The 115,343-nt window shown below is 52.4% G+C and carries 96 protein-coding genes (1 of these 96 running past the window's edge); 59 read left to right on the top strand and 37 right to left on the bottom strand.

The genetic code is table 11. The features are described from left to right. The 5 genes from J3P34_RS15780 to J3P34_RS15760 form a co-directional block, all read right to left on the bottom strand. A protein-coding gene (locus tag J3P34_RS15780) for a T9SS type A sorting domain-containing protein (protein ID WP_210489622.1) crosses the window boundary here: on the bottom strand, positions 1-2,525 show its 5' portion. The gene continues 7 nt to the left of window position 1, outside the view; 2,525 of the gene's 2,532 nt are visible here — the first part of the coding sequence; it begins with the start codon at positions 2,523-2,525; its stop codon lies beyond the left edge, outside the window. Between the two features lie 192 nt (positions 2,526-2,717). Beyond that, a complete protein-coding gene (locus tag J3P34_RS15775) occupies positions 2,718-4,505 on the bottom strand; it encodes a hypothetical protein (RefSeq protein ID WP_210489621.1) in 1,788 nt (595 codons plus the stop codon). A 2-nt stretch (positions 4,506-4,507) separates the two neighbouring features. After that, positions 4,508-6,721 (bottom strand): DUF4175 family protein, encoded by a 2,214-nt coding sequence (locus tag J3P34_RS15770; protein WP_210489620.1) that lies wholly within the window; start codon positions 6,719-6,721, stop codon positions 4,508-4,510. A gap of 184 nt (positions 6,722-6,905) precedes the next feature. Further along, positions 6,906-8,453, bottom strand: a complete 1,548-nt coding sequence (locus tag J3P34_RS15765) for a BatA domain-containing protein (protein WP_210489619.1) — start codon at positions 8,451-8,453, stop codon at positions 6,906-6,908. Between the two features lie 126 nt (positions 8,454-8,579). After that, a complete protein-coding gene (locus J3P34_RS15760; RefSeq protein WP_210489618.1) occupies positions 8,580-9,065 on the bottom strand; it encodes an RNA methyltransferase in 486 nt (161 codons plus the stop codon). 272 nt (positions 9,066-9,337) lie between these two features. On the opposite strand from J3P34_RS15760, the gene J3P34_RS15755 reads away from it, so the two are divergent. The 7 genes from J3P34_RS15755 to J3P34_RS15725 all read left to right on the top strand — a co-directional run bounded on the left by J3P34_RS15755 (position 9,338) and on the right by J3P34_RS15725 (position 18,362). Continuing rightward, a complete protein-coding gene (locus J3P34_RS15755) occupies positions 9,338-10,588 on the top strand; it encodes an efflux RND transporter periplasmic adaptor subunit (RefSeq protein WP_210489617.1) in 1,251 nt (416 codons plus the stop codon). A 13-nt stretch (positions 10,589-10,601) separates the two neighbouring features. Then, complete coding sequence (locus J3P34_RS15750; protein WP_210489616.1) at positions 10,602-12,077, top strand: TolC family protein; 1,476 nt, start codon at positions 10,602-10,604, stop codon at positions 12,075-12,077. 265 nt (positions 12,078-12,342) lie between these two features. Next, positions 12,343-13,035, top strand: coding sequence for an ABC transporter ATP-binding protein (locus J3P34_RS15745; protein WP_210489615.1), 693 nt, complete (start codon positions 12,343-12,345; stop codon positions 13,033-13,035). A gap of 11 nt (positions 13,036-13,046) precedes the next feature. Then, positions 13,047-14,291: an ABC transporter permease gene (locus tag J3P34_RS15740; RefSeq protein ID WP_210489614.1), complete on the top strand. Its 1,245-nt coding sequence runs from the start codon at positions 13,047-13,049 to the stop codon at positions 14,289-14,291. Continuing rightward, positions 14,288-15,469 (top strand): ABC transporter permease, encoded by a 1,182-nt coding sequence (locus tag J3P34_RS15735; protein WP_210489613.1) that lies wholly within the window; start codon positions 14,288-14,290, stop codon positions 15,467-15,469. Before J3P34_RS15740 ends, J3P34_RS15735 begins: the two co-directional genes overlap by 4 nt. Positions 15,470-15,667: 198 nt before the next feature. Further along, a complete protein-coding gene (locus J3P34_RS15730; protein WP_210489612.1) occupies positions 15,668-17,050 on the top strand; it encodes a sigma-54-dependent transcriptional regulator in 1,383 nt (460 codons plus the stop codon). After that, positions 17,034-18,362: a sensor histidine kinase gene (locus J3P34_RS15725; RefSeq protein ID WP_210489611.1), complete on the top strand. Its 1,329-nt coding sequence runs from the start codon at positions 17,034-17,036 to the stop codon at positions 18,360-18,362. The genes J3P34_RS15730 and J3P34_RS15725 overlap by 17 nt, the downstream gene beginning before the upstream one ends. Before the next feature lie 347 nt (positions 18,363-18,709). On the opposite strand, the gene J3P34_RS15720 is transcribed toward J3P34_RS15725, so the two are convergent. Then, a complete protein-coding gene (locus J3P34_RS15720; RefSeq protein WP_210489610.1) occupies positions 18,710-20,245 on the bottom strand; it encodes a gliding motility protein GldB-related protein in 1,536 nt (511 codons plus the stop codon). Positions 20,246-20,365: 120 nt separating this feature from the next. Then, on the bottom strand, positions 20,366-21,274 hold the full coding sequence (locus J3P34_RS15715; RefSeq protein WP_210489608.1) for a DUF72 domain-containing protein: 909 nt from the start codon (positions 21,272-21,274) through the stop codon (positions 20,366-20,368). A gap of 420 nt (positions 21,275-21,694) precedes the next feature. On the opposite strand from J3P34_RS15715, the gene J3P34_RS15710 reads away from it, so the two are divergent. Both J3P34_RS15710 and J3P34_RS15705 read left to right on the top strand, forming a co-directional pair. After that, on the top strand, positions 21,695-22,582 hold the full coding sequence (locus J3P34_RS15710) for a septal ring lytic transglycosylase RlpA family protein (protein WP_210489607.1): 888 nt from the start codon (positions 21,695-21,697) through the stop codon (positions 22,580-22,582). Between the two features lie 235 nt (positions 22,583-22,817). After that, complete coding sequence (locus tag J3P34_RS15705; protein ID WP_210489606.1) at positions 22,818-23,735, top strand: toxin-antitoxin system YwqK family antitoxin; 918 nt, start codon at positions 22,818-22,820, stop codon at positions 23,733-23,735. Positions 23,736-23,953: 218 nt separating this feature from the next. On the opposite strand, the gene J3P34_RS15700 is transcribed toward J3P34_RS15705, so the two are convergent. After that, positions 23,954-24,307, bottom strand: coding sequence for a YraN family protein (locus tag J3P34_RS15700; protein WP_210489605.1), 354 nt, complete (start codon positions 24,305-24,307; stop codon positions 23,954-23,956). A 152-nt stretch (positions 24,308-24,459) separates the two neighbouring features. Between J3P34_RS15700 and lipB the strand changes: the two genes are divergently transcribed. From lipB to porN, 10 genes are all read left to right on the top strand, one after another. Then, a complete protein-coding gene (gene lipB, locus J3P34_RS15695) occupies positions 24,460-25,185 on the top strand; it encodes a lipoyl(octanoyl) transferase LipB (RefSeq protein WP_210489604.1) in 726 nt (241 codons plus the stop codon). Then, a complete protein-coding gene (locus tag J3P34_RS15690) occupies positions 25,182-25,586 on the top strand; it encodes a hypothetical protein (protein ID WP_210489603.1) in 405 nt (134 codons plus the stop codon). Before lipB ends, J3P34_RS15690 begins: the two co-directional genes overlap by 4 nt. 75 nt (positions 25,587-25,661) lie before the next feature. Continuing rightward, positions 25,662-26,696, top strand: coding sequence for an MraY family glycosyltransferase (locus tag J3P34_RS15685; protein WP_210462164.1), 1,035 nt, complete (start codon positions 25,662-25,664; stop codon positions 26,694-26,696). 81 nt (positions 26,697-26,777) lie between these two features. Then, positions 26,778-27,827, top strand: a complete 1,050-nt coding sequence (locus J3P34_RS15680; protein WP_210489602.1) for a DUF4271 domain-containing protein — start codon at positions 26,778-26,780, stop codon at positions 27,825-27,827. Positions 27,828-27,890: 63 nt separating this feature from the next. After that, complete coding sequence (locus J3P34_RS15675) at positions 27,891-28,682, top strand: uroporphyrinogen-III synthase (RefSeq protein ID WP_210462160.1); 792 nt, start codon at positions 27,891-27,893, stop codon at positions 28,680-28,682. A gap of 137 nt (positions 28,683-28,819) precedes the next feature. Next, positions 28,820-29,788 carry a PorP/SprF family type IX secretion system membrane protein gene (locus J3P34_RS15670; RefSeq protein ID WP_246853751.1) on the top strand — a complete coding sequence of 323 codons (969 nt, stop codon included), beginning with the start codon at positions 28,820-28,822 and terminating at the stop codon, positions 29,786-29,788. A gap of 199 nt (positions 29,789-29,987) precedes the next feature. Then, entirely contained in the window at positions 29,988-31,010 is a 1,023-nt protein-coding gene (gene porK, locus J3P34_RS15665; RefSeq protein ID WP_123128441.1) for a T9SS ring complex lipoprotein PorK/GldK, read from the top strand. 77 nt (positions 31,011-31,087) lie between these two features. After that, the gene (gene porL, locus J3P34_RS15660; RefSeq protein WP_210489601.1) at positions 31,088-31,885 is read left to right on the top strand and encodes a type IX secretion system motor protein PorL/GldL; all 798 of its coding nucleotides are present in this window, start codon (positions 31,088-31,090) and stop codon (positions 31,883-31,885) included. 59 nt (positions 31,886-31,944) lie between these two features. Then, a complete protein-coding gene (gene porM / locus J3P34_RS15655; protein WP_210462156.1) occupies positions 31,945-33,534 on the top strand; it encodes a type IX secretion system motor protein PorM/GldM in 1,590 nt (529 codons plus the stop codon). 17 nt (positions 33,535-33,551) lie between these two features. Continuing rightward, a complete protein-coding gene (gene porN, locus J3P34_RS15650; protein WP_246853750.1) occupies positions 33,552-34,595 on the top strand; it encodes a type IX secretion system ring subunit PorN/GldN in 1,044 nt (347 codons plus the stop codon). Positions 34,596-35,120: 525 nt separating this feature from the next. On the opposite strand, the gene uvrC is transcribed toward porN, so the two are convergent. The 3 genes from uvrC to porW are packed head-to-tail and all read right to left on the bottom strand — an operon-like array spanning position 35,121 to position 41,833. Then, positions 35,121-36,929 carry an excinuclease ABC subunit UvrC gene (gene uvrC / locus J3P34_RS15645; RefSeq protein WP_210489600.1) on the bottom strand — a complete coding sequence of 603 codons (1,809 nt, stop codon included), beginning with the start codon at positions 36,927-36,929 and terminating at the stop codon, positions 35,121-35,123. 13 nt (positions 36,930-36,942) lie between these two features. After that, on the bottom strand, positions 36,943-39,240 hold the full coding sequence (locus J3P34_RS15640; protein WP_210489598.1) for a penicillin-binding protein 1A: 2,298 nt from the start codon (positions 39,238-39,240) through the stop codon (positions 36,943-36,945). A 1-nt stretch (position 39,241) separates the two neighbouring features. Further along, positions 39,242-41,833 (bottom strand): type IX secretion system periplasmic lipoprotein PorW/SprE, encoded by a 2,592-nt coding sequence (gene porW, locus J3P34_RS15635; protein ID WP_486966782.1) that lies wholly within the window; start codon positions 41,831-41,833, stop codon positions 39,242-39,244. 326 nt (positions 41,834-42,159) lie between these two features. Here porW and J3P34_RS15630 point away from each other — a divergent pair, with 326 nt between their 5' ends. The 11 genes from J3P34_RS15630 to J3P34_RS15580 all read left to right on the top strand — a co-directional run bounded on the left by J3P34_RS15630 (position 42,160) and on the right by J3P34_RS15580 (position 51,480). Beyond that, positions 42,160-42,396: an AtpZ/AtpI family protein gene (locus J3P34_RS15630; protein WP_210489596.1), complete on the top strand. Its 237-nt coding sequence runs from the start codon at positions 42,160-42,162 to the stop codon at positions 42,394-42,396. Between the two features lie 24 nt (positions 42,397-42,420). After that, positions 42,421-42,786, top strand: coding sequence for a hypothetical protein (locus tag J3P34_RS15625; protein WP_246853749.1), 366 nt, complete (start codon positions 42,421-42,423; stop codon positions 42,784-42,786). Positions 42,787-42,830: 44 nt separating this feature from the next. Then, positions 42,831-43,907, top strand: coding sequence for a F0F1 ATP synthase subunit A (gene atpB / locus J3P34_RS15620; RefSeq protein ID WP_210489594.1), 1,077 nt, complete (start codon positions 42,831-42,833; stop codon positions 43,905-43,907). A gap of 35 nt (positions 43,908-43,942) precedes the next feature. Then, on the top strand, positions 43,943-44,197 hold the full coding sequence (gene atpE, locus J3P34_RS15615) for an ATP synthase F0 subunit C (RefSeq protein WP_149090276.1): 255 nt from the start codon (positions 43,943-43,945) through the stop codon (positions 44,195-44,197). A gap of 122 nt (positions 44,198-44,319) precedes the next feature. Continuing rightward, positions 44,320-44,814, top strand: a complete 495-nt coding sequence (locus J3P34_RS15610; RefSeq protein ID WP_210462145.1) for a F0F1 ATP synthase subunit B — start codon at positions 44,320-44,322, stop codon at positions 44,812-44,814. Between the two features lie 68 nt (positions 44,815-44,882). Next, positions 44,883-45,443 (top strand): ATP synthase F1 subunit delta, encoded by a 561-nt coding sequence (gene atpH, locus J3P34_RS15605; RefSeq protein WP_210489593.1) that lies wholly within the window; start codon positions 44,883-44,885, stop codon positions 45,441-45,443. 2 nt (positions 45,444-45,445) lie between these two features. Continuing rightward, complete coding sequence (gene atpA / locus J3P34_RS15600; RefSeq protein ID WP_210489592.1) at positions 45,446-47,026, top strand: F0F1 ATP synthase subunit alpha; 1,581 nt, start codon at positions 45,446-45,448, stop codon at positions 47,024-47,026. 72 nt (positions 47,027-47,098) lie between these two features. Further along, entirely contained in the window at positions 47,099-47,989 is an 891-nt protein-coding gene (gene atpG / locus J3P34_RS15595) for an ATP synthase F1 subunit gamma (RefSeq protein WP_210489591.1), read from the top strand. 197 nt (positions 47,990-48,186) lie between these two features. Next, the gene (pafA, locus tag J3P34_RS15590; RefSeq protein WP_246853748.1) at positions 48,187-49,854 is read left to right on the top strand and encodes an alkaline phosphatase PafA; all 1,668 of its coding nucleotides are present in this window, start codon (positions 48,187-48,189) and stop codon (positions 49,852-49,854) included. 36 nt (positions 49,855-49,890) lie between these two features. After that, entirely contained in the window at positions 49,891-50,451 is a 561-nt protein-coding gene (locus J3P34_RS15585) for an inorganic diphosphatase (protein ID WP_210462139.1), read from the top strand. A 180-nt stretch (positions 50,452-50,631) separates the two neighbouring features. Further along, positions 50,632-51,480, top strand: a complete 849-nt coding sequence (locus J3P34_RS15580; RefSeq protein WP_210489589.1) for a UbiA family prenyltransferase — start codon at positions 50,632-50,634, stop codon at positions 51,478-51,480. A gap of 99 nt (positions 51,481-51,579) precedes the next feature. Here J3P34_RS15580 and J3P34_RS15575 read toward each other — a convergent pair whose 3' ends face one another. The 3 genes from J3P34_RS15575 to J3P34_RS15565 form a co-directional block, all read right to left on the bottom strand. Beyond that, positions 51,580-53,091, bottom strand: a complete 1,512-nt coding sequence (locus J3P34_RS15575; protein ID WP_210489588.1) for an NAD(P)H-hydrate dehydratase — start codon at positions 53,089-53,091, stop codon at positions 51,580-51,582. A gap of 110 nt (positions 53,092-53,201) precedes the next feature. After that, positions 53,202-53,981, bottom strand: a complete 780-nt coding sequence (locus J3P34_RS15570) for a phosphatase PAP2 family protein (protein ID WP_210489587.1) — start codon at positions 53,979-53,981, stop codon at positions 53,202-53,204. A 198-nt stretch (positions 53,982-54,179) separates the two neighbouring features. Next, a complete protein-coding gene (locus J3P34_RS15565) occupies positions 54,180-54,644 on the bottom strand; it encodes a type II secretion system protein GspG (protein ID WP_210489586.1) in 465 nt (154 codons plus the stop codon). Positions 54,645-55,185: 541 nt separating this feature from the next. Between J3P34_RS15565 and J3P34_RS15560 the strand changes: the two genes are divergently transcribed. The 4 genes from J3P34_RS15560 to J3P34_RS15545 all read left to right on the top strand — a co-directional run bounded on the left by J3P34_RS15560 (position 55,186) and on the right by J3P34_RS15545 (position 60,990). After that, the gene (locus J3P34_RS15560) at positions 55,186-56,754 is read left to right on the top strand and encodes a flavin monoamine oxidase family protein (RefSeq protein ID WP_345890373.1); all 1,569 of its coding nucleotides are present in this window, start codon (positions 55,186-55,188) and stop codon (positions 56,752-56,754) included. A 29-nt stretch (positions 56,755-56,783) separates the two neighbouring features. After that, positions 56,784-57,953 (top strand): pyridoxal phosphate-dependent aminotransferase, encoded by a 1,170-nt coding sequence (locus J3P34_RS15555; protein WP_210489585.1) that lies wholly within the window; start codon positions 56,784-56,786, stop codon positions 57,951-57,953. Between the two features lie 223 nt (positions 57,954-58,176). Further along, positions 58,177-59,175: a Hint domain-containing protein gene (locus J3P34_RS15550; RefSeq protein ID WP_210489584.1), complete on the top strand. Its 999-nt coding sequence runs from the start codon at positions 58,177-58,179 to the stop codon at positions 59,173-59,175. Positions 59,176-59,556: 381 nt separating this feature from the next. Continuing rightward, positions 59,557-60,990: a thioredoxin-like domain-containing protein gene (locus J3P34_RS15545; protein WP_210489583.1), complete on the top strand. Its 1,434-nt coding sequence runs from the start codon at positions 59,557-59,559 to the stop codon at positions 60,988-60,990. A 352-nt stretch (positions 60,991-61,342) separates the two neighbouring features. Here the strand turns inward: J3P34_RS15545 and J3P34_RS15540 are convergent, their stop codons facing one another. Together J3P34_RS15540 and J3P34_RS15535 are read right to left on the bottom strand one after the other, a co-directional pair. Further along, positions 61,343-61,912: a DinB family protein gene (locus tag J3P34_RS15540; RefSeq protein ID WP_210489582.1), complete on the bottom strand. Its 570-nt coding sequence runs from the start codon at positions 61,910-61,912 to the stop codon at positions 61,343-61,345. A 69-nt stretch (positions 61,913-61,981) separates the two neighbouring features. After that, on the bottom strand, positions 61,982-62,533 hold the full coding sequence (locus J3P34_RS15535) for a Crp/Fnr family transcriptional regulator (protein ID WP_210489581.1): 552 nt from the start codon (positions 62,531-62,533) through the stop codon (positions 61,982-61,984). Positions 62,534-62,755: 222 nt separating this feature from the next. On the opposite strand from J3P34_RS15535, the gene sdaAA reads away from it, so the two are divergent. Continuing rightward, positions 62,756-63,661, top strand: a complete 906-nt coding sequence (gene sdaAA, locus J3P34_RS15530; protein WP_210462122.1) for an L-serine ammonia-lyase, iron-sulfur-dependent, subunit alpha — start codon at positions 62,756-62,758, stop codon at positions 63,659-63,661. Between the two features lie 278 nt (positions 63,662-63,939). Here sdaAA and J3P34_RS15525 read toward each other — a convergent pair whose 3' ends face one another. Beyond that, positions 63,940-64,485, bottom strand: a complete 546-nt coding sequence (locus J3P34_RS15525) for a hypothetical protein (protein WP_210489580.1) — start codon at positions 64,483-64,485, stop codon at positions 63,940-63,942. 87 nt (positions 64,486-64,572) lie between these two features. Further along, positions 64,573-65,769, bottom strand: a complete 1,197-nt coding sequence (locus J3P34_RS15520; protein WP_210489579.1) for a cation:proton antiporter domain-containing protein — start codon at positions 65,767-65,769, stop codon at positions 64,573-64,575. Between the two features lie 250 nt (positions 65,770-66,019). On the opposite strand from J3P34_RS15520, the gene J3P34_RS15515 reads away from it, so the two are divergent. Continuing rightward, positions 66,020-66,778, top strand: a complete 759-nt coding sequence (locus J3P34_RS15515; RefSeq protein ID WP_210489578.1) for a hypothetical protein — start codon at positions 66,020-66,022, stop codon at positions 66,776-66,778. Between the two features lie 181 nt (positions 66,779-66,959). Further along, positions 66,960-68,102: a DUF4407 domain-containing protein gene (locus tag J3P34_RS15510; protein ID WP_210489577.1), complete on the top strand. Its 1,143-nt coding sequence runs from the start codon at positions 66,960-66,962 to the stop codon at positions 68,100-68,102. 167 nt (positions 68,103-68,269) lie between these two features. Here the strand turns inward: J3P34_RS15510 and J3P34_RS15505 are convergent, their stop codons facing one another. Together J3P34_RS15505 and J3P34_RS15500 are read right to left on the bottom strand one after the other, a co-directional pair. Beyond that, positions 68,270-69,151 (bottom strand): glycerophosphodiester phosphodiesterase, encoded by an 882-nt coding sequence (locus J3P34_RS15505; RefSeq protein WP_210489576.1) that lies wholly within the window; start codon positions 69,149-69,151, stop codon positions 68,270-68,272. Between the two features lie 88 nt (positions 69,152-69,239). Further along, the gene (locus J3P34_RS15500; RefSeq protein ID WP_123128412.1) at positions 69,240-69,704 is read right to left on the bottom strand and encodes an Lrp/AsnC ligand binding domain-containing protein; all 465 of its coding nucleotides are present in this window, start codon (positions 69,702-69,704) and stop codon (positions 69,240-69,242) included. 161 nt (positions 69,705-69,865) lie between these two features. Here J3P34_RS15500 and J3P34_RS15495 point away from each other — a divergent pair, with 161 nt between their 5' ends. The 4 genes from J3P34_RS15495 to J3P34_RS15480 all read left to right on the top strand — a co-directional run bounded on the left by J3P34_RS15495 (position 69,866) and on the right by J3P34_RS15480 (position 74,573). Further along, positions 69,866-70,819: an asparagine synthetase A gene (locus J3P34_RS15495; RefSeq protein ID WP_210489574.1), complete on the top strand. Its 954-nt coding sequence runs from the start codon at positions 69,866-69,868 to the stop codon at positions 70,817-70,819. Between the two features lie 182 nt (positions 70,820-71,001). Next, positions 71,002-72,894, top strand: coding sequence for a phosphoglycerate dehydrogenase (gene serA, locus J3P34_RS15490; protein ID WP_210489573.1), 1,893 nt, complete (start codon positions 71,002-71,004; stop codon positions 72,892-72,894). Between the two features lie 250 nt (positions 72,895-73,144). After that, on the top strand, positions 73,145-74,221 hold the full coding sequence (locus J3P34_RS15485) for an aminotransferase class V-fold PLP-dependent enzyme (protein WP_210489572.1): 1,077 nt from the start codon (positions 73,145-73,147) through the stop codon (positions 74,219-74,221). Between the two features lie 115 nt (positions 74,222-74,336). Continuing rightward, positions 74,337-74,573, top strand: a complete 237-nt coding sequence (locus J3P34_RS15480) for a hypothetical protein (RefSeq protein WP_210489571.1) — start codon at positions 74,337-74,339, stop codon at positions 74,571-74,573. A gap of 98 nt (positions 74,574-74,671) precedes the next feature. Here the strand turns inward: J3P34_RS15480 and J3P34_RS15475 are convergent, their stop codons facing one another. The 4 genes from J3P34_RS15475 to J3P34_RS15460 form a co-directional block, all read right to left on the bottom strand. After that, positions 74,672-76,054 (bottom strand): LutB/LldF family L-lactate oxidation iron-sulfur protein, encoded by a 1,383-nt coding sequence (locus J3P34_RS15475; protein ID WP_246853747.1) that lies wholly within the window; start codon positions 76,052-76,054, stop codon positions 74,672-74,674. A gap of 311 nt (positions 76,055-76,365) precedes the next feature. Then, entirely contained in the window at positions 76,366-78,021 is a 1,656-nt protein-coding gene (locus tag J3P34_RS15470) for a M28 family peptidase (protein WP_210489570.1), read from the bottom strand. A 128-nt stretch (positions 78,022-78,149) separates the two neighbouring features. Continuing rightward, positions 78,150-78,632, bottom strand: coding sequence for a 2-C-methyl-D-erythritol 2,4-cyclodiphosphate synthase (gene ispF, locus J3P34_RS15465; protein WP_210489569.1), 483 nt, complete (start codon positions 78,630-78,632; stop codon positions 78,150-78,152). A gap of 315 nt (positions 78,633-78,947) precedes the next feature. Then, on the bottom strand, positions 78,948-80,231 hold the full coding sequence (locus tag J3P34_RS15460; protein ID WP_210489568.1) for a M16 family metallopeptidase: 1,284 nt from the start codon (positions 80,229-80,231) through the stop codon (positions 78,948-78,950). A 249-nt stretch (positions 80,232-80,480) separates the two neighbouring features. Here J3P34_RS15460 and J3P34_RS15455 point away from each other — a divergent pair, with 249 nt between their 5' ends. The 10 genes from J3P34_RS15455 to J3P34_RS15410 all read left to right on the top strand — a co-directional run bounded on the left by J3P34_RS15455 (position 80,481) and on the right by J3P34_RS15410 (position 92,304). Further along, a complete protein-coding gene (locus J3P34_RS15455; protein ID WP_210489567.1) occupies positions 80,481-80,945 on the top strand; it encodes a nuclear transport factor 2 family protein in 465 nt (154 codons plus the stop codon). Positions 80,946-81,333: 388 nt separating this feature from the next. After that, a complete protein-coding gene (locus tag J3P34_RS15450; RefSeq protein WP_210489566.1) occupies positions 81,334-83,313 on the top strand; it encodes an alpha-ketoacid dehydrogenase subunit alpha/beta in 1,980 nt (659 codons plus the stop codon). 109 nt (positions 83,314-83,422) lie between these two features. Further along, on the top strand, positions 83,423-83,716 hold the full coding sequence (locus J3P34_RS15445; RefSeq protein ID WP_210489565.1) for a hypothetical protein: 294 nt from the start codon (positions 83,423-83,425) through the stop codon (positions 83,714-83,716). Beyond that, positions 83,713-84,048, top strand: coding sequence for a hypothetical protein (locus J3P34_RS15440; protein WP_210489564.1), 336 nt, complete (start codon positions 83,713-83,715; stop codon positions 84,046-84,048). The genes J3P34_RS15445 and J3P34_RS15440 overlap by 4 nt, the downstream gene beginning before the upstream one ends. A gap of 37 nt (positions 84,049-84,085) precedes the next feature. Further along, positions 84,086-84,424 carry a bacillithiol system redox-active protein YtxJ gene (ytxJ, locus tag J3P34_RS15435; protein WP_210462094.1) on the top strand — a complete coding sequence of 113 codons (339 nt, stop codon included), beginning with the start codon at positions 84,086-84,088 and terminating at the stop codon, positions 84,422-84,424. 465 nt (positions 84,425-84,889) lie between these two features. Next, positions 84,890-85,663 (top strand): hypothetical protein, encoded by a 774-nt coding sequence (locus J3P34_RS15430; RefSeq protein ID WP_210489563.1) that lies wholly within the window; start codon positions 84,890-84,892, stop codon positions 85,661-85,663. A gap of 69 nt (positions 85,664-85,732) precedes the next feature. Next, on the top strand, positions 85,733-86,617 hold the full coding sequence (lipA, locus tag J3P34_RS15425) for a lipoyl synthase (protein WP_210490191.1): 885 nt from the start codon (positions 85,733-85,735) through the stop codon (positions 86,615-86,617). Positions 86,618-87,092: 475 nt separating this feature from the next. Then, positions 87,093-89,312, top strand: coding sequence for an ice-binding family protein (locus J3P34_RS15420; protein ID WP_210489562.1), 2,220 nt, complete (start codon positions 87,093-87,095; stop codon positions 89,310-89,312). A 34-nt stretch (positions 89,313-89,346) separates the two neighbouring features. Then, positions 89,347-90,300, top strand: a complete 954-nt coding sequence (locus tag J3P34_RS15415; RefSeq protein WP_210489561.1) for a PorP/SprF family type IX secretion system membrane protein — start codon at positions 89,347-89,349, stop codon at positions 90,298-90,300. A gap of 18 nt (positions 90,301-90,318) precedes the next feature. Further along, on the top strand, positions 90,319-92,304 hold the full coding sequence (locus tag J3P34_RS15410; RefSeq protein ID WP_210489560.1) for an OmpA family protein: 1,986 nt from the start codon (positions 90,319-90,321) through the stop codon (positions 92,302-92,304). Positions 92,305-92,398: 94 nt separating this feature from the next. On the opposite strand, the gene J3P34_RS15405 is transcribed toward J3P34_RS15410, so the two are convergent. Both J3P34_RS15405 and gcvP read right to left on the bottom strand, forming a co-directional pair. Further along, positions 92,399-93,022 (bottom strand): DUF4136 domain-containing protein, encoded by a 624-nt coding sequence (locus J3P34_RS15405; protein WP_210489558.1) that lies wholly within the window; start codon positions 93,020-93,022, stop codon positions 92,399-92,401. Between the two features lie 294 nt (positions 93,023-93,316). Further along, positions 93,317-96,232, bottom strand: coding sequence for an aminomethyl-transferring glycine dehydrogenase (gene gcvP / locus J3P34_RS15400; protein ID WP_210489557.1), 2,916 nt, complete (start codon positions 96,230-96,232; stop codon positions 93,317-93,319). 205 nt (positions 96,233-96,437) lie between these two features. On the opposite strand from gcvP, the gene J3P34_RS15395 reads away from it, so the two are divergent. Beyond that, positions 96,438-97,655 carry an NAD(P)-dependent oxidoreductase gene (locus J3P34_RS15395; RefSeq protein ID WP_210489556.1) on the top strand — a complete coding sequence of 406 codons (1,218 nt, stop codon included), beginning with the start codon at positions 96,438-96,440 and terminating at the stop codon, positions 97,653-97,655. Positions 97,656-97,722: 67 nt separating this feature from the next. Here J3P34_RS15395 and J3P34_RS15390 read toward each other — a convergent pair whose 3' ends face one another. Continuing rightward, positions 97,723-98,181 (bottom strand): hypothetical protein, encoded by a 459-nt coding sequence (locus tag J3P34_RS15390; protein WP_210489555.1) that lies wholly within the window; start codon positions 98,179-98,181, stop codon positions 97,723-97,725. Positions 98,182-98,367: 186 nt separating this feature from the next. Then, positions 98,368-98,589, bottom strand: coding sequence for a hypothetical protein (locus tag J3P34_RS15385; protein ID WP_210462076.1), 222 nt, complete (start codon positions 98,587-98,589; stop codon positions 98,368-98,370). 554 nt (positions 98,590-99,143) lie between these two features. On the opposite strand from J3P34_RS15385, the gene J3P34_RS15380 reads away from it, so the two are divergent. Further along, positions 99,144-100,019 carry a manganese catalase family protein gene (locus J3P34_RS15380; RefSeq protein WP_210462074.1) on the top strand — a complete coding sequence of 292 codons (876 nt, stop codon included), beginning with the start codon at positions 99,144-99,146 and terminating at the stop codon, positions 100,017-100,019. A 64-nt stretch (positions 100,020-100,083) separates the two neighbouring features. Here the strand turns inward: J3P34_RS15380 and J3P34_RS15375 are convergent, their stop codons facing one another. From J3P34_RS15375 to J3P34_RS15365, 3 genes are all read right to left on the bottom strand, one after another. Then, the gene (locus J3P34_RS15375) at positions 100,084-100,470 is read right to left on the bottom strand and encodes a DUF6960 family protein (protein ID WP_210489554.1); all 387 of its coding nucleotides are present in this window, start codon (positions 100,468-100,470) and stop codon (positions 100,084-100,086) included. 36 nt (positions 100,471-100,506) lie between these two features. Further along, entirely contained in the window at positions 100,507-101,655 is a 1,149-nt protein-coding gene (locus J3P34_RS15370) for a ribonuclease D (protein WP_210489553.1), read from the bottom strand. Positions 101,656-101,901: 246 nt separating this feature from the next. Beyond that, complete coding sequence (locus J3P34_RS15365) at positions 101,902-102,609, bottom strand: SIMPL domain-containing protein (RefSeq protein ID WP_210489552.1); 708 nt, start codon at positions 102,607-102,609, stop codon at positions 101,902-101,904. A 132-nt stretch (positions 102,610-102,741) separates the two neighbouring features. Between J3P34_RS15365 and J3P34_RS15360 the strand changes: the two genes are divergently transcribed. From J3P34_RS15360 to J3P34_RS15350, 3 genes are all read left to right on the top strand, one after another. Next, positions 102,742-103,761, top strand: coding sequence for a hypothetical protein (locus J3P34_RS15360; RefSeq protein ID WP_246853746.1), 1,020 nt, complete (start codon positions 102,742-102,744; stop codon positions 103,759-103,761). 376 nt (positions 103,762-104,137) lie between these two features. After that, positions 104,138-104,329, top strand: a complete 192-nt coding sequence (locus tag J3P34_RS15355; protein ID WP_210462065.1) for a hypothetical protein — start codon at positions 104,138-104,140, stop codon at positions 104,327-104,329. 26 nt (positions 104,330-104,355) lie between these two features. Next, positions 104,356-105,180, top strand: a complete 825-nt coding sequence (locus J3P34_RS15350; RefSeq protein ID WP_210489551.1) for a PRC-barrel domain-containing protein — start codon at positions 104,356-104,358, stop codon at positions 105,178-105,180. 148 nt (positions 105,181-105,328) lie between these two features. Here the strand turns inward: J3P34_RS15350 and J3P34_RS15345 are convergent, their stop codons facing one another. Both J3P34_RS15345 and J3P34_RS15340 read right to left on the bottom strand, forming a co-directional pair. Continuing rightward, the gene (locus tag J3P34_RS15345) at positions 105,329-106,429 is read right to left on the bottom strand and encodes an MBL fold metallo-hydrolase (RefSeq protein ID WP_246849886.1); all 1,101 of its coding nucleotides are present in this window, start codon (positions 106,427-106,429) and stop codon (positions 105,329-105,331) included. A 22-nt stretch (positions 106,430-106,451) separates the two neighbouring features. Further along, positions 106,452-106,697 (bottom strand): hypothetical protein, encoded by a 246-nt coding sequence (locus J3P34_RS15340; RefSeq protein ID WP_210462063.1) that lies wholly within the window; start codon positions 106,695-106,697, stop codon positions 106,452-106,454. A 259-nt stretch (positions 106,698-106,956) separates the two neighbouring features. Between J3P34_RS15340 and J3P34_RS15335 the strand changes: the two genes are divergently transcribed. After that, on the top strand, positions 106,957-107,217 hold the full coding sequence (locus J3P34_RS15335; protein WP_210462062.1) for a hypothetical protein: 261 nt from the start codon (positions 106,957-106,959) through the stop codon (positions 107,215-107,217). Positions 107,218-107,507: 290 nt separating this feature from the next. On the opposite strand, the gene J3P34_RS15330 is transcribed toward J3P34_RS15335, so the two are convergent. Next, positions 107,508-111,062: a BamA/TamA family outer membrane protein gene (locus J3P34_RS15330; RefSeq protein ID WP_210489549.1), complete on the bottom strand. Its 3,555-nt coding sequence runs from the start codon at positions 111,060-111,062 to the stop codon at positions 107,508-107,510. 271 nt (positions 111,063-111,333) lie between these two features. On the opposite strand from J3P34_RS15330, the gene J3P34_RS15325 reads away from it, so the two are divergent. Next, a complete protein-coding gene (locus tag J3P34_RS15325) occupies positions 111,334-111,885 on the top strand; it encodes a hypothetical protein (protein ID WP_210489548.1) in 552 nt (183 codons plus the stop codon). 273 nt (positions 111,886-112,158) lie between these two features. Here the strand turns inward: J3P34_RS15325 and J3P34_RS15320 are convergent, their stop codons facing one another. From J3P34_RS15320 to J3P34_RS15310, 3 genes are all read right to left on the bottom strand, one after another. After that, on the bottom strand, positions 112,159-112,638 hold the full coding sequence (locus J3P34_RS15320) for a very short patch repair endonuclease (RefSeq protein WP_210489547.1): 480 nt from the start codon (positions 112,636-112,638) through the stop codon (positions 112,159-112,161). Positions 112,639-112,843: 205 nt separating this feature from the next. Continuing rightward, entirely contained in the window at positions 112,844-113,116 is a 273-nt protein-coding gene (locus tag J3P34_RS15315) for a hypothetical protein (RefSeq protein ID WP_210462058.1), read from the bottom strand. A gap of 118 nt (positions 113,117-113,234) precedes the next feature. Continuing rightward, positions 113,235-113,507 (bottom strand): hypothetical protein, encoded by a 273-nt coding sequence (locus J3P34_RS15310; RefSeq protein WP_210462057.1) that lies wholly within the window; start codon positions 113,505-113,507, stop codon positions 113,235-113,237. A 193-nt stretch (positions 113,508-113,700) separates the two neighbouring features. Between J3P34_RS15310 and J3P34_RS15305 the strand changes: the two genes are divergently transcribed. Continuing rightward, complete coding sequence (locus J3P34_RS15305; RefSeq protein WP_210489545.1) at positions 113,701-115,317, top strand: hypothetical protein; 1,617 nt, start codon at positions 113,701-113,703, stop codon at positions 115,315-115,317. Positions 115,318-115,343: the final 26 nt, after the last annotated feature.

The following is a 115,343-nucleotide window of genomic DNA, read 5'->3' as shown; positions in this document are numbered from 1 at the left end:
GCGATCACCACCTTTTTGCTGCTGCTGGCACCAGCAGTGCGGTATTGCAACAAGTACATGCCGTCAGGAAGGTCTTTCACTGAGATGTTTTTCTTAAACTCTCCAGGGAGGGCAGTGCTGGATGAGCGGTAAATTATTTGACCTTTCAAATCGGTTAAAATCAAGGTAACTTCTTCTTTCTTCACCAAGGTCACTGTTACGGTCAGCTCATCCTGAACCGGTGAAGGATACGCCTTCAAGGAAGCTGCCTGTAAGTCATCTGTTACGCCTAAACAGTTCCCAACCATAATGGTTTGGGTAGCCGAGGCCATACAGCCTTGCGCATTAGTATAGGTGTAAGTGATTGTGTGGGTTCCTTGTCCGGCTTCTGCGGCATTGAATTGGTTGTTGCTAACGCCTGGGCCACTGTAAGTTCCGCCAGCCGGGGAGCCGCCTGTCAAGGCAAACATACTTCTGTCTTTACAGATATTGGCAAAAGGCGTTAAACTAACAGTGGTAACAGGTAGTACGGTTACTGAAGTTGGATTGGAGATAGCGGAACAATTGTTTTCGTTAGTAACAGTCACAATATAAGAACCAGCGGTGTTTACGGTGATAGAGGGTGTGGTTTCACCAGTGCTCCAGAGGTAAGTATGCGCTGGTGAGGATGTTAGTGTGACACTGCCTCCTGGACAAAGGTCTGTAGATCCGCTAGCCTGAATGACAGGGCTGGGAAGTGGGTTCACCGTAACAGTCACTTGGGCAGTTTGGGTGCAGCCCTTGGCGTTAGTAGCAGTAACAGTGTAGGTAGTGGTTGCGGTAGGGCTTGCAACAGGCGTAGCACTGTTAGGATTGTCCAGGCCTAAGGCTGGTGCCCACAGGTAACTGGTACCTCCGGTGGCCGTTAGCCTAGACGATCCTCCTGCGCAGATAGAAGCAATAGAGGCAGTAGCAGTAACTACCGGCAAAGGATTGACAGTTACTTTTACTTGGTCTGTCTTAGCGCAGGTACCGTTAGGATTAGTGATCGTCACAGTGTAATTGGTAGTAACCGCAGGATTTGCTATTGGATTGGCAATAGTAGGATTACTTAGGCCAGTTGCTGGGCTCCAGCTATAGGTTAATCCACCGGAAGCTTGCAACTGGGCAGCTCCCCCAGCGCAGATGGCCACATCAGGTCCAGCGTAGGCAGCAGGGTTCACAGTTACTTTCACTACATCGGTAGAAGTACAGCCATTAGAGGTTACCGTTAAGGTATATTCTACTGTAATCGGCTCTGTGTTATCTCCCGGATAATTCAGGGTTGGATTAGCTATGTTTGTTCTGGACAGACCAATAGCAGGCGACCAGGAATAGGTATTGCCTGAAACGCTAGGAGTTCCTAATACCGTTGCTTGGCGGGAGCAAACCACTTTATCTAATCCTGCATTTGCTACCGGAATAGGGTTTACTTTCACAGTCACGGTCTTAGAAGTCACACAACCGGCTGCGGAAGTACCAGTAACGGTATAGATAGTAGTAGCCGTAGGTGATGCAATTGGGTTAGCAATAGTTGGGTCACTAAGTCCAGTAGCCGGGCTCCAGGAGTATGTGGTCGCTCCGGTAGCCTGTAACTGTACAGAAGATCCTAAGCAAATAGCAGGGGATGTAGGGGTTACTGTAAGTACTGGCAGTGGGCTAACCGTTACCAAGACTTGATCTGTGCGTGTACAACCATTTTCGCCCGTTACTGTTACCGTGTAAGTGGTGGTAGCAGTAGGTGTAGCAATAGGGTTAGCAATAGATGCGTCATTCAAGGTGGCGCTTGGAGACCAACTATATTTTACTCCGCCTGTCGCTTCTAATTGCACAGATTGCCCATAGCAGATGATTCTGTCAGGTCCGGCATTAGCCAAGGCAGGACGCACTACTACCTCAGCACTAGCTGTTGAGATGCAGCCATTAACGTTTGCTGTAACTGTATAAATACCAGATGCCTCTACTTCAGCCCCTTTTCTGGTGATAGTCCGGCCAGTTGCGGTAAAGCCATTTGGGCCTGTCCAGGTGTAAGTAGCATTGGAAATACTACTGGCGCTGATAGTTAAAGTACCGCCAGCACAAACCCCAGTGTTGGATGTGATAGAGGGAGTTGGAGGTAAGGGATAGATGGTGAGATTCTGTCCGTTGTTCTCTGTGATCATGCCTAAGGTGGGTTTTGACGCAACAACCCGAATGCGATAAGCAGTTCCGGCAACCTGATTTGTAGGAAGGGTTACCTGAATAGTGCCCGACCCAGTACCAGGCGCGGAGCCAAGAACTCTTGCACTGCTGAAGCTACCTGTATTGCTTGAAAGTTGAACGGTGAAAATGTTATCCGCTGGAAACACCACCTTGGTAGAATATGAGACTTGAAGCGTGGTTCCTCCGCAGAAGGGGGAGCCAGAAATAGGCAGGGTTCTAAGGGTATCTGAATTCGCTATAAAAGAAGCCTTTTTAACTGATGCTTCAGAATTGAAGGATATGAATCCAAGGAAGAGAAAAAAGGAGAGTAGAAGTGTTGATCGCATAGATTGAATATATAATTCTTTATATTTTCAGAGTATTCCCAAAGATATGGAAAGAATTATCTGCAAAACTAGTATCTAAGAAAAGTTAACTAATATTACTAGGTGAATGCATCTAAATAGGCGATTAGTTAACCAAAGTTCTGGTCTAGCGTTTGTTAGAATTAATAATAGGTGGGTGCAAATAGTGCTATTCTAGATTTTTTCTTCTAACCATAGATAGGTAAGTAGAAATAAAAAAAGAAATGCGGGCAGCCATAAAGGCAAGGGCTCCTGTCTTTCTAAAGCGGTGTGCATTTGAGCAGGGGACCTCTTTTGTATTCTCAAAGCAAATAGTCTTTGGTTTTTAGATAGTTGACTAAGCTTCCAAGCATTCTCTGGATAGACATACAGGAACCTTGAGCCTTCTGATAACTGAACACGATGCCAGCCTGTATTTTGCGGCCATTTTTGGCCAAGCTGTAAGTCTGGGATAAGCGTAGAAGTCTGTGCGTAAAAAGCAATAGAAGAAGAAAGAGAATCTTGGAGGCTTCGAAACTTCAAAGAAGCAGAAGAGAATGAAAAGGTAATGGGATGATGTACTTGGGGCGTTAACCATCCAGAGGTAATATGGAAGGTGTTTTCTTCCTCTGGTTTAGCCAAGGCCGTCAGCACGGAGGCCCAGTACTGCTGGTACAGCGTTTCTTTCCCCTCCAGTGCCAGCGGAAATGTCTCAGGCAACAGACTGATGCCCACCTGGCCCAGGCCTTTACGGGAGCGTACCACCAAAGCCTGCGTAGGATTCTGTTCCCAGGCCAGCGGCTGTTGTCCTTCTTTGGGTTGCAGCACGATGTTGCTCAATGGCAGCACTGCTTGGGCACTTGTTTGCTGGGGCCAACGCACGGCGCCGCTTCGGGCCGGTTTTTCAGAAATAAGCCGGAAAACGCCTTCGGTGAAAAAGGCCATGGGTTTGGGTGACTTCTGGGAAATAGCGGTAAGTACCCCCAGTCCTTGCTGGCGCACGGCTTGTTGCAGAGTCTGTTTCTCTTGGACGCCTAATCGTTGCAGGGTCAAGTCATCCAGCAGCACCACATCAAATTTCTTGAGCAGGGCGGGCGTGAGGCGGTTGAGGTTTTGCGCCGGCAAGTTCACCCATTCTGTGCTGTAGATGCCTTGGCTCACCTGGTTCCGGATGGCCACGCTGTGCCCCCGCTGAGCTAAGGCATTCTTCAGGAATTTCCCTTCAAAAGACGGGGCCGAAGAAAGCAAAAGTACGTTCAGCTGCCTCGGGACCTTTACGACTACTGGTAAGTTTTCTTGGTGTAAGGAGTCAACCTCGTCTTTCCACCGCAGCGTGTACACAAACTGCCCGGCAGTTTTGGGCGTGAACCGAAGGGAGAAAATTTGATCGGCTCCTTTTCTGATCTCTACCGAATCTCGTGACTTACCTGCCGCCTGCAGATACAAAGTCAGTTTCTTTTCTGCTGAGCCGTGGAATCTACCCTGTACTGATACTGCATCACCTAGCGTGATTTCCTGGGGCCTGGAGGCGGTCAGGACGCCGGCCGGTAAGTTGGATAGATGACTAACCAAACGTAGGGAATCTAGCATGGCCAGTTCTTCGGCCGGGAGGCCATAGCCCAGTACGTGTAGGGTTTTCACTGATGGGTGCTGTCGCCGGAATGAAGCCAGATCGGTTACTTGCCTGGCTTTCTCGCCCGCCACGCCGAAGGCATACACCTGGGGCTTGGGGCGCAGACGTTTCTGGAGGACGTTCAGGGTATCTGCATGATAGCCTTCCGTCAGGAGAATCGCTTCTGAGGCATTGTCGGTGCGGGTTATCTTGGGCGGCGCAAGGAACAAAACCAGGCAGGCCACTACCCCCCAGGTAGCCTGCAATCGCCAGAGGAGGCGCCTGCGGTCTGGGCGGCGCACAGCCAGCCAGGTGAACCAGGCACCCAGCAGAGCCGCTAATAGCAAAAGAAGAGGCAATGGAAGATGCATGGTTAGTTCAGCCGGTTAAAGTAATCCTGGGCCAGTTTCCTGGGAGCGCCAGAGGAAACCGGTTTTTGCGCCGATTTAATAGAAACAGGCAGAGAACGGTTCAGCGCGGCTTCCACGCGGCTAAGGCAATCCTGGCAGAGCGGTTTGCCGGTCCGGATATCCTGGGTGAGTTGCCGCACATCCTGCAGCGCTTGGAGGTATTGGCCGGGTTCGCGCACGGCGGCTTGGCCCAGTTCCTGACCAGCCCGCTCCAATAAAGCAGCATCAGTAGACGTCGGTTTGGTGCCTTGTCTGAGTTGGGCCACGCGCTGCAGTGCTTGGTGGGAGGCCAACAAAGTTTCCGCGGGTTTTTCTTTACGCTGTGCCTGAAAGGTCTGTACCTTACTTAAGTCCCCGGTGAGGCGCTTTTCGGGTTCTTTGAGGGGCGGAGGCTCAAAACCGCTTTTCTTCACATATACCCTTGATTTTTGCTGCACTTCTTTGAGCATGCGCAGGGCTTTGTACTCAAACGGCAGGGCTTCTTTGGGTCGGGCGGTGCGCAACCTAAGTTCGGCTTCCCACATCTGGGCCAGGGCGCCTTTTAGCTGGGCTTTGATGGCGGGTTCAAAAAACGTAGCCGCTTCTTCCTGATCGTGTTTGTGCAGGTAGGGGTCCAGTAGTTCGCCCATTCTGTTTTCGTGTTCGCTGCCCTCCTTTTTAGCGCCGTGGTCGTGGCCGTCATCGGCAGTGTGGCCCTCGGCTAACCCCTCAGGTAAAGCGGCGGCCCCTATATTCGATTCAAACTCTTCGCCCAGGAACTTGCCGTAGCGCAGGCGCAGCAGCTTCTGGTCTACCCCTATGTTGTTGGATCGCTCCTGAAACACGGCTGACGTGAGGCTTTTCTGTTCCTGAATCAGTTTCTCAGTGTCAATGATAATCTGGCGCTGGCTCCGGAAATACTCGGGGTTGGGGTTTACGCCTAGGGAGAGGTCATCCATGGTCTCCACCACGGTAGTGTCTTCAATCTCCACTAGGAAAGCCTCGGTGCGGGTGTAGCCCCGGTGGTTGTCATAGGCCTGCAAATAAAAGTAGAGTTCATCGCCGTAGGTCATGCGCAGTTGCTGTAGGTTCAGGGTCTGGACTAATTGCCTTTCCTTCGGCTGCCCGTTGAACGACAAGTTGAGCGGAATGCGCTGCTCCCGGAACTTCACGGCCTCGCCCTCGCCTTTGGCCACGGTGGCCACCAGATCGGCGGAGCGGAGCCCGTAGTCATCGCGGAGGGTTGCCCTGAGCTGCACCCGCTGCGGGTCCCCGAAGAGGATCTCGGTGTACTGTTTAGGCGTCTGGACCACGATGGAAGGCGCCTCGTCCGGGATCACTTCTATGGAGTAGAAATCTGAGGTCTGGCCGTTCAGGCGCAAATGGTACAGCGTGGCCTGCGTGAGGGTAAGAGAAGTAGTGTAGGTGTTCTCCTGACTTGCTACTTTCCGCAAGGTTACAGGCTTCTGGTTACTTAGCACCAACTGGAGAGAAGTAACGGCCTGGTTTGTCCGCACCGTCCAGGTGACCTTGGCTCCGACCTCGGCTTTGAAGGAGGGCGTAGTGACGGCGTAAGGGGCTTTGCGCGTGTAAGCGGGCGGCGAGATACGCAGGTTCATCTTTTCAATGGCCGGCAGAATGGCCTTGGCTACCGGGGCGTTCACATCAGATGAGGTGCCGGACCTTGTTGAAGCGGTTTTATCAGGTGTTTTGGTGAAATCAGGCAGAAACCAGAGGAGCATGGCTAATACTAAACCTGAGCCCAAGGCTATCCAGCCGTTCTTATATTTTACCCACGAGGCTTCCTTTACCGGGATTTGGGCCAAAGTTTCAGCGGTCCGTTGGCGCTGAAGTTTGCCCAGGAGTGGAAGTTCCTCCTCAGGTTGCAGTAACAGGTCGGCGCTTTCCTCTAACTGCGGATATCTTCGGTTCAGGTGCCGGGCTACTTTGAGCAGGTCCGTTCTCTTCTGAAGTTCCCGCCACCGCATGGCCTGTATTCCCAAGGTTAAGAGGATCAAAAGAACGCCCGCCGTTCCGCCGCCAACGCCGCCCCAATCGCGGTACATCCATACCAGCAAGGGTGCTACCATACCCAACTCCTGCAGCGCAAACAACCCTGCCTTCTGCCGGAGGTAGTTTGCCCGTACCTGTTCAAGAACAGTGAGAGCTGGGGCGATATGAGAGGTGGGTTGGGACAAAGCTTAATTGCGCAGGTAAGTAAATCTAAATGTAAGGATTAAGTCTAGTTGAAACATAGCGTCCTTCTCTCATTTGTCATCTTGGAAAGATCTTGTGGGCGAACTAGAAAAGCATTTAAGAAACGCTACTACCGTTTGCTCACAAGATCCTTTCAGGATGAAAAAAAGGGTGTTTGTTCATTTGTCAGGCGCTACTTCTTACCCTTCTCCCCGCCGCCCACCGTTCCAACACCAGCAACAGCGCCATCAATCCCACCAACCACGGCTTCACGTCTAGCACCTCTTCCGTTTTGGGGCTGTTTTCAGAAATAGAGGCGGTAAACGCGCGGGGACGTTCCAGGTCTTTCTGCAGGGTGCGGGTATCAAATCTGGTGAGCCAGGAAACATCCTCGGGGAAGAGCAGGCGCAGGAGCAGTTCCGGGAAGTGTCCATTATTGGGCAAGTCGTTCCAGGCGGGGTGGAAACGGCTGTAGAACCGGTAATGGGTTTGCAGCGCGTTCTGTGTCTGGGTGAGCATTGGATTGCCGTAGCCATCACGCCAGAGGACTTCATTGGTGGGCTTTTCTATAGCGGTGGTACGTTGGAGCAACGGTATGTTCTGGGAGACGCCGGGGATTTGCAGCCAAGAATCGGTTTTCTGCAGTCGGGTAGTTCCGGGGGCATCCTGGAGCGTTTTGAGGCTGTTTTTAGGAAAACGGGCCAAAAACGGAGCGATGGGTTCATCTGAGAGCCAGAAAAGCCAATCGGGAGCGACGGTGGGCAAAGGCTGGGCATCGGAAGTTAAGGCCAGGTTATAGGCGGCGCCCCGGTATTCCAGTGCAGCTTGCAGGGCTGCCCGCAGGTAACGAACATCGGCTTGTCGGGTTTTGCTGTGGCGAACTACAACTTGCAGAGGCAGTTTGGCCAAGGGAACGGTGTTTCGGGCGGCGCCCAGGAGGGTGAGGGAATCTGTGGTGGCGTGGGTGGTGAATTTAACAGCCGGAACTCCGGGAACAGAAATGGTTTGGCCAGAAACGGGTTTGGGGACGCTGCGCTCCAAGAGGGTCACTTGTTGGTCATCGCTCTGCCGGAAACGCAGGCGTAATTGGCCGGAGGTGGTGTAAAAGGCTTCCTGCAGCCAGAGGTTTGTTTGCGGGGAGCTCACGGGAATCCAGGTGAAGCTGGAGCGCATGGCCGGAAAGGCGCCGCGGTGGTGCCGGAGCAGATCGGTGGTGAAGATCCAGGCATGGGCACTAGGCGGCAGGCTGCGGTTGAGCACGCGTAGCATGGCCCAGGCGTTGGTGGAGTCTGGAGTGAGGCTATCAGTCTGGAAGGTGTGGAGCGGGGTCTCTTCGTTTAGGGGCAGTTTGGGAAAACGGGGCGCTAAACGGTGAATCTGCCAGCCTTTCTGGGCCAAGGAGTCTACGGTAGCGGCAATCTGCGGGAGGTACCGGGGCTGGAGCAGCTCGGGGTGCAGGTAGGCGTGTTTTTCGGGTACGGCGGGTACCTGGTGTTTCCATTGCGGGCCGGCCAACACCAATGCCAGGAGCACCAGCAAAAGACAGCGCAGAAGCAGAAGCCAGGGCTCGGAAAGGCGGAGACTGCTCAGTTTTTTGCTCTCGGAGGGTTGCAGCCATCGGATACTCCCTACCTGTACCGTACGGGGCGGCTTTTTATTCCATAAGTGAATGGCAATGGGAACGGCCACGCTGGCGGCGGCCCACAACCACCCGGGATGCAGAAACTGGAACAAACTAGGTAAGAGACTTCAGAGGGTAAGACATACAACGCCCGGCAGAACTGGGTTCGTCCCTTCCAAGATATGGAGTGTACCTTGAATATCCTAGTCTACCCGCTTAGGCACCAGGGGAGCACGGAATTACGGTTGCGGCGGACCACTCAGGGCTAGTTGGCTCTTGAGGTGACGGTCATACAAGATGACGGTTCCCGCCGAGGCCACGTTCATGGAGCTGGTGCCGGGTAACTGCACCAGGTAGTGACACCGCGCCCGCACCGCATTGGAAAGCCCGTGATCTTCAGAGCCCAGGAGGTAAATGCAGCGCTCAGGGTGCTGAAACTGCTCTACCGGCACGGCTTTGGGGTCCAGTTCCACGCCTACCAGTTGGCAGCTATAGGGCATGTGTTCGTAAAAGTCATCGAAGTCTGCGTAGTGGAACAGCGGAATATCCTTCCAGCTTTTGCCCGTGTCTGTGGATTGTTTCTTGTAGCGCCGCCCAATGGTGAACAGGAAACTGGCGCCCATGATAGACGCCGACCGCCACAGCGTGCCCACGTTGGTCTCGGTTTTGGGTTCCATAATGCCAATCCCGAAGTAGCCCTCAAACGGTGCCTTGTTTCTTGCCATGTTGTGCTGCCCCGCTGATGGTAAAGCTGTCCGGGAATGCGGCAAAGATAGCAGGACGGCTCTCCCTTTTAAGCCTGTTTTTACAAAAGAAGGCCCAAAACGAAATTTTTCTAAGCTCTTTTCCCCGGGTTGTAAAAACCTGCCCACATCTGGAATCACTGTCCAGAACTGGACACTTTTGAGTTGAGGTTGTGTGTATAAATAGTTGATAATCAATAATATATGTTATGGCATAGTGCTTGGATAAGGGATGGTGTCAAACCTTTAAGAAAATGGACAGAGAACTATCCCAAGCCGTAGTACAACAAGCCAAACGCCGCCGCATGTGGCAGATCAGCGCGGTGGTAGTGGCGGTACTACTAGGGGTTTTGGCTTTCAGGTCCGTCCTGAAAACGGAAGTCCCAAAATCGGAGCTTCGCTTTGCCACGGTAGAAGTTGGCGCCGTAGAGGCCTCGCTCACCGCCTCCGGGGTGGTGGTGCCAGAGGTAGAGGAAATCATCGCCAGTCCTATCCAGGCCAAAATTGAGCGCGTGCTCCATACCCCCGGCGACCACGTGGTGGCCGGTGAGCCGCTCCTGCTTCTGGACAAGCAGACTTCCCAAACTGCCTTTGAAAAGCTCAGGGATGAACAACAGCTGAAACAGAACAAAAACGCCGAGCTGGAAAACACCCTCCAGAAAAACGTGAACCAGCTCCGCTCCCGCTACGCCGTGCAGGAAGTAAAAGTGAGAAGCCTGCAAGCCGCCCTGGACGATGAGAAATACCTGCTCTCCATTGGTGGCGGCACCCAGGAAAACGTGAAGAAAGCCGAGATGGACCTCAAAGTGGCTTCGCTGGAACTCGCCCAGCTGCAGCGCCAGATCCAGGATGAGCAGGCCACCGCCCGCATAGGCATGAGAGGCGTAGGCTACGAACTGGAGATCCAGCGCCGCGACATAGGCCAATTGCAGCGCCAACTGGAGCAAGCCGATGTCAAAGCCGTGCGCAAAGGCGTGGTGACCTGGGTGAACGAGGAAGTAGGCGCCACCGTGAACGCCGGCGAGCCCCTGGCTCGTGTAGCCGACCTGAGCAGCTTCAAGATCAAAGCCACCATTTCTGATAACTACGCCGAGAAAGTGAAAGTGGGTGGCCCCGTGACGGTGCGGGTGAACGAGACCGATCTGCGCGGCGAGATCGCCAATGTGCAGCCCAAAGTAGAGAACGGCATCATCACCTTCTACGTGCGGCTGGAGGACAAAAACCACCAAACGCTGCGCTCCAACCTACGGGTAGAAGTCTTCGTGCTCACCGATTTCCGGCCCAACGTGCTGCGCGTGAAAAACGGACCTTTCTACACCGGGTCACCAGAGCAGGCCGTGTTTGTGGTGCAGGGCGACAAAGCCATCCGCCGAACCTTAAGAACCGGCGCCAGCAACCTGGACTTCGTGGAACTGCAGGGCGACATAGCCGCCGGCGAGCAGATCATTCTCTCCAACACCAAGGAGTACGCGCAGCTGAAGGAAATCCAACTTTCTGATGACTAAGCCAGGTCTTGCCATGAAAACGACTCTATTATATATAGTGCTGGTGAGTTTCTTCACTGTGCCCTTGGCGCAGGCGCAGCAGACCGCCGCAGAACCGGCCCGCCTCCTAACCTTAAAGGAGACCATAGACCTGGCGCTTTCCTCCTCCATCGCCTCCAAGCAGGCCTCCACCAACAAGACCAGCAGCTACTGGCAGTACCGTACCTTCAAATCAGATTATCGGCCGCAACTGTCACTCAGCGGTACTTTGCCGGATTTCTCAAGAAGCATCGTGCCCGTGATTCAGCCAGACGGTACCACAGATTTCAAGGCCGTGTCCATCAGTAATTCAGACGTGGCTTTGTCGGTGAGCCAGGCAGTAGGGCTTACGGGCGGACAGGTTTTTATCTCCTCGCAGAGCCAGCGCTTTGATGACTTCAACCAGGGCCTGCGCCGCTACAACTCTTTCCCGGCGGTGATCGGGTTCAAGCAGCCACTGTTCGGGTACAATGAACTGGCCTGGGCCAAGAAAGTGGAGCCGCTGCGGTTCCAGGAATCTGAGCGGCAGTACGCTGAGGACCGCGAGACCGTGGCCACCACCGCTACCCAACGCTTCTTTGAGGTGCTGCTGCAGCAGGTGAACTATGACATCGCCTCCAAAAACGTGGAAAACAACCAGGCGCTGTTCAAAGTGGCCGAAGAAAAATATCGGCTGGGGCGATTGTCCAGAAACGAACTCCTGCAACTGCAACTCAGCCTCATGAACGCGCAACTGGCCCAGGCGCAAGCCTCCACCGAGCTTAAAACTGTGACCATGCAGTTTGCCGCCTACGTGGGCCTGCCGCAGGGCGAGAAAATCGTGGTGCAGGCCCCCGATGCGGTGCCCACCCTGGAGGTGAATGAACAAGCTGCCCTGGAACAGGCCCGCCGGAACCGTAAAGAACGTTTCCAGAACGAGCGCAAGGTGCTGCAGGCACAACAGCAGGTAGCCGAAGCCCGCGGGAAAGGCGGTTTCAACGCTGACCTGTACGCCACCTTCGGGCTTACCAAAAACGCGAACAACTTCTCAGAGAGCTTCGCCAGTCCCGAGAACCAGCAGCAGGTCATCCTGGGGTTCAACGTTCCCATCGTGGATTGGGGCCGTCAGAAAGCCCGCGTGAAAACCGCCGAGGCCAAACTCCAACTCACCCAGTACACCGTGGAGCAGGAGCAGACCGCCTTTGAGCAGAGCGTGTTCACCCAGGTAAACCAGATTGAATTGCTGAAAGAAAGGCTCCGCATCACGGCCTCGGCAGATTCCATTGGGCAGGAGCGCTACAACATTACCAAGGCCACGTTCCTGGTGGGCCGCATCAGCATCACTGATCTGAACATCGCGCTGCAGGAGAAAGACCAGGCCCGCCGCGCCCACATCGCCGCCCTGCAGGATTTCTGGGTCGCCTATTACCGCCTGCGCGCCCTTACCTTATATGACTTTGAACACGGAGTATCTTTGTTAGTCGAAAAATAGCCTAACGCTGTTTCAGGCCTGTTTTTCGGAAATCGGGCCAGAAACGGGACAATCGAAAAACACGCATTTGAAAGTAGGGGCAATCCCTTGTGGTTGCCCTAACGGCGGCGGCAAACGTGAAGGGCAACCACAAGGGATTGCCCCTACAAACTAAGATTAATCAGCAAAAGTGAATCATCCCCCTACCCCCTTCAAAGGGGGACGAAGAAGAGAATAGCACATCAGCACATTAACTAATTAGCACATTAGAAAACGCATTATAACTATGATACAGTTAACAGACATCGAAAAAGTCTACCGCACCAAAACCATTGAAACGGTAGCCCTTAATCGCGTGAACCTGCAGGTGGAGCGCGGCGAATTTGTCTCCATTATGGGGCCATCCGGCTGCGGGAAATCCACGCTGCTCAACATCATGGGCCTGCTGGACGAGCCTACCGCCGGGTACGTGGCCATTGACGGTCAGCCGGTGAAAACGCATTCAGACAGCAAATTGGCCAAGCTGCGCAACGAGAAGATCGGGTTCGTGTTCCAGAGCTACCATTTGATCCATGACCTGAGTGTGGTAGACAACGTGGAGCTGCCGCTGCTGTACCGCAATGTATCAGCGGGGGAACGCCGGAAAAGAGCCTTGAGCGCGCTGGAAAAAGTAGGCCTGAGCGCCCGCACCAAGCACTTCCCTAGTCAACTATCGGGTGGGCAGCGGCAACGGGTGGCCATTGCCCGGGCTTTGGCCGGAAATCCGGAGATAATCCTGGCGGATGAGCCTACCGGTAACCTGGACAGCGTGATGGGGGAAGAGATCATGGACATCTTGCTGCGCCTGAACCAGGAAGAAGGTACCACTATTGTGATGGTGACCCACGACGAGAACATGGCCCTCAAAACCAACCGCCTCATCCGGTTCTTTGACGGGCAGCAAGTAGCAGATTCCATGGTAGTAGAAGCACAGATCTAACCCGTACGGCCATGCTTAAGAATTATCTGAAAATTGCCTGGGCGGTGCTGCAACGCCGCAAATTCTTCACCTTCATCAGCCTCTTCGGGATCAGTTTCACGTTGATGGTACTCATGGTGGTGACCTCACTCTACGACCATGCCTTCGGGCCGCAGATGCCGGAGCGGGAATCTGACAAGCTGCTTTTTGTGAACAACATGCGGGAGCAGTTCAAAGAAGGCTATACCAACAGCAGTCCGCCCAGCTATTATTTCCTGAACCGCTTCGTGCGGCCGCTGAAAACTCCGGAGAACGTCTCCATCAACTCCATCTTTATGCCGGTGAACAGCTACGTGAACAACAAGAAGCTGACCCTGGACCAGAAACACACCGATGCCGCATTCTGGGACATTCTGGAGTTCAATTTCGTGGAAGGACGGCCGTTCAGTGCCCAGGAAGTGGACAACGCTACCCGTGTGGCAGTCATCAACCAGAACACCCGCAAAAACTACTTCGGAGACAAAGAGGCCATAGGCCAAACCATTGAGGTAGACCAGGTGAAATACAAGGTAGTGGGTGTGGTGGAAGATGTGCCGGTGCTGCGCCTGCATTCCTACGCCGATGTCTGGGTGCCGATCACCCTCAAGAGCCAGGATTTCAAACGCACAGGCCTCAAAGGAACTTACTTTGCCACCATCAAAGCCAAACAGGCGAGTGACGTGCCCAAGATCAAGGATGAGTTCGCTTCCATGATGCTGCAGGTGAACAAGAACAGCAAGCCGGAGGGCGTGCAGGAAGTGTTTTCGTTCGCCGATGATATCTTCGGGACCTTTGCCCGCAGTCTCATGGGAGGTGGGAAAACAGACAAATCTGGTCTTCTGTATGGTATTCTTGCTTTTGCGGCTTTCCTGTTCATGCTGCTGCCCACCATCAACCTTGTGAACATCAACATCAGCCGCATCATGGAACGGTCTTCTGAGATTGGTGTGCGCAAAGCGTTTGGGGCCTCCTCGGCTACCATCATTGGGCAGTTCATTGTGGAGAATATTTTCCTGACGCTGCTGGGCGGCATGTTAGGCTTCCTGATCTCGGCCGGAGTGCTGGAGATGATCAATGACAGCGGTATCCTGGCTTATGTGAATCTGGGGCTGAACCTTCGGGTTTTTGCCTGGGGATTGCTGCTTTGCCTGATTTTCGGGTTGGTTTCCGGGGTGTACCCCGCTTTTAAAATGTCACGCTTAAACGCCGTTGAGGCACTGAAAGGAGGTTCTAAATGATACGCCATCTGTTTAAACTGATCTGGAACCAGAAGAAAAGCAACTTTCTGCTGATCACCGAAATCTTCTTTTCCTTCCTGGTGCTCTTTGCGGTACTCAGCTTCGTGATCTACAATTACCACAACTACACCCAGCCGCTGGGCTTTAAGTACGACAGAGTGTGGCAGCTGTGGCTCAACCCTAACACAGACTCCGCGGCGCACAACATAGCCGTGCAGCAGCAGTTGATCCAGCGGGTACGCAGCTTCCCTGAGGTGGAGCACGCCTCGCTCTCCAACTCCAACACCCCTTTTGCTTTCAGTCAGATGAACAATGTCTTGTCTTATAAAAGCAAAAAAGATGTAGAAACGGACATATTTGACGTGCAGGACGATTATAAAAATGTACTTGGCATGGAGGTGAGCCGGGGCCGTTGGTTCGGGCCGCAGGATAACGGCAGCTTGCATGACCCCATCGTGATCAATAAGAAACTGCAGGAAGAGCTGTTTGGCGAGGAAGACCCTATTGGTAAACTTATTCCCATCAATGATTCTACCCAGTACGCGGTCATTGGCGTGGTAGACCATTATCGCTCCTACAGCGAGTTTGACCCCGAGGAAGGGGCGTATTTCCACCGCATTAACCTGGAGAAAGACAAGAACTCCATCTGGAACGGACTGGTCATTAAGGTGAGACCCGGTGCGGGTGTGGCTTTTGAGGAAAAGATGGTGCGTGAGCTTTCCCGCATCGCCAAAGACTGGACCATAGAGGTTACTACCCAGGAGAAAATGCGCCAGAGCAAAGCCAAAGTGACCACGGTGCCCATGATTGCGATGAGCCTGGTGTGCGGCTTCCTGATCATCAACGTGGCCCTGGGCTTGTTTGGGGTGCTGTGGTACAACATCAACCGCCGTTATTCTGAGATCGGGTTGCGCCGGGCCATCGGGGCCTCTTCCAAACAGATCAGGAACCAGTTTGTGGGCGAAGTGCTGGTGATTGCCACCTTCGGGCTGTTGCTGGGCTTGCTGCTGGCGGCGCAGTTCCCGCTGCTGAACGTGTTCCAGTTGTCTGCCGTCATTTACTGGCAAAGCATTGGCGCGGCCGCCTTCATCATCTTCCTGCTGGCTATTGGATGCGCCATTTACCCCAGCCGGCAAGCCTCCAAGATTTTCCCGGCCGTGGCGCTGCATGAAGAATAAAGAGAGTTAAGTTGGATAGTGCGGCTGCGTTTAGGGCCTGTTTCAGAGAAAGCAGGTTCTAAACGCGGCCGCATTCCAGAAGACTTAAACTGACATGCCTCCCAGACAAATCTATAAAGGAAAAACAGCTACCAAAAGCGGCTTCTTTTTCAAAAACAGCCTAAAAACGTTACCTTCACTTACCCGTTTCCAGAACCCATGATCCTGATAGTTGATGACGATGTAGCCGTACGGGCCTCCCTGAGTTTGTTGCTGAAACAAGCCGGTTTTGCCACGACCCAAGCCAATGGTCCCGAGGAGGCGCTGCACGCGGTGGCCCGCCAGGTGCCCCAGTTGGTGCTCATGGACATGAACTTCTCCATGGAAACCACCGGCGAAGACGGCCTGCAGTTACTGGGGCAGATAAAGCAACGGTGCCCGGCAGTTCCGGTGATCCTCATTACCGGCTGGGGCTCTATTAACCTGGCCGTGGAAGGCCTCAAAGGTGGCGCCGCCGATTTCATCACCAAACCCTGGAACAACGACGCCCTGCTGCAATCTGTGAAGACAGCCCTTGAACTGGCCAAACCTTCCGCAGAAACTTCCTTTGAAAAACTGACCCGCAAACAACTGGATGATCAGTACGACTTCTCCATGATTGTGGGCGAGGACCCGGGCCTTTTGCAGGTGCTGCGTAACATCGGGCAGATCAGCGCCACCGATGCCTCGGTTTTGATCGAAGGCGATAGCGGTACGGGCAAGGAACTGATTGCAGAGGCTATCCACAAGAACAGCCACCGCAGGAAAGCTCCGTTTGTGAAAGTGAATTTGGGCGGCATCTCGGCCAGTCTGTTTGAGAGCGAGATGTTCGGGCACCGCCGCGGCGCCTTCACCGATGCTAAGACTGACCGCGTGGGCCGTTTTGAGATGGCCAACAAAGGCACCATTTTCCTGGACGAGATTGGCGAGCTGGACATGGGCAGCCAGGTGAAACTCCTGCGCGTGCTCCAGGACCGCACCTATGAAGTCCTCGGCGACAGCCGCTCCAGAAACCTGGACATCCGAGTGATCTGCGCCACCAACCGCAACCTGCAGGAAATGGTGGCCGAAGGCAAATTCCGCGAGGACCTGTATTACCGCATCAACCTGATTACCGTGAAGCTGCCGGCCCTGCGCGAACGGGCGCAGGATATTCCGCGGTTGGTGCAGCATTTTGTGAACAACCTCAAGGTCACTTACCACAAACAGGCGCTTCAGGTGAGCAACAAAGCCCTGAAGTGGTTGCGCGAACAGCCGCTGCCGGGCAATATCCGGGAACTGAAGAATCTGGTGGAGCGCACGGTGCTGGTGTCTGGCAAGAGCCTGCTGGACGTGGAGGATTTCCAGAACCAACTGCAGGGCGGTTCCCGCAAACTGGACGAGAAACTGCTGCCCTCCGTTGGCGCCATGACCCTGGATGAGCTGGAAGCCAATATGATCAAGAAATCCATGGCCTATTACAGTAATAACGTGAGCAAAGTGGCCAAAGCTCTGGGCGTGAGCCGCGGGTCTTTGTACCGCCGGCTGGAGAAGTTCAATATTCCGTATGACGCTGCGGAGTAAATTCATCTTAACCACCATTCTGCTGTACTCCGCTATGGGAGTACTGGCCTGGCAGCTGCTTACCTACAACAAGTGGCTTTTTGTGGCTTCTGAGGTGTTGATTCTGGTCAGCCTCATCTTTACAGGCAGTTTGTACGCCTCCTTTGTGCGGCCGCTCAACCTCATCGCCGCTGGCGTGGAGTCTATCCGGGACCGAGATTTTTCCATCAAATTCATGGAAACGGGCCAGAAAGAGGTAGACCAGCTCATTCACGTGTACAACCAGATGATGGACGAGCTGCGGGAACAACGGGTCACCCAAACCGAGAAGCATTTCCTGCTGGAGCGCCTGATTGAAGCCTCGCCCTCTGGCATCATTCTCCTGGATACCTATGACCGGGTGGCGGGTGTGAACCCGGCGGCGGCGCTGCTGTTACAGGCCTCGGGGAAAGAGGTGGTGGGCAAGCCGTTGGATGCGCTGCCCAGCCACTGGGGAGCCTCTTTGGGTAAACTGCCCAAGGATGAGCAGCGCGTGATCAGGCCCAACGGTATTGAGACCTACCGCTGCCGCAAGATCAGGTTCCTGGACCGGGGCTACCACCGCTACTTTATTTTGGTGGAGGAACTCACGCAGGAACTGCTGGAGAAGGAGCGCAATGCCTATGAGAAACTCATCCGGATGATGTCGCATGAGATCAACAACTCCATTGGGGCGGTCAACTCCATTCTGCACTCTTTCTCGTATTTCTCTCCGCAACTGAACGAAGACACCCGCCCCGATTTTGACGAAGCACTGCAGGTCTGCATCACGCGCAACCAGAACCTGGCCGGCTTTATGGCCAATTTCGCGAATGTAGTCCGGATTCCGCCGCCTGTGAAACAACCCACCGATCTGCACCAGCTGCTGCACAGCATCCATAGATTGATGTTGCCTTCCTTTGAGCGCAAGCAGGTGCAGTGGGAATGGGATTTGGCTCCACAGGTACCCGACATCTGCATGGATGTGCAGCAGATGGAGCAGGTTCTGATCAATGTGGTGAAGAACGCCCTTGAAGCCACCGAGCCCGGAGGTTGGGTGAAAGTGCAGACCAGCGCCTCGCCGCCCCAGCTTGATATCAAGGACAATGGCAAACCCATCACCCCTGAGATACAGGAAAAGCTGTTCTCCCCTTTCTTCAGCACCAAAACCAATGGCCAGGGCATTGGGCTCACCATGATCAGGGAGATCCTGCTGCACCACCACTTCCCTTTCTCCCTGCAATCCGGCGCAGATGGCCTCACGACCTTCCACATCGCCTTCACCGAAGCCACCGCGGTAGCCGCGCTTCACTAGAGATTGGTATGTTGAACTGGAAAGTACTGGTTTCGCCTTTTGGGTCTGTTTCTCTGAAAACGGGCTTAGAACAGTATAGCTTAAGTTAGAATGCGTACGACGTTACAGGGTAACGTCGCTACAGGCAGATATGTAGCGACGTTACCCTGTAACGTCGTCATCCGGCAGGATGAAAGGGCGCTGCCTTCCTTGAACAAGGCTGATATGGTTAAAAACATACTATGGCGCGGAAGTTACTTCCGTGACTTGCCGAATCAGTAAGTCACGGAAGTAACTTCCGCGCCATAGAGGGATAACTAATAGCTGATAACTAACAACTAACAACTGATAACTATCAACTACAACGGCTACATAAACTTATCGGCGTAGCCGCTTTGCTCGAAGAAGGCGCGGGCGTCTTTGATCTCTAGAATGTCTTTGATGGCTTGTTTCTTGTCGGTGGCTTTGTTGAAGTAGGCCTCGCAGATCTTGTAGCCCATGTAGTAGCCTAAATCCGCAGGACGGTCTGGGCGTTCCTGGCTGCCGTTGCCGATCCAGTTGTAGGAGCGGTTGAGGTACATCTCCCGTTTAAACTCCTCCCAGATCTGTTTCTCCCGGGGATTGGCGAAGTCATGAACCCGTTTGTTCGTGTTCACCCCCGAGATAAGCTCCCCAATGAAATCGGCCATGCCTTCTGCCAGGGCGTTGGACAGTAAGGTGGTGTCAGAGCTCCTATCGGTCTGGATGAAGTGGATGAGCTCATGCGCGATAAGGGGTGGCACGTTTTTCACGTAGTCATAGTTGTTGCGCTCCCAAAGGTTCAACTCGTGCATGGGGATATCTGCTGAGCGGGAGTACTGGTCTATGCCAATCAGGAGGCCGTTTTCTGAGGCAGTGCCCGCTGAGTTGTATCGGCCGATGACAAAGTACACGTTGGGGAAAGTGGCCGCCGGATACAGGTCCTTCATCTTCTGGAAGCTTTTGTAGATATCGGGCTTCATGTTGTCTATTTCCAGCGTGTTTTTGCGGATAGCGGTGAAAAACGCGGGTTTGTTGTTGAGGTTGTTCAGGAACTGCTCCATGGAAAGGATCTTGTTTGCATAGTAATCCTGGAGGCCCACTGAGGCTTTCCCGAAGTACTCTTTCTCAAAGATCTCCTGCTGGCGGGCCGGGTCCTTGAGGGCCAGGTCATACGCTTTCCAGAAGTTGTGGACATCGGTGGTCACCAGCTGAGATTTGAGGGGATCACCCAGTTGGGCGTTTTGCTTCTCCAGCCGGGTGACCAGTTGCAGGTAGGTTTTTTCCTGCCGGAGCAGGTCCAGGTCCGTGTCTTTCTTCAGGTGCGCCACATTCTTGTATCCGGCGTCAACGGCTTGCTGCAGGGCTTTCAGGGCGGGCGCTTTCTGGCCCATCAGGGCATAGCAGCAGGCGATGTTGTAATACGTAGAGCGCACATGCGAGCCCTTAGGCGTGGCGGCCAGGGCTTTCTGGTACAGGTTGATGGCTTCCTGGTAGTTTTTCTTGCCATACTCCTCCATGCCTTTCTTGTTGAAGTCTTCGTGCGGCGGTGGCGTGAAGTAGGAGAACACCAATTGCGCCGTGTCTTTGCCGTTGGTGATCCTAAACTTCTCGTATGGATTGTTCTGGTATTGCACTGCCAGGCTGTCTTTGCCGGTGAGCACCCACATCTTATTTGCCCTTGATTTGGGGCTGAGGCGCACCAGCTTTACTTTGCCAGCCTCGCTTACTTTAAAGGTGTAATTGATCTTGGTCTCTTTCATGACCAAGGTGATATTGTCTTGCGGCGCATATAATAAAGGCGCGTCGTTTTGGGCAAACAGGACGGAGGGCGTGAGCAGAGCCACCGACAGGCAGCATTTCTGGAAAAGGCTTTTGAGAGACATCTTGCGTAAGGGCTTAGGTGGAACAAGTAAGGTATGGCGATAGATGCAAGTTGCCAGGTGGGGGTTGCCTGTGAATTCTATTCTATGTTATACAATTCGGCTTGAAAGTGCAAGCCTTTATTAGAAAAGCTGCCCTTGGATGAACTGCTGCACCTTCTGCGGCCTTTGCAGGTGAAAACCGGTGCGTTTCTCCAGTTGGTCAATCAAGTGTACCAAGGCCTGGGGCGCATCCAGCACTTCTTTCTGGTGCATAAAGAAGTAAACGGTCTGTAAGCCCTGTTCCAGCCACTGGTGCAGCCGGTCTGCCCAGGCATCCAGGCGGGTGTAATCTGAGGGTACCAGACCATGGCCGTTGAACCTGATCATGGCAGTGGGAGTAGTCAGGCGCATGTGCAGCACATCGCGGCGGCCGGCCACATCGGTGATGATGGTGGTGATCTGTCGTTCTTCCAGCGTCTGGAAAGCCTGCTCCGTAATTCTGGACTCCTTGAACCAGTTCTCATGCCGGAACTCTACTGCCAGCGGCACCTCAGGCGGGAAGTTCACCAGGAACTGTTCCAACAGCGGCCACTCATCGGGCCCGAAGAAAGGCGGCAACTGCAGAAAGGCCATACCCAGCGTAAAACCCAGCCCCAGAATAGCATCACAGAACTGTTTGGTGGGTTCACCCACGTTTTGCAGCAGTTGGTCATGGCTGATGATCTGCGGCAGTTTGGGGCAGAAAACAAAGCCCGGGGGCACCGCCTGTTTCCAGCGGTGAATGGCGCTGGCATCCGGGATGCGGTAGTGGGTGGTGTTCATCTCCAGGGTGTTGAACTGCCGGGCGTACCAGTACAGCAGTTGGGCGTCCTGGGCGCCGGTGGGGTAATAGGTGCCAATCCAGGGTTTGTTGGACCAGGTGGGGCAGCCCAGGTAAATATTGGGGCGCGTAGGCCGGGCATTTCTGGCCAGCACCTGCTGCGTGGCGGGGTGGTCTTTGGGCAGGCTGAAGTCTACGTTTCTGATGTCTGGCAAGCGGCCGAAATCCATGCGGCTAAATATTAAGTTTTGTCTATGTAACTGCTAATTTGGTCAGTATTTCTCCCGTTTTTTTAGGCCTACGCTAAATTTTTAAGAAAAAATCTGCTTTTATTTTTGTCTTTCTATTTTTCTAAGGATTTAGTAAAACAGATGTTAGGTCATTTTAATCCTATTTGGGTTTAGAAAATCGCCTCTATGGCTTTTATACGCATAAAATCAGTTTTCCGGGATATTAAAATCTGGCATACCATGATTTATGAATTTTGTCATATCGCTAAAATAATAATTTGTATTATAAAATAAAATCATGTTACTTTAATTAGTTTGCGAAGGCTGCGAAGTACGCAGTTGACCCTCGGTGACTTGTTAGGAAGAATTTTACTCCTAATTTTGTGGCTCGAAATTGATGTTCCACCAACAAAACCTAAAATGGGGATACAGAAAATTTACTATGCGCTTACCGTTATTTTTATCTTTTTCTTCAGCTTTGCGCCAACTGCCTCAGGGCAAGAGATAGGCGATAAGCAAAACGGCCTGGCCTCCTGGTATGGAGCAAAATACCATGGTCGCCGCACCACCAGCGGCGAGGTTTATAACCGCCACAAGCTCACGGCCGCTCACAATGAACTTCCTTTAGGCAGCAAAGTAAGGGTAACCAACGAGGCCACCGGCGAGAGCGTGGTGGTAAAGATCAATGACCGTGGTCCGTTCAGAGGTGCCCGTATCATTGACCTCTCTGAGGCCGCAGCCCGCAAGATCAACTACCGCAATGACGGCCTGGCCCAGGTAACCGTAGAGGTGCTGGAGCTTCCTGAATACTTCCTTGCCAGCAGAGCCAAACTGAAAGAGGCCGAGCCCAAGGTTGAGGAAGCGGCAACTCCGGCTGTGTTAGCCAAGGCGCCAGCTACTCCAGTAAACACGCAGGCAGTTCCAACTGCAGAGCAGACCGCAGTGGCTAAGGGTCCGGTAGCCGTTCCTGCTCAGACTTCCGCCGTTTCCTCTACAGCGCCCATGGGTCCTACCCTGGCCAAAGAGCAGGTGTTCGTGATCCAGGCAGGTGCCTTTAGCAGCCTGAGTAACGCAGAAGTCCAAGCCGATAAAATGCGGAGGATGTACCAGAAGATGCCTATCTCTTTGGTAGAGGAAACCGTGAACGGCAGAAAGGTGCATCGTATTCTGGCGGGACGCTTTATCTCCAAGGCAACCGCCGAGCAGGCCCGTAAAGATTTGGTCAAGCAGGGGTTCCAGGGATTGGTTAAATCAGTAGCGGAGCCCGCTGCGTTGGCCACCAGTGGCAATAGTACCCCCGGCCTATAAGATTCCATTGTTTTGCTTACGCTTACCGCCAGGCCTGTTGTAACGGGTCTGGCTTTTAGGTTTCTGACTTGTTTTGAGAAAATCGGGTTGAAAACAGATCTTGCTGAATTTTATTTGCCGTGATTTGTTCTTCTTCCAGGCAGCAACACCGGCACGGGTGTTTCCCGTATGGGGCTGTATACCATTTAGAGGTCAAAGGCGTTATATTCAAAAGTTCAGAAAGTAGAAGTCTACTATGGGTGAGAAGAAAGTTTGGGCAAAGGTGCTGCTATTGAGTCTTTTGGTGGTCTGGGGACTACACCGGGACACGCAGGCCCAGATCATAGCCAAGGAAAAGAAAAAACTCCTTTTCTGGAAGAAAGCCAAAGAAGTGGAGGTGCTGAACCCCGTGGATACCGCCATCCTGAACGATTCCCTGGCTAAGCCTTCCCTGGTAACCGCTACCCCAGACAGCGTTAAGGAAAAAGACGCCAAAGTTGGTAAAAGCAAGAAGAAAGACGATAAGAAGAAAATTTACTTCGGGTATAGGGTGAAGAAGGGTTTTGCGCGACAGGGTAAGGGCAAGAACCAGATTGTGGAGACCTTCTACTACCTGCGCGAGTACAAAGAACCCAACCCCTACGTGCGCGACAAACACTACTTTGACGTGAAAAAGCGGAAAATCTTCCGGTCGCCCACCCTAGACCCTTCCAAAACCCAGATGCTCATCCTCCACGGGCCCTACACCAAAATGCGGGGTGATGTGCTCATTGAACAGGGTTATTTCTACGTGGGTACCAAGCATCTGCGCTGGGAGACCTTCAAAACCGACAGCACGTTGTCACAGCGGCAGCACTTTGAGAAAGGCTTTCTGCGCGATGCCGTGATCTCATACTATGATGCTGCCAAAACCAAGATCAAAGAGGTAATTCCTTACCAGTATGGCCAGGTACAAGGTGAATACTATAAGTTCTATGAAAACGGACAGCTGGAGTGGCTTGGCACCTATGACAAAGGCCGCAAAGTAGGCACCTGGATCAATTTCTACGATTTCAGGGGTCGTCGCCAGTTTGAGTTCCAGTACGCCGAGAGCGCTTTTGACAAACCCATTGAACCCGTTCTGGTGAAACAGTATGATCGGCACGGTGCCCTAGTCTTCGAGAAAAAAGACTGACAACGCTTAAAAGACAGTATAGGAACCCGTTTCGGGGACTGTTTTCACAGAAACAGCCCCGAAACGGGTTTTCGGCTTTTGGTGGCCCATAGCAGCTCTGTTTGTGTTCGTGTTTTAAGGTTGATTTCCAAAGATCAGCCTTAAAACACCAAAGCTTATGATATAAGAGTTGAGGCGACCTGTTGTGAAGTTAACTTTCAGAATCGTTTCAGCACTGCTTAATGGAAGGCGTCTTCTATGTGCAGGATTTCGGGTTGGCCTTTTCGCCATAGAATAGAGACTACATCGAACCGGACATCGTGGGGCCACTGATGCTGCTCTATATAATAGTCAGCGGCTAATTGGAGCATGGCCTCTTTCCTGGAAGAGACAGCCTCCTCGGGGAAGCCGTACTGGTGGGTGCTCCTGGTCTTTACCTCTACCAGCACCAGCGTCTTTTCTTTCACCAGAATCAAGTCTACCTCGGCGCGTTTGTAGCGGTAATTTCTCTCCACAACCTGGTAGCCCAACGCCGTGAGGTGCGCCTCGGCGGCCTGCTCGCCAAGCTTTCCTAAATTAGTATTATGCGCCATTTTTGGTAGGTGCTGGTATATTGAGTAATTTGCACAGTTTTCCGTCTGCAAAGCCTTCTATACGTGAAGAGTAGGCTTCTGTATAGGACAGGACGGAGGCCGCGCTGCAACGCAGAGTAACATTATATAGAGAAAGGTAGGCCCGCAGGACCATGAAGCAGAACAGAGACATTGTTTTTGAGAGGATGGGGCTGGTAGATTACCAGCAGGCCTGGGATTATCAGGAGCAGCTCCTGAAAGCCACCGTGGACATCAAGACGCAGAACAGGTCTCTGGCTGAGGATGAGAAACTGACCACTCCTAATTACCTGCTGCTGTGCCAGCATCCGCATGTGTATACCTTGGGCAAAAGCGGCCACGAGGAGCATTTGCTTTTGGATGAGCAGGGGCTGGCTGAGAAGCATGCCACTTTCTATAAGATAAACCGCGGGGGTGATATTACGTACCATGGTCCCGGGCAGCTGGTGGCTTACCCCATCCTGGACCTGGAGAACTTCTTCACCGATATTCACCAATACCTGCGCCTGTTGGAAGAGGCAGTGATCCAAACCTTAGGCGAGTATGAGTTAAAGGCAGGCAGAATTGCGGGCCTAACTGGAGTGTGGCTTGATTTTGAGGAGCAGCGCAATCCCCGGAAAATCTGTGCCATGGGCGTGAAGTGCAGCCGTTGGGTGACCATGCATGGGCTGGCGCTGAATGTGAATACAGATCTGGGCTACTTCGGGAACATTGTGCCGTGCGGCATCTCAGATAAGGCGGTGACGTCTCTGGAGAAGGAAATCGGGCAGGCGGTGCCCCTGGAAGAGGTGGAAGAGAAATTGCTCAGGCATTTTGAAAAATTATTTGAGGCCAAGATGTTGGCGCATCAGTCAGTATGAAGAAAGACATTGATTTTCATCAGGTAGAGGGCGTGTCCGTGGCCATTGCGCGGGAGGTGAATGAGTTGGGCCAGGAAGAGTGGAATGTCTACTTCATCAACAACAATGACTTTTTCCTGGAGAATGTGCTCATCTCCTCCAAAGGATACGGCGAGCAGGACGGGCAGGAAGTGAAGACTTCGGTACTTAGGCACATGTTTGACCAAATGGGCCCTAAAACGGCTTTGCAGGTGGAGCCCTTAGACCCGGCCTTGTTCCCTCTCACCAATGAGTTCTGGGTAAGCTATTACATTGGCCGCAACATCCATGACAAGCGGTTCTTGTTTGTACCCGGCAGTATTACGGAAGATCACCTTATCTATATCCCCATCCTTGAGAAAGAAGGGGTGCTCCATTCCTGATAAATATCTATTGAACTTTTACCGGGCGCTGTTTTTGCCCGGCTCCCCCAAGTATGTTTTTACCTTAGATATGGCATGAAATTTTTTACATACCTTCTTTCCTTTAGCTGGTCTTTCTTCATCACCTTGTTTGCTATCCCGTCTATTGTGTATGTGGCGCACCTGAAGAACATTCTGGACCAACCCAACAAGCGCACGGTGCACGTGTCCCTTACGCCCCGGTTGGGCGGCTTGGGGGTTTTCGCCGGTTTTATGTCTGCCCTTACCATCTTCGGGGATCTGTCTAACGGGGTGCAGCAGGTGCTGGCCGGTTGCATTATCCTTTTCTTCGGCGGGCTCAAGGATGATCTGGTGTCTATCTCGGCCTTCAAAAAGTTTTTCATGCAGGTGCTGGCCACCGGGGTAGTCATGTTTATCGCCAACATCCGGATCACCAGTTTCCAGGGTATTTTCAACATCCATGAGCTGCCCGAGGGGCTGAGCTACGGGTTTACCTTCTTCACCATTGTGGGGATCACCAATGCCATCAACCTGATTGATGGTCTGGACGGTCTGGCTGGAACCATTGTGACCATTGTGGTCTCCACTTTTGGGTTCTTTTTCTGGTTTGCCCACATAGAAGCCTATTCCAACTATGCCGGTGTGGCAGTTTGCCTTATTGGTGGGTTGCTGGGCTTTCTGCGGTATAACTTCTACAAGGCCAGGATCTTCATGGGCGACACGGGTTCGCTGCTCTGTGGGTTTGTGGTGTCCATTATGGCCATTCAGTTCATAGAGATGCGGGCGGTGCCTTCTGCTCCTACGGTGGCTTTGGGCGTGCTTTTTGTGCCCTTGTTTGATACGGTGAGGGTTTCCCTTATACGTATTCTGAAGGGCGTTTCTCCATTTGCGCCGGACAAGAACCACATCCACCACCGTGTTCTGGCCATGGGTTTTAGCCAGGTGTCTACCGTGCTGATTCTGGCGCTCCTGAACATTCTGGTGATTTTGTTTGTGTTTAGCTTCTCCCATTGGGGTAACCTGATCCTGTTGCTTTGCCTTCTGGGCTTCTCGGTGGTGCTGAGCTTTGTGCTGGGGCAGTATACTACAAAAAGAGCGTCAAGCGTCTGACTCATGCGTTTCTGGGGATTGGTTCTGGGGTTTTGCTTGTGGTGTGGGGTTGCCTGGGGACAATCTGAGACCTTAAAGCCCTTGTTGTCCTCAGACTGGCTTATCTTTAAAGCCAAGCAGAATAAGCTGGTGCCGTACCTGCCTGAGTTCCATGAGGAGCGGCAGGCGCTATACCAATGGGTCACCCTTGATAAGTTCACCAACCCTAAGATTGAGTTTGCTGCCCGGGAGGAACTTTGTCTCTTTCTGGATAACCGGCTGGTCTTTGTGGCAGATTCTACGGCCCGCTATACCATAGACCTCTCGCCGTTTATGAAACCCGGGAAGAAGTACCTGCTGTCTGTTTGGCACCCTGACCAGCAGCCAAACTATCCTTCCTTCAAGGTGCCGCAGCAACCTATCACCTCTATCAACTCCAAGGCGGTTGCGGCGTTTAGACCCATTCCCAAACAGCCAGATTCGCACCGCAGTGCCCTGATCTTTTTCATGGTGGTGGTGGGGCTTATCTATGGAGCCTTGCGGATGACCTTCTACTCAGATTTCGCCAGTATTTTCAGGTGGAGCAGTTTTACCAAACTCTCTACCCTGGAAGAGGGGTTGCTGGCCAAGCCTATCGGGAACTGGTCCAGTATCCTGTTTGTGCTGGCTTTCGCGCTGTCTTTCGCCCTGCTCATTGTCGCTATCCATACCAATCTGGAAGATCTGGCTTTGCTGAACCAACTTTTCACCGCCACCCAGGCAGACCTTATCTCCAAAATTCTGCTGTATTCCCTTATGATTTTCCTGTTTGTGCTGTTCAAGTACCTGTTTTTGCGGCTGATGGGCTTTATCTTTGGAGTAGGTGAGATGGTGCTGTCGCAGTACCGGGAGTTCCTGCGGACCTTATTAGGAATGGGGTTGTTTCTGCCATTTGTTTTGCTCCTCTATTTGGGGCTTTGGTCCTCCAAGCCTCAGGTAGTTTATTGGATTGCGAACGTGAGCATTACGGCGCTTCTGGTATTTACCGTGGTAAGGACTTTTCATACGGTTAGTAAAAAATATTCCCTTAAAAATCTACATTTATTTTCCTACCTTTGCGCCACTGAGGTGATTCCACTGATGATTTTGCTAAAACTTATCGTTTTTGTGTAAGCTTCTGGCAGACTGGGATTATTGTAGATTTTAGATTAAAAGTTGTTAAACTACCTTCTAAACATGGCTGACGGTAAAGAAGAGCTGGGTGCTGATAGACATTCAAAGAAAATTTCTAGTATTCTGGTCACACAGCCAAAGCCGGCAAATGATAATTCTCCGTATTTGAGCATTGCTGAGAAATACGGGATCAAGGTTGATTTTAGGGCCTTTATTGAAATTGAGCCTGTTTCCTACAAGGACTTCAGGAAAGATAAAGTCTCTATACTGGATCATACTGCGGTTATTTTCACCAGCCGGAATGCGGTGGACCATTTCTTCAGAATCTGTGCTGAAGGAAAGATAGAGGTGCCGGCAGAAATGAAGTATTTCTGCATCTCTGACCAGACTGCGTACTATCTGCAGAAATACATCGTTCTCCGTAAGCGTAAGTTGTTTATTGGAGGTAAGACTGCTTCTGACCTGTTCGACGTCCTGAAAAAGCATAAGAACGAGAAATTCCTATATCCTTGCTCTAATATCAGGAAGGAAGACATTCCGGAGTTTATGCGTGCCAACGGTTTCAACTTTACCGAGGCAACCATGTACAAAACAGTGGCGTCGGATTTATCTGACTTGGCCGAGGTGAAATATGACTGCATTGCTTTCTTCAGCCCCTCAGGCGTGCACTCACTATTCACTAATTTCCCGGACTTTGTACAGGATGGTACCCGGATCGCAGCTTTCGGGCCAACCACTGCCCAGGCGGTGAGAGATGCCGGTCTTGAGCTGGACATTGAGGCTCCTATGCCAAATGCCCCATCCATGACCGGAGCCATTGAGGTTTATATCCAACAGCATTCTAAGAAAAAGTAAAATAACTGTTACTTTTCTTTGGTTTGTGCGTAGCATGGCTAGGGCTCTAAAATTAAGATTAGCTTTGGTAGTTAATAGATAATTTGGTAGCTTTTGCCAACCGACTCTTGGTGCCCGAGGGTATTTCAATGCTTTACATGATGCGCAAACCTGGTTTTCTGATTTTTCTGGTAGGATTCCTGTCTTCTTTCCTGGTGCAGGCTCAACAATTGCCGCAGTTTAGCCATTATGGGTTCAACGGGCAATTTATAAGTCCAGGATACGCAGGGGTAAAGGGCCAGACAGAAATGAATGTGCTGTACAGGTACCAATGGTTGGGTTATAATGGCTCCTTTGATGCCGGTGGTTCTCCCAAAACAGCCTTGTTCACTATCTCAGCACCCCTTACTGCCTTAAAAAGCGGTATAGGATTGGTAGTGATGAAAGACGAAATTGGGGCAGTGGATATTTTCAATGCGCAACTGTCTTATTCCTATCATCTGTCTTTAGGCGGTGGCGTACTGGGAATTGGCGTACAAGGTGGCCTGACCAACATGAGTAAAGGAGGTTACCGGGCCAATGATCTGGGAGATGTGCGGGTGCCTTACAATAGTTCTGACCGTAAATTCGATATGGGCGCTGGTTTGTGGTTTCAGCATGAGAACTGGTATGCAGGGGCGGGTATCACTAACCTGTTAGGTGCAGCTTATCAATTTGAGAACCAGGCAAGGGATGGAAATCTTGGCGAAGTGACGGGTGAAAAACACCTCATGGTAACAGGAGGCTACGAGTTGGAACTTTCAAGCGCTATAGACGTTACACCTACAGTCTTGCTAAAGCGGGATATGAATGCCGGTATCAACTCTCTGGAGGCTGGCGCAAGAGCAACTTTCAATGATAAATTCTGGGGTGGTGCCGGCTACAGATTTGGCGAAGCTATTACCGGAATGTTAGGGGTTTATCTGTTAAAAGACAACGCGCTTAGCTTTGGGTACGCTTTTGATTATACCGCCGTAGGCACTGATGCCAAGAGTGCCACCTCGCACGAGGTGATGTTGGGGTACAGACTTCCAAAGCCTAAGAATAATACAAAGCCCCCTATTAGAACCCCCCGCTACTTCTTTTAAATACTTACTTTTAGGTAATGGGTATATCGCTAACGATAAGGTAATTGTTAACGGAATAAAATATTATTTTCTTTGCCTCGTTAGCTTATTGATCTTCAAGAAAAAACACTAGTTTTGTTTTTTAAATCAGGACATATAGTTGCTATCTTAAAAATTATAACTGCTTAGCGGAAACGCTACTTTTTTCAAGTCCAAGAATATGATTAAGTTTTTACAGTTTTCTGCCATTGCTCTGAGCGTAGTCTTGATGGCAGGTTGTGGTATGGGTAGAGATTCGCAGGGAGATGTGATCGGGGCAGAAGATCGCCCTGAATTCAATCCACAGGAGATTCCTTACGGAATGGTGGCCTGCCCGGGTGGTACTTTTCATATGGGACAGACCGACCAAGACATTGCTGCCAGTATGTCTAACATGAACAAGCAGGTAACCATTGGTGGTTTCTACATGGATGAGACAGAAATCACCAACAATGAGTACCGTCAGTTCGTGGATGCTATCCGCCAAGACTCACTGGATATTCTTGGCGAAGAGTTTGTAATGACCCAGCTTTATCCAGATACTACGGTTTGGGTAAAAGACTTTACTTACCACATGGGTGACCCATTGATGGAGTATTACTTCTCTCACCCAGCGTTTGATGATTTCCCGGTAGTAGGGGTGGACTGGTTTGCAGCCAAGTACTTTAACAACTGGAGAACCAAGCACAAAAACAACTACAACGTAGAGAGCGGCATGGCGCCAATGCCTAGCTTCCGTTTGCCTTCTGAGGCTGAGTGGGAGTACGCTGCCCGCGGTGGCCGTGACCTGGCTACTTATCCTTGGGGTGGACCTTACCTGCGTAACGCCAAAGGCTGTATGCTGGCTAACTTCAAACCAGGTCGTGGTGACTACTACAGCGATGGCTTTACATATACTGCACCAGTAGGACAATATTATCCTAACGATTTTGGTTTATATGATATGTCAGGTAACGTAGCTGAGTGGTGCGAAGATGCTTATTCTGAGGCTACTGTGCCAGTGGTTTGGGACTTGAACCCAACTTACTACGATGACAATGAGCCACGCAAGATTGTACGTGGAGGTTCTTGGAAAGACATCGCTCACTTCCTGGAAACAGGTGTTCGTAACTTTGAATACCAAGATTCAGCCCGTTCCTTCATCGGTTTCCGCAGCGCGATGATCTACATCGGCCGTTCATCAGACTTTGATCTGGGAAGGTAGTCTTCCGGAGCTTTCTATTAAGTGCTATATTTTATAATTTTTGAACCCAAATACGTACAATCTAAATCCTTCAAAAAATGAGTAAAGCTAGAGGCAACTTCTTCTTCGATAAGGTGATGCCAAAAATCTATGGTATTGGTGCAGCAGTAGTAATTGTTGGAGCGTTATTCAAAATCCTCCACTTAGATGGAGCTAATGAAATGCTTATAGTTGGTTTGGGTACCGAAGCCATCATTTTCTTCCTGAGTGCTTTCCAGCCTAACCCACCGCATGAGCCGGAGTGGGAGCGTGTTTACCCTCAGTTGCGCGATGACTATGATGGTCCGCTTCCAACTGTGCAAACTGCTGCTGCTGGTCCGTCTATCACCGGTGATTTAGACAAAATGCTGCGCGACGCTAACGTAACGCCAGCTACTATCAGTTCTTTAGGCCAAGGCCTGAACCGTTTAAGCGAGACTACTTCCCAAATCTCTGATCTTACAGATGCAACTGTGGCTACTAAAGAGTATGCTGCCCGCGTGAGAACGGCTACTGGTTCATTAGATAAAATCAACGAAGCTTACGGTACTACCCTGCAAGTGGTGTCTCAGATGGCTACTGCTACCGCAGATACCCAGGCTTACCATGCTCAGGTTCAACAGGTAACTAAAAACCTGGGTGCCTTGAACGCAGTGTATGAGATGGAACTTCAGGATGCTAATAACCACCTGAAATCTATCAACAAGTTCTACGGCAGCATCACCAACGCTATGGAGAACCTTACCCAGGCTAGCCGTGAAACTGAGCAATTCAAAGATGAGGTTACGAACTTAACCAAGAACCTGCACTCTTTGAACAATGTGTATGGCAACATGCTAAATGCCATGAGAGGATAATCTCTGCCATTCCTCTATAAATTTTAAGATATAATATAAAGTAAACACTTAAGGACAATATGGCTGGAGGAAAAGAGACGCCACGGCAAAAGATGATCGGGATGATGTATCTCGTTTTGACTGCGCTGTTGGCATTGAACGTTAGCTCTGCAATACTTTTAAAGTTCCAATTCATTGATGCCAGCTTAATGGAAGTGAACCGTAAAACGGTGAACGACAACAAAGGAGCCGTAAAAGGTATCCAGGCAGCAGTGGCTGAAGGAGCTAGTACAGCAAAAGACAAACAGGTAGTGGAGCAAGCTCAGGAAGTAAGCGCGAAAAGTGCTGAAATGGTGGCTTATATCCGTAGCCTGCGTGACCAATTAGAAAAAGAGACCGGCGGGAAAGATGCAGAAGGAAACTACATCAACCCAGAAGCCAATGAGGTGGTGAACGAAGTCATGATTGGCGGTTTGAAAAAAGGAAGAGGATATGAACTGGAGCAGCAGCTGAACAACTATGCGGCTTTCCTGCGCAAGTACAATCCTGGAGTTCCTGCCAAACTGGCCATGAATGGTTCGGAAGACCCACGGGTTGCTCAAAACAAAGACCAGCGTAAAAAGAACTTTGCGCAGCTGAACTTTGAAGAGACTCCAATGGTAGCCGCTTTGGCAACTTTGGCTCAGAAAGAATCTGAGGTTCTGAAATACGAAGCAGAAACGCTGTCTAAACTTGCCCAGCAGGTAGGTGCAGACATCATCAAGTTTGAGAACATCTTTGCAATGGCCAGTGCCGAGTCTAAGACGGTAGCCGCTGGTACCAAATACAGAGCAGAAATGTTCCTGGCAGCTTCTTCAGATGCCGTTACCCCTACAATGTCTGTTGACGGAAGATCTATTCCGGTACAGGGCGGAAAGGGTAAGATTGAATTTACCGCTACTGCTGGTAACTATGATGCTGAAGGTAATGCGAAAAAGCAATGGAGAGGCCAGGTGCGTTTCCGTCAGGCCAGCGGCCGTGATACCACGTTCACTGTAACCCAGGACTACGTAGTGGCTAAGCCAGTGATGCAGATTCAGTCTGCCTCTATCAACTCACTGTACTTCAACTGCGGAAACGAGCTAAGCGTACAGGTACCTGCTTTGGGTGCTACGTATGATCCTTCTTTCTCTGCTTCTGGAGCTACGGTGGTGAAAGGTGCCAAAAAAGGATTCCTGACTATCATCCCTACTTCAAGACAAGTGAAACTGAATGTGAGCAGCGGCGGAAACGCCATCGGATCACAGGACTTCACAGTGAAACTGGTACCAAGACCAAGAGTAGTGGCTACTGCTAATGGTCGTCCTATAGATCCAGTAAGAGGAATGTCTGCACCTGGGCCACGTACGTTAACTGTACAAGCCGTTCCGGATGAAAGCTTTAAGAACCAGTTGCCTAAAGACGCTCGTTACAGAGTAACCCAGTACACTGTTTATTTGGTGCGTGGTAGCCGTCCGGTTGGCCAGGTGCAAGGAAGCGGTCCAACTGTAAGCTTAGGAAACTTAGCTGCCCAGGCCCGTCCAGGTGACCGGATTGCCGTTGACGTAAAAGAAATACGTAGAATGAACTATCGTGATCAGCAGGAAGTTGTTCCTTCTGATAACTCAAGTTTCACTTTTCAGCTTAACTAGTAGTTAATTATAGTACCATGAAGAAGTTAATTGTGTTGGGTTTAGCGGGTTTGCTTAGCATGCCGGTTGTTAGTATGGCGCAAAAGCGTACTACTAAGAAGTCAACTACTTCTGCGCAGAAAGCCCAGCAAAATGCAGCCGCTGCGGCTGCGGCTGAGAAGGCGCGTCAGGAAGAGTTAGCTCGCCAGCAAGAGATGCAGAAGCAAGCGGAAATGATGCAGGCCAGAATGGACAGCTCTTTGGCTGCCCCAGCCTCGGCCAGACCAATTCCTCCGTCTGATGTAATGTTCAAGAAAACCGTTTGGAGAGCAGTTGACTTGCGCGAGAAGCAAAACAACCCAATGTTCTCTAACGGAAAGCAAATCACTAAACTGATTACGGAAGCCGTTAAGAGAGGTGAATTGCAGGCTTACCGTTCAGATACCTTGAACACCCCCATCACTGCGCAAGAAATGTTTACCAACATGACTCCAAATGAAACAGGCGGTGGTTTGACCGAAGCTGAAAAAGCTGCGGGTTTTGACACTCCGGCTGCCGCCGAGGATGACGGTTGGGGAACTCCTGCTCCTAAAAAGAAAGCCACTACGCCAGCTAAGGGCAAAGCCGGTGCTACACCAGCCCCAGCAGTTGCCGTAACCACCGGTAATGAGCTTCTTCCTAATGAGCTTTACAAACTTGAGATTAAGGAAGATGTGATATTCGATAAAAAGCGTTCCAGACTTTATCATGATATCCAGGCCATCACTTTGGTGATGCCAGCCAAATACAACAGCCTTGGCTTTGAGAAACCAATTGCTTCTTTCAAGTACAGTGACTTGGCAAGAGTTTTCAGAGCGCACCCAGACGAAGCTCTCTGGTTCAACGCCCAGAACGATGCCCAGCATAAGAATCTGGCCGATGCCTTTGACTTATGGTTGTTCAGCTCTTACATCACCAAGGTATCTAACGTAAACGATGCCCGTCTTGAAGAGCAGTACGGAGCTGGTAAGAAAGGCTTATTAGCTGCCCAGCAAGCCATGGAAGAACTCATTGAGTTTGAATACAGCTTGTGGAGCTACTAATAGCTTTAAGCATAAAATAAAAAAAGGAGGCCCTAAACGGTCTCCTTTTTTTATGCCCATTCTTCAAAGTTGGTGGGCAAATGATTACTAAATATGCTCAGCCAACCCGAAAGGGATTTTTGTATCCAATAATGTTGATAACCTGAAATTAGGGCAAACCCTTGTGGTTGTCCCTGTGCATGCTACCGCTTTCAGGTTGTTGGTGAGAACACGAAACAACGGCAAGTGGGTTAGGTATGGTTGGCGAGGAAGAATTTCAGGGCTGGCAGACAATGATAAAACAGAAACGCTCCAATTGGATGGCTGAAGTGGAATGTGGAAAAGAGCAACCACAAGGGATTGGGCCTACAGTTCTGTAGGAAATGGTAAGCGATTAATTTTTTCTGAAAAGAATTTAAGGCTGTTTTCGTGAAAGTAGCTCTTAAACAGAAATGGCTCTAGAAAGATCTTACCCAACCCAAGAGCCCTGACAATAAAACACCTCTTGTTTAGAAGCCATTATCATAAAAACAGCCCTTAAACGATTTACTTGTTTTGGGTCTGCGCGAAATAATCCAAGAGTAGACGGGCTTTGCTTTTGCCTACTTCGCTTTCCAGTTCTTGCTGGGAGAGCTCGGCAATTTTTTTCACAGATTTAAACTTGGTCAAGAGTTTCTCAGCGGTGGCTGGGCCCAGTCCTTTAATCTTGGTGAGTTCAGTTTGTAAGGTCCCTGCATCGCGGAGCGAGCGATGGAAAGTGATCCCGAAGCGGTGGGCTTCGTTCCGGAGGCGCTGGATGAGCTTAAGCGTCTCAGATTTCTTGTCAATGTACAGGGGCAGGGTATCTCCAGGATAGAAGATTTCCTCCAGGCGCTTGGCAATACTCACAATGGCTACCTGCCCGTAGATGCCAAGATCTTTCAAGGCTTTCACCGCCATGCCAAGCTGCCCTTTACCACCGTCTATAATGATGAGTTGGGGCAGGGATGCTCCTTCATCTATGAGACGGCGGTAGCGGCGGGTCACTACCTCATACATAGACGCGAAATCATCCGGACCTACCACGGTCTTGATGTGGAAGTGACGATAGTCTTTCTTAGAAGGCTTCGCATTCCGGAAGCATACCATGGAGGCCACCGGATTATCACCCTGGAAGTTAGAGTTATCGAAACACTCAATATGCTTGGGTAGCTCGGTGAGGCGTAGGTCGCGCTTCATGGTCTCCATGATACGTACCTCGTTGCTGTCTTTGGCCTTGTCCTGCATGCTTTCCTTTTCCTTCCGCAGGTACAGGGCATTCTTCAAGGAAAGATTCAGCAGTTTCCGTTTGTCACCGATCTGGGGAACAGCGATGGTGATGCCTTCCAGCGGTAAAACAAGATCATCAATGTTAACCAGGATCTCCCTGGACGTGCTCTCAAAATCTGACCGCAGCTGCATGATCATGGACGCCAGGATATCCTGATCAGTTTCCTCTAACTTCTTCTGCAGTTCCAAGGATTGGGTACCAATAATGGAGCCGTTCATCACCCTCAGGTAGTTAATGAAGGCGCATTTCTCATTGGAGGTGATGGTGAAGACATCAATGTTGGTGAGCGTGTGGCTTACCACCGTTGACTTGGCCTGAAAATCATCCAGCACATCAAGCTTCTGTTTGTATTGGTGCGCCAGCTCGTACTGGTAATCGGCGGCGGCGGCAGACATGGCTTCTTTGAAGTAGTTCTTGGCTACCGTCAGGTTTCCAGAGAGGATATTCCTGATCTGTTGAATGTGCTGGTTGTACTCTTCTTCACTGTAAAGTCCTTCGCAGGGGCCTTTGCAGTTGCCTATGTGGTACTCCAGGCATACCTTGAACTTCCCCGCTTCAATATTAGCCGGGCTGAGGTTATAGCTGCAGGTACGCAGTGGATAAAGCGACCGGATCATCTCCAGCAGCACGTACATGCTGGTCACGCTGGGATAAGGCCCGAAATAGCGAGAACCGTCGTTGAGTTTGTTACGGGTACTTAAAACGCGCGGAAAACGCTCATTGGTGATGCACAGATACGGATAGGTTTTCCCGTCCTTGAGCAGGATGTTGTATTTGGGCTGATGCTGCTTGATGAGGTTGTTCTCCAGCAAGAAAGCATCAGCCTCGCTGTCTACAATGGTGAACTCAATCCGCTTGATCTGCGAAATAAGTTTGAGGGTTTTCTTGTTGTGCTGCGTAGACCGGTTAAAATAAGAACTTACCCGCTTGCGGATATCTATGGCCTTGCCTACATAGATAATGCCCTTGTCATCATAGTACTTATAGATGCCCGGGCGATGGGGCAAGTGCTTTAGTTGTTCTTTTAATGATTCCTCCACAGCCATTCTGGTCTAAAACTTAAAACCCATCCTCCTCTACTTTCTGCGGTAAAGTAAGGGTTTGCTCTTGTTTTACGGAATCTTGCACAACAGGTACAAAAGTGCTACCCCCGCAGTTGATATTGGTGGAAAGCGGTTGCGATGGTTTAGGGAAAGCGCCCTTGGAGACATTCAAAGACTTGTCGGCGTACACTTTCTGCATGAAGAGGGCGTAGATAGGCATGGCCAGCTTATTCCCCTGCCCGTAAGCGGCACTCCGGAAGTGAATACTGCGGTCCTCACCACCAACCCAAACCCCAGCGGCCAGATCAGGGGTGATTCCCATAAACCAGGCATCTGAGTAGTTGGAGGTAGTTCCGGTTTTAGCCCCGATTTCATTTTTTAGCCCGTAACGGTGACGCAAGCCATAGTAGGCCGTACCGCCGCGGGTTTCGGTGGAGCCTTTCAGCATGTGCACCATGAGGTAAGCCGTTTCTTCGCTCAGTGCTTCCAAGGTCTTAGGCGCAAACTCATGCAGTACCGTTCCGTTTTTGTCTTCAATCCGCACCAGGTACTGAGGTTGGGTCCAGGTGCCTTTGTTCACGAAGGTACCGTAAGCGCCTACCATGTCATACAAAGTCACATCGCTGGAGCCGAGGGCCAGGGAAGGTACCGGGTCAAGCGGCGTAGTGATGCCCAGACGCTTTGCGGTAGACACCACTTCTTCAGGGCCCAGTTTCTTCATGAGGTAGGTAGTGATGCTGTTGACAGAGAGTGCCAGCGCCGTGCGCAAGGTCATACTACGTCCTGAGTAGGTACCCTCGCTGTTTTTAGGCGTCCAGGGCTTGCCATCTGGGTTGATGATGGTTACCGGGGCATCTACTACGGTATAACAAGGAGAGTAGCCTCTCTCCAGAGCGGTGGTGTACACAAACGGCTTAAAAGTAGAGCCTGGCTGGCGGGCACCCTGCTTTACGTGGTCGTATTTAAAGTATTTGAAGTTGGTGCCGCCTACCCATGCTTTTACTTTGCCAGTAAGCGGGTCCATAGCCATGAAGCCAGCTTGCAGGTAATGCTTGTAGTAGCGTAGAGAGTCCATTGGGCTCATGATGGTGTCGCGTTCCCCTTTCCAGGAGAAGATGCGCATAGGAACTTTGTGGTACAGGTGGTATTTGATAGAGTCCTCGTTGCTACCGTACTGTTCTACCAGGCTCTTGTAGCGGGCGGTTCCTTTCATACGCTCCATCAGGAAGCCTTTAATTTCTTTCCCCTGGTCATTTACCCACGGATTGCGGCCTTTCCATTGCTGGAAGAACTCCTTCTGCATGGTTTTCATGTGCTGCTCCAGGGCCGCCTCGGCGTGTTTCTGCATGCGAGAGTCAATGGTGGTGTAGATTTTAAGGCCGTCTGAATACAGGTCGTAACCGTTATCACGGCACCATTGGGCCAGCCACTTTCCTATCTCGGTCCGAAAGTAAGGCGCCAGACCTTTGTTCTGGTTCTCCACGTTGAAGTCCAGCTTGATGGGTTTGGCGGTAGTTTTGGCGTAGGTAGGCTCGTCAATGTAGTTATACTTGAGCATCTGGTCCAATACCGTATTGCGGCGGCTCAGGGAACGCTCTGGGCGCAGCACCGGGCTGTAGAAGGAAGGTCCTTTCAGCACGCCCACCAGGGTAGCGCTTTCTTCCAGGGTAAGCTGCTGCGGGTCTTTGTTGAAGAAGGTCTTGGCGGCTACCTTAATGCCGTAAGCGTTACTCCCGAAGTCCACGGTGTTCAGGTACATCATCAGGATCTCTTTCTTAGTGTAAGAGCGCTCCAGTTTGATGGACATGATCCATTCCTTCGTTTTGATGATGAGCATGCGCAGGCCGGGCACATCAGATAGCAGGCCATTGTTCAGGTCATCGCGGGTACGGAAGAGGTTACGGGCCAGCTGCTGGGTAAGGGTACTGGAACCACGGTCCTGCTTGCCGGTGAGTTTATAGTAAGGAACCGCCAGCGTACCCTTGAAGTCAATGCCGGAATGTTCCTCAAACCGGATGTCCTCAGTGGCGATCAAGGCGTCTACCAGAGTCTTAGGCAGCTGCTCATAGGTAACGGGAGAGCGGTTCTCACGGAAGTACTTGCCTAAAAGCTGGCCGTCTTCTGAGTAAACTTCAGAAGCCAGTTCGCTTTTAGGGTTCTCCAGGGTTTTCAGGTCTGGTAGATCGCCAAAGAGATTCAGGAAGTTGATGCTAACGGCAAAAACGTACAGCAGGAAGAACACGAATCCTCCGGCAAAAAACAGCCAAAGTGCCGAAATGGTTTTCCGGAACTTCTTATCAGGCGTTGACGACATTCTATTGGTAATTTTTTTCAAAGAAAGCTACATACTCCGCGATATTCCCAAGCTCTCTAAGTAAAGCAAGGTTCTCTTCGGTTATCACAAAGGTAGCAAAATTCGAGCCTTTTAAATTGGCTAACGGAGAATTGCGTGTGGCCTGCAATTTAGAGTACTGCTGGGCGGCTTTGAAATCGGACAAAGCCCGCACAACAATGAGGGTGGTGCTGTCTCTGAAAGGAATAGGCTCTACTTTGAGTTGCTTTTTAGGGTGGAAACGGGCATTATAGGTATCATACGATTTCATGAGCTGACGCACCGCCGTAGTGTCTCCAGTGGTATGCACAATCACGAAAGAATGGGGCTGGCTGCGCTCCGTTTTGTAAGTGGGCGCTTCTTCTTTAGGGATAATAGGAGTATTTACAACTACCGGAGGTTTGGCCAACTCGCCGGTCTCATAGCGCAGGTACAGGTTCATGAAGTCACGGGCCTTCGCCTGTAACGGACTCTCAGGGTACTTGATGATGAACTGCTCCATGGCGGCCCTGAATGTAGCCGGTGGTTGGGTGCGGCCTGCTACGAGTGCCTGCAAAAATGCGCTTTGGTCCTGCACATCGTTTTGGGGGTATTTTTGGGAAAGTGAGGCCAAAACAGCTAGCGCCTGCGGATACTGCTCTTTCTCATACAACGCAAAAGCCGAGTCATACAGCGCGTGCGCGGCCACGTTTTCGGCGGAATAAGTCCGCAGAAAATCGGGTTGGTCAATGAGTTTGCTGTATTTGGAATTTGGGAAACGGTCTTTCAGGATCTTGGCGTAGCCTGCTGCCTTCTCGGGTTGCTGTTGACCCTGGGAAATGACGTAGAGGCTGTAGTAGGCTTCGGCGCCATGGTTGGAGGATGGATAGCGCTCCAGCAGTTTCTGGAAGGTCTGGGCAGCTTTCTCCGGTTCTCGCAGGCGCTGCTGGTAGATGTTGCCCAATGTGAACAGGGCTTCCTCCACGCGCTTTTCAGCGGCTTGGCGCTGCTCGGCCGTAACTGGAATAGCAGCCAGGTAAGCTTCCTGTTTCTGGGCGGCCGCGGCGGCTATGGCGGCACTATCTACCGCAATGCCAGTGTTTACCCCTGCGGTGAGCGGAGTGGCTCCGGCAATGGCCGTGATTCGGCGCCAGTTGTCCTGCAAAGGTCGGTCTCCCCAGGTACGCATGAAATCATTGCGCGCAGTTCCGCGGGCCACGGGGTTGTCAAAGTACCAGGTGCTGCCCTGTGTTCCGGCTCCGCCGATGGGCAGGGTAGCCGTTTGCTGGGTAGGTCCGGCGGCAGTGGTGGCATTTGCAGCAGCTAAGGATGCGGCGGCCTCCTGGTCTCGTTCGCGGGTAATCTGCTCGGCTACCCGTTGGGCCCGCTCGGTGGCGTTCAGTTGACCTAAAGCCAATAAACTGTCATTGCTTCTGATGATCTCCAGTTGTTGGGTGAAGGCGGTGAGGACCGTTTTCCTATCGGAGAGTTCTTCGTAGCCCATGGTTGTGGGCGGTAACAGTTGCAGGGTGCTGTCATAGTAAGCCTGGGCCAGGCCGTACTGCTGCAGGTTCTCATAATAGATCTGCCCCGATAACAGGTAAGAGTATGCCTTTTGCACTTTGTTTGTGGTGGAGGCTGCCGTAGACTGCTGCAGGAGTTTCAGAGCATCTGGATACTTTTTCTGCCGTAGCTCCAGCTTAGCCAGGTCATAGTAGATTTTATCTGTGTACTCCTTGTTCTTGGCGTCATCGGCGAGTTTGCGCAGGAAGTTCTTGACTTTGTCCTGGTCTGAGTTGTCTTTCAGTTCGGTTACCTGAGCCAAACCCAGGTTGGCGTAGAAGCCCAGTTCATAAGGGGGACGTTTCTTCAGGACCTTCGCGAACTGCTCGTAGGCTTTGGCATCCTGGGAGGTAGCCTGGTACAATTGGCCCAGGATGAATCTTAGGCGGGCCTCCTGGTCTCTTTTATGGGCCAGCGGAATGGCCAGTTCCATGTTCTCAATAACCTGTGGCAGGTTGTTCTGGATGCTGGCCAACTGCGCCCTGGTGAGAAGCAGTTCGCGGCCGTTGTCCTCATTCATGCGCTCTTTCCTGAACTGCTCAGAAATAGAGAAAGCCTGGTCATAATCTTTTTGCCGGATGGCCAGCCGCATCATCCAGATCAGGGCCTCGTGGCGGGCATGGCGGTCTGGGCTGGTGGTCTGCACAAACCGGAAAGTTTTAAGCGCCTCGGCATCCTCGCCCTGGTAATAACGGGCCTTGCCAATGAGCACATAGCAGTCATCTATCCACCGGGATTTTGGGTGCCGCGCAATAGGGAAAGAAGCCCGCTTGATCACCTCGTCCAGTTCAGGAGCCAGGGTTTTCAGGATGGTGGAATCGGCGGGGGGCAGGATGTCCAGGATGCGGTTATAGTCATTCACGTGGGCGGCCGCAATTTTGGCTTCCACGGCTTCCATCTTCTGGCGGGCCAGAAAATACCCATTGAACCGGGCATTGATGTTTCGGTACAGCCGGCCCAAAGGCTTATCAGAAGAACAGCCGGCGACAGCTGCCAGTAGAAGGAAGATTAGAAGAAAACGTGTCAGTTTCAACGTCAAGTCAGGTGTTGGAATACTAGTAGAACTGCGCAGGGCCTTTTTTATTTTATATTTATTTAAGCTAAAACGAGCCAGAAACGTACTTGTACTTAGACTATAAGGTTATCTAAATAAAAGGTAAAAGCAAATTTACACTTTTTAGACTCTTGTTACGCTACTACGCAAAAGCAGGCGCCGGCGGCGAAGGAATGAAAGCTAATTATAGGCGAACCAGAACTGTTTTGGGCTTGTTTTATCTATATCAGGGCCAAAACAGCGAAAATCTTTTCTGTCCCCATGAACCAGGGATTAGTACCTTTGTGCAAATAGGACCCAACCGTATGGAACCAATCCAACATCCGTCTAACCCCGAAGGAAAACAAGGGGTAAAGCCTTACCTGAAATACTCGGGCCTGGCTTTCCAGATGATTGTGGTGATGTCCGTAGCCGCTATTGGGGGCCGTAAGCTGGATGCCTATTTCCATAACAACACCCCGTGGTGGACACTGGGCCTGTTGGTAGTGGCGGTGTTTGCCACCGTGTATTCTGTTATTGTATCACTTACCCGTAAGAACTAAGTGCCTGTGAGTTTTATAAGAGGGATGATTCTGCTCACCGGGCTGCTGGTGCTCCTGATTACCGTACTGCTGATGTTCACCAGAGACACCGTGGTTCATTCCTATATCTGGTACATGCTGTGCTTCTTTGTGTTTGTCACCGGGTTTGCCCATTATGTGGCCTTCCTGGGGCTCAAGCATGATTCAGGGAATCTGCACGCCTACTACTTTGCCGCCATGGGGGTACGCATGGTCTTCTCTATAATAGCAGTTTTTGTATATAGATATTTCCATGCAGAAGGGTTAGTGCAATTTGTCTCAAACTTTTTCGCCCTTTATTTTATTTATACCGGATTTGAAATCTACGCATTGTTGAGTAACTTGCGCCAAAATTCAAAAAAGCATGCATAGGGCAATGCGGTTACGTAAAATCCATTGCTTTTAATTAGCTCTTAATGAAGAAGATACTCGTTTTCCTGCTTACTGTTCTTACTTTTTCAGCCCAGGCGGCAGAATCTGCCGAGGGTGGAGAATTTAACCCCGGAGAGATGATCTCCCACCATATTGGCGATGATTATACCTGGCATTTTGCCGACGGTGTGGTGCTGCCTTTGCCGGTTATATTATATGGGGAAAATGGCCTGGACGTGTTCTTGGCCTCTAAGTTCTACAACGAGCATCATGAACTGCAGCCGTATAACGGCTACGTGATGGAGCACGGGCATATTTATTATGCCAACGAAGAGGGTGAGCCCCGCACCAGAGTGAACGAGAAAGGTGAAACGGAGCACGTAGGTCCAATGGACTTCTCTATCACTAAGAACGTGGCCTCGCTTTTTCTGAGCGTGCTTCTGCTGTTTCTGGTGTTCTTCTCTATTGCCGGTGCTTACAGCAAGAACCGTGGCAAAGCCCCGCGTGGCCTGCAGTCATTCTTTGAGCCCATTATCGTTTTCATCCGAGACGATATTGCCAAGACCAACATCGGTCCTAAGTATGAGCGCTTCATGCCATACCTGCTCACCGTGTTCTTTTTTATCTGGTTCAATAACCTGCTGGGTTTATTGCCTGGTGGCGCTAACTTAACCGGTAATATTGCCGTTACCCTTGTATTGGCTCTCCTTACTTTAATCCTGACGGTATTCAATGGGAATAAATCTTACTGGGGGCACATTTTTGCCACGCCGGGTGTTCCCAAGTGGTTGGCTCCCATTATGATCCCGGTAGAGGTGATTGGTATTTTCACCAAGCCTTTCTCTTTGATGGTCCGGCTTTTCGCCAACATTACCGCAGGTCACATCATCATCCTGAGCTTGTTCAGTTTGATCTTTATCTTCCAGAGCATTGCCATTGGTCCATTGAGCGTAGCGTTTGCCACCTTCATGAACTTCCTGGAGTTGTTCGTGGCGCTGTTGCAGGCCTATATCTTTACGCTGCTGTCTGCTATGTACTTTGGCGGTGCGGTAGAAGAACATGACCACCATGATGATATGGGCTTTGGTGACGGCCCGCATGCTGCGCAAGCACACCATTAATCTAAATTCTTTTTTAACTATATATATCTACTTTTATGTTAGCATTATTGCTTGAATTGACCCTGGGTACTGGTTATGCTATTATGGGTGCTGGTATCGGCGCTGGATTAGTAGCTCTTGGTGCTGGCCTTGGTATTGGTAGAATCGGTGGCTCTGCCATGGAATCTATCGCTAGACAACCAGAGGCTGGTGGACAAATCCAGACTGCGATGATCATCGCTTCTGCCCTTATTGAAGGTGTGGCCCTGTTCGGGGTGGTAGTTTGCCTTCTGATTTCATTCATTCGCTAAGAATGCATTTGTTGCGTTTCCCTTCCTGACGATTGGTCAGGAAAGGGAGGCGCAATAACAGTAAGTAGAGTTCATAGTTTTGAGAGAAGGAGAATCCTTCAGCCCCTTATAAAAGAAACAAAATGCAATTAGTAACTCCTGGTATCGGATTGCTTTTCTGGCAGACCATCACCTTCTTGGTGGTACTTTTCCTGTTGTCTAAGTTTGCCTGGAAGCCTATCATGAAGGCGCTGCGTGAGCGCGAAGACAACATTGACGCTGCCCTCTCCATGGCTGAGAAAGCCAAACTGGAAATGCAGGCCCTTAAAGCCGACAACGAGCGTCTCTTGACCGAAGCCCGCGCTGAGCGTGACCGCATTCTCAAAGATGCTACCGACGCCGCCACCAGCCTGGTGGAAGGTGCCCGTGCCAAAGCCAACGAAGAAGGCCAGCGCATGATTGAGCAAGCCCGTGTGTCTATCCAGAACGAGAAAAAGGCAGCCCTTACTGAGGTGAAGAACCTGGCGGCTACCCTGTCTATTGACATCGCGGAGAAACTCATCAGACGTGAGTTGCAGGATGAGCAGGCCCAGCGTGCCCTGGTACAGAGCTATCTGCAAGACACGCACCTTAGCTAAGAACGGACGGCGAGCGGCTTCCCGCCCTAGAAAAGGAAGCGAATCGTTTTAAACACGCAAGAGAAATAATGTCAGACGAAAGAGTTGCCTCCCGGTACGCCAAGTCTCTGCTAGAGCTGTCTCAAGAGCAAGGATCATTGGAGAAAGTATACGCCGATATGCTTTCCTTCACCAAGACCTTGAACGCCAGCCGTGACCTTAGCTTAGTACTGCGCAACCCGATTATAAAGCATGATAAGAAACTCGCCATCCTTAACTCCGTTTTCGGGGGCAGCATGAGTGAGTTGACTATGGCCTTTTTCCGGATCATCACCCAAAAGAACCGTGAGGCCATTCTGGAGTCAGTGGCTACTGAGTTTGTAAAACAGTACAACACCCTCAAAGGCATTCAGAAAGCAACGGTGACTACTGCCGTGCCGCTTACCCCAGAGCTTAGAGCTACTTTCCAGCAAATGGTGGTGGAACGTACCGGTGGCATGCAGGTAGAGTTGCAAGAAGTAGTGAACCCAGCCGTTGTGGGTGGGTACGTACTGCGCATTGGTGATCAGCAGATTGATAACTCGGTGAGAACCAACGTGCAGAAATTGAAAAACAAGTTTAAAGAAAATCCATACATTACTAAACTATAATCATGGCAGAAGTTAGACCTGATGAAGTATCAGCGATTTTAAGAGAACAGCTGTCAAACTTCAGAACAGAAGCTGAACTAGAAGAAGTTGGTACGGTTCTGCAAGTTGGTGACGGTGTTGCTCGTATCTACGGCTTATCCAAGGCTCAGTCTGGTGAGTTGTTAGAGTTCGAAAACGGTCTGCAAGCCCTTGTTCTTAACCTTGAAGAGGACAACGTGGGTGCGGTATTGTTGGGTGACTGGAGCGACATCAAAGAAGGCGACACAGTTAAGAAAACAAATAAAATTGCCTCCGTTCGCGTAGGCGATGGCATGGTAGGCCGCGTGGTGAACACCCTTGGTCAGCCAATCGACGGTAAAGGCCCATTGGTGGGTGAACTGTACGAAATGCCAATTGAAAGAAAAGCACCAGGCGTTATCTACCGTCAGCCGGTAAATGAGCCGATGCAAACTGGTATCAAAGCGATTGACTCTATGATTCCGATTGGCCGTGGCCAGCGTGAGTTGATCATCGGAGACCGTCAGACAGGTAAAACTGCCGTGGCTATTGATACCATCATCAACCAAGGTGAGTTCTTTGACCGTGGTGAGCCTGTATTCTGTATCTACGTAGCTATTGGCCAGAAAGCCTCTACTGTTGCGCAGATCGTGAACGCTCTGCAAGCTGGTGGCGCTATGCGTTACACCGTGGTAGTAGCTGCTCCGGCTGCTGACCCTGCTCCAATGCAGTTCTACGCGCCGTTTACTGGTGCTGCCATTGGCGAGTTCTTCCGTGATACCGGACGTCCTGCACTGGTAGTATATGATGACTTGTCTAAGCAAGCGGTAGCTTACCGTGAAGTGTCTCTGCTGCTGCGTCGTCCTCCAGGACGTGAGGCTTACCCAGGTGACGTGTTCTATCTGCACTCCCGTTTGTTGGAGCGTGCGGCTAAGATCAACGCTTCTGACTCCATCGCGCAAGACATGAATGACTTGCCAGAGTCTATCCGTCACTTAGTGAAAGGTGGTGGTTCTTTGACCGCTCTCCCAATCATTGAGACTCAGGCTGGTGACGTTTCTGCGTATATCCCAACCAACGTGATCTCTATCACCGATGGTCAGATCTTCCTGGAAACCAACTTGTTCAACTCTGGTATCCGTCCGGCGATCAACGTAGGTATCTCGGTATCTCGCGTGGGTGGTTCGGCTCAGATCAAGTCAATGAAGAAAGTGGCTGGTACCTTGAAACTGGACCAGGCGCAGTTCCGTGAATTGGAAGCCTTCGCTAAATTCGGTTCAGACCTGGATGCCGCTACTAAATTGACTATTGAGCGTGGCCGTAGAAACCTTGAAGTATTGAAGCAGCCTCAGTTCTCTCCGGTAGCGGTAGAAGACCAGGTAGCTATGATCTACTGCTGTACCAATGGTCTTATTGATGACGTACCAGTGAACGAGGTGCGTACCTTTGAGAAAGACTTTACCAGAACCTTGAACGCCCAGCACCGTCCGGTACTGGATGCTTTGAGAGCCGGTAAGATTGATGATAATGTGACTGACACGCTGAAACAAGTAGCGCGCGACCTCACAGCCAGATATCGTAAATAATTAATCAACAGAAGAAGAGCATAGCGGTTATACGCGTGCTCTTTTTTCTCTGTTTATACTTGACGCAACTTAATGGCAAGTTTAAAAGAAGTACGTAACCGCATTGTATCTGTAGGATCTACGCAGCAAATCACCAAAGCCATGAAAATGGTGGCGGCAGCTAAGTTGCGCCGGGCTCAGGATAACATCATTCGTATGCGCCCTTACGCGCAGCGTCTAAACAACATATTGAGCAATCTTTCCAGTGTACAAGGAGAGGCTGGGCAGAATGTTTATGCGCAGAAGCGCGATGTGCAGCGGGTGTTGATTATTGCCGTTACCTCAGACCGCGGGTTGTGCGGTGCTTTCAACTCTAACGTGATGAAAGCGGTGAACAACCTCATCAATGAGCGTTACAGCGCCCAGGCAGCCGCCGGGAATATTGAGGTCATGGCCATCGGGAAGAAAGGGCATGAGTACTTCAACAAGCGCAACATGCCGCTGGCCGGTGACTATAGCGCAGTATTTGGGAACCTGTCTTTTGAGACCGTACGCGTGGCCGCTGAGCAAGCCATGGAAGGTTTCCGGGTTGGCCGATATGACCAGGTGGATCTTGTGTACAACGAGTTCAAAAACGTGGCTACGCAGATCATCCGCACGGAGCAGTTCCTGCCTATCCAGGAGAATACCAATGAGCAGGCCAACGCCAATACCAACCTGGACTACATCTTTGAGCCTTCTAAAGAGGAGATCATTGAGCAGTTGATTCCTAAGTCTCTGAAGATTCAGGTATACAAGGCGGTGTTGGAGTCCAACGCCTCTGAGCACGGTGCCCGAATGACAGCCATGGACAAAGCCACTGAGAACGCCGGTGAACTCCTGAAACAATTAAAACTGACTTATAACCGGACCCGCCAGGCGGCCATCACTACTGAAATCCTGGAGATTGTAGGGGGTGCCGAAGCGCTTGCAGCCGGAAGATAGATTTAAGACAACCTTTACTTCTGAACAAAGCGCCCATTGAGAAATGGGCGCTTTGCTTTTTTAAGGGCTTGTTATCTCAAGATTATATTTCAGGGCTGTTTTTAGAAAAGGCATTCCAAAGTATTTATCAACTATATTTACGTTTTGGGGGCATTTTGATAAAAAGAGCCTCTAAAAGATAACAGAATTCAAAGCGAATGAGAAATGGATTGGTGTGGGGTTGGACAATGACGTTAGTGCTCTTGATGGGACTTTCCCCGGGAATTGCACAGCGGAAAAAGGCCAACACCAAAAAACCAGAGAAACCAAAGCTGGTGATTGGAATTGTGGTAGACCAGATGCGCTACGATTACCTCTACCGTTATTGGGACAAATATTCAAAAGATGGCTTTAAACGGTTGATTGGCGAAGGCTTCAACTTCCGGAATAACCACTACAACTACGTGCCAACCTATACTGGTCCGGGGCACGCTTCCATTTACACTGGTACCACGCCGGCCATGCACGGGATTGTAGGCAATGACTGGTATAACCGCGCCACTGGACGCAACATCTACTGCGCCGAGGATAAAACCGTGCAGACCGTAGGCAGTACATCGGCTGCGGGGCAGATGTCACCGGTTAACATGATTTCCTCTACCATCACCGATGAGCTGAAACTGGCCACGAACCAGAAAAGCAAAGTCATTGGCCTGAGTTTGAAAGACCGCGGATCTATCCTGCCGGCCGGGCACGCCGCCAATGCCGCCTACTGGTTTGACGGCTCCAACGGAAGCATGATTTCCAGCACGTATTATATGCAGGAATTGCCAGCCTGGGTGCAGGCCTTCAACAACCGGAAACTTCCGGAACAATACACTAGCCAACCCTGGAACACGCTGCTGCCCATAGATCAGTACACCGAGAGTACGGCAGATGACCAGTCTTTTGAAGGTACTTTCACCGGAGAAGCCAAGCCCGTATTCCCGCACAACATCCCGGCTCTGAGAGGCAAGACCTATGATATCCTGCGCTCCATCCCGGCGGGCAACACCTACACCAAGGAGTTCGCGATAGAAGCCATCAAAGCCGAGAACCTGGGCAAGAACACCGTCCCGGATTTTTTAGCCATGAGCTTCTCCACCCCGGATTACGTGGGGCACCAGTTCGGGCCTAATTCTATTGAGGTAGAGGATACTTATCTGCGCCTAGACCAAGATCTGGCCGATTTCCTCAAGTTCCTGGACAAGCAGTTGGGCAAAGAAAACGTGCTTATTTTCCTCACCGCCGACCACGGAGCCGCCCATAACCCAACTTATCTGCAACAACTGCGTATTTCGGCGGGTAACACCAACAACGGTGTCATGGCTGATTCGCTTAAGAAGCACCTGAACCGTACCTTCGGGACCGCCGAGTGGGTGAGTGCTTTCGTGAACCAGCAGGTGTATTTCAACCATGCGGTAGTGGAAAGCAAGAAAGCCAACCTGACCGCTTTGCAGGAAGAAACAGCCCGTTTCATGCAGCGTTTCCCCGGGGTTTTGCGCTCTTTCTCCGCCGATGCCCTGATGAAATCGCATTGGAGCAAGGGAGTGGGCATGCTGGTAGAGAATGGGTATATGCCCTACCGGTCAGGTGACGTTTTGGTGACATTCCAGCCGGGCTGGTATGAGAATTACGGCCGGGGCTTGCCTAAAGGCACTACGCACGGCAGCCCCTGGGCTTATGACACCCACATTCCGCTTTTGTGGTACGGCTGGCAGATTCCGGCCGGAGAGTCTACCGTACACACGGAGATTATTGACATTGCGCCCAGTATAGCGGCGTGGCTGCGCATTCAGGAGCCAAACGGCACCACCGGACGCGCTTTATTGGAATACGTGCGGTAGATGCCGCTGAGAGATAAAATAGATACAGAAATTAAGATGTTAGAAACCACGAAAAACGCCAGCAATCCTTGGCACGATGTAAACTACGGCGAAGACGCCCCTAAAGTAGTAACCGGAATCATTGAGATCCCTAAAGGGTCAAAAGCGAAATACGAATTAGACAAGGACAGCGGCTTGCTTAAACTGGATCGCGTTCTGTTCTCGGCGGTGCACTACCCAGCTAACTATGGCTTCATCCCACAGACCTACTGCGATGACAAAGACCCTCTGGACATTCTGGTGCTTTGCTCTATTGACGTAGCCCCTATGTGCCTTATTGATGCCAAGGTAATTGGCGTGATGCAGATGATTGACAACAACGAGGAAGATGACAAGATCATCGCCGTGGCTGCCAATGACATGTCTGTGAAGCACATCAATGACATCTCTGAGTTGCCGCCGCATACCCTGCTGGAAATCCAGCGTTTCTTTGAAGACTATAAGAAACTGGAGAACAAAGAAGTAGTGGTGGAGAACTTCCTGGGCCGCGAAGATGCCTACAGAATCATTGAGCAGAGCATTGAGCTGTACAACACCACGTTCAGAACCAACAGCTAAGCAACGTAAAAATCGTTCAGTACAAAAGCGCCGCTTTCCGTATAGGAGAGCGGCGCTTTTGTGTTTTCCGCACCGGGTTGTAAACCCGCCCAGAAACCGAAGAATAGTGTTGCACCTATGTTCTCCTCAGGCGTACTTTGCCGGAGAAATGGTGAGACAAGCCATTGACCAAAAAGTAGCATGAGCATCCCCCGCAAGATCCTGGATTTTATTCTGTACAGCAATATGTTCATCTCCCTATGTGCCGCGGCACTAGTCTGGGAGACGTACCTGCTGAGCGGGATTCCTATTTCCCTGCGCCTGAGTGGGATGGTGTTCTTCGCTACCCTCTTTGTGTATAACGCAGACGGGCTGGTGCCTTACAAATTCAACCAGAACGTACCTTTAAGCACCCGCACCAAATGGGTCAGGAAAAACCGGCTGGAGTTGATCTTTATCTCAGTGGCCAGTGCCTTGTGCGTGGTGTACCTATATTGGACGGCTATTTTTGAGCTGAATTTCTGGTTTCTGCTGCATTTGTTTGTGGTAGCCGGTCTGTACTCCGTACCGGTGGTGCCCGAGGGTGAAGGCTATATTCCGCTCCGCGATATTCCTTTCCTCAAGGTGTTCCTCATTGCCTATGTCTGGTCGGCCATTACGGTGCAGTTGCCTTTGATGGAGATGGGCCGCGATCTTTTCTCCGGTAACAGCTTTATCCTTTTCCTGCGGCGTTTCCTGTTTCTTTTCTCCCTTACCCTGGTCTTTGATATCAGGGATGTGCACAAAGACAAACTCACCCAGACGGTCACTTTCCCCACTAGGTTTGGCGTGCAGAATACCAAAAGATTGGCGCTTTTCATGCTGCTGCTTTTTGCAGTATTGGTGCCGGCCGGGACAGCCCCCTTCATGCGGGTAGCCCTGGGGCTCGCGGGTGTTGGTGCCGGGCTGGTGGTGTGGTATGCGCACGAGTACCGTTCCCAGTACTACTTCATGGTCCTGGCAGATGGCATGATGCTGGTGCAGTTCATGCTGGTGTGGTTCCTGGCATGACGCAGTGATACGCAAGTTGCAAAGTTAAGTAGCAGAGCACCTTGCTTTAAGCATGATTCCCACAAAATAGCCCTAAACGGAAACAGCTTTGTTTCTCCGTTAACGTGAGGACACGCGCCGGAAAGCAGCCCCCAGATATTTATAGAGATCAGAGGCAATAAGCGAAGTTTGGCCCTCAGCTTCAGCGGCGATATCACCGGCCAGGCCGTGCAGGTAAACGCCCAGGAGGCAGGTCTCCAAAGGAGAATAGCCTTGGGCACGCAGACCGGTCATGATGCCGGTGAGCACGTCGCCGGTGCCGCCAGTGGCCATGCCAGGGTTTCCGGTAGTGTTGAAGTAGAACTCGCCGCGTGGCGTGCCGATGCAGGTGTGGGCTCCCTTTAGGATGACGTAGCAGGCGTGCTCAGCGCAGAAGCTTTGAAGCAGTTGCAGTCGGTGGAAATCATCGGTGGCAAGACCGGTGAGCCGTTCAAATTCTTTAGGGTGCGGAGTAAGGATGCTGTCTGCCGGCAACTGCTGGCGCAACAAACGGTCAGAGGCCAAAAGGTTGAGGGCATCGGCGTCCAACACCAAAGGAGGAAGCTTCTGCCGGAAAAGACTTTCCAGGGCTAAACGAGAATCTTCGGCCTGACCAAGTCCCGGACCTATCCCGATGCATTGGTATTTGCTGAGCTCACCGGGGAACTGGGACAGGTGCAGGTCATGGCCATCGGTGAGCACCATGGCCTCGGGCACCGCGGTCTGGAGAATGGCGTACCCCGTTACCGGCACCTGCACCGTCAATAGCCCTACCCCCGCCCGCAAAGCCGAATGCGCGCTCATGGTGATGGCCCCCATCTTTCCGTAACTGCCGCCTACCAGCAGAGCGTGGCCAAACGTGCCTTTGTGGGAAAACTTGGTGCGCGGCCGCAGAATGGCTTTCACGGTCTCTGGCAAAACAACTTGATAGGGAGATTCAACCTGCGTCAGGAAATCAGGGTGCAAGCCAATGGACAGTACGTGCCAAGTGCCCACGTACGCGCCCGAGGCGGGCAGCAAAAATGCCAGTTTTGGCCGTTCAAAGGTGAGCGTGACATCAGCGTGGACAACGGTGTTCTCCTTAGGGGTGGGCGCATCGGCGTATAGCCCCGAGGGGATGTCGATGGCGATGAGGGTGGCTTCTTGTTCGTTCAGGTAAGTGACAACCTCGGCATAAAGACCTTCCAGCGCCCGGGAAAGCCCTGACCCGAACAGTCCGTCCAGTATCACTGCCTGTGCCGGAAGGGTAAACGGTAAATCGGCAGAGCTCTGGATTTTGGTCACGGGTACCTCCTGCGGCAAACGCTCCAGGTTCTGGGTGAAATCTGGGGAGTGGTTCTGGGTGGCCTCTGGTAGGAAGACCTGAACATCATAGCCATCGTGGTGGAGCAGACGGGCCGCAGCCAGTCCATCGCCGCCGTTGTTGCCGGGGCCGCAGAAGATGTAAAACGGAGTCTCCGGAGAATACTTGCCTTCCAACCACTGCACCAAAGCCCCGGCGGCCCGTTCCATTAAATCCAGGGGAGAGATAGGTTCCTGCGCAATAGTATAGGCATCGGCGGCACGGGTCTGGGCGGCGGTGAGTATTTTCATGGTTTTATGGCTGATTGTTCATGGATGATTGTCCTCAAATCAGATGAAAGTTTACGCCTTCTTTTGGTACGCTGTTTTCGGACTGTTTTATTAATAACAATCAACAACTCTCAAAACTGCAGACCCATTCCCAAGCCTAATTGCCCGTTGGGGAGCACCGTGGGCATTACCGATGCATTCAGCCCTTTGTTGCGCATGATGCGGTCGTGCACAAAGTATACGGTGTTTACAGACAGAATGCCAATCCCGGCCCCGGCCAGGACATCGGCCATCCAGTGCTCATTGTTCAGAACCCGCATCACGCCCGTAGCTGTGGCAATGGTATAACTCCCGATGCTGATCCACTTGCTTTTGCCTCTGAACTCTTTATCTACGATGGTGGCGATGGTAAAGGCGTAGGCAGTGTGCCCTGAGGGAAAAGCCCTCGGCAAGCCGTTGGGGCGCTCCTGGCCGGTCCAAACCTTGGTAGGGTAAACCACCAGGGTAGTCAGCGCCCCTGAGGCCAGCAACAGGCCCGTCTGTCTTCTGATGTCATGTTTGTTCTCCTCGGAGAAAGCCGTGAAACCGTACAGGCCTACAATGGGCACGAAGAAGAGGTAATCATCAATCTTGGTACTGAAGTTGGGAAAAGCCCGGCGCGCATCGCGGCTGGCGTCATAGCTGCTGTAAAAGCCATTGTCTTTGATGGTGGAAATGCCGGCCGCAATCAATACCGCCGAGGGAAGCACCGCCCGCATCAGGTATTGCTTGGTTTTGGGCTTTTCTTCAGCGGGCACGCTCTGCAGCGGCTCGGTTGCCGCGGTAGTATCAGAAACTGGCGTCTGGGCTACAACTCTAACGGACAATGAAATCCACAGGAGTGAGGTCGTCAGGAGATGTTTGAGGTTCAAGGGGAGTAAAGTTAGGTTATAGAAAACAGTTTAAGGTGATACATGCGGTAAGAGCTTCCGGCAGAATAGCCCCGTCTGGAATAATGGTCCGTTTCAAGGCAGTTTTGGAGAAACTAGGATAAAAACGGAAGTCCGGGCCAGAGGTTATCCCCAATAGCCCGCCGCGTTGCCTTCCCTAAGTACAAAGAGGTAAACTGTTTATTCCCCAGAGCTGTCTACCTGGATTAGGTGCACCAGGTCGTCATCGGTGTGAAGCTGCTGGTCTTTACCACCGGAGCAGACCATGAATGCCTTCTTGGCCGGATTGTGCTTGTAAAGAATGGGCTGGCCCCAGCTGTCCAGCGTCAGGTCCCGGAGCAAAGGACTGTTCATAACTACCTCGTTCAGGCTGCCTGGTAACCGGGTTTGGGTTTGTTCATATTTCATAATGACAGCTGCCAGTCTCTCCAGTTTATTTCTGGTGTTCTTCTGCTTGAAGTAAGAATCTGTGAGCAGGCTGAATAAGATGAATAGCGCCGTGCCGCAAACCAAAACCAGAAGCGCCCACTTGAAAGGCACCAGCAAAACCTTCAGCCAGCCGAAACGCTGCCGCTGGTACCCCTCGGTATTGTTGGCCGTCCGGATGTTGAAGAGGAGCGCTAGAAAATCTACTACTTTGTTCATGTTGGTTTTGCCGGAGTGTGTTTTGATCGTGGTGCTTTATGTCCTGCCTGGAATAGTGCAGGTTCTGGCCAATTTACTTGCTTACTGGCAGATAAAGGTACTATAATTAGAAACACAATCTATAAGTAGTACAGCAGGCACTAGATGCAAGGGGGACCTTTCAGGTAAATAAGAAGTAAGTAGCGTTGTTTTGATTCAGGTCTGATTTTCAAAAATGAACCTAAAAATGAGAAGCGATGCTGAATGCATAAGTTAAGTGGGAGCAAGTTGAAGGATTGGTATTATTTAAGAAAAATTGAATAAAAAATGTTAATTGTGGATTTGCCAAAATGCTATCTGATGCCAGTTGAGCCTAAGCTAAGTTAAGAACTAGGCAGAAAGAATATTGATTTATTGAATATTTGACAAAGAAATGGATGTAGCGGTTTGATAATGAGAAGCATATGTGGTTTTTACGTGTTGTTTTCCTCATTTTGTTTGCCTAAACTTATTAAGCAAACAACGCAGCAGGAATGTGAAATCTTTATCCAGAAGAGAGTTTTTGAGTAAGAGTGCCATTCTGGGCGCCGGCGCCTACCCAGCTATGCTAGCGTTGAATCTGTTGCCCGCCGCGCCCGCCCACGCCTTTGATCTGGAAGGAAGCGGCAAAGGCAAACACATCCTTATCCTGGGGGCCGGGCTCGCGGGCATGACCTCGGCGTATGAACTCTCCAAACTGGGTTACCGATGTACCATTCTGGAGGCCCAGACCCGCACCGGCGGCCGATGTTGGAGCGTACGGGACGGAGTCACCACCACCGAGACAGTCCAACCAGCGCAGACCGCGCGCTTTGACAACGGCCTCTACTTCAACGCCGGCCCCTCGCGCATTCCGCATCACCACCAGCTCACCATGCACTACTGCCGCGAGTTGGGCGTGCCGCTGGAAGTCTACAATAACGTCAACGAAAGCACCTACTTCTTCGCCGAGGGCCAGGGGCCGCTCTCCCATCAGAAAGTACGGGCCCGCGAAGTGCACAATGACATGCGGGGCTACACCAGCGAACTGCTGGCCAAAGCTGTTGATGGCGGCAAGATAGACACGGCCCTTTCCAAAGAAGATTCCGCCAAAGTAATAGAGTACCTCCGCGCCGAAGGCGGGCTGGACATAGACAAACTCTACAAGGCATCGGCCCGCCGGGGTTACCTGGAACCACCCGGTGCCGGGGAGAAAACCGGCAAGATCTCCAATCCCCACAAACTCGCGGACATCATCTCCTCCGGTCTCCTGGATCCCGATTTCTACAACGTAGCCGAGTATACCTATGAACTGCAGATGACCATGTTCCAGGCGGTGGGAGGCATGGATTCCATTGCCAAAGCGCTGGAGAAAAAGGTAGCCGGCCTTCTGAAACTGGGCGCCACCGTCACCAGCATCCAGAACCAGCCCGAGGGCGTCACTGTCACCTATAAAGACAAGCAGGGCACCCACCAACTCACCGCCGATCTCTGCATCTGCACCCTGCCGCTGCCGGTGCTCAGCAACCTGGAACACAACTTCTCTTCAGACGTGAGCCGCGCCATAGACTTCGTGCCTTACATCCAGACCGGCAAGATAGGGCTGCAGTTCAAGCGGCGCTTCTGGGAAGAGGAGGAGCAGATCTTCGGGGGCATCACGCACACCAACAATGAGCTCACGCAGATCTTCTACCCCTCCAACGGCTACCTGGGCAAGAAAGGCATTCTCATTGGTTACTACAACTTCAACGACAAGGCCCGGAAGGTGGGCGAGCTCTCTTACGCGGAGCGCGAGAAGCTGGCCTTGGAGAAGGGCGCGCTCATCCATCCGCAGTACCCCAAAGAGTTTGAGGGCTCTTTTTCGGTGAGTTGGCACAAACTGCCGCACAGCTTGGGCGGCTGGGCCGTGTACAGTGCCGAGGACCGCAAGACGCATTACCAGGCCCTACTGAAGCCGGAGAAAAACGTCTACTTCGCCGGGGAGCACATGACGTACCTGACCGCCTGGATGGCAGGAGCTTTTGAGTCGGCACGGAGCGTGGTGGCGCAGGTGCACAGCCGCCTGAGCGAAGGGCGGATGCAGTACCCCACCGTTTCTACTTCTTCTAACTAAACTTACACCTATTCAAAACCTATACCCGCATGGCAACTTCAATGGACCGCAGAACCTGGCTTAAGGCAAGCGCTTTACTCGCCGGAGGCACCGCTTTCTTCCCCTCGGGGATATCTTCTTTGGTTGCCATGCCCAGACCGGCCGCCTCGGCCCTGCGGGAACGGATCACGGAGGAGTCGCTGCTTACCGATGGTCCGCCGCCCATGCGGGCCCGGCTTCTGGCCAACGAGAACCCGTTTGGGCCTTCGCAGAAAGCCAAGCAGGCCATGGTGGACTCCCTCAACTCCAGTTACCAGTACCCGTTCATGCATTACCGCGAGTTGGTGCAGAAGATTGCCGCGCACGAAGGTGTCTCGCCGGAGTCTGTTCTGCTGAGCGCGGGTTCCAGTCCGCTACTTTTGGCGGCGGCCATGCACTTCAGCCAGAAAGGCGGCACCATCATCACCGGCGACCCTTCCTACGATGACCTGGTGGAAAGCGCCAAAGAGTTCAACGCCACCATCGCCGCCGTGCCGCTCACCGCAGACTACAAGCTGGACTTGGACGCCATGGAGAAAAAGGTGGACGCCAAAACCGCGCTGGTCTATATCTGCAACCCCAACAACCCCACCGGCACCGTGCTGGACACGGCCAAACTGAAAGCCTTCTGCGAGCGCGTCTCCAAGAAAGTACCCGTATTCGTGGACGAGGCTTACATTGACTACCTGCCCAATCCCGAGGCGGTCACCTTGATGGACGCTGTGAAGAAAAACCAGAACATTCTGGTGGCCCGCACTTTCTCCAAGCTCTACGGCTTTGCCGGATTGCGCGTGGGCTACGTGGTGGCCCAACCCGAGATGGTGAAGACCCTGTCTAAGTACACCAACGGCGCCATGTCCATCTCGGGCCCGGCCATCATGGCGGCCCTGGCCAGCTACCAGGACAAAGCCTATCTGTCAGATGCCCTGCAGAAGACCATGGCTTCCAAACAGTTCCTCTATGACACGCTCAAGAAAGAAGGCTACGAGTACATCCCTTCCTCGGCCAACTTTGTGATGTTTCCCTTAAGGATGGACGGTAAACGGTTCTCTGACGAAATGATGAAGCGCGGCGTGGGCATCAGGTACTGGAAATTCGCGGGCAAAGACTGGTGCCGCGTGAGCCTGGGTCGGATGGATGAAATGCAGGCCTTCGCCGAGGCTTTCCAACAGCTCTCCTAACACGTCTCTCCCCCGGATTAAAACCCGGAGAAGCGGCGTTTCACCCCTGATTTCTGAAAACAAGCCCTAAAACGGCATCGGCTAAGCTAAGAATTCATACCAAGATGTTACAGTCACTTCTCTTCAGCGGCAAAAACAGTTTCCCGCCCCGGGTCTGGCGGGACCGCAGCGGGTGGTTTTCCACCCCGGTCATTTTCCACAAACAATCACTAAGCACAACCCCATGTCTAAACTGCTTCTCCCCGTTCTCACGCTTCTATGGCTTGTTTCTGCCCTTCACGTTCAGGCCCAGACCAACCCTCGGCCGCTCCGTCTGGAGGAGTACCAAAAAGCCAAAGCCTTCCAAATAAAAGACCTGGACGCCGACACCTATGTGAAGATTGAGAACGCCTACATCCTGGACCGCTACGAGCTGCGCAAGCCCTACTTCATCACCGGTGACGATGGCCTGCGCAAGCGCATGGACCTGTACCGCCTCCTGGCCAAGGAAGGCCTGCAGGAACTGGGCCTTATGGTGTTTTACACCAATGAAAAAGGCAAACGCTACCAGGCCCTGCTGCCCAACTTCACCTCCGACGGCAAGGTCTGGGAACAGTATTTTGAGGACATCCACGCCATAGACAGAGAGGAAAAGAACTTCGTGCTCAAGCTGTCTTACATCCTCTCCAAGGAACTGGCTTTCCAGCAGTACAAAGTCCTGAACCAGGGCAAGGACCTCAAAGTGGAATCAGCGACCTACGGCAACGACATCTGTTTCCCCGGCACCCAGGAAGTGGCGCTCGAGAACGGCAGCAAGAAACTATTGAAAGACATCCGGCCCGGCGACCGGGTAGTCACCGTGGACCCCGAGACCAAGCAGGCCACCGTGACCCAGGTGCAGGAACTGGTGGCGCACGAGGCCAAAAACTACGCCATTACGCAGCTGGTGGTGGTAGCTGCCCAGGAGAAAACTGGGAACACGGCCACCGAGGTGCTGCTGTCTGGCAAGGTGCTGGAGGCTACCCCCAACCATCCCATGTTGACCCGGACCGGGCAGAAGAAGATAGGCGAGATCCTGGAGGGCGAGGAGGTGCTGTGCTTTAACCAGAAAACCCGGACCTATGAGCCGTTCACGGTGTTGCGCAAAAAGGAATACGCCGGCGGCGTGCAGAAAGTCTACAATATGGTGGCCACCGAAGGCACTACTTTCCTCATGAACGGAGTCATGGTGCTGCAGAAATAACCTGCCCTTTATTACTTTTTTGGAATCTTTCGTTCGTACCTGACTAAGTCCTGGGGCCTGTGCTCCAGGATTTTTTTCGTTTCAGGCCCATAATTTTCAAAACAGCCGCTAAACATATCCCGTAGACGCTTTTCTTATAAGCTCATCTGCCGCTATGGGTGGGTAGAAGGCGGGAAATCCTCCTCCGTGCCAGGAAGAAAAAACCTCACAAAAATTCTGATAGTTTTCTGGTATTCAGGTTTTTAGGTGTGTGATTGGATTTGGGAAGAGGAATTTTTCGTTATTTTTTAAAGGGCTGCAGCTGAAATAAACAACGGAAAAGTAATTTTTATACTAAGTTAAATCATATATTAACTCAGCGTTAAACCTAACCCGAAACTTATGCTTACCGGACGTGTCAATGCACCAGAAATAAACACCCGCCACGGTTGGCTGAACACTAGCCGCTCCTACACCCTCCGCGATTTCCGAGGAAAGATTGTGCTGCTGGATTTCTGGACCTTTGGGTGTATTAACTGCCAGCACATTCTGCCGGATCTGAAGCGGCTGGAAAAAGAATACGCCAATGAACTGGTGGTCATTGGCGTGCACTCTGCTAAGTTCGATGCCGAGAAGCGGCAGAATGCCATTCGGCAGGCGATTCTCAAGTTCGGGATTGAGCACCCCGTGGTCAACGACGCCGATTTCGAGGTCTGGAAGCAATATGCCGTAAACGCCTGGCCTACCGTGGCCCTCATTGACCCAGACGGCAAAGTAGTAGGCCAGCGGTCCGGTGAAGGCATCTATGACATCATTAAACCGCACCTGGACGACCTGATAGAGACTTTCTCTGACCGCCTCAACCGCGAGCCCTACGTTTTCCGGCCCGAGACCCTGGAGCCCTCTTCCCTTCGGTTCCCTTCCAAGCTAATCGAGGATGAAGAAGGCTACCTGTACCTGTCTGACAGCGGCAACAACCGCATTCTCAAGCTGGATACCACCGGCAAGGTGCTGGAGATCATCGGCAGCGGACAGGAGGGCTTCACTGATGGTTTCTCTGAGGAAGCTTCTTTCCATGAACCGCACGGCTTGGCCTTGCACGGCCAGTTCCTCTACGTAGCCGATACCCGGAACAACGCTATCCGGAAGGTGGACCTTCTCCATAAGCAGGTGAAAACCGTTGCTGGCACGGGGGAACTGAGCTACTACTTTTTCCATGAGGAGATGGGCGTGGCCGTTAATCCTAACAGCCCCTGGGATCTGGCCATAGAAGGAAACCACCTCTTCATTGCCAGCGCCGGAAACCACCAGATTCTGCGCATGGATTTAGGCTCAGAGCAAGTCTACCGTTTTGCCGGTACCGGTCGGGAGGCCCTCGCCGACGGAAACATCCATGAGGCAGCCTTCAATCAGCCCAGCGGTCTGGCTCTGCAAGGGCGCATGCTCTACGTAGCAGATCCAGAGGCCAGCGCGGTGCGTGCCGTGAACCTGGACAAAGGCACCGTGAAGACACTCATCGGCCGCGGGCTCTTTGAGTTCGGGGATGAGGACGGAGACTTCGATGAAGCATATCTGCAGCACTGCATGGGTATCACCGACCACAACAGAACCCTTTACCTGGCCGATAGCTACAACGGAAAAGTCAAAGAAATAGACCTGGATAAAGAGCGCATCAGAACAATTGTAGCGGGCCTGGAAGAACCCAACGATGTTCTCTTCCACCAAGGCTTCCTCTGGATCACCAACACCAACGCCCACGAGCTCTGGAAAGTGAACCTGAATACCGGCGAACGGGAGATTGTGCTGGTAAACGATCTCCTGCCAGTAGAGAACTAGGCCGCCTTAGCTAAGGGTTAGAACCGGAGATTGCCTTAGGCATCCCAATAAGTTTCCTGTCTTACACCGTTTTTCGCCAGATATGGTCAGAGCGCTTGTTTCTGAGATTCTTCCTCTCCCTGCTGTGATTCCCCTCCTCGAAGGGATAGGAATGGGTAGGCGTTTTTCTGTCTATTTTACAAAATTCGCCTCAAACCACCGTATCTCTGGCGCAAGTCTCTAGGCGCAGACGCTCGCAGGACCTCCGGACGCTGCGAGGTCTTTTGAGCAATCGGTATAGCGCAGGCAGAAACTCCACCTTCTGATTTAGGAAGAGCACCCGTAAAGTGGGGTGGTGAACAACCAACAATCCTTACACTACCAGGCTGATGGGTTGGAGGGATTGTGCTTGCACGCGCTGGGCTTGCTGGATGTGCCGCTGCTGATGCAGAATCAAGAATTCCAGGGCTTCTCCCAACCGCATCTTAAGCAATTTGAAGAACTCCACCGGAATAGCTTTCTGGTTAAGGTCGGCTTTGGCGGCGGAGGCCAACACGCGCAGCAGCTTTTCCTGGTGCTGTAGAAACTCCGTCAACACTTGGGTGGTGAGTTTGCTGTTGTGCGGATTCATGTGCTTCAGGGTCTTGTGTTTCTTCGCGTTGGCGGGGTTCACCAGGTCCAGTGATTTCTTCCCGATCCAGGAGTAGCGCACCGGCTGCGGAGAGAGAGGAGTGGCAGTAGCGTTAATGGCACGTTCCAGGTGCGGCAAATAGAAACGGCTGTAGCGGTTCAGGTGTTCCATGCATTCCAGAACGCTCCAGCCGGTGGCGTGCGGCTTGGAATTGAGAGCGGCGCTGTCCAGGGGCAGGAACTCAGATTGGATAATGCCCTTCTGAGCCTGGGCCTGCTGTTGCAATTGGGAGAGGAAAGTGGCTGTGTCCATGGTCTTTGTCTTTTGGTTTACTCAAAGGTAGAAGCCGCTTCCCCGCCAAACCTTGATCCAAATCAAGAATTACATGATGCGGCTCAGAGTCTCCGGGGTCATGCGCAAATAGGAGGCAATGTACTTCTTGGGCACCAGCTGAAAGATATGCGGGCTTCGGCGCAGCAGCCGTTCCAGGCGCTGCACGGGGTCGGGGAGTTGCAGGTCCACTTCGCGCTCAATCTTGCCTACCAAAGCTTTCTCCAGCTCCATCCGCCAGAATTTCATGAATACTGGCCGTTTTTCCTGAATCTGGTCAAAATCTGTTTTGCTTATCGCCAGTAACTCGCTCCTCCGCAGGGCCTGGATGCAGTATAGAGAAGGCGTCTGCGTCACCAAAGAGGGAAAGGAAGTAATCAGGGTATTGGGGTACGCGAAGCCCACGCAGATGTCTTCCTCCGGGGTGGGCAGATACAGCCGCAGCGCCCCGCTCTCCACAAAATACAGATGCTGCTCCACCTGCCCTTCCCGGATGAGGAAATCGCCGCGGTTTACAGTGTAGCGCTTCTTCCAGAGAGGCAGAAAAGCGTCCACGTCATCGGGGGTGAAAAGCGGAAGCTGATTGAGCAGAGAAGCCAGCATGGGCAGCGGGTTTAGGAGCTATTTTTAGGAAAATAAGCGAAAAACAGACCTAGAACTAATGTTAGGTTTTTTTCTCTTGCGTATACCTAAAGATACTGGTTATCTCTTTTCTTTCACGTAATTTTAAAGGCTAAACCCGCTGGGAAAGCTCTGCTTTATTGAAGAATGAGTTCTTTGCTACGAAAGGCAGAAGGTTTACAGACCAGAAGATACAGACAAGATATGGCGTTACTTTTTAATGATTTCGCGAGTTGGGGACAGCATTGCCAAGCCACGGGAGAACCGTTGTACAAGGCAGTGTTGGCCTATGAGATAGAGCAGAAGGGCCGCACCGAGGAACAGATCTGGGACGGGCTGCAGCGGGCGTACGATGTCATGAAGGATGCCGTGAAGACCGGGCTCACCCAGGATATGACCTCGCGCTCGGGCATGGTGAACAACGGGGCCAAGAAAGTGGCAGCCGCACCGGTAACGGTTCTGTCGCCGGAGTTTCAGCAGCTCATTAGCCGGGCGTTGGGGGCTAAGGAAGTGAACTCGTGCATGGGTCGGGTAGTGGCGGCGCCCACTGCCGGCGCCTCAGGCATCTTGCCAGGTATTTTGACCACCATTCAGGACCTGCACGGGTTGGAAGATCGTAAAATCCACGAGGGCTTGCTGGTGGCCGCCGGTATTGCGCTTATTATAGAAACTAATGCCTCTTTGGCCGGGGCCGTGGGCGGTTGCCAGGCCGAGACTGGTAGCGCAGCAGCCATGGGCGCCGGGGCTATTGTGTATTGCCTGGGCGGTACCGTAGAGCAGGCTTTTGCAGCGGTGGCCATCACCATTCAGTGTATGCTGGGTTTGATTTGTGACCCCGTGGCCGGACTGGTGGAGGTGCCCTGTATTGTGCGCAATGCCAGTGCGGCCGCCATCGCATTTTCCAGTGCCCAGATTGCCATTGCCGGCGTGAACCCGGTCATCCCCGTAGACCAATGCGTCATGGCGCTGGGCGAGGTTGGCCAAAGCATGGAAACCAAGTACAAAGAAACAGCCTTGGGCGGACTGGCCAATACCCCCAGAGGCCGCGAGATTGAGAACCTGGTCCTGGTGCAGGACGTGGAAATCCTTCCGGATGAAGACAGTGAGTGAGTGAGTGAGTGAGTGAGTGACGAATCCCCGTTTAAGGCTGTTTTTAAAAAACGGGGTCCTAAACGGGGATTGGTGTTTTAGCCTTTCGGGAAAGCAATGTAAGGGCAATCCCTTGTCGTTGCCCTTTGTTTGTCAACAAAATCCAGATTGTTGGGAATGACCCAATAAAGGAACATGCATTCCGTCCCCCTTGAAGGCCCGGGATGACAAAGGCGCTTGAAGAACCTACCTGCTCTTGCTACGGAGAAAGGGCAACCACAAGGGATTGCCCCTACGGTTTACAATTGCGCCTCCTGCACCGTCACGATGTTCAGGAACTGTTCATGCTCATCCCAGCTAAGCCGGTAAGGGCTGACTTTATCCTGCGTCATCACCTCAATTCTAATGATTCTTTTGACATCGGCCAGAAACCGGTTTTTGTTGAAGGGCTGTTTGTTCAGGAGGATACGCAGGTGCCGCTGTTCTTGGGGCACCTGGAAGTAGTCCAGCACGTCTTCCAGCTTCAGGAGCGTCTTCTTGTTTTTAAGCTTGATCAGGTACACGCCGCTGCTGGCTGCCGGACCCATAGATGCCAGAACAGCCGAGTCTCGGAATGCTTTCACCACAATAATTTCCTTTGGGTCTACCACCAAAGAAGCATAATCGGTTTCCTGTGAACCCAGCAGCAACAGGGGCTCATACATCTGAACCGATGCCGTTAATCTGGGCATGGGCTTCGCCGGAATAGGTTCCAGATTAGGCAAGGCCTGGCCATAAAGGAACTGGCCCCGGCTCACGGCGGAGAAAAGGACGCCTAACAAGAGAACTGCCAGTGTTTTTCCCATGAAGCTAAGCTACAGCTTTTTATAAAAGAACGCCAGCAACAAGCCTTTTCGTTTATGGAAACCCCAGGTAACTAAGAATTGAGGACCTTAATAGTTTGGAATGTTGCTCACGCTGTTTCTGGTCAGCAACAAGCCCAGCATCATGAGCAGGCTGGAGAGCAGAACCACAAAGAAAAGCACGCTCTCGTTCATACCCACAATGTCATACTGCGGCGGAATGCTGAAGAACAGCAGGATGGTGATCAGGCCTCGGGGCGCAATGAAAAGCTCCGGGATAAGCGGCACCCGGGCAATGTACTGCAGGTAGGCAAAGCGTACCAGCAGGATAATTGAGAAGATGGTGAAGCCCATGACCCAGACATCCAGTTGGAAGAGTTCCTGCAGGTTAATGGAAAACCCGAAGAGCAGGAAGAAGAAAGTCCTGATCACGAAGGCACTCTCCCCGTTGATCTGCTTGAGTTGGATGATCTCCGCCTGGAGCGATGCCAGGCTGATGTACTTAGCCAGCCGGTCTTTGATGAATAGCGCGGCATTGTTCAGCATCAGGCCAAAACACAGCACCATGAGCAGCGAAGACAGGTGGAATTTCTTTCCGATGGAGTACAGCAGGATGAGGATGGCAATAATTAGAAAGAACTTGATGTGGCTCCTGATCTTGTCCACGAAAAACAACAGGAGCAGACAACACACCACGGAGATCAGCAGGATGCTGCCCAGGTCCACCGCCAGGGAAACGAAAGATCCTATTCCCACCTGCTCGTTCTGAATGGCAAAATTAAAGGCCACAATCCCGATGATGTCTGAAAAGGTAGCCTCGTAGACGATAAACTCCTTTTTCTGGGCAGTGAGGTTACTCACGCTGGGGATGGCAATCGCGCTGCTGATCACCGCCAGCGGGATGGCGTTGACAATGGCCACTTGGTAGGGCACTTCCAGCCAGAAATAAATAAACCAGGCAATAAGCGCCGCCGTGATGAGCAGGGTAAGGGTAGCCGTGAGCAGGGTTTTCCGGATGAGGGGGAGTTTATCGCGGCTTAGTTCCAGGTCCAGGGCGCCTTCCAGCACAATGAGAATAAGGCCTATGATGCCAAACAACTCCAGGATGTTGCGCAGACCCGGCAGAGAGACGTTGAAAGAAGAGGCAAGTACCTGAAGGATAATTCCGGTGAAAAGCAGCAGGATGACGGATGGTATCTTTGATCTTTTGGCCATCAGGTCAAAGACATAGGACAGAATAATGAGGCTGCTAAGAATGATCAGAAAGGTATATGCGTCTAATATCATGCCGTGCGGTTAGGTGGAAAAATAATACGAAGGCCTGCTTCTACAGAAAGGAAAACGCACCTTGTATTTGAAAAGTATTGAAATATAGAAGCGGCCAGTAGGGGTAAATGGTTCCTGGCCGGTCTTCTTCTCGCTACTAAGATAGAAATCTCTTTTTACGGGAAAAGTCTTTGCCGGGGTAGGTTCTGGCTTCTTGGACTGATTATCTTTTGATTATTTATGCAGCTTGAATAAAGCTTTATCTGACTTTATGAAACCACTCGCCTCTCTTACCATTGGCTCCAAAAAACTATTCTTCTCTGCTGCAGCCAGCGTGCTGCTAGGCTTCTCCGGTTGCTCTTTGCCTGATATGAAAGTAAGCGAAAGCTTTCAGCAGGAAGCCACCGTCATGCCCGTGGTGGGGCGCTCGGCTTTCAGGTTGTCACTGGGCAAAGAGAAGGGTTTTGGGTTTGGCGCATACCGCTTGGAGGACATCAGCCGGGGCTGGACCCGCCGCACAGATTTAGGTAATTTGATCCAGGTGACTGAGGCTTACCAGAAATACAGTTTCGGGCTGCGCGATACGGTGCAGGGGAAAACGGTGGATGTGCAGGCCGCAGCCATGCTCAACGCCGTCACGGCCCAGGCCTATGGCTGGTCTGCGGACCTGAACAAGCAACGCGAGTTCCTGCAGGTGGCCTTCCGGTCCCCGGAGAGCGGCGATTGGCGCCTGGCCCTGGCAGATCCCGGGAACTTCATGGAGCGGCGTAATTTCACCGGAAAGCTTACCAACGGCACCTATGAGATAGAGGTTTTGCCGCTGTACAGGTGGGAGGGGAAATCCTTGCCCTCTGGCACGGCCCTGGGTTACGAGTTCTCCCGCGATGGCCAGGTCCTGGCCAGTGTGCAGACCGTGAACAACGGCAAAGTGTGGTTCAGGAACACCCTCAGCCCAGATTTGCGGCTGGTGCTGGCCAGTGCCTGCGGCTCGCTGCTCCTCTACAACAAACTTGACGAAAACAATCAATAACCCGCCGGAACCAATCTCATCCCCAGTAAGTTACCGCCACAGATGCGCTTAAAAGGCGCCTGTGGCGGTTTTTATTTATCCTTGATTTATTTAAACCCCGCAGTATCAAAAATCCTTTCGCATCTTCGTTTAACAATTATCTAATCCTAACCTGAGAGGCACTTCCGTGCTTCTGTCTTATATGAGAGATTTCTTTTGGTGGTGTGCCGGGGCCGATGACCACATTCTGTCTCAATGCCCTAAGTCTGAGCACATCAAATTCGGGAGCATAGGCGCTACTGTCTTGTTCACCGGCATATTGGCGGCCCTTTCGGGCGGCTACGCGCTCTACACCGTTTTTGACTCTGTGGTGGCCGCGGCGGCTTTCGGGTTACTGTGGGGGGCTGTGATCTTCAACCTGGACCGCTTCATTGTCTCCACCATCCGCAAGGAGGGTAGGTTTGGCAAGGAGTTCCTGCAGATTCTGCCACGCCTGGTGCTGGCCTTGGTATTAGCGATCGTGATTTCCAAACCGCTGGAGCTGCGCATCTTTCAGAAGGAGATTGACAGCGTGCTGGAGGAGAAAAAGGCCCAATTGGCTTTGGAGCACCAGAAACTCATCAACCAGCAGTTCACCGAGGCTGATTCTGTGCGCAAGGACATTGACCGCATCAAAGCCGAGATAGGAACCAAGTCTGCCCAGCGCGACACGCTCTACGCGCAGATGAGCGCCGAGAGCGACGGTACTGGCGGCACGAAGAAAATCGGCCGCGGCCCGATCTTCCAGGAGAAAAAGGCCCAGTATGACAAAATAGACGCCGAATTGAAGGTGCTGCAGGAGCAGGCTTCCTTGTTGATTGCCCAGCGCCAGCAGCGCATTGACACCCTTGCTGCCCAGCGCGACAAAGCCATTGCCCAGGGAAAAGCCCGCTTTGAGGATTACGGCGGCATCATGGCCCGTATGGAGGCCCTGGAGAAATTGCCGTTCATGCCCAGCTTCTTCATCATGCTGCTGTTTATCTGCCTGGAGACCGCACCCATCTTCACCAAACTGATCTCTAAGCGCGGGCCTTATGACGATCTGCTGCGCGACGTGGAGTCTACCACCGAGCTGGACAGCCTGGAGAAACTGGAACACCGCCGCCGCGAATACGATACCCGCAAAGTCATTGACGAGGCCGGCAAGGAATCCCGCATAGAACACTACAGCCATAACCGCCGCGAGACCGTGAAAGTAGACGCCGACACTGACCTGGAACTGGCCCGCACCAACGCTCACGCCCGCCTCAGAACCGGCAAAGAGAAAATCCGCCGCGAGACAGATAGCTACATGGATGCAATCTAAAGCCTTCCGGAAACTGTAGTATTTAGTTCATTTGAAACGCCAGCGCCGCTTCTGTCATCAGAAGCGGCGCTGGCGTTTTATGGGCGTTTTTAGAAAATCTGTTCTAAAGGGTCGCTGACTGGAAAAGCATTTAAAGCTCGTTTTCCCCAAAGGAGGCTAAAAGCGCTTTACTGTCTCTTGATCAGCTCCGGGTGGTTCGTCATCACGCCATCGGCGCCCATTTGGAAGAGCTTCTGGATGTTCTTAGGATCGTCCTCAGTCCAGATAAAGGTCTTGAAGCCTTGGTTGTGCAGCGAGGTGATAAACGCCTTGGAGGCGAAGAAGCGGTGCATGTTGATGGCGGTAGCTTCTGAGTAGCGGTCAAACCCCCCGAATTTGAGCTCATGGTCAATGAAGACAGGCAGGAACGGGATCTTGCCGATGATCAGCTTTTGCGTGGGAATCACGAAGTCTGTTTTCCAGATGCGGTCCAGGATGGGGTCATAGAAAGACTGCAGCACGCACCATTCCTCGGCACGGTTCTCCCGGATAAGTTGGATGGTCTTTTCCTCCAGGCCAGGGTAATAGTCCTCCTCGCCTTTCTTCAGTTCAATGAGCAGTTTCTTTTTGCCTTTCACCGCGCGCAGGACCTGCGCTAGGGTAGGGATGCGCTCGCCCGCAAAGGCTGAGTCCAGCTTAATGCCGGCGTCCAGTTTCTTCAATTCGGCCAGGGTGAGGTCAGCAACGCGGCCGGTGCCGTTGGTGGTGCGGTCCACGGTGGGGTCATGGATCACCACTACCTCGCCGTCTTTGCTCTGGTGCACGTCTACCTCAATGTAATCGGCCTGGGTTTCCAGGCCTTTCTTTACGGCGGCCAGGGTGTTCTCCGGCGCCAGGCCGGCAGCGCCCCGGTGGGCAATGACCTGCACCTTACGGGCATTTTTCTTCAGCGTGATGCCTGGCTCAGCGTTGCCAGAATCGCCGCAGGCCCAGAGAAAAAACAACAGGAGAGGCAGGATTGCCTGCCTCTTCCACCATTGTATCTTACGGGTACGGGATCTTTCGCTCATAGACGCGCTGGCCTATCTGTAGACTTCAGCGTTGAAAGATAATACAGTTTTCTAATTCAGCCAACGGCCGCAGAAAGCAATTGCCTAATTACAGGATGTCTACCTGGCGGGTAATGCTTTCTTCTAAAGAAATGAAGGTTTCTGTGCGCTCCACACCCTCAATGGCCTGTATTTTCTCGTTCAACACCTCGCGCAGGTGCAGGGTGTCACGGCAGATGATTTTAGCGAACATGCTCCACTGGCCAGTGGTGTAGTGCATCTCAACAATCTCGGGTACTTGCCGCATTGAAGTGACCGCCGTCTGGTACGCTGAGCCTTTCTCCAGGTAGATACCAATAAAGGCGCAGATGTCATAACCTACCGCGTTGGGGTTGATGAAGAGGTGCGATCCTTTGATCACCCCTAAATCTTCCAACTTCTTCATGCGCACGTGTACGGTACCCCCAGAAACTTGTAATTCTTTGGCAATGTCTGTGTAGGCTCTGGTAGCATCTAGCATCAGCATGGAAAGAATTCTTCTGTCAAGATTGTCAATTTCTGAAACTTGGGCCATTTTATAGATCTATTTTTAACAATTCTACAACGAACAATAATCCTTTTTAGGGATGTGCTAAGATACGAAAAATTGTTTTATGGATTTATCAATTTAATCAATAAAATCATATATTTGTTTTAATGAAACAAAAGAAAGGTTAACATATTTATAAAATTTATATGGAAGGCGATTTGGTTGAAGAGCTAGAGGTGAGCCTGGAGGCAACTCTGGCCCAATTGCAGGGCACGGAAACCGTAGACGTGCTCAAGGTGCAGCAAGCCATCATCAGGGCCGCGCACCAGTTCATGTTTGAGCGCGGTTTGGTGCAGGTCATGCCCCTCATGCTCTCGCCCATCACAGATCCTTTGAACCATGGCGTGGTAGATGCATCCATTGCCTATGCCGGTTGCCGCTGGAGCCTGACCAAGTCCATGATCTTCCATAAGCAGTTGGCGCTCTTGAACCCAGCCCTGGAGGCATTGTACATTGTGTCACCTAATGTTCGTTTGGAGTTTGCCGACCGTGCGTTTACGGGCCGCCACCTGTTTGAGTTCACCCAGATAGACTTTGAATTCCGTGATAAAGACGGCGTTTTTGTGCGCTCCTTCATGGAAGACCTGCTCCGTTACCTCTTTGCCGCCGTGCAGCGGGACCTGCCGGAGATCGTCTCCAAGTACCGCCCGCAGGGGTTGTGCCAGATAGGCGAGCTGGAGATCTTTCGGACCGAGGACCTGGAGGCGCAGTACGGCCCCGACTATGAGCACGTCAAATCAAAGGAGGCGCAGCTGCCCTTCTGGCTCCTGAACCACCGCCGCGAGTTCTATGACAAGGAAGACCCCGCCAAGCCGGGCACGTACCTGAACTATGACCTTATCTGGCCCGAGGGTTTTGGCGAAGGATTATCCGGAGCGGAGCGTGAGAACGAGTACGACCAGATCCTGAAACGGATGGAAGAGACCGGCACTGACCAGCAGGCCTTCAAACATTACCTGAAAGTAGCCCAACAAGGCTTGCCGCGCTCTGCCGGCGCCGGGTTTGGGGTAGAACGCATGGCTCGTTTCATTTGCCGCATCAAAGACATCAATGACGTGGCTTTGTTTCCGCGTAGGCCCGGCACACCGGCACTTTTCTAACAAAGTCAGGTATTTACTAGTAAAAAGTAGCGTTTTTAGGCGGTTTTTAGAAAACTCCCTAAAAACGCTTTTCATTTCACCGTAACCTCTCCGATATTGGGGCGCCATTCCTGTTGGGACGGCAGTACGGAAACCAGAGGCTCGGGCATTCTTAGCGGCCCAGCCTCGTTAACTCCTTCTCCATGAGTACGCACAAGCATTTCATCATTGACTTTGACAGTACCTTCACCAAGGTAGAGGCCCTGGACGAACTTTGCGCCATCTGCATCCCAGACCCGGCCCGTCGCCAGAAAGTACTCTCCGAAATCCAGCGCATCACCGACTTGGGCATGGAAGGCGAGATTCCCCTGGTAGACTCCCTGGACCAGCGGTTGGCCCTGCTCAGCGCCAACCGGGAGCACCTGGATACCCTCATCCAACACCTGAAGGGCCAGATCTCAGAGTCATTCAAGCATAACAAAGCTTTCTTTGAGGCCTTCAAAGACGATATCTACATCATCTCCAACGGGTTCAAGGAGTTCATTGTGCCCATTGTGCAGGAACTGGGCGTGAAGCCCGAGAACGTGTTCGCCAACAGCTTCACGTATGACGAGAACGGTAACATTACCGGGTTTGACCGCGCCAATGTACTCACCCAGAACCAGGGTAAGGCCAAGCAGATCAAGAGCCTGAACCTGCCCGGCGAGGTCTACGTCATCGGGGACGGCTATACCGATTATGAGATCAAAGAAGCCGGCATCGCCGATAAATTCTACGCTTTCACCGAGAACGTGAGCCGCGACAGCGTAGTGGGCAAAGCCGACCACGTGACCCCCAGTCTGGATGAGTTCCTGTACGTGAACAAGCTGCCCAGCGCGCTCTCTTACCCCAAGAACCGTATCAAAGTGCTGGTGCTGGAGGGTATCCATGAGCGGGCCATCAATATGTTCCGGCAGGAAGGTTACCAGGTAGAGGTAGTCGCGGGAGCGCTGGAAGAAGACGAGTTGTGCGAGCAGCTGCATGATGTGTCTATTCTTTGTATCCGGTCCAAGACGCAAGTGACGGCCAAAGCCCTGGCGCACGCCCCGCGCCTGATGGCGGTAGGTGCCTTCTGTATAGGAACAAACCAGATTGACCTGCAGACCTGCACTGAGCGCGGCATCATCGTGTTCAACGCGCCTTACAGCAATACCCGCAGCGTGGTGGAGATGGCCATCGGCGAAATCATCATGCTTTCCCGCGGACTGGTGGAGAAAAGCAACCGCCTGCACGAGGGTGAGTGGGACAAATCAGCGAAAGGATCCAATGAGATTCGGGGTAAGAAATTGGGCATCATTGGGTACGGCAACATCGGGTCGCAGCTTTCTGTCTTAGCCGAGAGCCTGGGCATGGAGGTCTATTTTTATGACGTTGTAGACAAGCTGGCCCTGGGCAACGCCAAGGTCTGCCATTCCCTGGCTGAACTGTTGGCCCTGGCGGATATCGTAACCCTGCACGTAGACGGCCGCGCCGCGAACAAGAACATCATCGGGCCGAAGGAGTTTGAGCAGATGAAACCGGGGGTGCTGTTCCTGAACCTGGCTCGCGGCCACGTGGTGGATATTGAGGCCCTGGCCGAAAACATTAAGAGCGGTAAGATCAGGGGTTGTGCCGTGGACGTGTTCCCGTATGAGCCCAAGAACAACCAGGAGAAGTTTGAATCGGCGCTCCGCGGCTTGCCCAACACGTTGCTATCGCCGCACGTGGGCGGTAGCACCGAGGAGGCCCAGGAGAATATTGCGCAGTACGTGCCGTCCAAGATGATTGACTACATCAACACGGGCGGTTCTTACAACAGCGTGAACTTCCCTAACCTGCAGTTGCCGGCCCTGCGCAACGCGCACCGCCTCATCCACATTCACCGCAACGTGCCGGGTATCCTGGCCAAGATCAACAACGCCCTGGCCGAGAACCAGATCAACATCCTGGGCCAGTACCTGAAAACGAACGAGACCATCGGGTACGTGATCACGGATGTGGATACCAAGTACGACCGCTCCGTGATCAAGCAGCTGAAGCAGATCCCGGACACCATCAAATCCCGGACGCTGTACTAGTATCAGGTAGCTCATATCGCGTAGCAAGATGTTCTGGCGTTTTGGGGCTGTTTTTATGAAAACGGATCCAAAGCATCAGCTGAAATAGACATAAAGTACAAGAGCCGTTTTAGAGCTGTTTTTCAGAAAACGGCCTCAAAACGGCTCTTGCATTTAACCTGCTCCATTCTCATTTATAAACCACGGTAGGCGAGAACTATCGTTCAATCCATTCATTCAATCTCTCAATCACCCATTCACTCATTCAAAAATGGCTTCTGTATATTTCACTCCCGGCCCCTCGCAACTGTACCCAACGGTGGCAGGGCATTTGCAAAACGCGTTAGACCAGCAGGTGTTCTCCCAGTCGCACCGCAGCCAGGCGTTCAAAGACCTGTACAAACGCACTGATGAAGGCCTGCGGGCGTTGTTTGGGTTGCCCCATGATTACGCCATTTATTTCACCGGATCGGCCACCGAGATCTGGGAGCGCAGCCTGCAGAGTCTGACTGCTGAGCGCACCTACCACCTGGTGAACGGTTCCTTCTCCAAGAAGTACCTGGACCACGCCAAGTGGCTGGGCCGCGATGCGCAGGTTTTGCAGGTACCATTTGGGCAGGGGTTTGCCATAGACCAGGTGCAGGTGCCCGCCGGTACCGAGTTGCTGGCCATCACCCAGAACGAGACCAGCTCCGGCGTCTGCGTTCCTGTCGCCGACATCCACCTGCTGCGGGAGAGGTACCCAGAACCGTTAATCTCTGTGGATATTGTGTCTGGGGCGCCCTACGCCGCGCTGGACTTCTCCAGAATAGATATGGCGTTTTTATCGGTGCAGAAGGGGTTTGGTTTGCCGGCCGGTCTAGGGGTTTGGATGGTGAACGAGCGCTGCCGCACGAAAGCCGCCCAACTGGAAGGAACGCAGTACACCGGCGGGCACCACAGCATCGCTTCTTTGCAGGACCAGTACCAGCAGTTCCAGACGCCCAGCACGCCCAACGTATTAGACATCTACCTGCTTGCTCATGTGGTGGAAGACATGCTGGCCAAAGGACTGGACGTGATCAGGCAGGAGACGGAGACCAAGGCGCAGCAACTCTACTCATTTCTGGAGGAGAGTCCTCTGTTCTCCCCCTTCGTGCAGGAGAAAGCCCACCGGTCACCCACGGTAATAGTCGCCGATGTGCTGGACAGACCTGCCGCCGAAATTATTTCTATATTAAAAAAAGAAGGAAATATAGTAGGAAGTGGATATGGAGCATTCAAAGATAAACAGATCAGAATAGCCAATTTTCCGGCTATTTCAGGGCAGGAAGTAGAAGATTTAATCCAAATACTAAAACGCCTATAATTGTATGTAAAAAGGAATATGCTGTTTTGGGTATATTTATACTTGGTATAGTGAAACTTTACTTCTAGTTTTGGGTATAGGAAGTATTAAATATAACTAAAACAACAGTATTCCGATGAAGAAATTTTTACTTACGCTTTTGGTTTTCGTTTTCGCAGTTTCTGTTTCTCCTGTGGCCAACGCGGCCACCGATGCCACGCTTGCAGCTGAGTCACTTCCATTCTTCAAAAAGAAGAAAGGTTCTATGGCCAGATACAAGCAGATCAAGCGGAATAATGGGAGTTATATGAAAAAGCGGACTACCGCAAACCGCAAGAAGAAATCTTTCTTCCAGCAAATTGCCTCCCGCTAATAGCTGGCCGTTTGCCTAATACTTCTGGAAAGGCGGGAAACTGCTCGTCTTTGAGGAAATGAAAAATGCCTTCTGAGAACCAGAAGGCATTTTCTTGTTTAGAGGTTTTTGCGTTGTTTTCGCCACATCTCATTGAAAGAAAGCGGGGCGGCCACTAGCGGCTCGCGCCGTTTGCTCCAGGTTTCTTTCTGTACGTGGCCCAACACAAAGTTCTTCACCGAAGCCGGGGCCAGGTTCAGCAACCGGCGGCTCTGCATGCCCTTGGCCCAGAAGCGGAACGCCAGTTTCTCATTCTTATCTACCAAGCCTTCGTCTACGCTTTGCTTGCGGTTGAGCAGGAGCAAATTGTGCAGGTTAATCTTCACCGGGCACACGCTGGTGCAGGCACCGCACAGAGAGCTGGCATAGCTCAGGTGCTTGTGTTCTTCCATGCCCGCCAGGTGCGGCGTAATCACCGATCCGATGGGGCCGCTGTACGTGGTCTCGTAGGTATGGCCGCCGATGTTCTTGTACACCGGGCACACGTTGAGACAAGCCCCGCACCGGATGCAGTTCAGGGCTTCGCGCTGGTCTGGTTGGGCCAGCAGGTTGGTGCGGCCGTTGTCCAGCAGGATCACGTACATTTCCTCAGGGCCGTCTTTCTCGGTGGGCTGGCGCGGTCCGGTCAAGATGGTGTTGTAGATGGTCACGTTCTGCCCGGTACCGCTGGTGCTGAGCAAAGGCCAGAACAGGTCCAGATCCAGCATGGACGGAATCAGCTTCTCTATGCCCACAATGGCGATGTGCGTCTTCGGGAAGGTGGTAGAAAGGCGGGCATTCCCTTCGTTCTCCGTCACGGCAATACCGCCTACGTCCGCGATCAGGAAATTAGCCCCGCTGATGCCTACCTCGGCCTGGGTGTATTTCTCGCGTAGCAGTTTGCGGGCTGTGAGCACCAGCTGTTGGGCGTCATCGGTGCGCGGAATGCCCAATTTCTTAGAAAACAGCTCCGAAATGTCTTTTTTGGACATGTGCATGGCCGGCGTCACAATATGGTACGGGCGCTGCCCGGCCAGCTGCACAATGTATTCGCCCAGGTCGGTCTCCACTGTCTCTACGCCGTTCTTCTCCAGGAAATCGTTCAGGTGGATTTCCTCGGTGCTCATGGACTTGGACTTCACCACCGATTTGGCGCGCTTCCGCTTCATGATGGCCCCGATCTCGCGCAGGGCTTCCTCGGCGTTCTGGGCCCAGATCACTTTTCCGCCGCGTTTGGTGAAATTGTTCTCAAACTCCACCAAGTACTTGTCTAGGTTGTTGATGGTCTGGGTTTTGAGGAAGGAGGCCCGCTCGCGCGCCAGTTCATGGTGCTCATAGGCCATCATGCCGTTCTGCACGGCGGCATTGTACTTGCCTATGTTGAAGCGGATCTTCTGCCGGTGCTCCAGGTCAAAGGCCTTATTCTCCGCGTCCTGCAGAAACTGCTTTAATTTTATGCTCAAGTTATTCTCTCCGGTTAGTCTTTCCGGCCCAGGTGTCTGCCCGGGCCATGATCATGTCTACTTCTCAGTTTTTAAGCCATTTTCAGAAAACAGGCCCAAATAAGAGGGGCAATTACCGCAATGCCTTGTAAAAGAAGCGGTCAAGCTACAAAATTAACGGCGAAAGGGCCAATAAGATATATGTCAAAAGAAAAAGGAGAGGGTTTTCCCTCTCCTTTTTCTTTTGACTAGTCCTGAGTCTAGAGTCTTGAGTTAGGAGTGTTTTTCCAACTTAGAACTTAGAACTCAGGACTAACGCGCAGCGTCGGCGCTTATTTCTTATTGCTGTCCACCTTGATGCGCTCGGTACGGTTAGCCAGGTCCCAGGCGGTGTAGAACACCAGGCGGGCTACTTTCTCGGCGGACGGGAAGTTGATCTTGTCCACGTCATCCGTTGGCTGGTGGTAGTCCTCGTGCACGCCGTTGAAATAGAAGGCAATCGGAATGTTGTGCTTCGCGAAGTTGTAGTGGTCTGAACGGTAGTAGAACCGGTTTGGATCGTTGGGGTCGTTGAAGGTATAGTCCAGATCGATGTTGGTGTAGGTCTTGTTCGCGTTCTCAGAGATGGCGTGCAGCTCAGAGGAAAGCTTGTCAGAGCCTATCACGTAGATGTAGTCGGCTTTGCCTTCGTGCTCTTTATCGGTACGGCCAATCATATCGATATTGAGGTCTGCCACGGTGTTCTCCAGCGGGAAAACAGGATGATCGGTGTAGTACTCTGAGCCCAGCAGGCCTTTCTCCTCGGCGGTAACCGCCAGGAACAGGATGCTGCGGCGCGGACCGTGGCCGTTTTTCTTCGCCTGCGCGAAAGCCTGGGCCAGTTCCATCACCGCCATGGTGCCGGAGCCATCGTCGTTGGCGCCGTTGTACACAACGCCATTCTTGATGCCTTCATGGTCATAGTGCGAGCTGATCACGATGAGTTCGTTTTTCAGGTCAGAGCCTTCCAGGTAACCCAACACGTTCTCCGTGGGGAGCGGCTGGCGGTTACGGGCGGTTTTGATCTTCACGTTCGTAGCTGCTTTGAAAGGCGAGGCTACGGTTTTGCCCGCTTTGGCCACGGATGCACCGTAAGAAGTCAGTTGCTCTGGTTTGGTGTTCAGTAACGCGGCAGCCATAGAAGGCGACACGTAGATGTTAGCAGCGCGAGGCTGGGTAGTGGAAGCTGCAAACCCGATGGAGAAGCGATTCAACATACCGGCGTAACGGGCCGTCTGCTGCTGGAACTCGGCATCAGTGGTACCCATCACCACCAGCACGCTTTTAGCGCCTTTCTTGGTGGCGGCAGTGGCTTTTGTGCGAGTATCCTGTGACCAGGTGCTCATTTTGTCGGTTCCGCTGATGATATATTTGCCGTCTGCTTTTTTAGGCTCACCAGCCAGCACTACTACGGCCTTGCCGGTCACGTCCAGGTTGGTGTAGTCTGAGTACGCAGGGTCATCTATGCCATAGCCGGCAAACACCACCTGAGCAGTTTCCTCATTCTGGTACGGCGATGTGCCCAGCACGAAGAAGTCTTTGCCCATGGTGAATTTCTTTGAACCTACGGTCACGTAGCCTTCGCCCCAGGAGCTTTTCTCCAGGTCAAAGGTTTGGTAATACGGGTTAGAACCGCCTTTCACCGGACCCACCAGGCCGTTGGCCTTGAAGTGGTTGGAGATGAACTCGGCGGCCATTTTCTGCCCTCGCTCGCCGGTCTCGCGGCCTTCCAAAGAATCGGAGGCCAGCACGCGCAGGTATTTCTCCAGGTCGGCGGCGGTGATGGTGTTGGCGTAATCGGTGGGGTTGGCGGCAATGGAACCAGAGGCGGCCGCGGCACTGCTACCCGCGGTAGCGCCCCCAGCGGTAGACGCCGAAGGAGTTTGGGACGAGGAACAAGCCGACAGGAAAGCGGCGGCCATGCCCAACGTGTACAAATGCTTTTTCATTGAGGTTGTTTGTTGTTCTGGTATAAGACCTTAATGCTACTGAATTTTCGGGTAACGAACAAACGATAGCTGTTTTGGGGCCGTTTTTGGGAAAACAGGGCAAAAATGTTGCCTTATTGCTTGCGCTTTTATTTGTGGATCAATACCGTGGCGTAGGCGGCCACCCCTTCTTTCTTGCCTACAAAACCAAGCTGCTCCGTGGTGGTAGCCTTAATGGAGATATCATCCTCCGGAATACCCATCACCTGGGCCAGGCAGGTTTTCATGGCTGGGATGTGTGGGTTCACCTTGGGTTCCTGCAGGCAGACGGTAGAATCAATGTTGCCCACCTCGTAGCCCTTCTCCCGGATGAGTTTCATGACCTCGCGCAGCAGGATCTTGCTGTCTATGCCTTTGTACTTAGGGTCTTTGTCTGAGAAATGAAACCCAATGTCGCGCAGGTTAGCAGCACCCAGCAGGGCGTCGCAGATCACGTGGATCAGGACATCTGCGTCTGAGTGGCCCAAAGCGCCATGCGTGTGGGGTATTTTAATGCCACCAAGCCAGAAATCTAATCCTTCCTGCAACTGGTGCACGTCATAGCCGAAGCCGGTTCTTATGTTAAAGCTCATGAATGAGGTATTGATTGCTTTATTTTGAGATTTTAGATGAGTAAGGCCGCCCCCTTGTTGGTGTTATCACCAACAAGCAGTTTACGCTGGCCTTGCCAATAGCTGCTCCTGCGGTTTGTTGGTGATAACACCAATAAAGGCAGGGTGATAAATTATGTCATCTTGGAAAGATCTTGTGGGCGAACTAGAATAGCTTTTATTAAACCCTACTACCGTTTGCTCACAAGATCCTTTCAGGATGACATAAAAATAAATATAGAGAAAGCAGATTAGTTTGTTTAAGGGCTGATTTTTAAAAATCAGCCCTTAAACAAACTAATCCTGTTCCAAAGCTTCTTCCAACTCCTCTTGCGCCTCGCTGCCGGGAGCGGCTTTGTAGATGAGGGTAGAGCAGTTCTCGGGTCTCAGGATTTCCTGGGCCTGCTGGTAGATGGCCTGTGAGGTGACGGCCTGAACCAGCGCGCCTTCCTCGTTGATGAAGTTAGGGTTGCCCATCAGTTTGCCCACGGCTAGGTTCAGGGCACGGTTCAGGAGCTCAATCTCGGAGAAGACAATGGAGGTTTCGGCTTTGTTTTTCACCTTCTGCAGTTCCTCTTCGCTCACGTGCTCGGCCCTGATCCTGGCCACGATGGTTTCTATGGCGGCGTTGGCGACCTGTGGATCTACGCCCACGTTCAGTTTTCCCTGAACCACGAGCAAGCCCGGGTCCATGGAGCCGGTCACAAACGAGGAGATGGAATTGAACAGCTTCTGCTCTTTCACCAGCTCCTGGTAAAGGCGGGAAGAGTCGCCGTGGCCCAGCACATCGCTCAACAGATCGGCGGCGTAGTAGTCTGGGCTGGTGCGGGCCGGCATGTGGTAGGCTTTGTAGAGCGCGGTGAGGGGCACCTCGGCCTCTACTTCCAGGAAGCGGGCCTCGGTCTGGCGGGGCTCCTGGGGTAGGTTACGCTCGTATTTCACGCCGCCGGGAATAGGCCCAAACCATTTCTCGGTGAGTTCCCTGGCGCGCTCAAAGGTGATGTTGCCGGCCAGTACCAGAATGGCGTTGGCCGGAGAGTAATGCTTCTTAAAAAAGGCCCGCACATCGTCCATGACGGCGTTCTCAATGTGGCTGATCTCTTTCCCGATAGTTGCCCATTTGTAGGGGTGGTGCTGGTAGGCCAGCGGCCGAAGTTTGAGCCAGACATCGCCGTAGGGTTGGTTCAGGTAATTCTGCTTGAACTCCTCTACCACCACTTTGCGCTGCACCTCCAGACCGTTCTCGCTGAATGCCAGATCCAGCATGCGGTCAGACTCCAGCCAGAAGCCGGTCTCAATGTTCTGGGCCGGTACGGTGAGGTAGTAGTTGGTAATATCCGGCGAGGTGAAGGCGTTGTTTTCTCCGCCGGCCAGTTGCAAGGGTTCGTCGTAGTTGGGCACGTTCACTGATCCGCTGAACATCAGGTGCTCAAACAGGTGGGCGAAACCAGTGTGGGTCTCGTCCTCATCGCGGGAACCCACGTTGTAGAGCACGTTCAAAACCGCCAGCGGCGTGGTGGTATCTTCGTGCACAATGCAGCGCAGGCCATTATCTAAAGTGAATTCTTTATACTGAATCATAATCAAAGGTGTCCTCTCTTAATGATAGGGGGAGACAATGTACGAAAGTACGTAAACCCAGTCTGAAAATTAAAGTTGCATCCAAGAAAGAGGGTAGTTAGCGGTAATAGCAGTGAAACACACGTAAATACCTCAGTGTTTCAAGAGGTGGGTTGTTTATTATTGAATTTGAACATATCCATTTTTTTATGTAATTAAATAAGGTTATGTTTAGTAAATATATATATCTAAAATCTATAACTACATTTTATGGAAAACATCTTGTCAACAACAGACCAGGAAGCCCCTGATAACCTTACTGCATCCCATGCCAATGTCTCTGAAGTAATGGACAGATTCCATTCTTCCCTGGCGAATAAACAAGCCACGGAAATGGCTGGTTTGCTTGCAGAAGACGGACACTTTAGTGCTACAGACCCAACGGAGTTGTTTGATAAGCAACAATATTCAGATTACATGGCGCAGGTGCTTGGGGATTCCACAGTGAAAGTTTCCAACCATAAGGTAGACCTCCGGGAAATAAAGATTGATGAGAGCGGTACCTCTGCCACGGTGATTGAACAATTTAAGATGGATACGTTTACGCCCAACATTCCCTGGCGCTTGGTAAGCCATTTGATCAAAGACGGAGACTCCTGGAAAATCAATGTTCTCAGCTTTAACGTGACACCAACTAACGCTCAGTTAGAAGCTATTGTGAATGCGGTGAATTAAGGGTGTAAGACCTAAAATAAATTATTTACCCTCGCTTCTTTCATTTGAGAGGTGCGAGGGTTTTTTATGTGCCTTGGTTTGTCTGTGAAGCAGTTATCTCCAGAGTAAGGCTTTACGGATGCTTATTTGCTCGTTTTGGTTAATGTTCTTCCTGCTTCTTGCAGTCGCGCTAGTTTAGCTGGTAATAGGATGGATAGCTTTTGCGTTCATTTCGTTAAATAAATCAGTTGTCTGGTTTAGCCGCGCAGACCAAACCCAGGTTGAAGGTCGTTTTTAGCATAATTTCCCTAAACTGGCCCCTAAACGGCAAAAGTAAAAATAACCAGGCTACTATTTCGCCCCATCAGGGATTGCCGTAAATTTACGCCTCGCAGAAAACGCGAAAACCATGAAATTCAACCGAAAAGACTATACAGACGACGATCTGCTGCACCTGTACCGGGGCATTCTCAAACCCCGCATGATTGAGGAGAAAATGCTGATTCTGCTGCGCCAGGGCAAGGTGAGCAAGTGGTTCTCGGGCATCGGGCAGGAGGCTATCTCCGTGGGTTCTACTCTGGCTTTGGAGCCCGATGAATACATTCTGCCCCTGCACCGCAACCTGGGCGTTTTCACCTGCCGTGATATTCCGTTGGACCGCCTGTTTGCCCAGTTCCAAGGCAAGAAGACTGGCTTCACCAAAGGCCGCGACCGTTCCTTTCACTTCGGGACGAACGAGCACCACATTGTGGGCATGATCTCGCACCTGGGTCCGCAGTTGGCCGTGGCCGATGGCATTGCCTTAGCTGAGATGCTGGACAAGCGCGAGAAAGTGACCCTGGTGTACAGCGGAGACGGCGGCGCCAGCGAAGGTGATTTCCACGAGGCGCTCAACGTGGCCGCCGTGTGGGGACTGCCTGTCATCTTCATGATCGAGAACAACGGCTATGGTTTGTCTACCCCCAGCAACGAGCAGTTTAAATGCCAGTACTTCATTGACAAAGGCCCGGCCTACGGCATTGACGCGCTGCAGATAGACGGCAACAACGTGCTGGAGGTCTATGACACCGTACGCCAGGCCGCCTACAGCATCAGAAAGAATCCGCGCCCTATGTTGATTGAGGCCATGACCTTCAGAATGCGCGGACACGAAGAGGCCTCTGGCACCAAGTACGTGCCGCAGGAGCTTTTTGAGCGCTGGAGCAAGAAAGACCCGGTAGAGAACTTTGAAAAATACCTGCTGGACGAGAAAGTGCTCACGCCTAAATCGCTGGCGGCAATCAGAGAGGAGTTCCGTGAGGAGATTGAGCGCGGGCTGGAAGTGGCGCACAGCACACCCATGCCTACCCCGGATGTAAAGGAAGAGCTCGCCGATATGTACCAGCCGTTCATCCAGGAGGTGATCAAGCCCAAAGACAGCGCCCGCTCAGAGCGCCGTTTCGTGGATGCCATCTCAGATTCCCTGCGCCAAAGCCTGGAGCGTTACCCCGATCTGGTGATTATGGGTCAGGATATTGCGGAGTACGGAGGGGTTTTCAAAGTGACCGAGGGCTTTGTGGATAAATTCGGGAAAGAGCGCATCCGCAACACGCCTTTGTGTGAATCGGCTATCCTGGGCATCGGATTGGGTATGTCCATTCGGAAGAAAAAGTCAGTGATTGAGATGCAGTTCGCAGATTTCGTGAGCGCTGGTTTCAGTCAGATTGTGAATAACCTGGCCAAAAGCCACTATCGCTGGGGCCAGAACGCCGATGTGGTGGTACGCATGCCTACGGGCGCGGGCGCCGCGGCCGGTCCGTTCCACTCTCAGAGCAACGAGGCTTGGTTTTTCCATACGCCGGGCCTCAAGATTGTGTACCCGTCCACGCCCTATGACGCCAAAGGCCTGCTGAACGCCGCCATTGAAGACCCTAACCCGGTCATGTTCTTTGAGCACAAGCTGCTGTACCGCGCCTTGTCAGAAGCCATCCCGGACGATTACTACACCGTGGAGATCGGGCGGGCCCGCCTGGCGCAGGAAGGCAGCGACTTCTCCATCATCACCTACGGCATGGGCGTGCACTGGGCCAAGCAGCTTCTGAACACCATGCCAGACGTATCCGCTGATATCCTGGACCTGCGTTCGCTGCTGCCTTGGGACAAAGAGGCCGTGCGCCAGACCGTGACCAAAACCGGCCGCGTGATTGTGCTGCACGAAGACACGCTTACCGGAGGCATAGGCGCGGAGATTGCCGCCTGGATTTCGGAGAACTGCTTCACCCAGTTAGACGGGCCGGTGGTGCGCGTGGGTGGCCTGGATACCGCCATTCCGTTTGCGCCGCCGCTGGAGCAGGAATTCCTGCCCGTGAAGCGCCTGCGCGAGAAAGTAGAGGCGTTGCTGAGTTTCTAACCGATCTTAATTTCTGTTTTAGGGCCGTTTTTTGGAAAACGGCCCTAAAACAGAAACAGATACAGCCAACACAGGTTGGCACACGTATACCATTAGTTGAATATTAGGTATGATAAAGATGCGCTTTGCCGTAGGGCTTGTGGTGTTGTCCATGGGGCTGACTTTGGGAGCATGTAACTCCAGCAGAATCGCCTGCCCGGATGTTTCCGGGAAGAAGAAATCCTCTTTCTTTGGCATGTTCAAGAAGAAGGAAATCACCCAGGAAGACCAGGCGAACGAGGGACGCGATTACGGCGGCCGCGACATGGAGTATGACAAACAGGGGTTGCTCAAGAAGAAGAAAACGAAAATCCCCACCCCCAAACGCAAACAAAGTCTTTTGGAAAAAGTAGGACTAGGATGAAACACACGCTACCCCTTATTTTCTTGTGCGCCGTAGTGGCGTTGTTTTTTGGAATAACGCCATCGGCGGAAGCCCAGACCTCTTATCTCTCTCCCAAACAGCAGAAGCGGGAGCTGAGGAACAGCCTCAAAGAGGCCAAACGGGTGGAAACCGATTACAGTGAATCACATCTTGATGTGAGTGCGTACAACCACCGGAAAGGCGAAAGCGGCCGGAAACTGAAGAAGAGCAGGAAAAAAGACCTCATGCCCATCAACGAAGACGGGACAGCGGTCATCAAGCCAAAGGTGTTTTCCCGAAAGGGCGCGGCAACGCGGGCCAGAAAAAGCTGAGGCGTTCATTTTTTAAGTTAATTACAGATCAGAAATTATGCAGTGGAACCAGATAAACAGCATTGAGCAGATAGAGCAGATTAAAGAAGAGTCAAAAGAGCAACCGGTAGTTATTTTCAAGCACAGCACCACGTGTTCTATCAGTGCCACGGCCAAAAGCCGGCTCGAGCGCCAGTGGGCCGATGCGGGCCTGGCCAACGTGAAGCCTTACTACCTTGATTTATTGAACTACCGGCCGGTGTCAAATGAGATTGCCCAATCCTTTGACGTGAGGCATGAGTCGCCGCAGTTATTGCTCATCAAAGACGGGCAGTGCCAATACCATGGTTCCCACCTGGGAATAAGCCTGCAGGAAGTAAAGAAACTGGCTTCCTGAGTAAGTGAAAACCCCGAAGAAAGCAGGTCTTTATAAAATACTTTCTTCGGGGTTTTTATTATATCAAATATGTGAGATATTTCGTTCTATACCAAGGCTAAGTCCCTTGGGACGCAACAGATTAGCTGGCGTAGGAACAGGGAGAAAGGGAAATAACCTGCCAGGAACCAGATTTTCAAACATTGCCTTCCCGCTACTTGTTAAACTTGCGCCGGAGACTTGCTGAAGATTCTTGTAGCTGAGGATTTAATCCTGATGGACTGGAGTACTGCTGATCTGTCACCTGGCGGTTGCCTTTCTTGTCTGGGTATCTTTCCGGAAGGAGGGCAGGACGTGAAAGTAGCGTGATTAGGGGCTGAGTGAGCCTGGGGCGTTGGTGTCCTTTGAACTGATTGTCTTACTATTTAAGATTTGCAGGTGCCTGTAAAGTTATTTACATTTAAACAAACCTTAGCCTTCTTTCCTGTGCGCAGAATTCTACTTGTGCTTGCCATCATATCCTTTCTTCCGGTTGGTCTGGCCATGGCCCAGACCGTTGAGGAAGAAGAAGGCTATTCCAGGGAGTTTACCTACGGGCTGAACTTCAACTCCAATGGTGGCCTCCTGGGCGGAGCCATGATCAAGCAGGTCTACCATCTGGAAGGGAATTGGTATCATTTCTGGGCCCTGGAAGGGGTGGAGGTAAAGCACCCCAAAGAGAGACCGGTCCAGAACCTGCAGAACGGTGCCTCCTTTGTACGGGGTAAAAGCAATTACCTGTTTGTGCTCAGGCCGCAGTACGGACGGGAGTACACCTTCTTTAAAAAGGCCGCTGAGTCTGGCGTGCAGGTGAACGGGGTATTTGCCGCCGGGCCCTCCATTGGTATTATGGCGCCCTACTTTATTGAGTACGACCGCAGCAACTACGTCCTGGACCCCAGAACCCAGCAATATTACCTGGTAGGTCCGGTCATGATCAGTACGGAGCAGTATGATCCCAATATCCACACAAACGAAGGTCTTATTGTGGGAGCCCCAGGGGTGTTCAAAGGTCTGAGCGAACCCAGTTTCAGGGTAGGTGCCAATGCCAAGGCCGGCGTTTCTTTTGAGTATGGCCGTTACATGGAAAGCGTGACCGGGATTGAGGTGGGTATGCTGGTGGAGGCTTTCGCCGGCGATATGACCATGATTCCGGGTGCCCCCAAGCGCAACACCTTCATGTCTGTGTACCTGACCCTGTATTACGGGCGCCGCCGTTGAACGATCCTTTCCCTTTGGCTGTTTTTTGCCTATCCGCTCCTCACTTAGTACCTTTGCAGCATGGATCAATTGATTGCGTTGCCGGTTATCCAACCAGCAGAAGCTCAAACTAAAACCCGCAAGCCAGACTGGCTGCGCGTGAAATTGCCAGTTGGCAAAGAATACGCCAAAGTCAGACAACTGGTAGATACCTATAAACTACATACCATCTGCGAAAGCGGAAACTGCCCGAACATGGGAGAGTGCTGGGGAGCCGGCACAGCTACCTTCATGATCTTGGGCAACGTATGTACCCGCTCCTGTTCTTTCTGCGCCGTGGCCACAGGCCGACCAAACGAATATGACCTGGATGAGCCTCGCCGTGTGGCCGAAGCCATCCAACTCATGGGCGTGAAGCATGCCGTGATCACCTCGGTGAACCGCGACGAACTGAAAGACCGTGGCGCCAGTGTATGGCACGAGACTGTTGTGCAGATCAAGAACCTCTCGCCGGAGACTACCATTGAAACGCTTATCCCCGATGTAAAGGCTAACTGGGAAGCGCTGGACGTGATGATCTCCGCCGGGCAGGAAGTGGTTTCACACAACATGGAGACCGTGAGAAACCTGTACCGCCAGGTTCGTCCGCAAGCCAAATATGACCGCAGCTTAGAGCAGATCAAGCGTACCAAGGAGTACGGCAAGCGCACCAAGAGCGGTATCATGCTGGGCTTAGGCGAAACCAAAGAGCAGGTGTACGAAGCCATGGATGACCTAGCCGCTAATGGTCTGGACATCTTAACCCTGGGCCAGTACCTGCAACCAACCAAGATGCACATTGAGGTAGCCGAGTTCATTCACCCGGATTTGTTTGCGCACTACCGCGAAGAAGGCCTGCGCCGCGGCTTGAAGTACGTAGAGTCTGGTCCGCTGGTGCGTTCGTCTTACCACGCAGAGCGCCACGTGCATGTATAGTTTCTGAACCGTTTTTAAGAAAATAGCATGAAAAAAGCCCCGCCCACCAGCGGGGCTTTTTTCATGCAGACGTTTGGATAATTCAAAGGAGTTTTCAGGCAGATATGAGGGAGTTTAGTCCCAGGTGTTTCAAGCCTGATTTGTGAAATATCGGCTCAAATCGTATTTAAACCTGTGCTCAGTATTTGCCGCTGGCAAGGTGAGGTAAACCTATGGGGGTAGGTGTTTGTGCCTGTGACACAGTGAGATTGCGTTTCTTTTAACTGAGAGGAAGCGTTTTTCTGGAAATGGACAAGTGGGAAGTAGTGCCTGGTTAAACTCGGTAGTGGAAAATACATGGCTGGTCACTTTGGTGTAATTGCATCTTTCCTGTAAGCCAGAACTTTTACCTGAAAGGAAAGTACATGCAGGGGCTCCATTCATATATAGGACTATCCGAGATTATCCATTGCAACTACCTCCTTTTCCAGATCACATGAAGAAAATTTTACTCCTGATAGCAGCGTTGTTTGCTATTGCCTCCTCTTCCTATGCCCAAACCTTAACGGCCCCCTCCTTAGGCGCAGCCCGGGAATTTGCGGTGTTAGGAAGCAGTACCGTTACCAGTACCGGTAGCAGCATCCTTTACGGCGACCTTGGGGTCTCGCCTGGTTCTGCTGTAGTTGGTTTCCCGCCAGGCAAAGTGCTGGGTGACACCCAACGTGGGAATGCCGCCGCCGCCACCGCCAAAACCGATGTAACCCGGGTGTACAATGATTTAGGCCAGTTCACCCCAACTCGCAACTTGACCGGGCAAACCCTGGGCGAAGGCTTTACCCCAGGTGAGGCGGCGGTGCGTGGTACACTGCTTACCCGCGGCGTTTACAGATTTGACGGCAACGCGCGCATCAGCGGCCGCCTGAAGTTTGACGGGCAGGGTAACCCAAACTCGGTGTTCATTATCCAGGTGAACGGGGATCTGGTCATTGACCCAGGTTCTGCCATCAACGTTTTCAACGCCAATCCCAACAATATTTTCTTCCGGGTGACCGGGAATGTGACCATAGGCACTGGAGGGATGCTAACCACACCTTCTGCCCTGAGCGGTAACTTCGTAGTGCAGAATAATGCCACCCTAAGCCTTAGCTCCACGCTGGTAGGACGGGTACTGTCTACGAACGGAGCCGTAACCCTCAACAATAATAACATTTCCTTGCCGGAGCCGCTCACCACCAACAACGGCGGTGATGATGGAGACGACGGAGATGATGGCGATGGAGGAACTGGCGGCGGCGGCACAACCCCAGGTAGCGCCAACCTGAGCATTACCAAGGCGGTAAATGCCACCACCGTGACCCTGGGCGATAATGTTATCTATACCATCCGGGTCACCAACTCGGGTGCGGCAGATGCCACCAATGTAACCGTGGAGGACAAATTGCCTGAGGGCCTAGCCCTGGTGCCACCAGCGGTAGCAGACAAAGGCACCTATAACGCCGCCACCGGCATCTGGACCATCGGCACCTTGCCTGCGAACTCAGTTGCCACCTTAACGATCACTGCAAAGACGTTGATGTTGGGAGAAATTACCAACGTAGCGGTTATAGAAAATAACGGAGGCACCGATGAGGCCACTACCTGCGTGCGTCCGGCCAGACCTAATGTAGTAGGACCTCAGGAAGTGTGCGTGGGCGGAACCACCACCTTTACGGTAAGCAACATCTCAGCAGGTGTGACAAGCCTTGCCATTGTGGCGCCGGCTAACAGCGGTATCACCATTGAAGCGCAGTCGCTGACTTCTTTCACGGTGAGAGCAAGCGCTACAACTGCACCGGGTACTTATCCGATCACGGTGGTAGCTGTGACCACGGGCAACTGCCAGAACAGCCAAGCCTTCCCAATTGAACTAGTGGTAAGAACTGTTCCATCTACACCGGTGATCACTGGTCCGGGAACTGCTTTGTGCGCTGGGGCGACCTACCAATACAGCATCAGCCAGCCAGTGGCGGGCGTGACCTATACCTGGAGCGTGTCTGGAACGGGCTGGGAGAGAATTGGGGCTGCCACCGGAACGCAAATTCAGGTGAAAGCAGGTACTGGCCCAGGAAAAGTAACGGTAGTGGCTTCTAACACCTGCGGTACGGCTACGGCTTCTACCCCAGACGTGACCCCAGGCACGCCACCGGCTACCCCGATCATCCTGGACAACAGCGGACCATGTACAGGCCTGACCTACGCCATCTCTAACCCAGTGGCGGGTGTCACTTACACCTGGACCGCACCGGCCGGCTTCACCTTCACTGATAACAGCACGACTATTACCGGCACAACCGTGACGCTGAAAGCCGCTAACGCCAATGCCGTGGGCACACTCAAGGTAAGCGCCAGCACTACCGGTTCAACCTGCGCCAGCAACGAAGCCTCAGTAGAGGTGAGAGCCGCCGATGCCGGTACTGAGATCGTGGTGCCAACGGTGTTCAGCCCGAACGGCGACGGGATCAACGACACCTTCGTGATCCGGAACCTGCTGAACTTCCCAGACAACGACCTGACCGTCTACAACCGTTGGGGCAACGAGGTCTACAAAACCAAGAGCTATAAGAACGACTGGCAAGCCACCGGCCTGGAAGAAGCCACTTACTTCTACGTGCTGCGCGTGCGCGGCTGTGACGGCAAAGACCAGGTATTCAGAGGACCGGTACAGGTAGTGCGCTAAGCGCAGGTAGTTCAAACATTAATTTCCCTTAGAAATGAAAAGAATCTTTATCATACTGATCACTGTGCTGGCTGTGGGTAGCAGCTGGGCACAGCATCGGCCACAATATTCCCAGTACATCTTCAATCAACTGGTGATCAACCCTGCCTATGCCGGCAGCAAAGAGACGCTTACCCTCAATGCCTTTCACCGCCAGCAGTGGGCAGGCTTACAGGGAGCGCCCAACACGCAGACCTTCAGCATTGACGGGCTCACCAAGAACAAGCACCTGGGCTTGGGTTTCCATGCCACCCGCGATGAGATCTTCGCCCAGAACCGCAAAAACGTGGAGGTAGACGCCGCCGTGAAGTTGCCAGTGAGCGAAACCGGGGTTCTTTCCTTCGGTTTGGCGGCTGGGGTGTCGCACTTCGCGGTGGACGGCTCCAAACTGATCACCGGAAATGATCAGGAAGACCCCGCAGTGATCAACGCCCAAAAGGAAACCACCTGGAGCCCGAGCCTCAAAGCGGGGATTTTCTTCCACACTGAGCGCTTCTACGCCGGCGTGTCCGTGACCGATTTGCTGGGCATTGACAAGGACATCAACTATGACCCGGAGCGCCATTACTTCTTCAATATTGGGTACGTGGCCGATATCAGCCATAACATCAAGGTGAAGCCCAGTATCATGCTGAAGGAGAACTTCGACGGACCCACGAACGTGGACTTCAACGCTTTTTTCCTGTTTGGGGAGCGCATCTGGCTGGGCGCCAGTTACCGCACGGCCATGAATATCTTCAAGAATGATTTCGAGGCAAAGGGGCTTTCCTCCAAGGATGCGGTGGTGGCCATGGCCGATCTGTACGTGACCAAGCGCCTGCGCCTGGGGTACGCCCATGACTTCACGCTGCACGGCAACCTGAATGATTTGAGCACCCACGAAATATCTGTTGGCTACAGTTTCCTGAGAAAGGAAGCGACCAAGATGGTAACCCCCCGGTATTTCTAATTTTAATCAGACGCTTCTATGCACAATCTATACAAATCACTTTTACTTTCTTTCCTTGCCGGTAGCCTGACCCTAAGCGGCTGCCAAACCACGCGCAAAGCCGACCGGCTCTACGAGAACTTTGACTATTCCCTGGCTATTGAAGAGTACCAGGAGGTGTTTTCCAAAAAGGAGCCTGACTTAAAAGGTGCCCAGCGCCTTGCAGATGCGTACCGCCTAACTGGCCGCACGAAAGAAGCCGAGGAATGGTACGCCAAAGTAGTGGCCATGCCCGAGGCAGACCCGATCAACACCTTTTACTTTGCCGAGGCTCTGCGGAGCAACGGGAAGTATTTCGAGGCCAAGACCCAGTACCAGGATTACGCCCGCAAAGTGCCCGCCGAGGCCGCCAGAGCCAACGCAAAGGCGCAGGCCTCAGATGCTGCTTTGAAGCTGCTGGAAGAGCCTGCCTCCGCCATCGTGGTGAATGAGACCCAGATCAACTCCGGCAACGCCGACTTCAGCCCGACGGTGTATGACCAGGGAATCCTATTTACTTCAGACCGCGGCGGTAACGTGAGCAGCGACAAAGACGTGGACGCCGGCACCTACGGCTGGACCGGCCGCCCGTACCTGCAGATGTTCTATGCCCAACGCAACGCAGACAGCACCTGGCAAATGCCCGCTATCGCGAGTAACACCCTGAACTCGGTGTACCATGACGGCCCTGCGGTACTGGATAGCGCCAACACCACCATGTACTTCACCCGCACCCACATGGTGGAGAAGAAGCAGAAAGACGTGAACGTGGACCCTACCAGTTGGGTGAAAAAGCCGCTCTCCAGCGACTACGTGAACCGCCTGGAGATCTTCTCGGCCCGCCGCGACGGAGCCAACTGGACCGAGGTAAAGCCTTTCGCGCATAACAAGGTGGAGGAATACAGCGTGGGTCACCCGGCCATCTCGCCCGATGGGCAGGTGCTGTACTTTGTCTCAGACAAACCCGGTGGCTACGGCGAGACCGATATCTACTACTCAGAACTGCAGGCCGACGGCACCTGGGGTCAGCCCATGAACGCCGGCAACATGGTGAATACCGTGGGCAAGGAGATGTTCCCGGGCTTCGACCAGAACGGCAACCTGTACTTCTCCTCAGACACGCACCCTGGCTTCGGTGGTCTGGATGTGTTCAAGGTGAAAGGCAGCCGCGCCACTTGGAGCAAACCAGAGAACCTGCGCGCACCGGTGAACTCGCCCAAAGATGATTTCGGGATGGTGTTCATGCGCGGCGCGAACAACGCCCAGGTAGGATATTTGTCTTCTAACCGTGACAGCGGAAACGGCACGGATGATATCTACTCGTTCAAGCTGCTGAGCAACGCCGTTCTGTTTGTGACTACTTTAGAGAGAGTGCAAGTAAAAGGCAAGCGCGCCATCACCCAACCGCTGGCTGATGTCCGATTGAAACTGACGCCAAAGGAAACGAATGACTCCGTAGTAGCTTTCTCTGACCGCAATGGTGAATACAAGTTCGGGGTGCAGAAGGGAACTACCTATGACCTGGTAGGCGATAAATTCGGCTATTTGACGCAGTCGGCCCTGGTGGCCATTGATACGGTGAAGCTCGCCGATACCACCCGCGTGACGCTCATCTTCGACAAGAGCCAGAAGAACCAGGTGATCGCCATGGAGAACATCTACTATGACCTGGACAAATGGAACATCCGCCCAGATGCGGCCAAGGAACTGGACAAGCTGGTGCGCATGCTCAAAGACAACCCCAGCATCAAAATTGAGCTAGGTTCCCATACCGATAGCCGCGAAGGCCACGGCTACAACCAGGTCTTGTCTGAGCGCCGCGCCCAATCGGCGGTGGAATACCTGGTGAGCCAGGGTATTGCCCGTAACCGACTCACCTGGAAAGGCTACGGCGAAACCGTCCTGATCAACGGCTGTGCCGATGGCGTGGAATGTACCGAGGACCAGCACCAGCTCAACCGCCGCACGGAGTTCAAGATCAAGTAACGTTTTGGCCTCGTTTTTCTAAAAACAGCCTTAAAACAGAAGAGCCACCCAAATGGGTGGCTCTTCTGTTTTAAAGTTTGATAAAGGCAACCGGTTACCGGCGGGCAGTGGCTCTCTCATCGGCTTGCGGAGGGAACTTGGCCAGGATGCTGGTAACAATCTGCTGCACTTTCTCATCGGTGAGGGATCTTTCAGAGGCGGCAGTTTCGCTGCTTCCGCGCCAGATCAACTCATTTGATTTCGCGTCTACCACGTCCAGGATCAAGGTGCCTGACTGATAATCCTGCAAGGTGGTGGTGTTATACAGGCGGTTGTAGGTGTACGCATAGCGGTAACCATACCAATACCCGTACCCTATGGACGGCACGCTCACAAAGTTAGGGTTCAGGCGCTGCTGGTTCTCGATGGTGAAATCATAGGCCAGCAACATATCCGGGGTCTCTTTGCCAGTGGCTTTGGTAAAACCGCGGCGCTGCATCTCGGCTTCTACGGCGTTTTTCACGCGTTTATCTAAAAACGTGGTGTAACGGCGGTTGGTAGAATCCTTGGCTACCGGACGGTCCTGGTACCAGCGCCAGGTTTTGTAGGCCTGGAAATTGGTGCCTTTGTCAAAGTCAGTAGCAACGTTGTACGTGGTGGCACAACCGGTGAAACCCAGTACCAACAGTCCCATCATTACCCCTGTGATCAACTTCGCTATCTTATTGAATGGTTTCATTGAATTGTACAGTTTTAGTGTAGTGAAAGAATCAGAAAAAAACATCGTCTAAATGGCCTTTCCTCTTCAGATGGATAACATCAAGGCAGAAAGGATGGTTTCTAGGGATGTTCCTTTTGTGCAATCATAACGCAAAAACTATGCCTGCATTATACCGTTTGGTTTATTCTGGAAGAAAATATTTCTCCTTGTCTGAGGTGCTGTTTAGGGCCTGTTTTAAGAAAAACGGCTCTAAAACAGAAAACGCCTGCGGAAGGCTCCACAGGCGTTTTCACAAAGAGAAATATCTAAAACTTAAACGGCTTTCATTTCCTGGCCTTGCTCGTTGTAGGCCTCAATGGGAGCGCAGCTGCACACCAGGTTACGGTCACCGTAGGCGCTGTCAATACGGCTCACGGTTGGCCAGAACTTAGCGATACGAGTGTAAGGAACCGGGTAAACGGCACGCTCACGGCTGTACGGGAAGCTCCAGTCTTCTGACAGGGCCACGTGGGCAGGGTGCGGAGCATTTTTAAGCAGGTTGTTTTTCTGATCAGCCTGACCTTCCTCAATCTCGGTGATTTCTGCCCGGATGGAGATCATGGCGTCGCAGAAACGGTCCAGCTCTTCTTTGCTCTCGCTCTCCGTGGGCTCCACCATCAGGGTACCGGCCACTGGGAACGATACGGTAGGTGCGTGGAAACCGTAGTCCATCAGACGCTTCGCGATGTCTTCCACTTCCACACCGGCCTTTTTGAACGAGCGGCAGTCTAAGATCATCTCGTGGGCGCAGCGGCCGTTGGAACCAACGTACAACACCGGGTAATGCTCTTCCAGACGCGCTTTGATGTAGTTCGCGTTCAGGATCGCCATTTTGGTAGCCTCGGTCAAGCCCTCGCCGCCCATCATGTTAATATAGGCGTAAGAGATAGGCAGGATGCTGGCGCTACCCCAAGGTGCCGCCGATACCGCGTTAATCGCCTCTGGGCGCTCCAGGTCTACCACTGCGTGGCCTGGTAAAAAAGGAGCCAGGTCAGCTACTACGCCAATCGGGCCTACGCCTGGTCCACCACCACCGTGCGGGATGCAGAAGGTCTTGTGCAGGTTCAGGTGACACACATCGGCCCCGATGTTCGCCGGCGAGGTCAAGCCTACCTGGGCGTTCATGTTGGCACCGTCCATGTACACGCGGCCGCCGTTCTGGTGGATGATCTCGCAGATCTCGATGATGCTTTCTTCGTACACTCCGTGGGTAGACGGGTAAGTCACCATGAGGCAAGACAGGTCATCTTTGTGCTCCTCGGCTTTCGCGCGGAGGTCAGCTACGTCAATGTTTCCTTTCTCATCGCACTTCACAATCACCACCTTCATGCCGGCCATTACCGCCGAGGCAGGGTTGGTGCCGTGCGCCGAGGACGGGATCAAAGAGATGTTGCGGTGATGATCGCCGCGGGCTTCGTGGTAGGCTCTGATCACCATCAGACCAGCGTACTCGCCCTGGGCACCGGAGTTTGGCTGTAAGCTCATGGCGGCAAAACCAGTCACTTCGCACAGCCAGGCTTCCAGGTCTTTGAAGATTTGCGCGTAACCTTGGGCTTGGTCAGCGGGTGCAAACGGGTGCATCTGCCCGATCTCTGGCCAGGTCACCGGAATCATTTCGGCGGTGGCGTTCAGTTTCATGGTGCAGGATCCCAACGGAATCATGCCGTGCGCCAGGGAGAAGTCTTTGTTCTCCAGGTACTTCATATAACGCAGGATTTCGCTTTCAGAGTGGTACTTGTTGAACACTTCGGCCTGCAGGTACGGAGAGGTCCGGATCAGGGCTTCTGGCCAGGTGATCTCGGTTTCCTCCGGAACGGCATCCAGCTCTAAAGTGGCATCGGGTTTTCCGGCTACTTTCGCGAAAACGGCCAGGATATCCTTCACCTCGTCCAGGTCAGTGTTCTGGTTCAGGGAGATCCCGATGTTGTTGTCCCCGAAATAACGGAAGTTGATCTGCGCGGCCTCAGCTTCCTGGCGGATGGCTTGCTGCAGTTCAGCGCTCTCCACCCGCAGTTGCAGGGTGTCAAAGTAATTCTCGTTCAGTTGCTCGAAGCCCAGACGCTCCAGGCCTTTCTCCAGAATCTGGGTCAGGCTGTGGATGTTCAGACCGATGTATTTCAAGCGGCGTGGTCCGTGGTACACAGCGTACATACCGGCCATTACCGCCAGCAATACCTGCGCGGTACAGATGTTGGAAGTCGCTTTTTCGCGACGGATGTGCTGCTCGCGGGTCTGCAGGGCCATGCGGTAGGCTTTCTGCCCGAACGCATCCTGCGAAATCCCGATGATACGGCCCGGGATATTGCGCTTGTACTCGTCTTTGGTGGCGAAGAAACCAGCGTGCGGTCCGCCGTAGCCCATCGGTACCCCGAAACGTTGCGAAGAACCAACCACTACGTCGGCGCCCATCTCACCTGGGGACTTCAGCAAAGTCAAGCTCAGCAGATCGGCAGCCACGGCTACCGGTAAACCTACCTCGTGACCTTGCGAAATGAAATCAGTGTAATCGAATACCTCACCGTCAGCGGCAGGGTACTGCACCAGGGCCCCGAACAAGGTCTCGTCCTGTAGGTTGGCTTCGCGGTGGTCGCCTATCACCAGCTCAATGCCCAGCGGCGTGGCGCGGGAAAGCAACACGTCAATGGTCTGCGGCAACACCTGGTTAGACACAAAGTAGCGGCTGGCGTTTTTGCGGGCGCCTTTGCGCAGGGAGTGCTGCAGGTTCATGGCCTCCGCGGCGGCGGTAGCCTCATCCAACAGAGATGCGTTGGCGATGGCCATTCCGGTCAGGTCAATGATCAGGGTCTGGTAGTTGATCAAAGCCTCCAAGCGGCCCTGGGCAATCTCGGCCTGGTAAGGCGTGTAAGCAGTGTACCAGCCTGGGTTCTCCAGGATATTGCGCTGGATCACCGGCGGCAGGATGGTGTCATGGTACCCAAGCCCGATGTAGGATTTGTACAGCTTGTTCTGCTTCGCAATCTTAGCGAACTTCCGGAGGAAGTCACGCTCAGTGAGCGCAGCAGGTAAGTTCAGCGGGTTTTTCAGGCGAATAGCCGGCGGAACAGTCTCATCAATGAGTTGGTCTAGAGATGCTGCCCCAATGGTCTGCAGCATATCCTGCATCTGCTCTTTTACGGGGCCGTTGTGGCGCTCCTTGAAGATATCGGCAGGCTTGGTTTTAAAGATCATTTATCGCTGGAATTTAGGTAGATAAGTTTCTTTTGTCCTGTAACAAACGTTTGGTGCAAATGATTTAACAAAAGTACAGGTTATAATTCACAATTACAGCCAGAGGCCTTAAATTGCGCTACAGGCTGAGAGGGAGTTATGGTTTTTGCCTTGTTTTTTGGAAAACAGCCCCAGAACGTTCATTGGGCCCTTTGGGCCATCCTCTATGAAAAAGCTAAAGATTGGAATCCTGCGCGAAGGAAAAGTTCCGGTAGACAAGCGGGTGCCCCTTACCCCTAAAAAATGCCAGGAAGTGCTGCAAAGCTTCCCACAGGTGCAGTTGGTGGTGCAGCCCAGCCCCATCCGGTGCTTCTCAGATGAGGAATACGCCGATTTGGGCATTCCCCTCAAAGAGGACCTGAGCTCCTGCGATGTGCTCTTCGGGGTGAAGGAGGTGCCTGTGGACCAGCTCATTCCCCACAAGACCTACTTCTTTTTCTCGCACACCATCAAGAAACAGGCCCATAACCAGAAACTGCTGCAGGCCATTCTGGAGAAGAAAATCACCATGATTGACTACGAGACCATCACCAACGCCCAGGGCGAGCGGGAAGTGGCCTTCGGGAGATGGGCCGGCATTGTGGGCGCCTATAACGGGCTGCTCACCTACGGCCGCAAATGGAACCTCTACCACCTCAAACCCGCGCACCAATGCACAGACATGGAAGACATGCTGGAGGAGTTCTTCAAGGTGAAAACCCTGCCCAGCATTAAGATTGCCATTACCGGGAACGGCCGTGTCACCCACGGCGCCATGGAGGTGCTCACCCGCATGGGCCTGCGGCAGGTGAGCGTGTTTGACTATCTGTACAAAGAGTTCTCTGAGCCGGTGTTTGTGCAGCTACGTTCCTCAGACTACCACGTGCGCCCCGATGTGGAGGTCTGGGATTCCAAGGATTTTTACCAGAATCCGCACCTGTACCAGTCCACTTTCCATAAGTTCTCCCGGGTAACGGACCTGCTCATGCCCTGTGCCTACTGGAACCCCGCCGCGCCTGTGCTCTTCACCCAGGAAGATATGCAGCGCCCCGATTTCAAGATCAACACCATTGCCGATATCACCTGTGATGTCTGTGGGTCCATCCCGTGCACCAAGCGGGTGTCTACCATCGCGGAGCCGGCCTTTGACTATAATCCTTGGACAGGTGAGCTGGAGGAGGCGTACAGTTCAGAGAAGAACATCACCATTATGGCCGTGGACAACCTGCCCTGCGAATTGCCGCGTAATGCCTCCCGGGATTTCGGGCGCCAGATTATTGATAAGGTTCTGCCCCATCTGTTTAACGGGGATAAAGACGGCGTCCTGAAGAATGCCACCATCGCGAAAGATGGCCATTTGTGTGAGAAGTACAGCTACCTGCATGACTACGCCTATCCGGCATAGGCCAGCAGCAGCAGCAGCAGCAGCAGCAGCATCTGACAGGTTGTTTTTAAGGTGGGATAAGTGTTGCTTACAGGGCAGAGGCTAGGCGCTGGCGCGAAGAAACCAACGGATTGTTATCCAAAGGCGTTGTTTTGGAAATCCATTCCAGGGCAGAGGCCACGTCTTCAAAATACTGCAGCTCAAACGGAATAGAAAGGTATTTGGAGTAAACCAACTGGTTCAGGTCCAGGAGGCCGGTTCCGTTGGTGGCTTCCAGAACAGCCACTTTACGGATAGGGGTATTCAGGAGCAGAGGCAACACCTCATCAATAAACCAATCCTGGTCCTGGGGCGGGATACTTTTAAGCTGCCGGATGTCATAGATGCAGGCCAGCAGATTGTTTTTCTTGATCAATTCAATCACATAAAGCAGACTGCGCCGAAAGGTATCGCTGGGGACAAGTTCTTCACACTCAATATGTACAGCCCGTAAACTGGTGTCTACGAAAATATTAGTATAGGGCGATTTTTGGCAGTCTAAATCCACAATTCAGGGGCGTTTTATGTGATCTGAGAAACGGGGATACAAATATAGCTTTCTCCTGATTAGTTATATCATTATGCCAAAAAAAAATTGAATAATTTTGTATGATGCTGATTATAAAATAAATCCGTTGACCAGAGCTTATGCATCTGATCAACGGATTTATTGCAAATATATATAGAAGTATTTCTATTGGTTTTCCACCTTATCGGCAACGCCGTCTTTTACCGGTTCATCTCTTACCGAAATAGTGTCTGTAGGGGTAAGCGCAGAATCTGTTTCGGCAGATACTTCTTCAGCGGCTGATTCTGCGGTGTTTTCCACGTTCTGGGCAGTTTTAGATTCACATGAGGTAAACCCAAAGGCAAGTGCCATCATGGCCATTGCCAATACCTTAGATGCTTTTTTCATAGTTTTGGTATATTGGTTTCGTTGGGTTGTATATACGGTAAATACTCAGTTAAGATTGAAGTACTCCTGGTTAATTACATGAAACGGTTTGTTTGCCCAAAGGGAGCAGAGAGGTTTCTCTGCTTCAATTTTTATAACTATTCTATTGATGACTTATCTATATTCCTTTGTTTATTCTAAATTTTCATAAAAGCGTTTAAAGCTCGTTTTTTTAAATTGAGTCCTGAAATAGATCGCAGGTTTAAAGGAATATTATGATAAGTTAAATTCAGTTATATATTTATTGCATTGAAATCCCTGAGAGTAAGTACAGATAATTTGTAACAGTATTTATACTGAATTTTGTCAGAATATTTTCTCCCTTATTATCGCTAAAGATGTTTGTGAAATAAAATAACATTCTGGTTATTAACGTTTTATACTTAATACATTTATATCTTTATATTGGGTTTAATTAATTTATATAAGGGTTTTTTGATTGTCCTAAAAACGAATATGATCGTTTAGGATGTGGGTATGCTTTTGTTTAATTCACTAAAAAATAAAACAAGCCCATGTTCTACCATGATCGAAAACTCCAGTACAAAGTAAGAGTTGACAAACCAAACCCCCAGTTTGCCAGAATGCTGCAGCAGGCCATTGGCGGAATTGAGGGAGAAATGCGCGTGTGTTTACAATATCTGTTCCAGGCCTGGAATTCCCGCGGACCAGTGAAGTACAAGCACATGCTACTAGAAACCGGAACCGAGGAAATAGGCCATATTGAGATGTTGGCTACCGCCGTAGCCTTGAACCTGGAAGGGGCCTCTGCCTCCCTCAAAGATGAGATTGTTGGCAATAATCCCGTGGTGGAGCAGGTGATGGGCGGCATGGATCCGCGTCATTTCCTTTCTGCGGGTTTGGGTGCTATGGCCACTGATGCGAACGGCGTGCCATTCAACGGTTCCTGGATCGTGAGCAGCAATAACCTGGCCGCCGATATGTACGCCAACGTGATGGCAGAATCTACCGGCCGGGTGCTGGCAACCCGCCTGTGGGAAGCCACCGATGATCCGGGAATGAAAGACATGCTCTCCTTCCTCATTGCCCGCGACACCATGCACCAGAACCAATGGCTGGCAGTGATTGAAGAACTGGGCGGGTTAACCAATGCGCACCCAATTCCTAACAGTTTCCCGCAAAGCGAGGAAGTGAAAGGCTTCAATTATGCCTTTGTGACCACCAACATCTACAAAGATGATTCTGCTTCTGGCAGGTGGTCTAACGGTCCGTCACTAGATGGCAAAGGGCAGTTTACAATGGTTCCCGGTGAGCCGCTAGCCGATGAGCCAGTCCTCGCGCCGCCGGTGCCTATCGCGCATGCGCAGGTAGAACAAATGACCGGCTCCCCAGACGGCGGAATCATCAATAAAATCAAGGATGCGCTGTAAGCGTAGCTAACCATAAAAGAAACCGTTCATAAAAAAGGCCTTCCTGTAAAGAGGAAGGCCTTTTTTATGCCGGGCGCAATTGCTCCTGCCGGTACATACCTTCTAGTTTTTGCTTGCCATATTTGAGAGCAAAGAAGGGGGCATCGTCAGAGACGCTCCAGTAAATATCCGTGATCTCGGCTACGGGACCAGAGGGTTGGTCTACGGGCCTCACCCATTCGCCAAAGGTGAACGGCAGCCATGATATGCTGGTAAACAGGTCTGGGCGCACCTTGAACTCCTCATCTGAGTAACGGAGCAACAGCCAGCCGTTTATCTCACCAATCTTTTCAAATACTTTGTTGTGAGGCTCCAGTAACTCAAACTCCCGCCGGTTTGCCGGGTGAATGTGGGTGTAGCCATACCCCGGGAACCAGTTGTATAAACCAAATTCAAGGCTTTTCTTAGGCATAATCCTTCTTTGTTTCTGTACAAACTACTGGCCCGGTTACAGGTTCACCTGCATCTCCTGGGCCGTAGCATGTACTATCTCTCTCGCGTATTTCTTTGGAATCACCAGTTCGCCGGTCTGGCTGTAGTTGGTAATGATGCTTTGGTCCAGGAGCATGGGCGTGGCGTGGGCGCCGTACCGTTCAATCAGGCCGCGCTGCACGGTGCAGAGCAACTCTCTTCTTGCTTCCGTCTCCGGCGTTTTGAGCCTTGGCGGGAATGGACTAGGCGGTAACCGGTTAGGGATGCGTCGTTTCTCCGCTTCCCTTAGAGCCCCGTTCACAATGCGTTGCAGCTGCTCCTCATAGCGTTCCTGCTGCAGGCGGCCGTTAATGCCCTTGGTATGGTAAAGCCACTCATTGATGCTCTGCTCAGGGTTGCTGAGGAGTGCCATGAGCGCATTGGTGTTGATGATCTGCCCCGCCGGCAGGTTCCACTTCTTGGCCAGCTGATCCCGGAAGTCATAGATAGGCTTCAGGATGAACTGCTGCAGCAAGGTAAGCCGCTGCGGGAACTTGATCTTGAGGTGGGGGTCTTCCAGTTCCACATAGGTGATGGACTCCAGCAGTTGGTCTTCCTCTTCCAGCCAGGCCATACGGCCCAGTTCTTTCACCTTGGCTACCATGGCGTTTTTAAGCGCGTGCAGGTAAAGCACATCCTGGGCGGCGTACTCCAGTTGCCGTCTAGAAAGTGGTCGCTGGTTCCAGTTGCTCATTTGCTGGGATTTGTCCAGGCGCAGGCCCAGTTCTTCTTCCAGCAGGGTGCCTAGGGCAGCTTTGGCGTAGTTCAGGATTTTGGCTGCCACTGCCGTGTCTACCAAGGTGCGTACCTGGCAGCCCAGCATGCTCAGCAGCATGAGGTCGTTGTTGGCGTGGTGGAATATTTTTATGATAGCCGGGTCCTCCAGCACGTTCCAGAGCGGCTGCAGATCAGATAACGGGAAAGGATCAATTACAAAACACGTGTGGCCGTCAGAGATCTGAATCAGGCACAGCGTGAAGCCGTAGGTATAGTGATGTTGGTCAAATTCCAGGTCTAAGGCTAGCTCTGGCTGCTGACTTAAATGGGCCACAGCCTCCTGTAATGCGTCATCGGTTTGCACCACATGAACAGGCTTCCCCTCCAGAGTAAATGCAGGTTCCTTCATAATCTTGTAAATGTACCCAAAAAACAGGTTAGTTCCTTGACGGGTAACATTAGGCTCGCGTTGCCGCTTTTAGGCAGTTTCGTGAAAAACACCCCAAAAATGCGAACATCTGCTTACATAACTTCGGCGAGGGCAAAAATAGTGCGGGAGCAAGGGGAAGAATGACCAGTCTTGCCATTCTTTCCCTTGCTCCCGCACTTGGTCTTTAGTATCTGCCACCTATACGCAAGCAGAATAAAGAAGCTGCTATTCCAGTAAGAAACTCACTTGCACAGAAGAGGTGATGATGATCTCTCCCAAGGCCAGGGTAGTACCGCCAGCATCCATGGCTTGCTCCCGCATGGCGGTTTTATACATCGCCGGACCTATGGGTAGGTTGTTGACGGCTTCGTTTATCTGGTAAGGTCTTCCAACTTTGGCTCCCAACTCCGAGGCCAGCGCCACTGCTTTCTGTTTGGCATCCTGCACGGCTCTTTTGCGGGCTTCTTCCTGATGCTTCTTCAACTGGGAGCTCTGGTAGTTGATGCCGTCTACCCGGTTGGCGCCCGCTTTGTACAGGCCGGCCATGAGTTCGTCAAACTTATCTGGCTTGTTGAGCGTGATGGAGATGGACCGCGTAGCCAGGTAGAACTGGGGCGTGGTCTGGCCAAACTCGCCGGTGTACACTGGCTGCAGGGAAAGATAGGCGGTTTGCACGTGCTTGTCTTCTACTCCGTTCTTCTTCAGGTAACTCAGCAGGGCGGCTGTGCGTTGGTCGGCCACGCGGCGGGCGTCTTCCAGGGTTTTCTCCCGTATCTCCACCCCGGTCATAAAGACAACCTGGTCGGGCTGCACTTTCACTTCACCCAACCCCGAGGTGCTTACCAAAGGAGGCAACTGGGTCTGCTGGGCCTGGGAAGAAAAGGAGAGGAACGAGGCCACAAAGGCCAGAGCGAAAGCAAAGGTGGTTTTCATAGTGTTATAAATATATTCAAAAAAGGGTTTACAAGTACCATGCCGGGTTTTAGGCGGCATGGTTTAACGAATGCCACCAGCGCAGGAGTGCGGGCCAAGCCGGTCTAGTGTGTATCTTTGCAGACTCATTACATGTCTCTTACCCCTATGCAGCAGCACCTGTCCATTTTTGATCCGTTTGAAGGAATGCGTTTCGGGAACCACATCTGTTTTCTGTGCGGCACCAACGTAACCCTGGAGGAGCAGACATCGGTTTTCCCGGCCTGGCTCATGGAGGAGTTCGGTTTTGCCCATGAGCCGCTCCGGCTGCTGGACCAAAGCGTGGTCACTTACCAGGACCTGAAGATTCCCTGCTGCCAGAACTGCCAAACAAATCACCTGCAGCCGCTGGAGGACAAGGTGCAACAGGCGCTCTCCCAGGGCATAGCTGGCATGCGGGCCCTGGACGAGAAACTGCTCTACCAATGGATGGGCAAGATGTTCTACGGCACCCTCATCACCGAACTCATCAAAGAGCAGAACCCGCTGGTGCAACCGGAGCACGCCGTAAGCGAGCAGCCCAAAATGCTCATGAAGTTCCAATCCTTTTTCAGGGTGCTGCAATCTGTGCGGGTGCCCATGGAGTTCCCCGATTTTATCCCCGGTTCTCTGTTCGTGATGGACGTGGACGCCAGTTCAGAGCCTACCCGGTTTGAGTTCCGCGATGAACTGTCTACCATGATGTTCAGCCTGCGCCTGGACAATATCCTTATTGTGGCCTGTCTCCTGGACAACGGCATGATCAAAGACGCCATGCGGCGCGTGTGGCAAGAGATTGAGCTGCGGCAGTTGCAGCCCATCCAGGCCGCCGAGTTCAGCGCCCGCGTTTTCTATGCCGGGTATCTGCTCAACGTGATCCCAGATTACCTGCTCCGGCCCGTAAAACCCCAGGACGATCACCTGGTCATGGACACACTCATTGACGATGTCACCAACGTGATCTTCAACCCCTGGCAGAACAGTTCCTACGCCAAATTACTGGCCACCATGTGGACCCGTTGGGGCATCTCCCAAGCCGATATCCTGCGTGATCCACAGGAACCCATGAGCATGCTCTTCAGCCCGGAGGGGGAGTTTATCCAGTTTCCGCAGATACCGGGGCAGGATAAATAAAAGCTCCGCAACCTAAGTTTTATCAAATCTCTAAAGCCTGCCGCTTCGGGCCTGTTTTCCCTAAAACAGGCCCGAAGCGGCAGGCTTCTTTTTTGAGCAATAGCCTGGCAAAAGGTTGAAAGGCGGCATCTCCAGCCCAGAGATTAAGTGACTACTTGCCTGCGGGTAAAAGAAAATTCATATCCCTGATTTTCTCCAGAAACCTGGTTGTTTAAACCAGGGGCCGCGCCCCGGCCTGCGGTTGGCTTCCCCGATGTTGACGCCCGGTTGCTACTCTCCATTGTTTTGTTTGTGTTTGCCTGAGGATAAACCTCTGTAAAAAAGCTTCGTACGCAATTAAACGGTATTGCCGTATTGATCTAAACAAAATAAAACTATGGCTGAAATAAACATTGAACCCAAAAAACGCTCCAGCTGGGCCTGGATTATAGTCCTGCTTATACTGCTGGTGGTAGGCTATCTTTTATACAAATACTTCTTTGAGGCGCAGGGCGGAAACCCTGAGACCACAGGCGCCCCTACCTCTGGGATGATCATGTCCTTGGTCCCTGGTTTTCTGTCTTATTGATCAAATAACCCTAAAACAAGAAACCAATGGCAAACCATGCAACCGAGGGACTGGCACGGCTGGCCCCCTTACACGATTTGAGAGATTTCAAAGTGGCCAACCATAACCTGGACGTGCGCGGCTGGGAAGTGATTGGCTCAGACGGCAAACGCATAGGCAAGGTAGATGACCTCATTGTAGACCGCGAGCTCATGAAAGTGCGGTACCTTGACATAGACGTGGACAAGGAGCACGTGCTCGTGGACACAGACCCGCGGCATATCCTTATCCCTATTGGGGCGGCGCAGTTAGACGATGACGGTGATCAGGTGTTCATTAGCCTGGATAGGAACTCACTGGCCCGTTTTCCTTTTTACCGGGGCGGAGCCGTGGACTCTGAATACGAGTACCGGGTGATGCACGCGGTAACGAGCCCTAACGACACCTACGCGCAGCAGACTACGGCCCAGGCATCTCCTAATGCAGACTTCTACGGCCGAGACCAGTTCAATGAGGATAGGTTCTATGGAAACCGGCACCAGCGGTCCCAAACCATGCCGCAGGACCAAAGCCACCTCCATACTTCCACGTCTAACTTCAACACAAACCCCAACTTTAACACCAACCCAGGCATGCACGCAGACTCTGGCTTGGGTTCAGGGTCTGGTATGCATTCCACTTCTAGCATGGGGTCAGGAACCGGCATGCATTCTACCTCCAGTATGGGCTCAATGGGCTCAAGCGCTGGAATGGAAAGCAGACCTGTTCAGGAAGACATTGCCACCATTGAAAGGCTGCGGGCAATGCTAGAGCAGGGAACCATCACCCAAGAGGAATTCACTGCCTTGAAACGGAAAGCCATCGGCTTGTAGTAGGATTGTAATCCCGTTTTGGAGCTGGTTTTTCTAAGTCGGCTCCAAAACGGGTTTTCTTCATGTAGGCATTAGCCAAAGAGGCACAAAAAAGAGGGCACGCTTTAAGTAGCGTGCCCTCTTATGCATTTAAACCCTTTGGCTCTCTTTACGGGTAATTGTTGGTGATGTTGTCATCCTGGTCATGGGTGAAGGAAGCATGTTCCTGCACGTGCGGTTCAGACGATGATCGGTTATAAGGGTTGCTGGCATAGCCTGGCCAGGTTCTTTTCACACGGGCATAGGTTCGGTTACTTTTACGCCGTTTGGTGAGGGCGTAAGTGGCCAGACCTGCCAGGGCTACCAATCCGGCAGTAGCCAGAACCTTGGGCACGGTATTGCTCACGTTTGGCGGGAGCTGAACCACGCCGTTGCGGTCTGTGATGGCAGGCTCAGGTACATAGCGTCCTTTAGACGGAATGGCCAATTGGTCAAACAACCGCGATAGCTCATCCAGGCCTTGCTTCAGTTCTTGGCCTTGCATAGGCAGGCCGTGGCCGGTGGCCGCAATCTCCGGCCGCAGGTCATGGAGTTTCCTTACCGAGGCGCGGGCCGAAACCCAGTCTGGCGTGAAATACGCCGGAGGTCCGCAGACTTCCTGTTTCTGGGTAAGCACCGCCAATGCAGATTCTGGTTTCCTGGTCACAAAGGCATCGCCGGCAATAAGTAACCGGTCATGCTCTCTGAAGAAGGAAACGTGCCCCGGCGAGTGGCCCGGCGTCTCCAGCCACTTCCACTCGGGCAGAAACGGTACTGATCCGTCTGAGGGAAGCAGTTCCAGCCGGCCCCTGAAAGTGATGGGCTTTTTAGGATACATGAAAGACAGGTAAGCCATGCCGCCGCCGCCCACGCTTGAGTCTGGCGGAGGGTAGCTGGACAAACCGGTAAGGTAAGGCAGCTCCAGCGGATGCGCGTACACGGGCACCTGCCAGATGTCGGCCAGGGTTTGCAGGGCGCCTACGTGGTCAAAGTGGCCGTGCGTGAGCAGAATGGCTTTGGGCGGGTTGCCTTTGCCAAACTTGTCCTCAGCGGCCTTTCTGATTCTATCGGCAGAGCCGTATAGACCGGCATCTATCAACACCCAGGACTTGTCTGGGTTCTCAATGTAGTACAGGTTCACAAACACAATCTCCATGCCCATGACACCTGGTGCCACGTGAAAAGTGGAGTGCTGCTTCTGCCGAAGAACGTTGGTTAACTGGTCTTGCATATATCTGTCCAGATCAGGTTGATTAACTATCTAAACGGCCAAAAACGCTGAGTTCATCACCGGTATCATGGCGGGAGTTCTCGTCTTCGTCTGTGGATTTGCCGCCCTGGCCGCCTTGGCTGTTGCCCGGCTGCTGGCCACCCTGTTTGAAACTGGCGTTGCCTTTGGCCTCGGCACCTGGTTCCTCTGAGGTGTTTTTCAGCTCATCTTGCGATTCTTTTCCGTTAGGCAGCTTTTCCTTTTCGTTAAACTTATTGTCGTTTTCCATGGTGCAGTATGATTTATGTTTCAAAAACAAGTAAAAACCGGCAGAGCCGGCATGTGTTTGTACGAGCAGATGAAAAAGAGGGTGTCTTCTGGCCGAGAAATTCTAACCCGCGGAGTTGGAAAAGTCAGAATCCGTGCGTAAACTAGTCATACCAATATCCCGAGGTACATGTGATCTGGACGGAGGAGTTTAAGAGAACAGCAAAGAAGAGAGTCATGTGCCGTAGGAATTTTTCTCACCTGTTTATAGTTAATAAGACATGGTAAATCTGATCTATCCACCTAGCTATATGGCGGTTTACGCCAAGTGCATTGATGCCACCCTTCCTAGCTTTGAGCCTGAAGAATGGGTTCAGGAAGGGCATGTTTATGTAGTAAAGCATTTTACAGAGCCTTTGAACCAGGAAGAAGGAATGGCGGTGACCATTATTGACGATGCCGGCGAAGAGATTCACCCATCGCCCTCACACTGGAGTTTCTCCTCAAACCGTTTTGAGCTGTTCTCCATTTTCCTGAACTAGGCGTTTAACAGCTCTTTTCAAGAAAAGAGCCCCAAAACAGAAAAGGCTGACCCGCAGGTCAGCCTTTTCTGTTTTAAAGGTTAGTGGTTTGCAAGCATTCCGTCCCCCTTTAAAGGGGATAGGGGGATGACAAGGTCGCATCAAGAACCGGTGAATTCTGCTAAGAGAAAGGGCAACCACAAGTGATTGCCCCTACAATTCGGGAATGCCTTGATCAGCACGAGTAGTCATCCCCCTACCCCCTCAAAGGGGGACGATATGCGTCAAGAATAGAACCTTCTAAGTTCACCCTAAAACTGGAAACCAGCTCTCAGCAGGAATTGGCTCTGTTCTGGCGTGGAGGCAAACCCGGCGGAGATGACAATCTGGTTCAGGGGCGAAATCCACAGTCCGCCGCCGTAGCTTCGGTGCCATTTGTCTGAGTTTTCGTTCTTCATCCATACGCGCCCAATGTCATGGAACCCTAAGATACCCAGTGAGGCCGGAAACAGATAGGTAGTGAAACTGAACAGGCGCAGGCGAGCCTCGGTGTTGTTGTAGAAGCTGCTCTGCCCGCTGAAGCGGTTGCGTCGGTAGCCCCGCAGCATGGTGGGCCCATCCAGATACTGCGCTTGGAAGAACTCAAAGCCATCTCCGAAGGTATGGCCGCCACCGAAACGGGTAGCCAGCGTGAGTTTCAGAGGAATGCGTATTGTCTGATAGAGGGCAAATTGAGAATGCACCCGCGCCACATCTGAGGCGCTCTGGTTTACGCCTTTCAACACGTCACCGGCTACCTGCCAGAATACCCCTTTGGCCGGCAAGGCCGGATGATCCCGGGAATCCAGGGTGTACTCTACCCGGGCACCGGCGTAGGCTTTTGGCTCATAATACCCTACAAACTGGTCAGACCCTTTTAACTGATCTGGCAGGAAACGGTCGGTGGTGCGGTCCACGTTCACATTCTGGTACACCGGTCCCGCAAAGAGACTCTCGTACTCGCTGAGCTTGCCACCCAATAAGGCGTTGGCATAAAGCTGCGATGACTGGAACCGGTAGTAATCTATGTCAATGTCTGGGTTGAAGACGGTTTCATTGCCCAACCCGAAGAAGTTCTCGGCGAAGCCGGGGCTCTTGAAGTTCACGTTCAGCTTCACGTCCATGCCTAACCGCAGCCTTGGGAAATGCGCGGCGTAGTCCACCAGGAAGGATTGCGTGTTGAAGGCGTAGGTGCCTACCAGGCGCTGCATCATGCCATAGGGCTGCTTCTGGAAACCCTGGGTTTTGAGCAACACGCCGGCGCCCAGCAACAGACCATCATCGCGGTTAGATTCAAGGGACAACAGCGGCCCCAGATAATTGTAGTTGAAGCTTCTGCGGTCATACACGGGTGTTTTGCGCAGGTGGGTGAGGTTGCGGGCCTCAGGACCTAACTGCAGTTGCGCCCCGTTGGGCTGGTCATAGACGTAGGTGAGGCGGCGCAAGCCTGCCACGCTGGAACTGTCGGTGATCTTGTCCTGGCCATCGCCCCCAATGATTCTTACCCTGATGCCGTCTTCGGCTTTGCCCTGCACGTTAAATTCATCTGCCCCGCCTAAACCGTACAGTCTGATCTCGCGGGTTTCACCTGGTTGGAAGAGGCGTCGGTAGAGCTGGTCTTTGGCGGAGTTGCCGCCTTTTTTGTAGATGGTCACCAGGGTGGCGCCGCCGGCCTCTCGCTGCACCTCAAAACGCTCGTCCAGGTCGGTGCCTACTACGTCTACTTTTTGGGCCAGGAACTCATAGTAGTCCTCGGCATCGCGTTTTATGTAGGCGCGGCGTGCTTTTAAGGTGTTGGCCAGACGGGCTCCGGAGATTTTCTGGATCTCAGGCGGCAATTGGCGCACGGCTTCTTCAATGGCTTCGTCGGTGAGGCTGGCGCGGACAGAATCGGCCATGGCTACCCAGTCAGAGCGCTCCAGGCCGGTGAGGAAGTAGCGGTCAAAGTAGCGGTTGTTGAAGTTGAAGCCTTTGATGTCGCGCAGGCTCTCGTCAAACCCCTGTACCTTGGGCAGAATCCAGCGCCGACTGGCGATGTTGGGGATCACGCCCTGGTTCACGAAGAAAGCCTGGTCGCGGTCGCGCGGGATGGGTTTATAGATTTTGCCTTTGCCTTCTTTCTCAAACTCGGCCCAGCGCCACTGATCATCGTGGCGGTCCCAGTCGGCCATGAAGAAATCCAGGAGGCGCGCGCGCAGCAGGCTCATCTGGTCTACTTCGTCGTTCTGGTCTTCCAGGGTGTTCTCCAGGACTTTGTCAGTGCCTACCACGTTTTTGGCGTTCCCGAAGCTGGGCATATCAGACATATCCTCATCAGGGCGCTCTTCAAACAGGCCAATGGTATTGGCAAACCCTTTGAGGTACCTGCCAAACCTGGGGTCATCCGGAATCACGAAATACTGCGGGTTGGTATGGTACACCCCCACGGCATCGGCGAGCTTGGGTGCCACCAGGGAGCCGTACGGGTGCGAGGCCGAGATCTGATCTTTCACCACATCGGCGGCTAGGGTCTGGCGCAGAATGCGGGGCAGGGCCGCATCAGGGTACTTTTCTACAGAACGCAGCACGTACTGGCGACCGGTGCTGTCTTCCAGCCGCAAAGACACGGTCTGGAAACCGCCGCCGCGCTGTACCACTTTAAGGCCGCCGTTTTGGGTGCCAATATCAAAAACCGGCAAGGTAACGGGCGCTTCCCACTCAGGGCGGTAGTTCTGGCCCAGTAGCCACTCCCTGAAAGCACTGGCTTTATACACCTGGCTGGCGGGCAGCGTGGCCGTTTTCCCAGCAAAGCTGAGGTTCATTTTCTTTGTTTGCTCCTCCAGTTGTTTCTGGGTGGGTTTGCGGGAGAGCAGCATGCGGTGGGCCACCTGTCCCTGGGCGCTTTGCGCGTCTGGTGCGGTCCAGATCTCCAGCCAGGTTTCGCCGTTGGGGAAGTACATCAGCTTCACCAGCCCTGCCGATGCCTGTTTGAAAGTTGGTTGTGTGTCGTGAGGCTGAGGCAGTTTTTTCATACCGGCTCCGGCACCCAGGTAATGGATGCTGTCATGGAAGGCATGGGTCAGGGCCGCGGAGTTTCCCTCGGCGTGGACCAGCCCTTTGTGCTGGCTATACATCTGGGCCAACTGACGGTGCATGAGGCGGTATTCCAAACCCTTTATCTCCGGCGAAATGCTCATGGCTACCAGCAGGTTCTTGTCCTCGTTGCTGCGGAGCACGTCATCCAGGGCAGCCAGCGTGGCGGTGCCGCCGGTGGTGGGGCAACCGCGCTGTTCTTTGTCGTCGTCCATGCGGCGGTTGGGCAGCAGCCACTGGGTGTCCAGCAGGAGCAGGTGCACATCATCGGTGAGGGCAATGTCGGCGGGGCCGGGGCAGTAGTTCTCCGGCTGAATGAGCTGCTCGTTTTTCAGGTACTGGGAGATGAAGCGTTCCTGGTTTCTGATCTCGGGCACCAAACGGCCTTTGGCATCGTGCTCGCCCGGCATGAGAATGATCTTGCCTTCATAGCCCTGCAGGTAATTGAGCTGGGTCTGGAGTTGAGCCTCCAGTTCTTTGCGGTTGGCGGCAGAAACGCTAGGTAATCTGGCGGGCTGGAATGGGTTGCCGATGAATACAACGGTGCTGTTTTTGCCCGCGCTCTTGAGTTGGTTTTGCAGCAGCGGCAGCGGCGCGGTGGAGCTTTGGCCAGGCGCCGAGCGGCCGGCCAACAGTACGGTGTACGATGGGGAGTCAGATGGCAGGGCCGGCAATTGGGCCAAGGCCACAGCGGGGCCTATTAGCCAGGCGCAAATCTGAAGCAGGATTACCCTCAAGGGTAAAAGTTCTCTCATGGTCATGATATTAGATGCTGGCCGCTTCTTTGTTTCAGGCTTCTTTTCTAAAAACCGAGGCTAAAACAGGAAGAAACTCTTAGGTATAAGTTGGGGACAACCAGACACGTTTGCCGCTGTTTACGCAGTTTGGGCCCTTTTAGGTTAAGAAGATAGCTTTTTTAAGATTTTTAGCTCCGGAGGAGAGCCGGGGCTAGAAGGATTTTCAGAAAGTTGCCCCAGATGGAATAAGTAGCCCGTTTTGCTTGTTATCCCGGGAGAGAACGATTTTATGCCCACACTAGAGAAAGACCTGCGTCAGGCTATTCTGGCCCTGCCTGCCACCCGCAAAGACAAATTGCTGCTTCAACTGCTGAATTCCCAACCCGTGCTGCAGGACCAGCTTCGGTTTGAGCTGCTGGAGGGCCCCGAAGGGTTAGAGCTGAGGCGTGAGGCCCTGGCGGCCCAGGTGCAAACCGTTACCCAAGGCTTCTATTACAATGCTACTGAGTTGCTGATCTGCCTCCGGGCCTTGTGCCCGCCCCTGAGTTACCACGCCAAAATAACTAATGATGTGTACGGAGAAATCAGCCTGCTTTTGTTGCTGCTGCAGGAGGTGTTAGTGCATCAGAAAGAGATGCTGCAGACCCTAACCGGAGGAACCGAAGCACTGGGCCTTTTCCTGGCCAAACGCGCCGAGGAGATGCTGCAAAAGCTAAGCAAGCTGCATGAAGACCTGCACGTAGAATTTTCCGATGCCGTGAACGAAATGTTGCCCAGGCTGCACGCCTCGGCCGCTGGTTACGCCGCCAGAAAATTGGGCCTCCCGCTGCAATGGAAGTAACCAGCAGTGTAGATTAAATGAGTTCTGATCTCCAAAGGTAAAGACGAAGGCTGCAGAGAAAATCGGGTTCGTGGACAAGGGGTGATTAGGCCTGCAAAAGACTTGTATGCTTGTGTTTTTATTGGGGAGTTATCTTTTGGTTAAGGAGGGAATTCCCTTATGAAGAATCCATGGCCAGCACCGTTTTACAACTGATTTTCAGAAACCAGACCCAGAACAGATAACTAAAACTTAAGATGGTGGCTAGACCAAAAGAGCTTTGGTGAAGCTGGACTACGCCGCCTCCAGCCAGTAACTCTCGGGGGCACCTGCGTGCAATGCTCTGATGGTGAAAAGGCAACCATCCAGATCGTCCTGTAGCTGACACGCCCAGATCACCAGCACCTGCCAACCGGCGGCTTTCAGTTTCTCCCGGTGGCGTTGGTCTCTTTCCTGGTTGCGGGCAAATTTCTCGGTCCAAAAAGGAAGGTTGGTTTTAGGCATGGCCGGCAAACAATGCGGGCAGCGATGCCAGAAACACCCGTGAATGAAGATTGCGAGCCGGCGGCCGGGGTAGCAGACATCGGGCTTGCCCGGTAGCTTTTTCCAGTGCAGCCTATAACCCCGCAAACCGCCGTGCCAGAGTGTCCGGCGCAGCAGCAACTCGGGCTGCGTGTGCTTGGCCCGGTTCCCGCGCATGTACCGGCTAATACGTTCCTGAGCGGTAAGGGGTGCAGTTTCTGCGGCTGCGTATTTCTTCTTTTTCTTGGGCATGCGGGTGGCGTGTGTACAGAAAACGCAAACGCTGCCCAGAGAGTGCCGCCAAGATGCCTTCTTTTAGCTACCCATAATGGAATAGCCCCAAAGCCAGAAATGAAAGAAGCTGTTTAGGGGCTATTTCTTCTAAAACAGCCTTTAAAGACAAGAGCCCCGCTTAATAGAATAAGCGGGGCTCTTGTCTTTAAAGGTAAGAATTGCCTTAAGGAGTCACTACTTCTTCGGCATCAGAGAACTGGTTGCTGTTACCGTAAGAAACCAGCACAATGGCGCCAATGGCCACTGCGGCCACAGACAGCACCAGCTGCACCGGGGTCATTTTCTGTCTTACTTTCAACAACATTCTGCCGGCATCAGAAAGCAGGTCTGGAAGCACGTCGTGGTTGCCTTGGTACACGCTCACAATAGATTCTACGGTTCTAGCGAAATCTTTTGGTTGTACCAATTGGGTAGATGTATTCTGTGTTTGTTCCATAGTTTTTTTCTCTGTGATAGTGATCTGTTTGTAAATGAAAAATCCCGACCTGCGCCGTAAGGCAGGGCCGGGATTTTTATACGCAAATAAATACGCTTAGGTCAATCTTTTTTGCAAGTTACGCTACCTGGCCACCTGCGCCACGCACGGCCTCGTCTATTTTCTGGATAATCTTGTCTGGGCTAAACATCATGCTGGCCGGAAAGCTTACCTGTACGTTGTTGATCTGCAGCGTTTGGGAAGCTTCTTCATAGGCATAGTCGGCGGTCACGCCTTGTTTGGAAACACGTCCGTTGTTGCCTGCCAGCTCAATGCCGGCGGCGCTCAATTTGCCTCTAAGGTTGTTGTACAGTTCTGGGGTAATGCCTTTGTACGTAGCACTGTTTGCCATAAGGGTAGTATTAAGGTTGTGGATAGAATAATCTAACGCAGAGGGCAACGCAAGGTTAACTTCTGCTCTAAAGCTTAAAGATATATGTTTTCCGGCGGTTTCCCGTAAAAAGAAGGAGACAGACTTTGCCCCTTCTTTCTGAACCTTTCCCGCCCAATTGAGGTAAAGCTGAACTCAAAATCTAAACTTATAAATGAAGAGGAGGATTTTTCTGGCACTGTTAGGGGCGCTATTCCTTTACGGATTAGTGCGCTTGTTCTTTGCCAACCAGCCTCCTGAAAATAGGAATGGCTCAGTGGGCTTCTTTGGTGATTCTGGGCTTAAAAGATTTCCGCAGGATAGCGTGATGGTCAGTGCCGGCGACCACTATCAGCTCAACAGGGTGGGCGAGTTTTTCCTGGGCCGTCACTACCGGCGGGTCTGGGCCGAGCCGGTCAAAGCCAAAGTCTTTCGCATGAACGAGGTGCTGGGTGGGCTCTCCATTGAGAAAATTGGGGGTGGCATGCAAACCACCAGCCTTACCCTTACAGATTCCTCGGGCCGGCGGTTTGCGCTGCGGTCCTTGGACAAAGACCCGGTCAACGTGCTTTCTCCCTTTTGGCGCAAAACCTTCGTGGGCTCCTTTGTCCGCGACCAGGTGTCGGCTACTAACCCTTATGCCGCGCTGGTGGTGGCACCCTTAGCCGAGGCCGCCGGCATTTTCCATCCTACCCCGCAGCTGGTGTATGTGCTTCCCGCAGACCAGGACTTCAAGCAGTACTCCAACCTGTTCGGGAATAAGCTTTTCATGATGGAGGAGAAGTTCACGTCCCGGGCCTCGCTGGCAAAGAAGTTTGGGGCGGCCACTGATCTGGTGGATACAGAAGAGATGCTCAGGCGCCGATATAGATCCAGCCGCCACCGCATAGACCAGTGGGCGTTTGCCCGGGCCCGCCTCCTTGATTTGCTGCTCAGTGATTGGGACCGCCACGAAGGCCAGTGGGATTGGGCCGTTTATGCCCATAAGCAAGAGGTTTGGTACAAGCCCATTCCCAAAGACCGTGACCAGGCCCTCTGCCTCTATGACGACGGGCTCATTCCCTGGCTGGCCACCAGAAAGTTTGCCATGCGCAAGTTTGAATCTTTCCACCCCAAGTTTAAGGATGTATATGGGCTCACCATCAATGCGGCCTTCCTGGATGCCCGCGCCCTTTCTGAGGTCTCTTTGGTTGATTTCAGGCGGCTGGCCCGGGAGATGCAGGCAAACCTGTCTGATTCTGTCTTGCGCGCAGCGGTGAAGCGTATGCCGCCGCCCGTATATAAACTGGTAGGAGAAGACACCTATAGAAAACTGAGGAGCCGCCGGCAGCTTCTGGTGCAGACCGCCGAGGAGTACTATAAGATCCTATCCAAAGAGGTAGCTGTGGTAGGAGCCGATGAGCCCGAGCGGTTTGTGGTGCAGCGTCTCTCGCAGGGAAGAACGGTGGTAGAGGTGTATAAACTAGGCAAAGGGAATATTAACGGAGAGAAAATTTACAGCCGCACCTTCTTTGTGGGAGAAACCGAAAAAATCAGTCTGTATGGCCTGAACGGAGACGATATTTTTGATGTCAACGGCTCTTCTGCAAAAGGCAGCTATGTCAATATTTACGGCGGCCCGGGAGCAGACCAGGTAAACGATAAGTCCAGCGTGGAAGGCTGGCGCAAGAAAACGGTAGTCTTTGATGATTCAGGTGGCGTGCAGTTGCAGGCGGGGCCTATTACGGAAGCTAAGCTCTCCGGCACCGCCGGTGAGGTGCCTGCCTTTGTGCGGGTGCGGATACGCCCTTAAGGGTTGTTACGCTTTATGCCAGTTTC

Origin of the sequence: Rufibacter aurantiacus (genome assembly GCF_017916345.1) — a bacterium.
Classification (GTDB): domain Bacteria; phylum Bacteroidota; class Bacteroidia; order Cytophagales; family Hymenobacteraceae; genus Nibribacter; species Nibribacter roseolus.
The sequence above is the reverse complement of the archived record's forward strand: the minus strand, read 5'-3'. Positions and strand labels throughout refer to the sequence as shown.

What these genes read in the sequence shown, in the direction of transcription:
- J3P34_RS15685 (WP_210462164.1), top strand. Translation starts at nt 25,662, where the DNA reads ATGAAATTTTTTACATACCTTCTTTCCTTTAGCTGGTCTTTCTTCATC.
- J3P34_RS15750 (WP_210489616.1), top strand. Translation starts at nt 10,602, where the DNA reads ATGAAAACGACTCTATTATATATAGTGCTGGTGAGTTTCTTCACTGTG.
- J3P34_RS15505 (WP_210489576.1), bottom strand. Translation starts at nt 69,151, where the DNA reads ATGAGCGAAAGATCCCGTACCCGTAAGATACAATGGTGGAAGAGGCAG.
- J3P34_RS15500 (WP_123128412.1), bottom strand. Translation starts at nt 69,704, where the DNA reads ATGGCCCAAGTTTCAGAAATTGACAATCTTGACAGAAGAATTCTTTCC.
- J3P34_RS15540 (WP_210489582.1), bottom strand. Translation starts at nt 61,912, where the DNA reads ATGGACACAGCCACTTTCCTCTCCCAATTGCAACAGCAGGCCCAGGCT.
- J3P34_RS15395 (WP_210489556.1), top strand. Translation starts at nt 96,438, where the DNA reads ATGAAAAAGCTAAAGATTGGAATCCTGCGCGAAGGAAAAGTTCCGGTA.
- J3P34_RS15320 (WP_210489547.1), bottom strand. Translation starts at nt 112,638, where the DNA reads ATGCCCAAGAAAAAGAAGAAATACGCAGCCGCAGAAACTGCACCCCTT.
- J3P34_RS15630 (WP_210489596.1), top strand. Translation starts at nt 42,160, where the DNA reads ATGGAACCAATCCAACATCCGTCTAACCCCGAAGGAAAACAAGGGGTA.
- J3P34_RS15370 (WP_210489553.1), bottom strand. Translation starts at nt 101,655, where the DNA reads ATGAAGGAACCTGCATTTACTCTGGAGGGGAAGCCTGTTCATGTGGTG.
- J3P34_RS15450 (WP_210489566.1), top strand. Translation starts at nt 81,334, where the DNA reads ATGAAATTCAACCGAAAAGACTATACAGACGACGATCTGCTGCACCTG.
- J3P34_RS15610 (WP_210462145.1), top strand. Translation starts at nt 44,320, where the DNA reads ATGCAATTAGTAACTCCTGGTATCGGATTGCTTTTCTGGCAGACCATC.
- J3P34_RS15735 (WP_210489613.1), top strand. Translation starts at nt 14,288, where the DNA reads ATGATACGCCATCTGTTTAAACTGATCTGGAACCAGAAGAAAAGCAAC.
- J3P34_RS15440 (WP_210489564.1), top strand. Translation starts at nt 83,713, where the DNA reads ATGAAACACACGCTACCCCTTATTTTCTTGTGCGCCGTAGTGGCGTTG.
- porM (WP_210462156.1), top strand. Translation starts at nt 31,945, where the DNA reads ATGGCTGGAGGAAAAGAGACGCCACGGCAAAAGATGATCGGGATGATG.
- serA (WP_210489573.1), top strand. Translation starts at nt 71,002, where the DNA reads ATGAGTACGCACAAGCATTTCATCATTGACTTTGACAGTACCTTCACC.
- J3P34_RS15335 (WP_210462062.1), top strand. Translation starts at nt 106,957, where the DNA reads ATGGTAAATCTGATCTATCCACCTAGCTATATGGCGGTTTACGCCAAG.
- gcvP (WP_210489557.1), bottom strand. Translation starts at nt 96,232, where the DNA reads ATGATCTTTAAAACCAAGCCTGCCGATATCTTCAAGGAGCGCCACAAC.
- atpA (WP_210489592.1), top strand. Translation starts at nt 45,446, where the DNA reads ATGGCAGAAGTTAGACCTGATGAAGTATCAGCGATTTTAAGAGAACAG.
- J3P34_RS15470 (WP_210489570.1), bottom strand. Translation starts at nt 78,021, where the DNA reads ATGAAAAAGCATTTGTACACGTTGGGCATGGCCGCCGCTTTCCTGTCG.
- J3P34_RS15405 (WP_210489558.1), bottom strand. Translation starts at nt 93,022, where the DNA reads ATGAAACCATTCAATAAGATAGCGAAGTTGATCACAGGGGTAATGATG.
- J3P34_RS15710 (WP_210489607.1), top strand. Translation starts at nt 21,695, where the DNA reads ATGGGGATACAGAAAATTTACTATGCGCTTACCGTTATTTTTATCTTT.
- J3P34_RS15730 (WP_210489612.1), top strand. Translation starts at nt 15,668, where the DNA reads ATGATCCTGATAGTTGATGACGATGTAGCCGTACGGGCCTCCCTGAGT.
- J3P34_RS15340 (WP_210462063.1), bottom strand. Translation starts at nt 106,697, where the DNA reads ATGGAAAACGACAATAAGTTTAACGAAAAGGAAAAGCTGCCTAACGGA.
- J3P34_RS15755 (WP_210489617.1), top strand. Translation starts at nt 9,338, where the DNA reads ATGGACAGAGAACTATCCCAAGCCGTAGTACAACAAGCCAAACGCCGC.
- J3P34_RS15760 (WP_210489618.1), bottom strand. Translation starts at nt 9,065, where the DNA reads ATGGCAAGAAACAAGGCACCGTTTGAGGGCTACTTCGGGATTGGCATT.
- J3P34_RS15460 (WP_210489568.1), bottom strand. Translation starts at nt 80,231, where the DNA reads ATGATTCAGTATAAAGAATTCACTTTAGATAATGGCCTGCGCTGCATT.
- J3P34_RS15580 (WP_210489589.1), top strand. Translation starts at nt 50,632, where the DNA reads ATGAGCATCCCCCGCAAGATCCTGGATTTTATTCTGTACAGCAATATG.
- J3P34_RS15330 (WP_210489549.1), bottom strand. Translation starts at nt 111,062, where the DNA reads ATGAGAGAACTTTTACCCTTGAGGGTAATCCTGCTTCAGATTTGCGCC.
- atpB (WP_210489594.1), top strand. Translation starts at nt 42,831, where the DNA reads ATGAAGAAGATACTCGTTTTCCTGCTTACTGTTCTTACTTTTTCAGCC.
- J3P34_RS15375 (WP_210489554.1), bottom strand. Translation starts at nt 100,470, where the DNA reads ATGCCTAAGAAAAGCCTTGAATTTGGTTTATACAACTGGTTCCCGGGG.
- J3P34_RS15535 (WP_210489581.1), bottom strand. Translation starts at nt 62,533, where the DNA reads ATGCTGGCTTCTCTGCTCAATCAGCTTCCGCTTTTCACCCCCGATGAC.
- J3P34_RS15345 (WP_246849886.1), bottom strand. Translation starts at nt 106,429, where the DNA reads ATGCAAGACCAGTTAACCAACGTTCTTCGGCAGAAGCAGCACTCCACT.
- J3P34_RS15555 (WP_210489585.1), top strand. Translation starts at nt 56,784, where the DNA reads ATGGCAACTTCAATGGACCGCAGAACCTGGCTTAAGGCAAGCGCTTTA.
- J3P34_RS15420 (WP_210489562.1), top strand. Translation starts at nt 87,093, where the DNA reads ATGAAGAAAATTTTACTCCTGATAGCAGCGTTGTTTGCTATTGCCTCC.
- J3P34_RS15640 (WP_210489598.1), bottom strand. Translation starts at nt 39,240, where the DNA reads ATGTCGTCAACGCCTGATAAGAAGTTCCGGAAAACCATTTCGGCACTT.
- ispF (WP_210489569.1), bottom strand. Translation starts at nt 78,632, where the DNA reads ATGAGCTTTAACATAAGAACCGGCTTCGGCTATGACGTGCACCAGTTG.
- uvrC (WP_210489600.1), bottom strand. Translation starts at nt 36,929, where the DNA reads ATGGCTGTGGAGGAATCATTAAAAGAACAACTAAAGCACTTGCCCCAT.
- J3P34_RS15690 (WP_210489603.1), top strand. Translation starts at nt 25,182, where the DNA reads ATGAAGAAAGACATTGATTTTCATCAGGTAGAGGGCGTGTCCGTGGCC.
- J3P34_RS15525 (WP_210489580.1), bottom strand. Translation starts at nt 64,485, where the DNA reads ATGGGAAAAACACTGGCAGTTCTCTTGTTAGGCGTCCTTTTCTCCGCC.
- porL (WP_210489601.1), top strand. Translation starts at nt 31,088, where the DNA reads ATGAGTAAAGCTAGAGGCAACTTCTTCTTCGATAAGGTGATGCCAAAA.
- J3P34_RS15305 (WP_210489545.1), top strand. Translation starts at nt 113,701, where the DNA reads ATGAAGAGGAGGATTTTTCTGGCACTGTTAGGGGCGCTATTCCTTTAC.
- J3P34_RS15715 (WP_210489608.1), bottom strand. Translation starts at nt 21,274, where the DNA reads ATGGATTTCGGCCGCTTGCCAGACATCAGAAACGTAGACTTCAGCCTG.
- J3P34_RS15775 (WP_210489621.1), bottom strand. Translation starts at nt 4,505, where the DNA reads ATGCATCTTCCATTGCCTCTTCTTTTGCTATTAGCGGCTCTGCTGGGT.
- J3P34_RS15350 (WP_210489551.1), top strand. Translation starts at nt 104,356, where the DNA reads ATGGCAAACCATGCAACCGAGGGACTGGCACGGCTGGCCCCCTTACAC.
- J3P34_RS15625 (WP_246853749.1), top strand. Translation starts at nt 42,421, where the DNA reads ATGATTCTGCTCACCGGGCTGCTGGTGCTCCTGATTACCGTACTGCTG.
- atpG (WP_210489591.1), top strand. Translation starts at nt 47,099, where the DNA reads ATGGCAAGTTTAAAAGAAGTACGTAACCGCATTGTATCTGTAGGATCT.
- J3P34_RS15575 (WP_210489588.1), bottom strand. Translation starts at nt 53,091, where the DNA reads ATGAAAATACTCACCGCCGCCCAGACCCGTGCCGCCGATGCCTATACT.
- ytxJ (WP_210462094.1), top strand. Translation starts at nt 84,086, where the DNA reads ATGCAGTGGAACCAGATAAACAGCATTGAGCAGATAGAGCAGATTAAA.
- J3P34_RS15725 (WP_210489611.1), top strand. Translation starts at nt 17,034, where the DNA reads ATGACGCTGCGGAGTAAATTCATCTTAACCACCATTCTGCTGTACTCC.
- J3P34_RS15515 (WP_210489578.1), top strand. Translation starts at nt 66,020, where the DNA reads ATGAAACCACTCGCCTCTCTTACCATTGGCTCCAAAAAACTATTCTTC.
- atpH (WP_210489593.1), top strand. Translation starts at nt 44,883, where the DNA reads ATGTCAGACGAAAGAGTTGCCTCCCGGTACGCCAAGTCTCTGCTAGAG.
- J3P34_RS15510 (WP_210489577.1), top strand. Translation starts at nt 66,960, where the DNA reads ATGAGAGATTTCTTTTGGTGGTGTGCCGGGGCCGATGACCACATTCTG.
- J3P34_RS15355 (WP_210462065.1), top strand. Translation starts at nt 104,138, where the DNA reads ATGGCTGAAATAAACATTGAACCCAAAAAACGCTCCAGCTGGGCCTGG.
- J3P34_RS15380 (WP_210462074.1), top strand. Translation starts at nt 99,144, where the DNA reads ATGTTCTACCATGATCGAAAACTCCAGTACAAAGTAAGAGTTGACAAA.
- J3P34_RS15520 (WP_210489579.1), bottom strand. Translation starts at nt 65,769, where the DNA reads ATGATATTAGACGCATATACCTTTCTGATCATTCTTAGCAGCCTCATT.
- J3P34_RS15455 (WP_210489567.1), top strand. Translation starts at nt 80,481, where the DNA reads ATGGAAAACATCTTGTCAACAACAGACCAGGAAGCCCCTGATAACCTT.
- J3P34_RS15445 (WP_210489565.1), top strand. Translation starts at nt 83,423, where the DNA reads ATGATAAAGATGCGCTTTGCCGTAGGGCTTGTGGTGTTGTCCATGGGG.
- J3P34_RS15365 (WP_210489552.1), bottom strand. Translation starts at nt 102,609, where the DNA reads ATGAAAACCACCTTTGCTTTCGCTCTGGCCTTTGTGGCCTCGTTCCTC.
- atpE (WP_149090276.1), top strand. Translation starts at nt 43,943, where the DNA reads ATGTTAGCATTATTGCTTGAATTGACCCTGGGTACTGGTTATGCTATT.
- J3P34_RS15545 (WP_210489583.1), top strand. Translation starts at nt 59,557, where the DNA reads ATGCTTACCGGACGTGTCAATGCACCAGAAATAAACACCCGCCACGGT.
- J3P34_RS15675 (WP_210462160.1), top strand. Translation starts at nt 27,891, where the DNA reads ATGGCTGACGGTAAAGAAGAGCTGGGTGCTGATAGACATTCAAAGAAA.
- porK (WP_123128441.1), top strand. Translation starts at nt 29,988, where the DNA reads ATGATTAAGTTTTTACAGTTTTCTGCCATTGCTCTGAGCGTAGTCTTG.
- J3P34_RS15495 (WP_210489574.1), top strand. Translation starts at nt 69,866, where the DNA reads ATGGAAGGCGATTTGGTTGAAGAGCTAGAGGTGAGCCTGGAGGCAACT.
- J3P34_RS15720 (WP_210489610.1), bottom strand. Translation starts at nt 20,245, where the DNA reads ATGTCTCTCAAAAGCCTTTTCCAGAAATGCTGCCTGTCGGTGGCTCTG.
- J3P34_RS15310 (WP_210462057.1), bottom strand. Translation starts at nt 113,507, where the DNA reads ATGGCAAACAGTGCTACGTACAAAGGCATTACCCCAGAACTGTACAAC.
- J3P34_RS15410 (WP_210489560.1), top strand. Translation starts at nt 90,319, where the DNA reads ATGCACAATCTATACAAATCACTTTTACTTTCTTTCCTTGCCGGTAGC.
- porN (WP_246853750.1), top strand. Translation starts at nt 33,552, where the DNA reads ATGAAGAAGTTAATTGTGTTGGGTTTAGCGGGTTTGCTTAGCATGCCG.
- J3P34_RS15550 (WP_210489584.1), top strand. Translation starts at nt 58,177, where the DNA reads ATGTCTAAACTGCTTCTCCCCGTTCTCACGCTTCTATGGCTTGTTTCT.
- J3P34_RS15415 (WP_210489561.1), top strand. Translation starts at nt 89,347, where the DNA reads ATGAAAAGAATCTTTATCATACTGATCACTGTGCTGGCTGTGGGTAGC.
- J3P34_RS15670 (WP_246853751.1), top strand. Translation starts at nt 28,820, where the DNA reads ATGATGCGCAAACCTGGTTTTCTGATTTTTCTGGTAGGATTCCTGTCT.
- J3P34_RS15585 (WP_210462139.1), top strand. Translation starts at nt 49,891, where the DNA reads ATGTTAGAAACCACGAAAAACGCCAGCAATCCTTGGCACGATGTAAAC.
- J3P34_RS15480 (WP_210489571.1), top strand. Translation starts at nt 74,337, where the DNA reads ATGAAGAAATTTTTACTTACGCTTTTGGTTTTCGTTTTCGCAGTTTCT.
- J3P34_RS15705 (WP_210489606.1), top strand. Translation starts at nt 22,818, where the DNA reads ATGGGTGAGAAGAAAGTTTGGGCAAAGGTGCTGCTATTGAGTCTTTTG.
- J3P34_RS15700 (WP_210489605.1), bottom strand. Translation starts at nt 24,307, where the DNA reads ATGGCGCATAATACTAATTTAGGAAAGCTTGGCGAGCAGGCCGCCGAG.
- J3P34_RS15745 (WP_210489615.1), top strand. Translation starts at nt 12,343, where the DNA reads ATGATACAGTTAACAGACATCGAAAAAGTCTACCGCACCAAAACCATT.
- J3P34_RS15565 (WP_210489586.1), bottom strand. Translation starts at nt 54,644, where the DNA reads ATGAACAAAGTAGTAGATTTTCTAGCGCTCCTCTTCAACATCCGGACG.
- sdaAA (WP_210462122.1), top strand. Translation starts at nt 62,756, where the DNA reads ATGGCGTTACTTTTTAATGATTTCGCGAGTTGGGGACAGCATTGCCAA.
- J3P34_RS15315 (WP_210462058.1), bottom strand. Translation starts at nt 113,116, where the DNA reads ATGGAACAAACACAGAATACATCTACCCAATTGGTACAACCAAAAGAT.
- pafA (WP_246853748.1), top strand. Translation starts at nt 48,187, where the DNA reads ATGAGAAATGGATTGGTGTGGGGTTGGACAATGACGTTAGTGCTCTTG.
- J3P34_RS15740 (WP_210489614.1), top strand. Translation starts at nt 13,047, where the DNA reads ATGCTTAAGAATTATCTGAAAATTGCCTGGGCGGTGCTGCAACGCCGC.
- J3P34_RS15360 (WP_246853746.1), top strand. Translation starts at nt 102,742, where the DNA reads ATGTCTCTTACCCCTATGCAGCAGCACCTGTCCATTTTTGATCCGTTT.
- J3P34_RS15485 (WP_210489572.1), top strand. Translation starts at nt 73,145, where the DNA reads ATGGCTTCTGTATATTTCACTCCCGGCCCCTCGCAACTGTACCCAACG.
- J3P34_RS15385 (WP_210462076.1), bottom strand. Translation starts at nt 98,589, where the DNA reads ATGAAAAAAGCATCTAAGGTATTGGCAATGGCCATGATGGCACTTGCC.
- J3P34_RS15325 (WP_210489548.1), top strand. Translation starts at nt 111,334, where the DNA reads ATGCCCACACTAGAGAAAGACCTGCGTCAGGCTATTCTGGCCCTGCCT.
- lipB (WP_210489604.1), top strand. Translation starts at nt 24,460, where the DNA reads ATGAAGCAGAACAGAGACATTGTTTTTGAGAGGATGGGGCTGGTAGAT.